The 115,343-nt window shown below is 70.0% G+C and carries 103 protein-coding genes, 6 tRNA genes and 1 pseudogene (2 of these 110 only partly in view); 84 read left to right on the top strand and 26 right to left on the bottom strand.

Annotation, left to right across the window (positions count from 1 at the left end):
* The 5 genes from gatB to AB5J87_RS10735 form a co-directional block, all read left to right on the top strand.
* Positions 1 to 764: the 3' portion of an Asp-tRNA(Asn)/Glu-tRNA(Gln) amidotransferase subunit GatB gene (gene gatB / locus AB5J87_RS10755; RefSeq protein ID WP_369376161.1), read on the top strand. The gene continues 748 nt to the left of window position 1, outside the view; the window shows 764 of its 1,512 coding nt (coding positions 749-1,512); the start codon falls outside the window, past its left edge; the stop codon is at positions 762 to 764.
* A gap of 302 nt (positions 765 to 1,066) precedes the next feature.
* Positions 1,067 to 1,579 (top strand): hypothetical protein, encoded by a 513-nt coding sequence (locus AB5J87_RS10750; protein WP_369376160.1) that lies wholly within the window; start codon positions 1,067 to 1,069, stop codon positions 1,577 to 1,579.
* Positions 1,580 to 1,777: 198 nt separating this feature from the next.
* The gene (locus AB5J87_RS10745; RefSeq protein ID WP_369376158.1) at positions 1,778 to 4,036 is read left to right on the top strand and encodes an MMPL family transporter; all 2,259 of its coding nucleotides are present in this window, start codon (positions 1,778 to 1,780) and stop codon (positions 4,034 to 4,036) included.
* A 157-nt stretch (positions 4,037 to 4,193) separates the two neighbouring features.
* Entirely contained in the window at positions 4,194 to 4,760 is a 567-nt protein-coding gene (locus AB5J87_RS10740) for a GNAT family N-acetyltransferase (protein ID WP_369376157.1), read from the top strand.
* A 152-nt stretch (positions 4,761 to 4,912) separates the two neighbouring features.
* Positions 4,913 to 5,638, top strand: a complete 726-nt coding sequence (locus tag AB5J87_RS10735) for a hypothetical protein (RefSeq protein ID WP_369376156.1) — start codon at positions 4,913 to 4,915, stop codon at positions 5,636 to 5,638.
* Positions 5,639 to 5,675: 37 nt separating this feature from the next.
* Here the strand turns inward: AB5J87_RS10735 and AB5J87_RS10730 are convergent, their stop codons facing one another.
* Positions 5,676 to 6,377, bottom strand: a complete 702-nt coding sequence (locus tag AB5J87_RS10730; RefSeq protein ID WP_369376155.1) for an SIMPL domain-containing protein — start codon at positions 6,375 to 6,377, stop codon at positions 5,676 to 5,678.
* 298 nt (positions 6,378 to 6,675) lie between these two features.
* Here AB5J87_RS10730 and AB5J87_RS10725 point away from each other — a divergent pair, with 298 nt between their 5' ends.
* Together AB5J87_RS10725 and AB5J87_RS10720 are read left to right on the top strand one after the other, a co-directional pair.
* Positions 6,676 to 6,879, top strand: coding sequence for a hypothetical protein (locus AB5J87_RS10725; RefSeq protein WP_369376154.1), 204 nt, complete (start codon positions 6,676 to 6,678; stop codon positions 6,877 to 6,879).
* A 57-nt stretch (positions 6,880 to 6,936) separates the two neighbouring features.
* Positions 6,937 to 9,993: an AAA family ATPase gene (locus AB5J87_RS10720; RefSeq protein WP_369383460.1), complete on the top strand. Its 3,057-nt coding sequence runs from the start codon at positions 6,937 to 6,939 to the stop codon at positions 9,991 to 9,993.
* Positions 9,994 to 10,064: 71 nt separating this feature from the next.
* On the opposite strand, the gene AB5J87_RS10715 is transcribed toward AB5J87_RS10720, so the two are convergent.
* Positions 10,065 to 11,213 (bottom strand): sorbosone dehydrogenase family protein, encoded by a 1,149-nt coding sequence (locus AB5J87_RS10715; RefSeq protein WP_369376152.1) that lies wholly within the window; start codon positions 11,211 to 11,213, stop codon positions 10,065 to 10,067.
* 278 nt (positions 11,214 to 11,491) lie between these two features.
* Positions 11,492 to 12,490, bottom strand: a complete 999-nt coding sequence (locus tag AB5J87_RS10710) for an aldo/keto reductase (RefSeq protein ID WP_369376151.1) — start codon at positions 12,488 to 12,490, stop codon at positions 11,492 to 11,494.
* An 83-nt stretch (positions 12,491 to 12,573) separates the two neighbouring features.
* On the opposite strand from AB5J87_RS10710, the gene AB5J87_RS10705 reads away from it, so the two are divergent.
* From AB5J87_RS10705 to AB5J87_RS10675, 7 genes are all read left to right on the top strand, one after another.
* Positions 12,574 to 13,512, top strand: coding sequence for a 2-hydroxyacid dehydrogenase (locus AB5J87_RS10705; RefSeq protein WP_369376150.1), 939 nt, complete (start codon positions 12,574 to 12,576; stop codon positions 13,510 to 13,512).
* 430 nt (positions 13,513 to 13,942) lie between these two features.
* Entirely contained in the window at positions 13,943 to 16,786 is a 2,844-nt protein-coding gene (locus AB5J87_RS10700; RefSeq protein ID WP_369376149.1) for a putative bifunctional diguanylate cyclase/phosphodiesterase, read from the top strand.
* Between the two features lie 233 nt (positions 16,787 to 17,019).
* Positions 17,020 to 18,873: an acetolactate synthase large subunit gene (locus AB5J87_RS10695; protein ID WP_369376148.1), complete on the top strand. Its 1,854-nt coding sequence runs from the start codon at positions 17,020 to 17,022 to the stop codon at positions 18,871 to 18,873.
* A gap of 26 nt (positions 18,874 to 18,899) precedes the next feature.
* Positions 18,900 to 19,427, top strand: a complete 528-nt coding sequence (gene ilvN / locus AB5J87_RS10690; protein WP_067164603.1) for an acetolactate synthase small subunit — start codon at positions 18,900 to 18,902, stop codon at positions 19,425 to 19,427.
* 100 nt (positions 19,428 to 19,527) lie between these two features.
* Complete coding sequence (gene ilvC / locus AB5J87_RS10685) at positions 19,528 to 20,529, top strand: ketol-acid reductoisomerase (protein ID WP_369376146.1); 1,002 nt, start codon at positions 19,528 to 19,530, stop codon at positions 20,527 to 20,529.
* A 231-nt stretch (positions 20,530 to 20,760) separates the two neighbouring features.
* A complete protein-coding gene (gene serA / locus AB5J87_RS10680; RefSeq protein ID WP_369376144.1) occupies positions 20,761 to 22,350 on the top strand; it encodes a phosphoglycerate dehydrogenase in 1,590 nt (529 codons plus the stop codon).
* 68 nt (positions 22,351 to 22,418) lie between these two features.
* Entirely contained in the window at positions 22,419 to 23,027 is a 609-nt protein-coding gene (locus tag AB5J87_RS10675) for a TetR/AcrR family transcriptional regulator (RefSeq protein WP_369376142.1), read from the top strand.
* Here AB5J87_RS10675 and AB5J87_RS10670 read toward each other — a convergent pair.
* The gene (locus tag AB5J87_RS10670; RefSeq protein ID WP_369376141.1) at positions 23,016 to 24,197 is read right to left on the bottom strand and encodes a PucR family transcriptional regulator; all 1,182 of its coding nucleotides are present in this window, start codon (positions 24,195 to 24,197) and stop codon (positions 23,016 to 23,018) included. The genes AB5J87_RS10675 and AB5J87_RS10670 overlap by 12 nt on opposite strands.
* Positions 24,198 to 24,381: 184 nt before the next feature.
* Between AB5J87_RS10670 and AB5J87_RS10665 the strand changes: the two genes are divergently transcribed.
* Positions 24,382 to 25,308, top strand: a complete 927-nt coding sequence (locus AB5J87_RS10665) for a proline dehydrogenase family protein (protein WP_369376140.1) — start codon at positions 24,382 to 24,384, stop codon at positions 25,306 to 25,308.
* A 34-nt stretch (positions 25,309 to 25,342) separates the two neighbouring features.
* Entirely contained in the window at positions 25,343 to 26,974 is a 1,632-nt protein-coding gene (gene pruA / locus AB5J87_RS10660; protein ID WP_369376139.1) for an L-glutamate gamma-semialdehyde dehydrogenase, read from the top strand.
* A gap of 111 nt (positions 26,975 to 27,085) precedes the next feature.
* Here the strand turns inward: pruA and AB5J87_RS10655 are convergent, their stop codons facing one another.
* Positions 27,086 to 27,790: a nitroreductase family protein gene (locus tag AB5J87_RS10655; RefSeq protein WP_369376138.1), complete on the bottom strand. Its 705-nt coding sequence runs from the start codon at positions 27,788 to 27,790 to the stop codon at positions 27,086 to 27,088.
* A gap of 66 nt (positions 27,791 to 27,856) precedes the next feature.
* Between AB5J87_RS10655 and AB5J87_RS10650 the strand changes: the two genes are divergently transcribed.
* Positions 27,857 to 28,399, top strand: a complete 543-nt coding sequence (locus AB5J87_RS10650) for a GNAT family N-acetyltransferase (RefSeq protein ID WP_369376136.1) — start codon at positions 27,857 to 27,859, stop codon at positions 28,397 to 28,399.
* Between the two features lie 37 nt (positions 28,400 to 28,436).
* Here AB5J87_RS10650 and AB5J87_RS10645 read toward each other — a convergent pair whose 3' ends face one another.
* Positions 28,437 to 29,285 carry an NAD-dependent epimerase/dehydratase family protein gene (locus AB5J87_RS10645; protein WP_369376135.1) on the bottom strand — a complete coding sequence of 283 codons (849 nt, stop codon included), beginning with the start codon at positions 29,283 to 29,285 and terminating at the stop codon, positions 28,437 to 28,439.
* A 125-nt stretch (positions 29,286 to 29,410) separates the two neighbouring features.
* On the opposite strand from AB5J87_RS10645, the gene AB5J87_RS10640 reads away from it, so the two are divergent.
* Positions 29,411 to 30,244 (top strand): helix-turn-helix transcriptional regulator, encoded by an 834-nt coding sequence (locus tag AB5J87_RS10640; protein WP_369376133.1) that lies wholly within the window; start codon positions 29,411 to 29,413, stop codon positions 30,242 to 30,244.
* On the opposite strand, the gene AB5J87_RS10635 is transcribed toward AB5J87_RS10640, so the two are convergent.
* From AB5J87_RS10635 to AB5J87_RS10625, 3 genes are all read right to left on the bottom strand, one after another.
* Complete coding sequence (locus tag AB5J87_RS10635) at positions 30,234 to 32,285, bottom strand: phosphocholine-specific phospholipase C (protein WP_369376132.1); 2,052 nt, start codon at positions 32,283 to 32,285, stop codon at positions 30,234 to 30,236. The genes AB5J87_RS10640 and AB5J87_RS10635 overlap by 11 nt on opposite strands.
* 165 nt (positions 32,286 to 32,450) lie before the next feature.
* Positions 32,451 to 33,224: a hypothetical protein gene (locus AB5J87_RS10630; protein ID WP_369376131.1), complete on the bottom strand. Its 774-nt coding sequence runs from the start codon at positions 33,222 to 33,224 to the stop codon at positions 32,451 to 32,453.
* Positions 33,221 to 33,571, bottom strand: a complete 351-nt coding sequence (locus AB5J87_RS10625; RefSeq protein WP_369376130.1) for a PadR family transcriptional regulator — start codon at positions 33,569 to 33,571, stop codon at positions 33,221 to 33,223. The genes AB5J87_RS10630 and AB5J87_RS10625 overlap by 4 nt, the downstream gene beginning before the upstream one ends.
* A 296-nt stretch (positions 33,572 to 33,867) precedes the next feature.
* Here AB5J87_RS10625 and AB5J87_RS10620 point away from each other — a divergent pair, with 296 nt between their 5' ends.
* Complete coding sequence (locus tag AB5J87_RS10620; protein ID WP_369376129.1) at positions 33,868 to 34,005, top strand: hypothetical protein; 138 nt, start codon at positions 33,868 to 33,870, stop codon at positions 34,003 to 34,005.
* A 104-nt stretch (positions 34,006 to 34,109) separates the two neighbouring features.
* Here the strand turns inward: AB5J87_RS10620 and AB5J87_RS10615 are convergent, their stop codons facing one another.
* A complete protein-coding gene (locus AB5J87_RS10615; protein WP_369376128.1) occupies positions 34,110 to 35,687 on the bottom strand; it encodes a purple acid phosphatase family protein in 1,578 nt (525 codons plus the stop codon).
* Positions 35,688 to 35,929: 242 nt separating this feature from the next.
* On the opposite strand from AB5J87_RS10615, the gene AB5J87_RS10610 reads away from it, so the two are divergent.
* The 36 genes from AB5J87_RS10610 (at position 35,930) to AB5J87_RS10435 (ending at position 69,663) form a co-directional block, all read left to right on the top strand.
* Positions 35,930 to 36,970 (top strand): 3-isopropylmalate dehydrogenase, encoded by a 1,041-nt coding sequence (locus AB5J87_RS10610; protein WP_369376127.1) that lies wholly within the window; start codon positions 35,930 to 35,932, stop codon positions 36,968 to 36,970.
* Positions 36,971 to 37,210: 240 nt separating this feature from the next.
* Positions 37,211 to 38,296, top strand: a complete 1,086-nt coding sequence (locus tag AB5J87_RS10605; RefSeq protein ID WP_369376126.1) for a branched-chain amino acid aminotransferase — start codon at positions 37,211 to 37,213, stop codon at positions 38,294 to 38,296.
* A 124-nt stretch (positions 38,297 to 38,420) separates the two neighbouring features.
* The gene (locus AB5J87_RS10600; protein ID WP_369376124.1) at positions 38,421 to 40,169 is read left to right on the top strand and encodes a recombinase family protein; all 1,749 of its coding nucleotides are present in this window, start codon (positions 38,421 to 38,423) and stop codon (positions 40,167 to 40,169) included.
* Between the two features lie 712 nt (positions 40,170 to 40,881).
* Positions 40,882 to 40,955 (top strand) — tRNA-Leu (locus tag AB5J87_RS10595).
* A gap of 31 nt (positions 40,956 to 40,986) precedes the next feature.
* A complete protein-coding gene (locus tag AB5J87_RS10590) occupies positions 40,987 to 41,424 on the top strand; it encodes an HNH endonuclease (protein WP_369376123.1) in 438 nt (145 codons plus the stop codon).
* Between the two features lie 1,072 nt (positions 41,425 to 42,496).
* Positions 42,497 to 42,976 (top strand): P27 family phage terminase small subunit, encoded by a 480-nt coding sequence (locus AB5J87_RS10585; protein WP_369376122.1) that lies wholly within the window; start codon positions 42,497 to 42,499, stop codon positions 42,974 to 42,976.
* Complete coding sequence (locus AB5J87_RS10580) at positions 42,957 to 44,654, top strand: terminase large subunit (RefSeq protein ID WP_369376121.1); 1,698 nt, start codon at positions 42,957 to 42,959, stop codon at positions 44,652 to 44,654. Before AB5J87_RS10585 ends, AB5J87_RS10580 begins: the two co-directional genes overlap by 20 nt.
* Positions 44,655 to 44,671: 17 nt before the next feature.
* A complete protein-coding gene (locus AB5J87_RS10575) occupies positions 44,672 to 45,043 on the top strand; it encodes a hypothetical protein (protein WP_369376120.1) in 372 nt (123 codons plus the stop codon).
* A 76-nt stretch (positions 45,044 to 45,119) separates the two neighbouring features.
* A complete protein-coding gene (locus AB5J87_RS10570) occupies positions 45,120 to 46,106 on the top strand; it encodes a phage portal protein (RefSeq protein WP_369376119.1) in 987 nt (328 codons plus the stop codon).
* A gap of 122 nt (positions 46,107 to 46,228) precedes the next feature.
* On the top strand, positions 46,229 to 47,086 hold the full coding sequence (locus AB5J87_RS10565) for a hypothetical protein (protein WP_369376118.1): 858 nt from the start codon (positions 46,229 to 46,231) through the stop codon (positions 47,084 to 47,086).
* A gap of 12 nt (positions 47,087 to 47,098) precedes the next feature.
* Positions 47,099 to 47,668, top strand: coding sequence for a hypothetical protein (locus AB5J87_RS10560; protein WP_369376117.1), 570 nt, complete (start codon positions 47,099 to 47,101; stop codon positions 47,666 to 47,668).
* A gap of 101 nt (positions 47,669 to 47,769) precedes the next feature.
* Positions 47,770 to 48,726, top strand: a complete 957-nt coding sequence (locus AB5J87_RS10555; protein WP_369376116.1) for a major capsid protein — start codon at positions 47,770 to 47,772, stop codon at positions 48,724 to 48,726.
* Positions 48,727 to 48,938: 212 nt separating this feature from the next.
* Positions 48,939 to 49,469: a hypothetical protein gene (locus AB5J87_RS10550; protein ID WP_369383459.1), complete on the top strand. Its 531-nt coding sequence runs from the start codon at positions 48,939 to 48,941 to the stop codon at positions 49,467 to 49,469.
* Positions 49,466 to 49,810 carry a hypothetical protein gene (locus AB5J87_RS10545; RefSeq protein ID WP_369376114.1) on the top strand — a complete coding sequence of 115 codons (345 nt, stop codon included), beginning with the start codon at positions 49,466 to 49,468 and terminating at the stop codon, positions 49,808 to 49,810. Before AB5J87_RS10550 ends, AB5J87_RS10545 begins: the two co-directional genes overlap by 4 nt.
* Positions 49,807 to 50,073 carry a hypothetical protein gene (locus AB5J87_RS10540; protein ID WP_369376113.1) on the top strand — a complete coding sequence of 89 codons (267 nt, stop codon included), beginning with the start codon at positions 49,807 to 49,809 and terminating at the stop codon, positions 50,071 to 50,073. Before AB5J87_RS10545 ends, AB5J87_RS10540 begins: the two co-directional genes overlap by 4 nt.
* Positions 50,074 to 50,086: 13 nt before the next feature.
* Entirely contained in the window at positions 50,087 to 50,470 is a 384-nt protein-coding gene (locus tag AB5J87_RS10535; protein WP_369376112.1) for a hypothetical protein, read from the top strand.
* A gap of 628 nt (positions 50,471 to 51,098) precedes the next feature.
* On the top strand, positions 51,099 to 51,662 hold the full coding sequence (locus AB5J87_RS10530; RefSeq protein WP_369376111.1) for a hypothetical protein: 564 nt from the start codon (positions 51,099 to 51,101) through the stop codon (positions 51,660 to 51,662).
* Positions 51,663 to 51,705: 43 nt separating this feature from the next.
* Positions 51,706 to 52,017, top strand: coding sequence for a hypothetical protein (locus AB5J87_RS10525; protein WP_369376110.1), 312 nt, complete (start codon positions 51,706 to 51,708; stop codon positions 52,015 to 52,017).
* 386 nt (positions 52,018 to 52,403) lie between these two features.
* Entirely contained in the window at positions 52,404 to 54,794 is a 2,391-nt protein-coding gene (locus tag AB5J87_RS10520) for a phage tail tape measure protein (protein WP_369376108.1), read from the top strand.
* Between the two features lie 4 nt (positions 54,795 to 54,798).
* On the top strand, positions 54,799 to 55,635 hold the full coding sequence (locus AB5J87_RS10515; RefSeq protein ID WP_369376107.1) for a hypothetical protein: 837 nt from the start codon (positions 54,799 to 54,801) through the stop codon (positions 55,633 to 55,635).
* A 20-nt stretch (positions 55,636 to 55,655) separates the two neighbouring features.
* A complete protein-coding gene (locus tag AB5J87_RS10510) occupies positions 55,656 to 57,860 on the top strand; it encodes a hypothetical protein (protein ID WP_369376106.1) in 2,205 nt (734 codons plus the stop codon).
* A gap of 18 nt (positions 57,861 to 57,878) precedes the next feature.
* Entirely contained in the window at positions 57,879 to 58,133 is a 255-nt protein-coding gene (locus tag AB5J87_RS10505) for a hypothetical protein (RefSeq protein WP_369376105.1), read from the top strand.
* A gap of 80 nt (positions 58,134 to 58,213) precedes the next feature.
* Positions 58,214 to 59,008 carry a peptidoglycan-binding protein gene (locus AB5J87_RS10500; RefSeq protein WP_369376104.1) on the top strand — a complete coding sequence of 265 codons (795 nt, stop codon included), beginning with the start codon at positions 58,214 to 58,216 and terminating at the stop codon, positions 59,006 to 59,008.
* A gap of 162 nt (positions 59,009 to 59,170) precedes the next feature.
* The gene (locus tag AB5J87_RS10495; RefSeq protein WP_369376103.1) at positions 59,171 to 59,389 is read left to right on the top strand and encodes a hypothetical protein; all 219 of its coding nucleotides are present in this window, start codon (positions 59,171 to 59,173) and stop codon (positions 59,387 to 59,389) included.
* Positions 59,386 to 59,967, top strand: a complete 582-nt coding sequence (locus AB5J87_RS10490; protein WP_369376102.1) for a hypothetical protein — start codon at positions 59,386 to 59,388, stop codon at positions 59,965 to 59,967. The genes AB5J87_RS10495 and AB5J87_RS10490 overlap by 4 nt, the downstream gene beginning before the upstream one ends.
* 136 nt (positions 59,968 to 60,103) lie before the next feature.
* The gene (locus tag AB5J87_RS10485; RefSeq protein WP_369376101.1) at positions 60,104 to 60,940 is read left to right on the top strand and encodes a hypothetical protein; all 837 of its coding nucleotides are present in this window, start codon (positions 60,104 to 60,106) and stop codon (positions 60,938 to 60,940) included.
* 80 nt (positions 60,941 to 61,020) lie between these two features.
* Positions 61,021 to 61,716 (top strand): hypothetical protein, encoded by a 696-nt coding sequence (locus tag AB5J87_RS10480; protein WP_369376100.1) that lies wholly within the window; start codon positions 61,021 to 61,023, stop codon positions 61,714 to 61,716.
* Between the two features lie 57 nt (positions 61,717 to 61,773).
* A complete protein-coding gene (locus AB5J87_RS10475; RefSeq protein ID WP_369383458.1) occupies positions 61,774 to 62,286 on the top strand; it encodes a DNA cytosine methyltransferase in 513 nt (170 codons plus the stop codon).
* Between the two features lie 61 nt (positions 62,287 to 62,347).
* Positions 62,348 to 62,818, top strand: a complete 471-nt coding sequence (locus AB5J87_RS10470) for a DNA (cytosine-5-)-methyltransferase (RefSeq protein WP_369376099.1) — start codon at positions 62,348 to 62,350, stop codon at positions 62,816 to 62,818.
* 101 nt (positions 62,819 to 62,919) lie between these two features.
* Entirely contained in the window at positions 62,920 to 63,099 is a 180-nt protein-coding gene (locus AB5J87_RS10465; RefSeq protein WP_369376098.1) for a hypothetical protein, read from the top strand.
* Positions 63,100 to 63,344: 245 nt separating this feature from the next.
* Positions 63,345 to 63,875: a hypothetical protein gene (locus tag AB5J87_RS10460; protein WP_369376097.1), complete on the top strand. Its 531-nt coding sequence runs from the start codon at positions 63,345 to 63,347 to the stop codon at positions 63,873 to 63,875.
* Positions 63,862 to 66,297, top strand: a complete 2,436-nt coding sequence (locus AB5J87_RS10455; protein ID WP_369376096.1) for a phage/plasmid primase, P4 family — start codon at positions 63,862 to 63,864, stop codon at positions 66,295 to 66,297. Before AB5J87_RS10460 ends, AB5J87_RS10455 begins: the two co-directional genes overlap by 14 nt.
* A 54-nt stretch (positions 66,298 to 66,351) precedes the next feature.
* Complete coding sequence (locus tag AB5J87_RS10450) at positions 66,352 to 67,152, top strand: hypothetical protein (protein WP_369376095.1); 801 nt, start codon at positions 66,352 to 66,354, stop codon at positions 67,150 to 67,152.
* A 3-nt stretch (positions 67,153 to 67,155) separates the two neighbouring features.
* The gene (locus AB5J87_RS10445; RefSeq protein ID WP_369376094.1) at positions 67,156 to 68,205 is read left to right on the top strand and encodes a DNA polymerase; all 1,050 of its coding nucleotides are present in this window, start codon (positions 67,156 to 67,158) and stop codon (positions 68,203 to 68,205) included.
* Between the two features lie 445 nt (positions 68,206 to 68,650).
* Positions 68,651 to 69,481, top strand: coding sequence for a sigma factor (locus AB5J87_RS10440; RefSeq protein WP_369376093.1), 831 nt, complete (start codon positions 68,651 to 68,653; stop codon positions 69,479 to 69,481).
* Positions 69,475 to 69,663, top strand: coding sequence for a hypothetical protein (locus tag AB5J87_RS10435; RefSeq protein WP_369376092.1), 189 nt, complete (start codon positions 69,475 to 69,477; stop codon positions 69,661 to 69,663). Before AB5J87_RS10440 ends, AB5J87_RS10435 begins: the two co-directional genes overlap by 7 nt.
* A gap of 46 nt (positions 69,664 to 69,709) precedes the next feature.
* On the opposite strand, the gene AB5J87_RS10430 is transcribed toward AB5J87_RS10435, so the two are convergent.
* Positions 69,710 to 70,489: a hypothetical protein gene (locus tag AB5J87_RS10430; protein WP_369376091.1), complete on the bottom strand. Its 780-nt coding sequence runs from the start codon at positions 70,487 to 70,489 to the stop codon at positions 69,710 to 69,712.
* A gap of 758 nt (positions 70,490 to 71,247) precedes the next feature.
* Here AB5J87_RS10430 and AB5J87_RS10425 point away from each other — a divergent pair.
* Positions 71,248 to 71,598, top strand: a complete 351-nt coding sequence (locus AB5J87_RS10425) for a hypothetical protein (RefSeq protein ID WP_369376090.1) — start codon at positions 71,248 to 71,250, stop codon at positions 71,596 to 71,598.
* 289 nt (positions 71,599 to 71,887) lie between these two features.
* Here the strand turns inward: AB5J87_RS10425 and AB5J87_RS10420 are convergent, their stop codons facing one another.
* Both AB5J87_RS10420 and AB5J87_RS10415 read right to left on the bottom strand, forming a co-directional pair.
* Complete coding sequence (locus AB5J87_RS10420; RefSeq protein WP_369376089.1) at positions 71,888 to 72,097, bottom strand: DUF397 domain-containing protein; 210 nt, start codon at positions 72,095 to 72,097, stop codon at positions 71,888 to 71,890.
* Complete coding sequence (locus AB5J87_RS10415; RefSeq protein WP_369376088.1) at positions 72,094 to 72,921, bottom strand: helix-turn-helix domain-containing protein; 828 nt, start codon at positions 72,919 to 72,921, stop codon at positions 72,094 to 72,096. Before AB5J87_RS10415 ends, AB5J87_RS10420 begins: the two co-directional genes overlap by 4 nt.
* Positions 72,922 to 73,561: 640 nt before the next feature.
* Between AB5J87_RS10415 and AB5J87_RS10410 the strand changes: the two genes are divergently transcribed.
* From AB5J87_RS10410 to AB5J87_RS10395, 4 genes are all read left to right on the top strand, one after another.
* A complete protein-coding gene (locus AB5J87_RS10410; RefSeq protein WP_369376087.1) occupies positions 73,562 to 73,921 on the top strand; it encodes a hypothetical protein in 360 nt (119 codons plus the stop codon).
* 238 nt (positions 73,922 to 74,159) lie between these two features.
* Entirely contained in the window at positions 74,160 to 74,423 is a 264-nt protein-coding gene (locus AB5J87_RS10405) for a hypothetical protein (protein WP_369376086.1), read from the top strand.
* A 112-nt stretch (positions 74,424 to 74,535) separates the two neighbouring features.
* On the top strand, positions 74,536 to 74,673 hold the full coding sequence (locus AB5J87_RS10400; RefSeq protein WP_369376085.1) for a hypothetical protein: 138 nt from the start codon (positions 74,536 to 74,538) through the stop codon (positions 74,671 to 74,673).
* Complete coding sequence (locus tag AB5J87_RS10395) at positions 74,673 to 75,851, top strand: methyltransferase domain-containing protein (protein ID WP_369376084.1); 1,179 nt, start codon at positions 74,673 to 74,675, stop codon at positions 75,849 to 75,851. The genes AB5J87_RS10400 and AB5J87_RS10395 overlap by 1 nt, the downstream gene beginning before the upstream one ends.
* A gap of 45 nt (positions 75,852 to 75,896) precedes the next feature.
* Here the strand turns inward: AB5J87_RS10395 and AB5J87_RS10390 are convergent, their stop codons facing one another.
* Positions 75,897 to 76,154 (bottom strand): GntR family transcriptional regulator, encoded by a 258-nt coding sequence (locus AB5J87_RS10390; protein ID WP_369376083.1) that lies wholly within the window; start codon positions 76,152 to 76,154, stop codon positions 75,897 to 75,899.
* Between the two features lie 510 nt (positions 76,155 to 76,664).
* Here AB5J87_RS10390 and AB5J87_RS10385 point away from each other — a divergent pair.
* Complete coding sequence (locus AB5J87_RS10385) at positions 76,665 to 76,874, top strand: hypothetical protein (RefSeq protein ID WP_369376082.1); 210 nt, start codon at positions 76,665 to 76,667, stop codon at positions 76,872 to 76,874.
* Between the two features lie 83 nt (positions 76,875 to 76,957).
* Positions 76,958 to 77,383, top strand: a complete 426-nt coding sequence (locus AB5J87_RS10380) for a DUF732 domain-containing protein (RefSeq protein ID WP_369376081.1) — start codon at positions 76,958 to 76,960, stop codon at positions 77,381 to 77,383.
* Between the two features lie 531 nt (positions 77,384 to 77,914).
* Here the strand turns inward: AB5J87_RS10380 and AB5J87_RS10375 are convergent.
* Complete coding sequence (locus tag AB5J87_RS10375; RefSeq protein ID WP_369376080.1) at positions 77,915 to 79,342, bottom strand: cytosine permease; 1,428 nt, start codon at positions 79,340 to 79,342, stop codon at positions 77,915 to 77,917.
* A gap of 168 nt (positions 79,343 to 79,510) precedes the next feature.
* Between AB5J87_RS10375 and ureA the strand changes: the two genes are divergently transcribed.
* From ureA to AB5J87_RS10335, 8 genes and pseudogenes are all read left to right on the top strand, one after another.
* Positions 79,511 to 80,215: an urease subunit gamma gene (gene ureA / locus AB5J87_RS10370; RefSeq protein WP_369376079.1), complete on the top strand. Its 705-nt coding sequence runs from the start codon at positions 79,511 to 79,513 to the stop codon at positions 80,213 to 80,215.
* Entirely contained in the window at positions 80,212 to 81,945 is a 1,734-nt protein-coding gene (locus AB5J87_RS10365; protein WP_369376078.1) for an urease subunit alpha, read from the top strand. The genes ureA and AB5J87_RS10365 overlap by 4 nt, the downstream gene beginning before the upstream one ends.
* Positions 81,946 to 81,954: 9 nt before the next feature.
* The gene (locus AB5J87_RS10360; RefSeq protein WP_369376077.1) at positions 81,955 to 82,989 is read left to right on the top strand and encodes an agmatine/peptidylarginine deiminase; all 1,035 of its coding nucleotides are present in this window, start codon (positions 81,955 to 81,957) and stop codon (positions 82,987 to 82,989) included.
* Between the two features lie 29 nt (positions 82,990 to 83,018).
* The gene (locus AB5J87_RS10355) at positions 83,019 to 83,636 is read left to right on the top strand and encodes a TetR/AcrR family transcriptional regulator (protein WP_369383457.1); all 618 of its coding nucleotides are present in this window, start codon (positions 83,019 to 83,021) and stop codon (positions 83,634 to 83,636) included.
* 80 nt (positions 83,637 to 83,716) lie between these two features.
* The gene (locus AB5J87_RS10350) at positions 83,717 to 85,042 is read left to right on the top strand and encodes an MFS transporter (RefSeq protein WP_369376076.1); all 1,326 of its coding nucleotides are present in this window, start codon (positions 83,717 to 83,719) and stop codon (positions 85,040 to 85,042) included.
* 280 nt (positions 85,043 to 85,322) lie between these two features.
* A complete protein-coding gene (cimA, locus tag AB5J87_RS10345) occupies positions 85,323 to 86,945 on the top strand; it encodes a citramalate synthase (RefSeq protein WP_369376075.1) in 1,623 nt (540 codons plus the stop codon).
* 123 nt (positions 86,946 to 87,068) lie between these two features.
* Positions 87,069 to 89,273: pseudogene (locus AB5J87_RS10340) on the top strand (glycoside hydrolase family 3 N-terminal domain-containing protein); the annotation flags it as partial.
* An 81-nt stretch (positions 89,274 to 89,354) separates the two neighbouring features.
* The gene (locus AB5J87_RS10335; RefSeq protein WP_369376074.1) at positions 89,355 to 90,731 is read left to right on the top strand and encodes a hypothetical protein; all 1,377 of its coding nucleotides are present in this window, start codon (positions 89,355 to 89,357) and stop codon (positions 90,729 to 90,731) included.
* A 61-nt stretch (positions 90,732 to 90,792) separates the two neighbouring features.
* On the opposite strand, the gene AB5J87_RS10330 is transcribed toward AB5J87_RS10335, so the two are convergent.
* Together AB5J87_RS10330 and AB5J87_RS10325 are read right to left on the bottom strand one after the other, a co-directional pair.
* On the bottom strand, positions 90,793 to 91,398 hold the full coding sequence (locus AB5J87_RS10330) for a YceI family protein (protein ID WP_369376073.1): 606 nt from the start codon (positions 91,396 to 91,398) through the stop codon (positions 90,793 to 90,795).
* Positions 91,399 to 91,531: 133 nt separating this feature from the next.
* Positions 91,532 to 92,875 carry a helix-turn-helix domain-containing protein gene (locus tag AB5J87_RS10325; RefSeq protein WP_369376072.1) on the bottom strand — a complete coding sequence of 448 codons (1,344 nt, stop codon included), beginning with the start codon at positions 92,873 to 92,875 and terminating at the stop codon, positions 91,532 to 91,534.
* A 112-nt stretch (positions 92,876 to 92,987) separates the two neighbouring features.
* On the opposite strand from AB5J87_RS10325, the gene AB5J87_RS10320 reads away from it, so the two are divergent.
* From AB5J87_RS10320 to AB5J87_RS10305, 4 genes are all read left to right on the top strand, one after another.
* Positions 92,988 to 94,361: a M64 family metallopeptidase gene (locus AB5J87_RS10320; protein WP_369376071.1), complete on the top strand. Its 1,374-nt coding sequence runs from the start codon at positions 92,988 to 92,990 to the stop codon at positions 94,359 to 94,361.
* A 198-nt stretch (positions 94,362 to 94,559) separates the two neighbouring features.
* Positions 94,560 to 96,836, top strand: a complete 2,277-nt coding sequence (locus AB5J87_RS10315; protein WP_369383456.1) for a polysaccharide lyase 8 family protein — start codon at positions 94,560 to 94,562, stop codon at positions 96,834 to 96,836.
* A gap of 154 nt (positions 96,837 to 96,990) precedes the next feature.
* Positions 96,991 to 98,574, top strand: a complete 1,584-nt coding sequence (locus tag AB5J87_RS10310) for an acyl-CoA carboxylase subunit beta (RefSeq protein ID WP_369376070.1) — start codon at positions 96,991 to 96,993, stop codon at positions 98,572 to 98,574.
* Between the two features lie 12 nt (positions 98,575 to 98,586).
* Complete coding sequence (locus tag AB5J87_RS10305; RefSeq protein WP_067164654.1) at positions 98,587 to 98,793, top strand: acyl-CoA carboxylase subunit epsilon; 207 nt, start codon at positions 98,587 to 98,589, stop codon at positions 98,791 to 98,793.
* Between the two features lie 140 nt (positions 98,794 to 98,933).
* Here AB5J87_RS10305 and AB5J87_RS10300 read toward each other — a convergent pair whose 3' ends face one another.
* The 8 genes from AB5J87_RS10300 to AB5J87_RS10265 form a co-directional block, all read right to left on the bottom strand.
* Complete coding sequence (locus AB5J87_RS10300; protein ID WP_069978110.1) at positions 98,934 to 99,515, bottom strand: ATP/GTP-binding protein; 582 nt, start codon at positions 99,513 to 99,515, stop codon at positions 98,934 to 98,936.
* The gene (locus tag AB5J87_RS10295; RefSeq protein WP_369376069.1) at positions 99,496 to 100,071 is read right to left on the bottom strand and encodes a DUF742 domain-containing protein; all 576 of its coding nucleotides are present in this window, start codon (positions 100,069 to 100,071) and stop codon (positions 99,496 to 99,498) included. Before AB5J87_RS10295 ends, AB5J87_RS10300 begins: the two co-directional genes overlap by 20 nt.
* A gap of 115 nt (positions 100,072 to 100,186) precedes the next feature.
* Positions 100,187 to 100,600, bottom strand: coding sequence for a roadblock/LC7 domain-containing protein (locus tag AB5J87_RS10290; protein ID WP_026057603.1), 414 nt, complete (start codon positions 100,598 to 100,600; stop codon positions 100,187 to 100,189).
* A 10-nt stretch (positions 100,601 to 100,610) separates the two neighbouring features.
* Positions 100,611 to 103,925, bottom strand: coding sequence for a nitrate- and nitrite sensing domain-containing protein (locus AB5J87_RS10285; RefSeq protein ID WP_369376068.1), 3,315 nt, complete (start codon positions 103,923 to 103,925; stop codon positions 100,611 to 100,613).
* A 338-nt stretch (positions 103,926 to 104,263) separates the two neighbouring features.
* On the bottom strand, positions 104,264 to 104,845 hold the full coding sequence (locus tag AB5J87_RS10280) for an ATP/GTP-binding protein (RefSeq protein WP_190091018.1): 582 nt from the start codon (positions 104,843 to 104,845) through the stop codon (positions 104,264 to 104,266).
* Entirely contained in the window at positions 104,826 to 105,233 is a 408-nt protein-coding gene (locus AB5J87_RS10275; protein ID WP_067164662.1) for a DUF742 domain-containing protein, read from the bottom strand. The genes AB5J87_RS10280 and AB5J87_RS10275 overlap by 20 nt, the downstream gene beginning before the upstream one ends.
* Positions 105,234 to 105,342: 109 nt before the next feature.
* A complete protein-coding gene (locus tag AB5J87_RS10270; protein ID WP_067164664.1) occupies positions 105,343 to 105,756 on the bottom strand; it encodes a roadblock/LC7 domain-containing protein in 414 nt (137 codons plus the stop codon).
* Positions 105,757 to 105,765: 9 nt separating this feature from the next.
* Positions 105,766 to 109,479 (bottom strand): nitrate- and nitrite sensing domain-containing protein, encoded by a 3,714-nt coding sequence (locus tag AB5J87_RS10265; protein WP_369376067.1) that lies wholly within the window; start codon positions 109,477 to 109,479, stop codon positions 105,766 to 105,768.
* Between the two features lie 583 nt (positions 109,480 to 110,062).
* Between AB5J87_RS10265 and AB5J87_RS10260 the strand changes: the two genes are divergently transcribed.
* The 9 genes from AB5J87_RS10260 (at position 110,063) to AB5J87_RS10220 (ending at position 114,168) form a co-directional block, all read left to right on the top strand.
* Positions 110,063 to 110,245, top strand: coding sequence for a hypothetical protein (locus AB5J87_RS10260; RefSeq protein WP_369376066.1), 183 nt, complete (start codon positions 110,063 to 110,065; stop codon positions 110,243 to 110,245).
* A 166-nt stretch (positions 110,246 to 110,411) separates the two neighbouring features.
* On the top strand, positions 110,412 to 111,185 hold the full coding sequence (locus AB5J87_RS10255; RefSeq protein WP_369376065.1) for a fumarylacetoacetate hydrolase family protein: 774 nt from the start codon (positions 110,412 to 110,414) through the stop codon (positions 111,183 to 111,185).
* Positions 111,178 to 112,653, top strand: coding sequence for a glutamate--tRNA ligase (gltX, locus tag AB5J87_RS10250; RefSeq protein WP_369376064.1), 1,476 nt, complete (start codon positions 111,178 to 111,180; stop codon positions 112,651 to 112,653). Before AB5J87_RS10255 ends, gltX begins: the two co-directional genes overlap by 8 nt.
* Before the next feature lie 172 nt (positions 112,654 to 112,825).
* Positions 112,826 to 113,545 (top strand): HAD family hydrolase, encoded by a 720-nt coding sequence (locus AB5J87_RS10245; RefSeq protein WP_369376063.1) that lies wholly within the window; start codon positions 112,826 to 112,828, stop codon positions 113,543 to 113,545.
* A gap of 89 nt (positions 113,546 to 113,634) precedes the next feature.
* Positions 113,635 to 113,706, top strand: a tRNA-Gln gene (locus tag AB5J87_RS10240).
* Positions 113,707 to 113,747: 41 nt separating this feature from the next.
* A tRNA-Glu gene (locus AB5J87_RS10235) sits at positions 113,748 to 113,820 on the top strand.
* Positions 113,821 to 113,882: 62 nt separating this feature from the next.
* Positions 113,883 to 113,955 (top strand) — tRNA-Glu (locus tag AB5J87_RS10230).
* A 16-nt stretch (positions 113,956 to 113,971) separates the two neighbouring features.
* Positions 113,972 to 114,043: transfer RNA gene (locus AB5J87_RS10225), tRNA-Gln, on the top strand.
* A 52-nt stretch (positions 114,044 to 114,095) separates the two neighbouring features.
* Positions 114,096 to 114,168: transfer RNA gene (locus AB5J87_RS10220), tRNA-Glu, on the top strand.
* A gap of 118 nt (positions 114,169 to 114,286) precedes the next feature.
* Here the strand turns inward: AB5J87_RS10220 and AB5J87_RS10215 are convergent.
* On the bottom strand, positions 114,287 to 114,931 hold the full coding sequence (locus AB5J87_RS10215) for a MerR family transcriptional regulator (protein WP_369376062.1): 645 nt from the start codon (positions 114,929 to 114,931) through the stop codon (positions 114,287 to 114,289).
* Positions 114,932 to 115,036: 105 nt separating this feature from the next.
* Between AB5J87_RS10215 and AB5J87_RS10210 the strand changes: the two genes are divergently transcribed.
* On the top strand, positions 115,037 to 115,343 hold the 5' portion of the coding sequence (locus AB5J87_RS10210; protein ID WP_369376061.1) for a DUF4188 domain-containing protein. 176 nt of this gene lie beyond the right edge of the window; 307 of the gene's 483 nt are visible here — the first part of the coding sequence; its start codon is at positions 115,037 to 115,039; the stop codon falls past the right edge of the window.

The following is a 115,343-nucleotide window of genomic DNA, read 5'->3' as shown; positions in this document are numbered from 1 at the left end:
CGGCCCGCTTCGAGATCCAGCGCCACGCCGCGGTGCTGTCCTCCGGCGGGACGATCGTGCAGGAGACCCGCCACTTCCACGAGGAAGACGGCTCCACCACCTCGGGCCGCATCAAGGACAACGCCGAGGACTACCGGTACTTCCCGGAGCCGGACCTGGTCCCCGTCGCCCCGGCCCGCGAGTGGGTCGAGGAGCTGCGCAAGGGCCTGCCCGAGCTGCCGCGCGTGCGCCGCAACCGGCTCCGCGAGGAGTGGGGCGTCTCCGAGCACGACATGCAGTCGATCCTCAACGCCGGTGCGGTCGAGCCGATCGTCGCCACGATCGAGGCGGGCGCGGACGCCGCCGCCGCCCGCAAGTGGTGGATGGGCGAGCTGGCCCGCAACGCCAACGAGCAGGGCGTCGCCCTGGACGAGCTGCCCGTGACCCCGGCGCAGGTCGCCCGGGTGGCGGCGCTGGTGGCCGCCGGTGACCTCAACGACAAGCTGGCGCGCCAGGTCATCGAGGGCGTCCTCGCGGGCGAGGGCGACCCGGACGCGGTCGTCGAGAAGCGCGGCCTGAAGGTCGTCTCGGACGAGGGCGCGCTGGGCGCGGCCGTGGACGAGGCCATCGCGGGCAACGCGGCCATCGCGGACAAGATCCGCGGCGGCAAGGTGCAGGCCGTCGGCGCCCTGGTCGGCGCGGTCATGAAGACCACGCGCGGCCAGGCGGACGCGGCCCGCGTCAAGGAGCTCATCCTGGAGAAGCTGGGCGTCGGCGAGGGCTGATCCCGCGGCTTCCTCCGCGTGTCCGGTACGGACACGGGCCGGCCCCGGCGCATCAGGCGATGCGGCGGGGGCCGGCCCATGTCCGGGGGTCGGCCCATGTCCGGGGGTCGGCCCATGGCACCCGCCCGGGGTCCGGCGCACGTCCGCTCCGGCCGTGCGGGTCCGAAGCCGCAGGTCCCGGACGCCGGTCCGCGCCGCCGCGAGCCGGTACGACAACCCGGACGCTCACGTCAGCGCGGCGATACGGAGTCGCACCCTCCTGCCGGGTGACCTGCCCGCGGATCGTCTATAGGGTGCCGTGCGTGGACGGGCGAGAAGCGGTGAGAGTGCTCGGGCGGCGTACGGCGCTGCGGTATCTGGCGCTGGGCACGATGGCCGGCGCGGTGGCGGCGTGCACCGGCGCGGGGGCGGCGGAGGGGCCCCGCAAGGAGGCGCTCAAGGCGTTCGTGAAGGGCGAGTGGACCTACCGCTCCAACCAGGACCACCAGGGAGTCCTCACCGTCAAGCCCGATGGGCACTGGTCTGTCACTCAATGGGGTGGAATGTCCGGTCAGTGGATGCTGGACGGCGCCGTGCTCTCCGTGAGCATGGACGCCGCCACCGGCGACGCCGAGTCCGAGGACCAGGAGGCGTTCACCCTGACCAGCATGCCGGAGAAGGTCTCCCGGTCGTTCTCGGAGCTGCTCACGCTCTCCGGCGGCTGGTCGAGCATCGGCACCGCCGTCGAGGCGGGCTACGGCAAGGGCGTGCTGACCCTCGCCTTCCGGGGCGACGGCTCCGAGGACCTCGTCGTCACCTGCACCCGCCGCAAGTGATCCCGGCCGGCGGCGGCCCTTCCCCCGCCTGTGGGCACGTACTCCCGTACCCCCTGTGAGTAAGCCCACGAAACGGTCAAACGATCACTATTCGCTGTCACAGTGGCTGCGCGTAGGTCATGCGTTCTTTGCGGGCTGTTCAGGTCGTACCGGATGTTCCCGGGCAAAGATCCACGAACCATCCAGGGAGCACATCCGTTGGCAGCCATCGCACGGTGGTGCATCAGGCACCGCCTCGTAGCCGTCCTGCTCTGGCTCCTCGCCCTCGGCGGCGTCGCCGCCGCCTCCACCGCCGCGGGCTCGGCCTACTCCAACGACTACGAGGTCCCCGGCACCGAGTCCGGCCGGGCCGGCGCCCTCCTCGACGCCGGGTTCCACGGCGGCCGGGGCGGCGACACCGACACCGTCGTCTGGCACACCGACACCGGTCCCGTCCGCGCCCCCGAGGTGCGGGAGCGGCTGGCCAAGACCCTGGACAGGATCGCCGAACTGCCCGGTGTGGCCTCGGTGGCCAGCCCCTACGGCCGCGACGGGGCCTCCCAGATCAGCGCGGACGGCCGCACCGCCTACGCCCTGGTCACCTTCGACCGGCAGGCCGACGACCTGCCCAAGGCCCAGGCCCGGGCCTTCGTCGACACCGCCCGGACCGCCTCCGCCGACGGCCTGCGGGTCGCCGTCGGCGGCAGCGCCGCGGCCCTCACCGAGACCAGCTCCGCGCACCTCAGCGAGATCGTCGGCGTGGTCGTCGCCGCCGTCGTCCTCTTCCTCGCCTTCGGCTCGCTCGCCGCCAGCACGCTGCCGATCATCACCGCGGTGGTCTCCGTGGGCACCGCCTACGCGGGCATCGGACTGCTCGGCCACGTCATGACCGTCGCCGACTTCGCGCCGATGCTCGGGCTGCTCATCGGGCTCGGGGTGGGCATCGACTACGCGCTCTTCATCGTCACCCGGCACCGGCGCGGGCTGCGCCAGGGGCTGACCGTCGAGGAGGCCGCGACCCGGGCCGTGGCGACCACCGGCCGCGCCGTGGTCTTCGCGGGCGCCACCGTCTGCATCGCCCTGCTCGGCATGCTCATCCTGCGGCTCGGCTTCCTGAACGGGGTCGCCGTCGCGGCCTCGCTCACCGTCGTCCTCACCGTCGCCGCGTCCGTGACGCTGCTGCCCGCGCTGCTCTCCTTCATCGGGACGCGCGCGCTCAGCCGCCGCGAACGGCGCAGGCTCGGCGAGCACGGCCCCCGGCCCGAGCCGCCCACCGGGTTCGCCGCACGCTGGTCGGGGTTGGTCGAGCGGCACCCCAAGCTGCTGGGCGGCTTCGCCGCCGTGGTGATGCTGGTGCTCGCGCTGCCCACGCTCTCGCTCCACCTGGGCACCTCCGACCAGGGCAACAACCCGGCGAAGTCCACCACCCGGACCGCCTACGACCTGCTCGCCGACGGATTCGGCCCGGGCGTCAACGGGCCGCTCACCCTCGCCGCCAAACTCGACGGCGCCGACGACCGGGTCGCCATGGAGCAGCTGCCCGCGCTCCTGAAGTCGACCGGGGGCGTCGCCTCGGTCGGCCCCGTCACGTACAACGCGAGCGGCGACACGGCCGTGCTCACGGTGGTGCCGGACTCGGCCCCGCAGTCCCAGGCGACCAGCGCGCTGGTCGACCGGCTGCGCGGCGAGGTGCTCCCGGCCGCCGAGCGGGGCACCTCCCTGGAGGTCCTGGTCGGCGGGGTCACGGCGAGCTACGACGACTTCGCCGGGGTGATCGTCGGCAAACTCCCGCTCTTCGTGGGCGTGGTGATCGCCCTCGGCTGCGTCCTGCTGCTGCTCGCCTTCCGCTCGATCGGGATCCCGCTGAAGGCCGCCGCGATGAACGTCGCCGCGGTCGCCTCCGCCTTCGGGATCGTCGTCGCGGTCTTCCAGTGGGGCTGGGGGAGCGAACTGCTCGGCCTCGGCCGGTCCGGCCCCATCGAGCCGTTCCTGCCGGTGATCATGGTGTCGGTGCTCTTCGGGCTCTCCATGGACTACCAGGTGTTCCTGGTCAGCCGGATGTACGAGGAGTGGCTGGAGACCGGGGACAACCGGCGGGCGGTCCGGGTCGGCCTCGCCGAGACCAGCCGGGTGATCAACTCGGCTGCCGTGATCATGATTTCGGTCTTCCTGGCGTTCGTCCTGAGCGGCGAGCGGGTGATCGCGATGTTCGGCATCGCGCTGGCGGCGGCGGTCGCCCTCGACGCGTTCGTCCTGCGCACCCTGCTGGTGCCCGCCCTGATGCACATGCTCGGCGGCGCCAACTGGTGGCTGCCCGGCTGGCTCGACCGGTGGCTGCCCAGGATCAGCATCGAACCGCCCGAGTGCCGCCGTGGGACGATTCCGGTGCGGCTCGGCGCGGCGGGTCCGGGGCCGGATCCGGCGGAGGACCCGGCGGGCGAGCCCGCGCGGAAGCCGGTGGACCAGCTCGTGGGCTAGACCGTGGGCCAGACCGTGGGCCTGGGCCTGGGCCTGGCTTGGTGATGGGGTTGGGGCTGCGGGCCGGGCGTCCGGGCCGGTGGCCCCCGGGGCTGCCCGGGGCAGTGGGGCCGGCGGATTCGTCCCGCCCGGCAGGAGAGACGTACGAAGGAGCGGGATGTTCGCGATATCGCTGGGAGACGACGGCGCCGAGCTGCGGCCACTGGAGCCGCACCACGCCGAGGAAGTGCTGGCGCACATCGACCGGGGCCGTGAGTTCATCGGCCGGTTCATCACGCTCGCCGACGTGTGCCACGACCTGCCCTCGGTACGTGCCTTCCTCCAGGGGTACGCGGACAAGGCGGCGGCCGACGCCGGGCGGCTCTACGGCATCTGGTCGCACGGCACGCTCGTCGGAGGTGTCATGTTCCGCGTCTTCGACGCCGAGCTCGGCACCACCGAGGTCGGTTGCTGGCTGGAGGAGTCGGCGAGCGGGCGCGGCCTGATCACCCGCGCGGTCCGCAGGATGATCGACTGGGCGGTCGACGAGCGCGGGATCCACCGCGTGGAGTGGCGGGCGGGCTCCGCCAACACGGCCAGCATCAACGTCGCCAAGCGCCTGGGCATGGTCCGGGACGGGACCCTGCGGGACAACTACCTCTTCCGGGGCGTGCGTCAGGACACCGAGGTCTGGGCGGTACTGGCCCCGGAGTGGCGAGCGGCCCGCACCGACGACCGCCGCTAGGACCGGCCTGTCCGGCGGGTCCTTTCCGGCGGATCCTGTCCGGGCCGTGCGGCGCCGGTGAGCGGGGGCCGGACAGGCCCGTGCGGCGCGGCGGCGGCCGGGCCCGGCGCCCATTAAGGACCCTCTCAGAAAGCCCGCCTACGGTCCCCGGTATGACTGCCACCCCCTCCACCACCAGGACCGACGACGAGACGGGCGCCGAGGCGGCGTCCGTGAAGAACCCCGAGGCCGGCGCGGTGTCCACGGCCGACCGGGCCGAGAAGGCCGCCCCGGGCCCGCACGCGGACGCCGATGGCGCGGACGCCGGGGACGAGGAGACGAAGCCCGCGGACGCCGCCAAGTCCCCGGGCGCCAAGGCCGGGGACGTGGAGTCCGCGGGTACCGGCGCCGAGGGCGCCAAGGCCGGGAGCGACGAGGACGAGGGCGTGGACGAGGACGACGACGTCCTCGACGATCTGCCCCCGGCCGCCGCCACCCGGACCGGCATCGGCGCGGGCGCCGCCGCCGTGGTCTCCGGGGCGCTCGGCTTCGCCTCGCTCACCGGCACCTGGACGGGCAAGGTGCTCTCCGAGCGCGAGACCCTGCTCGGCCAGATCAAGACCGCGCAGGGCGGCAGCCCGGCCGCGCAGATCCATGAGATCTACGGCGACTCCTGGCACACCACCGCCGCCGTCAACGGTGTCTTCGCCCTGCTCGCCCTCCTCGTCGGTGCGTTCGTCCTCGCCCGGCCCGCGTTCGGCACCCCGGGTGCCCATCCGCAGCCCGTCTGGGTACGCGCCGTCGCCCTGGGCGGGGTGGCCCTCGGCGTGCTCGGGATCTTCCTCTCCGTCGCGATGTACTTCGACCTGTTCGCCGCGCTGCCGACCACCGGCTCGTAGTCCGCGCGGCCACAACCGCCTTGCTGGACGCCCCCGTTCACAGGACCGGGGGCGCCATCGTGAAGCGGGCCAGCACGGCGGCGCGCACGGTCTGGCGCTGCGGCTCCAGATCGAGCGCCGGGACGCTCTCCGGCGCGCCGCCGCCGTACGCCGCCGCCCGCATCATCCCCGGCGCCGCCGGATAGGGCCGCGCCTCCTCCGCTCCCTCGTCGGCCAGTTCGAGCAGCGCGACCAGGTCGCTGCCGAGCGCCGCCGCGTACTCCCGGGCCCGCTCCACCGCCTGCTCGACCGCCCGGCGCCGCGCCTTCCCGTACGCGGGCGAGGCCGGGCGCAGCCCCCACCACGGCCCGTCCACCTCGGTGAGCTCCAAGGCGGCCAGCCGCGAGGCCAGTTCGCCCAGCGCCGTGAAGTCGCCGAGCTCGGCCGTGACCCGGACCTGCCCGTGGTACGCGCGCACCCGCTCGCCCCGGCCGTGCCTGCCGAGCTCCGGGCTGACCGAGAACGAGCCGGTCTCCAACTGCTCCACCGCCTCCCCGTACGACCTGATCAGGTCGAGGACGGCCGCGTTGCGCCGGGTGAGGTCGTCCAGGGCGGTCCGCCGGTCGGTGCCGCGCGCGGTGACCGTCACCCCGAGCCGGGCGATCTCCGGATCCACGTCGAGCACGGCCTCGCCCCGGACCGCGATGCGGGGCGACTCGGGGGTGCCGTAGGGCAGCTGGGGGGCGGGGGGCTGGGTCATCGGGGCTCCATGGGTCGGGAGGGACGGAGAGGCGTACGGGTCCGGCGGGTGCGGGGTGGCGGGCGGGAGCGGGGGCGGAAGTAAGGCGCCGGGCCCCGCGCCGACCACTCTTCCACCGGATCGGGCCGTCCTCTAAGGACCCCGCCGGGTGCCTTAGACACCGTGCCCCGGACCCCGTCCCGCCTCTAAGGCGCCAGCGCCCGGGAGATGCGGCACTCGCCCGATGTGACGGACCCCCCTGGGAAGCGAAAGTAGAGACATCGCAGAGAGCGAAGAACGAAACCGCAGAAGCCCCCGGGTGGGGGAATCGAAGGAGAACAAGATGTTCGCGTACGAGATGCACCAGGTGAACCAGGCCGAGCTGCTCCGCGAGGCCGCCGCCCAGCGGCTGGTGCGCGAGGCCCGCCGGGCCCGGCGCGCCCGCCGCAGCGCGGTACAGGAAGCGGAGGGGCGGGTGAGCCACATCCGGGACCTGCGCGACCTCTTCGCGCACGCCGCGTGAGCGCCCGTCATGACCTTGACCGGCGGAAAGGGTGCCACGGGACCGGACAGCTGTGCGATGCTCGGCGACGTGGAGACCAGGTCTTTCAGCCCCGTGTTCGTCGGCCGCGCCGGTGAACTGACCGCCTTGAACGAAGCGCTCGCCCGCGCCACCGCGGGCGAGCCGCAGGCGTTGGTGGTCGGGGGTGAGGCCGGGGTCGGCAAGACCCGGCTCATCGAGGAGTTCACCGCGACGGCCTGCGACTCCGGGGCCGTCGTCGCGGTCGGCGGCTGTGTCGAGATCGGCGCCGACGGCCTGCCGTTCGCCCCCTTCTCCACCGCCCTGCGCACCCTGCGCCGCAGGCTGCCCGACGAGTTCGCCGCAGCCGCCGAGGGCCAGGAGGAGGAGCTGGCCCGGCTGCTGCCGGAGCTCGGCGAGGCCAGCCGGGAGAGCGGCGAGGACGGCACCGCCCGGCTCTTCGAACTCACCGTACGGCTCCTGGAGCGGACCGCCGCCGACCGCACGGTGGTGCTGGTCCTGGAGGACCTGCACTGGGCGGACGCCTCCACCCGGCACCTCCTCGCCTACCTGCTGCGCACCCTGCGCCGGGGCCGGCTCGCCGTCGTCGCCACCTACCGCGCCGACGACATCCACCGCCGCCACCCGCTGCGCCCCCTCCTGGCCGAGCTGGACCGGCTGCGCACGGTGCGCCGCATCGAACTGTCCCGGTTCAACCGGGGCGAGGTGCACCGCCAGCTCACCGGCATCCTCGCCGCCGAACCCGACCCCGCGCTGGTGGACGAGATCTTCGAACGCTCCGACGGCAACGCCTTCTTCGTGGAGGAGCTGAGCGTCTGCCACGAGTCGGGCTGCGCCGCCACCGGGCTCAGCGACTCGCTGCGCGATCTGCTCCTGGTGCGCGTGGAGACCCTGCCCGAGGACGCCCAGCTCGTGCTGCGCATCCTCGCCGAGGGCGGCTCCACGGTGGAACACCCGCTGCTCGCCGCCGTCTGCGGGCTCACCGACGACGGGCTCGACGCGGCCCTGCGCGCCGCAGTCGGCGCCAACATCGTGCTGCCGACGCCGGAGGGCGACGGCTACCGGTTCCGCCACTCGCTGGTGCGCGAGGCGGTCAGCGACGACCTGCTGCCCGGCGAGCGCTCCCGCCTCAACCGCCGCTACGCCCAGGCCCTGGAGGCCGACCCCACCCTGGTCCGCGCCGACGAGCGCACCACCCGGCTGGCCAGCTACTGGTACTCCGCGCACGACGCGGCCAAGGCGCTGCCGATGGTGCTGCGCGCCGCCGTCGAGGCCCGCAAGCGGCACGCCTACTCCGAGCAACTGCGGCTGCTCGAACGGGGCATGGAGCTGTGGGACGCGGTCCCCGCCGAGGGCCGCGCCGATCTGCGCCCCCTGGACTACGCGGGCGCCTACCCCTCCTGCGGCGGCTGCGACCCCGCCACCACCCCGCTCGGCCAGCTCGACCTGCTCGCCGAGGCCGCCGTCGCCGCCCGCTTCTGCGGCGAACGCGAACGCGCCCTGAAGTTCGCCAAGCGCGCCCTGCGGATCATCGACTCCGAGGAGAACGGCGCGCCCCCCGGCACCCCGCACGGCGACCCGCTGCGGGCCGCCTGGTTCTGGACGGAGATCTCCCGGCTCGCCCAGAACCTCGGCCGCGGCGACGGCTGGGACGAGATAGCCACCGCCCAGGAGCTGGTGCGCGGTCTGCCGCCGTCCGCCGTGCACGCCCAGGTCCTGGCCACCGCCGCGGGCTGGGGCATGCTGCACCGCCCCGGCGCCGAGTCGCTGGCCGCCGCCGAGCGCGCCGTCGAGTACGCCCGGCTGGTGGACGCCGAGGAGATCGAACTCAACGCCCGGCTCACCCTGGGCGGCCTGATGGTCGACTCCGGCGACGTGGAGGGCGGCCTCGCGATGATGCGCGAGGTGGTCGAGCACTCGCTGCGGCTCGGCATCGTCGTCGAGGCGGGCCGCGGCTACGTCAACCTCGCCTCCACCCTGGAGTCGGTCGGCCGCTCCCAGGAGTCCGCCGACACCGCCGCCGAAGGCGTGCGGCACGCCCGCAAGTTCGGCCTGCTCGACAACGAGGCGTGGGCGGCGGGCAACGAGTCGGACGCGCTGCTGAGCCTGGGCCGCTGGCAGGAGGCGGCCGAACGCGTGGCCCATGTGCGCGGCACCTCCGCCGGCGCCAAGCCGCTCGGGTACGCGGCGCTGCGCATCGCCCAGCTCGCCGTGCTGCGCGGGGAGCCGGCCCTGGCCGCCGAGTCCCTGGCCGAGGCCGTCGGACACTTCGGCACCCGCGACCCGATGCCCCAGCACGCCATCCCGGTCGCCCGGGTCGAGCTGGCCCTGGCGGCCGGACAGGGCCGGTTCGCCGACGCCCGCGCCGAACTCGCCCGCACCGCCGAGGCCGGGTTCCCGCCCGGCACCCAGCGCTACGGCTGGCCGCTGCTGCTCACCGCCGCTTCGATCGAGGCCGATCTGCGCGGCCTGCCCGCCGCCGACGAGGGCCGGACCGAGGCGCTGGCCCTGATCCGGTCGTCGGCCCGGCAGATGGCCACTCCGGGGCCGCTGACGCGGGCGTACGCCCTGTGCGTGGAGGCCGAGCTGGCGCGGGCGGAGGGCCGGGACACCGCCGACCGCTGGGCGGCGGCGGCCACCGCGTTCCAGCCGCTGGAGCGGCCCTACGAGCTGGCCCAGGTCTGCCACCGGTGGGCCGCCGCGCTGCTCGCCGAGGGCGGGGACCGCGAGCGGGCCGCCGCGCTGCTGCGCCAGTCCTACGCCGCCGCCGGGCGGTTCGGGGCGCGCCCGCTGGCGGAGGAGCTGGAGCTGCTGGCCCGCCGGGCCCGGCTGCCGCTGACCGCGCCCGAGACGGCGCTCCCGGACGAGCCCGCCGACCCGGCCGGGGCGCTGGGGCTCACCAGCCGTGAGCAGGACGTGCTGCGGCTGGTGGCGGCGGGGCAGAGCAACCGCCAGATCGCCGAGGAGCTGTACATCTCGCCGAAGACGGCGAGCGTCCACGTCTCCAACATCCTGGCCAAGCTGGGCGTCTCGGGCCGGGGCGAGGCCGCCGCCCTGGCGCACCGGCTCAACCTGTTCGCGCCGAGCGCGGCGTGAGCGCGGCGGGGGTGGCGCGGCCCCGGGCCGCCCCCGCCCGCCCCGTCGTCGGCCGCCGCCGGTGACCGGCCTCATGTCACCTCCAGCTCCAGGACCTTGTCGTCGCCGGGCTTGGGCGTGCCCCGGCCGTCGGTCTCGCTGGTGACCAGGAGCAGGGTGTGCGGCCCGGTCGCGATCACGGTGCGCAGCCTGCCGTAGGTGCGCGTCAGGAACGCCTCGGGCGCGGCCAGCGGTTTCGTGCCGTCCAGCGGGATGCGCCACAGCCGCTCGCCGCGCAGTGCGGCCATCCAGACGCTGCCCGCCGCGTAGGCCAGGCCGCTGGGGGAGGCGTCGGAGGTGTGCCACTGCTCCACCGGGTCCACGAACCCCGGCCTGTTGCCCCTGCCCTCCACCAGTGGCCAGCCGTCGTTGTCCCCGGGGCCGATCAGGTTCAGCTCGTCCCAGGTGTCCTGGCCGAACTCCGAGGCCCACAGCCGCCCGGCCCCGTCCCAGGCCAGGCCCTGCACATTGCGGTGGCCCGACGAGTAGACCACCGAGTCGGCCTCGGGATTGCCGTGCACCGGCTGCCCGTCCGGGGTCATCCGCAGGATCTTGCCGCCCAGCGACTTCTTGTCCTGGGCGAGCCCCCGCTCGCCCGTCTCGCCCGTGCCCACGTACAGCATGCCGTCCGGGCCGAAGGCGATGCGCCCGCCGTTGTGGATGGTGCCCTTGGGGATGCCCCGCAGGATCGTGTCGGGTGCGCTCAGCCGGTCGCCCGGCGGGCGCTTCGGGTCGTAGACCATGCGGGCGACGCGGTTGTCGGACTCGGTGGTGAAGTACGCGTACACCCGGTGGTCCGTGGCGAACGCGGGCGAGAGCGCGAGGCCGAGCAGCCCGCCCTCGCCGCCCGGCGCCACCCCGGGCACCCGGCCCACGGGCGTCTGCGCGCCGGAGGCGTCGATCCGGGTGACCGTCCCCTCGTCGCGGGAGGCCACCAGCAGCCCGCCCTCGGGCAGCGGGGCCACGCCCCAGGGCGACTTGAGGCCCTGGGCGAGGGTGCGCGTCACCTTCACCGAGCCCTTGGCGGGCGGCAGCCCGGTGGCGGAGGTGCCCGGCGAGCCGGTCGCGGGCGCCGAGCCGGTGCTCGCACCCGGCCGCTGCGCGGTCCCGGACGACGAGCACCCGGCCGTCAGCACCAGCGCGACGGCGGCCAACAGGGCCGTCACTGCGGGACGTTGCACGGTGGTTCTCCTATCGGGCGGCGGTGAGTCCGGCGGCGGTGATCCGCGGCTCCTACCGTTCTTACACCGCTCGCCCCGCCCGGGTTCCCGATCCGCGCCACCGAATTCCCCGCCCCGCCCATCCGGCGGGTCCGACCCGTACGCACGGCGTCCGGTGCCCCCCGGCCCCGCCCGTCCGGCCGGTCCCACCCGCGCCCACCGCGTCCGGTGCTCCCCGGCTCGGCCCCAGACCCCCGCCCGCTCGGTCCCGGTACCCCGCTCAGCGCCGGGCACCCGCCTCAGTCCCAGGACCCCCGCGCCGGAGGCAGCCGTTCGATCTCCGCCGCGTCCCTCGGCGTCAGGGCGAGCCGTGCCGCCCCGGCGTTCTCGCGGGCCCACTCCTCGCGCTTGGTGCCCGGGACCGGGATCACGTGCGGGCCCCGGCCGAGCAGCCAGGCCAGCGCGACCTGCGCCGGGGTCACACCGTCGCCGTGCCGGGCCGCGATCCGGCGCAGCCCCGCCACCAGGGGCTGGTTGGCCGCCATCATCTCGGCGGTGAAGCGGGGGTGGCGGGCCCGCGGGTCGTCCGGCTCGAAGCCCTGGCCCGGGGTGAGGGTGCCGGTGAGGAAGCCGTTGCCCAGCGGCATCGAGGCCAGGAAGCCCACGCCCCGCGCCGCGCACCACGGCAGCAGCGCGTCCAGCGCCTCCCGCGACCAGACCGACAGCTCCGCCTGCACCGCGCTGACCGGGAACACCTGCTGTACCCGCTCCAGTTGACGTATCGTCACTTCGTGGGGTCCGCCGGACCTGCGGGCCGTCCGCGCCCCGGTGGCGCAGACGCCGAGCGCCCGCACCTTGCCCGCCGTCACCAGCTCGGCCATCGCGCCCCAGGTCTCCTCGACGGGCACCTCCGGGTCCGCGCGGTGCAGCTGGTACAGGTCGATCACATCGGTCTGCAGCCGCCGCAGGGAGGCGTCGCAGGCCCGCTTCACATAGCCGGGGCGGCCGTTGGCCACGACGTGCGCGTCCGCGCCGACCAGCAGCCCGCACTTGGTGGCGACGAAGGCGTCGGCCCGGCGCCCCTTGAGCGCCCGGCCCACCAGGAGCTCATTGGTGAACGGCCCGTACATGTCGGCGGTGTCGAGCAGGGTGGACCCGGCGTCGAGTGCGGCCAGCACCGTGCGCAGCGAGCGTTCCCCGTTGCGCTGCGAGGCGGTGTATCCCCAGCTCATCGGCATGCAGCCGAGGCCGACCGCGCCGACGCGCAGACCCGCCGCACCGATAGTCCTGCGCTCCAACTCCCCGTACCCCTCCGTACCGCCCTGGGTGTGCCCCCCAAACTAACCTCTGGCCGCCGCCGCTCCTGACATAGCCTCCGGGCATGACAGCAGACGTGTGGCTCCCCATCGCCGCGGACGAGATCCCGGGCCTCCCCGACGGCCTCACCTACCGCTTCTGGGACGGCGGTCCGGACTTCCCCGCCGACCCCGCCGACTGTGCCTTCTACGTGGTCCCGTACATGAAGGGCGCGCGGATCGCGGTGCGGCCGTTCGCCGCCATGACGGGGGTGCGGGTGGTGCAGACCCTGTCCGCGGGCACCGACCACGTGGACCCCGGGCTCGGCCTGCTGCCCCCCGGCGTGCGGCTGTGCAACGCGCGCGGTGTGCACGACGCCTCCACCGCCGAACTCGCCCTCGCGCTGATCCTGGCGTCGCTGCGGGGGATTCCCTCCTTCGTCGCGGGGCAGGAGAAGGAGGAGTGGCGGTCCGGGTTCTATCCGGCGCTCGCCGACAAGTCGGTGCTGATCGTGGGCTACGGCTCGGTCGGCGCGGCCGTCGAGGACCGGCTCGCACCCTTCGAGTGCGCGCGCGTGGCGCGCGTGGCGCGCTCCTGGCGCACGACTGCGCGCGGTCCGGTGCATCCCCTCACCGAACTTCCCGCGCTGCTGCCCGAAGCGGATGTCGTCGTCGTCTCCACACCGCTCACCGAGCAGACGAAGGGCCTGGTGGGAGCCGATTTCCTGGGCCGGATGAAGGACGGGGCGCTGCTGGTGAACATGGCCCGCGGCCCGGTCGTCGACACCAAGGCGCTGCTGGCCGAGCTGGAGGGTGGCCGGATCCGTGCGGCCCTCGACGTCACCGACCCCGAACCGCTGCCCGCGGGGCACCCGCTGTGGCACGCGCCCGGCGTGCTCATCAGCCCCCATGTCGGCGGCTCCACCTCGGCGTTCCTGCCCCGCGCCAAGCGTCTGCTGGCCCGTCAGCTGACCCGGTACGCGGCCGGGGAACCGGTCGAGCACGTGGTGCTCACCACCGGATAGCGGGGCCCAAACCTTCGATTCGCCACTCTGCGCAGTGGTTCAAATGCGATCCGTGCGCACGGCTCCGCCGGTGGTCACGGAGCGTAGAGGAACTATGTCCCTGAGTGACGAGACTGGTGTATCGTCCCGACCGGGGGCTGCGCCGCGAAATCTGGCGGCGCGGGGGACGATCACAGCGAGGGGGGCGACGGGCGATGCACGGCCAATGGACCAACGATCCGACGCGGCGGAGCCGCCGACGGCTACCCCGAGGCGCGTGTGCGGCGGCGACCCGGGCCCATACCCGGCCACGGCTCCGCTGCCGGGCGCGCACCCGGGTGGCGGCCCGCCCCCGGCCCCCCGCCGGGGCGGCCCGGCCGCCCGCCGCGAGGGCCCACCCGCCGGGCCCCTCCGCCGCCACCGCCCGCACCCGGGTTCCCGGAGGGGTCCGGTGAGCGCCCCGGGAGCGGTGCTTCCCCGGCGGCCCGCGCAGGGCGGGCCTGGCCTGGTCCCGCAGCTCGTCCTGGCGGTGGTCTGCGCGGGGTACGCGACAGGGGCGGCGCTGGGCTGGGGATCGCTCGAAGTCGCCAACGTGATGGGGGACTTCGGACTCAGTGCCGCGGCGGCGACGGCCTCGGTCTCCTGCTTCTTCTACGCGCGCGGAGGCGCGGGGGAGGGGGAGAACCGCTTTCGGCCCGCCTGGCTCCTGTTCTCCTTCTCCTCCGCCATGTCGGCGAGCGGCAACGGAGTCTGGGGGTGGTACCAAGTGGTGGTCGACCACCCGGTCCCCACGCCCTCCATGGCCGACCTGTTCTTCCTGCTCTTCGCGCCGCCCGCCATCGTCGGGCTGCTGGTCCTCGCCAAGCGCCCGGTCACCCGCGCCGGCTGGGTCTGCCTGGGCCTCGACTCCTGGCTGATCGGCGGCTCGCTGCTGACCCTGTCGTGGAGCCTGGCCCTCGCCCACACCGCCCACTTCCGCGGCGAGAGCGTCGCCCGGGCCGCGCTCAACCTGGCGTACCCCCTGCTCGACATCGTGCTGGTGAGCATGGTGCTCGCCCTGCACTTCCGGCGCTCCTCGGCCAACCGGACGGCGATCAACACGGCCATCGCCGCGCTCGCCCTGACCGTGCTGTGCGACGCGCTCTACACCTCGCCGCTGCTGCGCGCGCACTACCGCTCCGGCCAGCTGCTCGACGCCGGCTGGTTCGCCGCCTCGCTGCTGCTGGCGTACGCCCCCTGGGGCGCCCGGCGGCTCGGTGTGACCCGTGCGACGGTCCCGCCGCCGCGGCCCCGGCCCCTCGCCGCCCAGGTCAGCCGCCCGATCGCGGGCTCGCTCGGTGCCCTCACGCCGTACCTCGCGGCGGCGGTGTGCACGCTGGGGATCCTCTACAACGTCATCGAGGGCCGCCGGGTCGACCGGGTGGTGGTCTTCACCGGGTGCACGGTGGTGCTCGCGCTGGTCGTGCGGCAGGGCATCATGCTCGTCGACAACATCGCGCTCACCCATGAACTGGCCCAGAAGGAGAACCACTTCCGCTCCCTGGTGCAGGGTTCCAGCGACGTCATCATGATCGCCGCGCCCACCGGGATCCTGCGGTACGTGAGCCCGGCCGCCGCGGGCGTCTACGGACGGGACGCGGAGGACCTGGTCGGTTCGGAGCTGGCCTCCCTCATCCACCCCGAGGACCTGGGCCGGGTCGTGCACGAGGTGCGGCGCTTTTTGGCCTCGCCCCCGGCGGACGAGCCGGCCGGGCGGATCGAGTGCCGCTTCAGGTCGGGCACCGGCGAGTGGCTGAACGTGGAGTCCACCATCAACCGGCACCAGGGCGGGCTGATCCTCAACAGCCGGGACGTGACCGAACGGGTGCGCCTGCAGGCCCAGTTGCAGCACAACGCCGAGCACGACCCGCTCACCGACCTGCCCAACCGCGCCCTGTTCACCGAGCGGGTGCGCCAGGCGCTCAGCGGCCGGCGCGCCTCCGACCCGGGCACCGCGGTGCTCTTCATCGACCTCGACGGCTTCAAGCAGGTCAACGACACCATCGGCCACCAGGCCGGGGACGAGCTGCTGATCCAGGCCGCCCGCCGCCTCCAGGACTCGGTGCGCGCCGGGGACACCGCGGCGCGCCTGGGCGGCGACGAGTTCGCCGCGCTGATCCTCGGCGACGGCGGGCGCGACCAGTCGGCCCGCCAGCGCCAGGTCCACGAGATCGCCGACCGGCTGCGGCTCACGCTCTCCCAGCCGTACCAGATCGACGGCAACGAGGTGCGGGTCGCGGCCTCCATCGGGGTCGCCTTCGCCGAGCGCGACGTGAGCGCCCGCGAGCTGATGCGCAACGCGGACCTGGCGATGTACCGCGCCAAGTCCGGCGGCAAGAACCGGGTGGAGATGTACGCGCCGCAGATGCAGGCCGAGGTGGTGCGCAAGACCGAGCTGGCCGCCCGGTTGCGCAGCGCGCTGCACGAGGGCGAGTTCGCGCTGCTGCACCAGCCGGTGGTCAACCTCACCACCGGCCGGGTGGCCGCCGTGGCCGCGCAGGCGCGCTGGAGATCGGCCCAGGGCATCCTGTTCACCCCGGCCGAGTTCCTGCGGGTGGCCGAGGACGGGGAGCGCACGGCCGAGCTCGGCCGCTGGCTGCTGGAGGAGGCCGTGGAGCAGGCCGCCGAGCGCGGCCGGGCCGGGCACGCGGCGCCGGTGGCGATCCGGCTGCCCGCCCGGCGGCTGCTCGACAAGTCGATGCCGCTGGGGTCGGTGGAGGCGCTGCTGACCCGGCACGGGCTGCCGTCCGGCGCCCTGGTCATCGAGCTGGCCGACAGCGACCCGAGGATCTCCTTCGACGAGCTGGAGCGCCGCCTGGTGGCCCTGCGCCGCCTCGGGGTGCGGATCGCCCTCGACGGCTTCGGCAGCGGCTATGCGGCGATCAACGCGCTGCGCCGCCTCCCCATCGACGTACTGAAGCTGGACCGCGGTCTGGTGGAGGGCGTGGTGGAGTCGGCCCGGCTGCACAAGATCACCAGTGGGCTGCTGCGGATCGCCTGCGACCTCGGCATGCAGTCGGTGGCCGACGGGGTGGACGTGCCCGAGCAGGTGCTGGCGCTGCGGGCCATGGGGTGCACCCACGGCCAGGGCATGGCGTTCTCCGGCCCGCTGGACGAGTACCGGCTGCGCAGGGCGCTGGTGCGGGGCAGTTTCCCGGTTCCGGGCGGGGCCGCGTTGCCCGTGCTCAGCGGCCGTTCGCTGCCGTCCGTCCGAGTGCCGCACTCAAATAGTGAGACACCCGTCCCACCCACTTGACACTACCGGGGCGCCGGGGGGAGGGTCATTGCCATGCGCACCCGAATTCTCGTACTTGGAAAGCGCGTCGGCTGAAGCCGGGCCCCCACGCGGGCCCAGTGGACCACACCCGACGCGCTCCCCTCGCTTGCCTCACGGCACGAGGGGTTTTTTGTTGCACCGGCACATCCGAACCAGCACATCGATCTCGACCAAACCCCCGCAAAAACCCTCAGCTTCGAGAAGAGAATGCGATGACCGAGCAGGCCACCGGGGCCCACCATCCGCAGCCGCGGGCCCGTAACGGCGGACACCACTCCGCCCCCGTCGAGCACGTCACGGGCGCGCAGTCCCTCATCCGCTCGCTCGAGGAAGTCGGGGCCGAGACCGTGTTCGGCATTCCGGGCGGTGCGATCCTCCCGGCGTACGACCCGATGATGGACTCCACCCGGGTCCGCCACGTGCTGGTCCGCCACGAGCAGGGCGCGGGCCACGCCGCCACCGGCTACGCGCAGGCCACCGGCAAGGTCGGCGTCTGCATGGCCACCTCGGGGCCGGGCGCCACCAACCTGGTCACCCCCATCGCCGACGCCCACATGGACTCCGTGCCGCTGGTCGCGATCACCGGTCAGGTCTCCTCCAAGGCGATCGGCACCGACGCCTTCCAGGAGGCGGACATCGTCGGCATCACCATGCCGATCACCAAGCACAACTTCCTGGTCACCAAGGCCGAGGACATCCCGCGGACGATCGCCGAGGCGTTCCACATCGCCTCCACCGGCCGTCCGGGCCCGGTCCTGGTCGACATCGCCAAGGACGCCCTCCAGGCCCGCACCACCTTCTCCTGGCCGCCGCACATGGACCTGCCGGGCTACCGCCCGGTCACCAAGCCGCACGCCAAGCAGATCCGTGAGGCCGCCAAGCTGATCGTCCAGGCCAAGCGCCCGGTCCTGTACGTCGGCGGCGGCGTCCTGAAGGCCGGTGCCACCGCCGAGCTGAAGGTCCTCGCGGAGCTCACCGGAGCGCCCGTCACCACCACCCTGATGGCGCTCGGCGCCTTCCCCGACAGCCACCCGCTGCACGTGGGAATGCCCGGCATGCACGGTGCGGTCACCGCCGTCACCGCGCTGCAGAAGTCGGACCTGCTGATCGCGCTGGGCACCCGCTTCGACGACCGGGTCACCGGCAAGCTGGACAGCTTCGCCCCGTACGCCAAGATCGTCCACGCGGACATCGACCCGGCCGAGATCGGCAAGAACCGCGAGGTCGACGTGCCGATCGTGGGCGACGCCCGCGAGGTCATCGCCGATCTGGTCCAGGCGGTCCAGGCCGAGCACACCGAGGGCCACACCGGCGACTACAGCGCCTGGTGGAACGATCTGAACCGGTGGCGCGAGACCTACCCGCTCGGCTACGACCAGCCCGACGACGGCAGCCTCTCGCCGCAGCAGGTCATCCAGCGCATCGGCGAGCTCGCCCCGGCCGACACGATCTTCGCGGCGGGCGTCGGCCAGCACCAGATGTGGGCCGCCCACTTCATCAACTACGAGCGCCCCGCCACCTGGCTGAACTCCGGCGGCGCCGGGACGATGGGATACGCGGTCCCGGCCGCGATGGGCGCCAAGGCCGGGATGCCGGACCGCCCCGTCTGGGCGATCGACGGCGACGGCTGCTTCCAGATGACCAACCAGGAGCTCACCACGTGTGCGCTCAACAACATCCCGATCAAGGTCGCCATCATCAACAACGGCGCCCTCGGGATGGTCCGCCAGTGGCAGACCCTCTTCTACAACCAGCGCTACTCCAACACCGTGCTGCACAGCGGTCCCGAGGCCACCGGCAAGGAGCCCAGCGCCGGCACCCGCGTCCCGGACTTCGTGAAGCTGTCGGAGGCGATGGGCTGCTACGCGATCCGCTGCGAGCGCCCGGAGGACCTGGACAAGGCCATCGAAGAGGCCAACTCCATCAACGACCGCCCGGTCGTCATCGACTTCATCGTCCACGAGGACGCCCAGGTGTGGCCCATGGTCGCCGCCGGGACCTCCAACGACGAGGTCATGGCCGCCCGGGGCGTCCGTCCCGACTTCGGCGACAACGAAGACGACTGAGAGCCGTAGGAAGAGGTAAGAGGCCCATGTCCACCAAGCACACGCTCTCGGTCCTGGTCGAGAACACCCCCGGCATCCTCGCCCGGATCGCCGCGCTGTTCTCCCGCCGCGGTTTCAACATCGACTCGCTCGCGGTCGGTGTCACCGAACACCCCGACATCTCGCGCATCACCATCGTGGTCAATGTCGAGGACCTGCCCCTGGAGCAGGTGACGAAACAGCTCAACAAGCTGGTCAACGTCCTGAAGATCGTCGAACTGGAGCCGAGCGCTGCGATCCAGCGCGAGCTCGTTCTGGTGAAGGTGCGTGCCGACAACGAAACGCGCTCCCAGATCGTCGAGATCGTCCAGCTGTTCCGCGCCAAGACCGTGGACGTCTCGCCCGAGGCGGTCACCATCGAGGCCACCGGCGGCGCCGACAAGCTGGAGGCGATGCTGAAGATGCTGGAGCAGTTCGGCATCAAGGAGCTCGTCCAGTCCGGCACCATCGCCATAGGGCGCGGCTCGCGGTCGATCACCGACCGCAGTCTGCGGGCACTGGACCGCACGGCCTGAACCGGCCGTTCCGCCTCTCGTATCGCGAGACCTGAAGACTTCCTCCCGCATCCCCGCCGTACGGTGGGACGCAACACCAGCACACCAAGGAGATATCCCAGTGGCCGAGCTGTTCTACGACGACGACGCCGACCTGTCCATCATCCAGGGCCGCAAGGTCGCGGTGATCGGTTACGGCAGCCAGGGCCACGCCCACGCGCTGTCGCTCCGTGACTCGGGTGTCGACGTCCGCGTCGGTCTGCACGAGGGCTCCAAGTCCAAGGCCAAGGCCGAGGAGCAGGGCCTGCGCGTGGTGACGCCCGCCGAGGCCGCGGCCGAGGCCGACGTCATCATGATCCTGGTCCCGGACCCGATCCAGGCCCAGGTCTACGAGGAGTCCATCAAGGACAACCTGAAGGACGGCGACGCGCTGTTCTTCGGCCACGGCCTCAACATCCGCTTCGGCTTCATCAAGGCCCCCGAGGGCGTCGACGTCTGCATGGTCGCCCCCAAGGGCCCCGGCCACCTGGTCCGCCGCCAGTACGAGGAGGGCCGCGGCGTGCCGTGCATCGCGGCCGTCGAGCAGGACGCGACCGGCAACGGCTTCGCGCTGGCGCTCTCGTACGCCAAGGGCATCGGCGGCACCCGGGCGGGCGTCATCAAGACGACCTTCACCGAGGAGACCGAGACCGACCTCTTCGGCGAGCAGGCCGTGCTCTGCGGCGGCGCCTCGGCGCTGGTCAAGGCCGGCTTCGAGACCCTCGTCGAGGCGGGCTACCAGCCGGAGATCGCCTACTTCGAGTGCCTGCACGAGCTGAAGCTCATCGTCGACCTGATGTACGAGGGCGGCCTGGAGAAGATGCGCTGGTCGGTCTCCGAGACCGCCGAGTGGGGCGACTACGTGACCGGCCCCCGCATCATCACCGCCGACACCAAGGCCGAGATGAAGAAGGTCCTCACCGAGATCCAGGACGGCACCTTCGCCAAGAACTGGATGGACGAGTACCACGGCGGTCTGAAGAAGTACAACGAGTACAAGACCCAGGACGAGAACCACCTCCTGGAGACCACCGGCAAGGAGCTGCGCAAGCTCATGAGCTGGGTGAACGACGAGGAGGCGTAAGCCTTCGGAAGGGGCCGCGGCACTGCGCCGCGGCCCCTTGTCCATCCTGTCCACACCCGGACGGGTGGTTTTGCTCCACGGCGGAAACCGCCGCCTCGAGCACTACTACACTGCTGCTCAAATCATCGCGTCAGGCCCACAGCGTCGTGCGTCTTCCACGCGGATAGCACCCCTCCACCGCCTGCGGCCGTCGGGACGGCAGTCCGCAGCACTGGAACTGTGAGGACTCACGTGAGCTCGAAACCCGTCGTACTCATCGCTGAAGAGCTGTCGCCCGCCACCGTCGACGCCCTCGGTCCGGACTTCGAGATCCGGCACTGCAACGGAGCCGACCGCGCCGAACTGCTGCCCGCCATCGCCGGTGTGGACGCCATCCTGATCCGCTCCGCGACCAAGGTCGACGCCGAGGCGATCGCCGCCGCCAAGAAGCTGAAGGTCGTCGCCCGCGCGGGCGTGGGCCTGGACAACGTGGACGTCTCCGCCGCCACCAAGGCCGGCGTGATGGTCGTGAACGCCCCGACCTCCAACATCGTCACCGCCGCCGAGCTCGCCTGCGGTCTGCTGGTCGCCACCGCGCGCAACATCCCGCAGGCCAACACCGCGCTGAAGAACGGCGAGTGGAAGCGGAACAAGTACACCGGCGTCGAGCTCAGCGAGAAGACCCTCGGCGTCGTCGGCCTCGGCCGCATCGGCGTCCTGGTCGCCCAGCGGATGTCGGCCTTCGGGATGAAGATCGTCGCGTACGACCCCTATGTGCAGCCCGCGCGGGCCGCGCAGATGGGCGTCAAGCTCCTCACCCTGGACGAGCTGCTCCAGGTCGCGGACTTCATCACCGTGCACCTGCCCAAGACCCCCGAGACCCTCGGTCTGATCGGCGACGAGGCGCTCCACAAGGTCCAGCCGCACGTGCGGATCGTGAACGCGGCGCGCGGCGGCATCGTCGACGAGGCCGCGCTGTACTCGGCGCTCAAGGAGGGCCGCGTCGCGGGCGCGGGCCTGGACGTGTACGCGAAGGAGCCCTGCACGGACTCCCCGCTCTTCGAGCTCGACCAGGTCGTCTGCACCCCGCACCTGGGCGCCTCCACCGACGAGGCCCAGGAGAAGGCGGGCATCGCGGTGGCCCGCTCGGTGCGCCTGGCGCTCGCCGGTGAGCTGGTGCCGGACGCGGTCAACGTCCAGGGCGGGGTCATCGCCGAGGACGTCAAGCCGGGTCTGCCGCTCGCCGAGCGCCTGGGCCGGATCTTCACCGCCCTCGCGGGCGAGGTGGCGGTCCGCCTCGACGTCGAGGTGTACGGCGAGATCACCCAGCACGACGTGAAGGTGCTCGAACTCAGCGCGCTCAAGGGCGTGTTCGAGGACGTGGTGGACGAGACCGTCTCCTATGTCAACGCCCCGCTGTTCGCGCAGGAGCGCGGTGTGGAGGTGCGGCTGACCACGAGCTCGGAGTCGCCGGACCACCGCAACGTGGTCACCGTGCGCGGCACGCTCTCGGGCGGCGAGGAGGTCGCGGTCTCCGGCACGCTGGCCGGGCCCAAGCACCTCCAGAAGATCGTGGCCATCGGCGAGTACGACGTGGACCTCGCGCTCGCCGACCACATGGTCGTGCTGCGCTACGAGGACCGGCCCGGCGTGGTCGGCACGGTCGGCCGGATCCTCGGCGAGGCCGGTCTCAACATCGCCGGCATGCAGGTCGCCCGCGCGTCGGAGGGCGGGGAGGCGCTGGCCGTCCTGACCGTGGACGACTCGGTGCCGCAGCCGGTGCTCAACGAGGTCGCGGAGGCGATCGGCGCCGCCTCGGCGCGCTCGGTCAACCTGGTCTGAGCCACCCCGCCCCGGGCCCATAGACGCACGTATTAGACGTACGTCTATGGGCCGGGTAGGCTCGGTGCATGGGACACCGCGAGGATCTGCTCGAAGGCGCCAAGCGCTGCCTGCTGGAGAAGGGTTTCGCGCGGACGACCGCGCGCGACATCGTCAAGGAGTCGGGGACCAACCTCGCCTCCATCGGCTACCACTACGGCTCCAAGGACGCCCTGCTCGCGCAGGCGTACATCGCGATCGTCGAGGGGGTCTCGGACGCCTTCGACGCCCCCGAGGGGGCGCCGGCCACCGCGCCCGGCTCGCTCGACCGCTTCCGGGAGGTGTGGTCGAACATCATCGCCACCATGGAGCAGCCGGGCTCGATGTGGCACCTCAGCATGGAGATCATCGTCATGGGCGACCAGCTGCCGGAGGTCCGCGACCATCTGGCGCAGGCCCAGCGCGAGGGTGCGCGCGGCATCATCCCGATGCTGATGGGCGGGGTGGAGGCCGAGGTCGGTGACGAGGACGTCGACACGCTCGGCAAGTTCTACATGACGCTGATGATGGGGCTCATCGCCCAGTGGACCTTCGACCCGGGCACGGCGACGAGCGGCGCCGAGCTCACCGAGGGGCTGCGCAAGGTCCTCGCCGCGGCCGGCGCCCCGGGGGCCCCGGCCGGTACCTCACAGGCGTGACGCCTTCAGGGCCATGTGGAGCAGCAGCCGGTCCTCGCCGTCGTCGAGGTCGAGCCCGGTGAGCTGCTCGACCCGGGAGAGCCGGTAGTAGAGGGTCTGGCGGTGGATGCCCAGCGCCGCCGCCGTACGGCCCGCCTGGCCCGCGCAGTCGAGGAACACCTCGGCGGTACGGGCCAGTTCGGGGTTGGCGGGGGAGAGCAGCGCGGCCACCGCCGGGTCGTGCGGCGCGTCCGCGGGCAGCGCGGTCAGCAGCCGGTACGGGCCGATCCCCGCCCACTGCGCCACCGGCCCCAGACGCGGCTCGCCCAGTGCGGCGCGGGCGGCGGCGGTCGCCTCGTGCCAGGAGGCGGGCAGCTCGCCCAGGCCCCGGCGGGCGGGTGCGACCCCGGCCGCGGCCCCCGGTCCCCCCGTCGCCCGCAGCCGCTCGGCGGCCGTCAGCGCCGGGGCGAGCGCCTCGGCGGAGCGCAGCCGCACCAGGGCGGCGAGCACCTGGGCCGGACCGCCGTCGCCGGTCGCGGCGGCCGGGTCGGCGGCGCCGCCGGGCGCGGGCCACGGCACCACGCACAGGGCGGCCGTCCCCGGCAGCGTGCGCACCGAGGGCGCCTCGTGCGGCCAGGGCGCCACGCAGACCACGGTGTGCAGACCGTCCGCGTCCGGGCCCAGCGCCGTGCGCAGGGCCGCCGTCGCCATGTCGCGCTGCCAGCCCCGGCCCGCGGTGAGGGCCGCCCGGAACTCCCGGGAGAGGTCGGCGCCCGCCTGGGCCTCGTCGGCCAGCAGCCCGCCGATCCGGGCCGCCACCTCCATCGCCGCCGCCAGCCGGTCCTCGGCCGGGCCCGGGTCGGCGTCCAGCAGCCACACGTAACCGAGCACGATGCCGCGGTGGCGCACCGGCAGGCAGACGCGGTCCCGGAAGACGCCCGCCTCGGGGGCGGCCGGGATGCGCACCGGGCCGGTCGCCCGGGTGATGCCGAACCCCTCGAACCAGGCGCGGACCGCCGGGGTGGAGCGGCGGGTCAGGATCGAGCGGGTGCGCACCGGGTCCATCGCCGCGTCGTCCTCGGAGTCGTGCGCGCCGAAGGCGATCAGCCCGAAATCCCGGTCCTCCAGGGTCGCGGGGGCGCCGAGCAGCGCCGAGATCTCATCGACCAGGTCCTGGTAGTCGCCCTTCACGCCCGCCATTCTCCCGCATTCCGGCCCGGCCTTCAGACATCTGTCTGAGATGGGGGGCACGGATGCGTGACAGCTGTCGATGGCCGAGGATCAAAGGGATCCCTAGGTTTCACGGTGGTTCTCCGTGCCGTTCCCGAAACGTCGGGTTTCGGCCCCCTGCTACCCCTTTCCATGGAGGTGCCCCGTGCTGGGTCCCGTGATCCTCGCCGCGTCGCGCAGCGACAAGATGCGCCGTTTCATCTCGGCCGCCCCCGGCACGAAGCAGGTCGTCGACCGGTTCATCGCCGGTGAGACGGTCGACCAGGTCGTGCCGATCGTCAAGGACGCCGCGGGCAAGGGCCTGGAGGTCACCCTGGACGTGGTGGGCGAGGACATCACCACGGTGGAGCAGTCGTACGCCGCGCGCGACGCCTACCTCCAGCTGATCGAGCGCCTCAAGGACCTGGACCTGGGTACCCGCGCCGAGATGTCCGTGAAGCTGTCGATGTTCGGCCAGGCGCTGGAGGGCGGCCACGAGCTCGCCCTGGCCAACGTCCGCCCGGTCGTCGAGGCCGCCGCCGCCATCGGCACCACGGTCACCCTGGACGCCGAGGACCACACCACCCTCGACTCGATGTTCGCCATCCACGAGGAGCTGCGGAAGGACTTCCCGCAGACCGGCTGCGTCATCCAGGCGTACCTCTTCCGCACCGAGGAGGACGCCCGCCGGCTGTCCGCCGCCGGCAGCCGGGTCCGGATCGTGAAGGGCGCCTACAAGGAGCCCGCCTCCGTCGCGTACCAGGACAAGGGCGAGATCGACAAGGCGTACGTCCGCATCCTGAAGATCCTGATGGACGGCGACGCGTACCCGATGATCGGCTCGCACGACCCGCGGCTGATCGCCATCACCCAGGAGCTCGCCCGGCGCGCGGGGCGCAAGCTGGACGAGTACGAGTTCCAGATGCTGTACGGCATCCGCAGCGACGAGCACGTGCGCCTGGCGGCCGAGGGCCACCGGATGCGCGTCTACACGGCGTACGGCACCGACTGGTACGGCTACTTCATGCGCCGTCTGGCGGAGAAGCCGGCCAACCTGCTCTTCTTCGCCCGCTCCATCCTCACCAAGGGCTGAGCCCACCACCCCTCATCAAGGAGTAAAGAGACTCATGGACGCTGTGACCCAGGTCCCCGCTCCCGTCAACGAGCCGGTGCACGGCTACGCCCCGGGTTCGCCCGAGCGCGCGCGCCTGGAGGCCAAGCTCAAGGAGCTGGCCCAGAACCCCATCGAGCTGCCGATGACCATCGGCGGCGAGAAGCGGATGGGCGGCGGCGAGCGCTTCGACGTCGTGCAGCCGCACAACCACCGGGCCGTCATCGGCACGTACGCCAACGCGACGACCCAGGACGCCCAGGACGCCATCGACGCCGCCCTCGCCGCCGCCCCGGCGTGGCGCGCGATGGCCTTCGACGACCGCGCCGCGATCATCCTGCGCGCCGCCGAGCTGCTGGCCGGCCCCTGGCGCGAGACGCTGGCCGCCTCGACCATGCTCGGCCAGTCCAAGACCGCCCAGCAGGCCGAGATCGACACCCCGTGCGAGCTCGTCGACTTCTGGCGCTTCAACGTCCACTACGCCCGCCAGATCCTGGCCGAGCAGCCCCCGGCGAACTCCCCGGGCGTGTGGAACCGGATGGACCACCGTCCGCTGGAAGGTTTCGTCTACGCGATCACGCCGTTCAACTTCACGGCCATCGCGGGCAACCTGCCGACCGCCCCGGCCCTGATGGGCAACGTGGTCGTGTGGAAGCCGTCCCCGACCCAGACCCACGCCGCCGTGCTGCTGATGCGGCTCCTGGAGGAGGCCGGGCTGCCCAAGGGCGTCATCAACCTGGTCACCGGTGACGGCCTGGCCGTCTCCGAGATCGCGCTGAACCACCGCGACCTGGCGGGCATCCACTTCACCGGTTCCACCAAGACCTTCCAGCACCTGTGGAAGACGGTCGGCACCAACATCGAGAAGTACCGCACCTACCCGCGCCTGGTCGGCGAGACCGGCGGCAAGGACTTCGTCGTCGCGCACCCGAGCGCCGACCGCGCCGTCCTGAAGACCGCGCTGACCCGCGGCTCCTTCGAGTTCCAGGGCCAGAAGTGCTCCGCGTCCTCGCGCGCCTACGTCCCGGCCTCCATCTGGAACGACGGCTTCAAGGAGGAGTTCGCGGCCGAGGTCGACGCCATCACCATGGGTGACGTCACCGACCTGTCGAACTTCATCGGCGCCGTCATCGACGAGCGCTCGTTCGCCAAGAACAAGGCCGCGATCGACCGCGCCAAGGGCGACGCCTCCTGCACGGTCGTCGCGGGCGGCACCTACGACGACTCGGTCGGCTACTTCGTCCGCCCGACCGTCATCGAGTGCACGGACCCCGAGAACGAGGTCTTCACGACCGAGTACTTCGGCCCGATCCTGGCGGTCCACGTCTACGACGACGAGAAGTACGACGAGATGCTGGAGCAGATGGAGTCCGTCTCGGACTACGCGCTCACCGGCTCGGTCATCTCCGGCGACCGCGCCGCCGCCGCGTACACGATGGAGAAGCTCCGCTACGCGGCCGGCAACTTCTACATCAACGACAAGTCGACCGGCGCCGTCGTCGGCCAGCAGCCCTTCGGCGGCGGCCGTGCCTCGGGCACCAACGACAAGGCGGGCGCCCCGCAGAACCTGATGCGCTGGACGCTGACCCGCGCCATCAAGGAGACGCTGGTCCCGCCGACCGACTACGCCTACCCCCACATGGGCTGACGGTCCGTCACCTCCAAACCCCGCCCCCGTCCTTGGTCCCCCAACCGAGGACGGGGGCGGTTCCCTTGCGGCACGGCCCGCGGCTCGCGGGTCAGGCGCCGCCGCGGGCGCTCAGTACTCCACCAGGACCTGGTCGAGCGACTTGCGCACGAGATCGGGGACCTCGCAGTCCCCGGCCGGATAGCCCACCGGTATCACCGCGAACGCCTTCTCGTTCACCGGCCGCTCCAGCACCTGGGAGAGGAACCGCATCGGGCTCGGCGTGTGCACCAGCGCCGCCAGACCGCACTGGTGCAGCGCGCTCAGCAGCAGCCCCACCGCGATCCCGACGGACTCGTCCACGTAGTAGTGCTTGTGCTTGGTGCCGTCCTCGGCCAGCCAGTACCGCTGCTGGAAGACGACGATCAGGGCCGGGGCGTCGGTCAGGTGCGCCTTGACGGCGTCGGTGCCCAGCGGGCGCAGCGCCGCCAGCCACTCCTCGCCGAGCCGGCCGTCGTAGGAGACCTCCTCCTCGTGCTCGGCGGCCTCCCGGATCCGCCGGCGCACCTCGGGGTCGCGCACCAGCACGAAGGTCCAGGGCTGCTGGTGGGCGCCCGAGGGCGCGGTCGCGGCACACGCGATCGCGTCCCGCACCACCTGCTCGGGAATCGGGTCCGGGGAGAACTGCCGTACGGTGCGGCGCCGGTCCATGGTGGCGCGCAGCCGGGCCGCGCGCGCCAGGGATTCGGCCGCGGGCATCCGCTCGGGGCGGTACGGGACGGGGCGGTAGGGCTCGCCGTGGGTGGGCGTCCACCGCTGTGGGGTCGAAGTCGGCATGGCACCGAGTCTGACGCGGCCCCGCCCGGCGCGGAAGAACGCGAAGCGGCCTGCCACAGTGGGCACATGACTGAGTCTCAGCACACCGCGCACACCTCGCAACTGGGTCCGGACGGGCTGCCGAGGATCCGCGCCCTGCTCGACGCCGCCTTCGAGGGGGACTTCAGCGACGAGGACTGGGACCACGCCCTCGGCGGGGTCCACTCCTTCCTCGACGACGAGGACGGGCTGGCCGCCCACGGCAGCGTCATCATGCGCCGGGTGCTGCACGGCGGCCGGTCCTACCGGATCGGCTACGTCGAGGCCGTCGCCGTCCGCGCCGACCGGCGCCGCCAGGGGCTCGGCTCCCGGGTCATGGCCGCGCTGGAGCACGTGATCGACGAGGCGTACGAGTTCGGCGCGCTCTCCGCCTCCGCCGAGGGCGCGGCGCTCTACCGCTCGCGCGGCTGGCAGGTGTGGCCCGGCCGGATCGAGGCGCTCGGCCCGGACGGGGTGGTGCGCCTCGCCGAGGAGGAGGGCACCACCTACGTCCGCCCCGCCGCGGGCCGCCCGCTGCCCGACCCGGCCCGGCCACTGGTCTTCGACTGGCGCGACGGCGACGTGCTGTAGCGGCGCGCGTGCCGCACCCCGCGGCCGGGCCGGATCCCTACAGCACGCCCGCGTCCCGGGCCGTCCACACCGACGGGTACAGCGGGCGGAAGCCCAGCTCGTCGCGGATCCGCAGCGTCGACATGACCGTGTGGAACGGGTCCGGGTCGGTGCGCCGCGCCAGCTCCCGCGGCACCTCCACCCCGTTGAGCTGGAGCAGCTCGACCGCGGTGACCGGGCAGTCGTCCGCGATGTTGTACTTGCGGCCCGCCACCCCCGGCGCGTACAGCAGCCGCATCAGGCCCTGCGCCACGTCCGCGTGGTGGACCATCGGCAGCCGCTGGTGCCCGGCCCACTGCCGGGCCCAGCGCACCGACTGGGCCAGATGCGGGTCGCCCTCGCCGTAGCAGTAGGCGAGGGCGCCGACGCGCACGTCCAGGCCGTGCTCGCGGTGGAGCGCGAACAGGGCCTGCTCGGCCTCCGCCTTGGACTGCGCGTAGGCGCCCCACAGCGGACCGCCGGGCAGCGGCGCGTCGTCCTCGGTGAGCGGGCGCCCGCGCCCCAGTCCGTACGCCAGGTTCGACGACACCTGCACGAACCGGCCCGCCCCCGCCTCCAGCGCGGCCCGGCCGAGCGCGATCGCCGCGTCCCGGTTGACCGCCCGGTTCTCCTCGTCCGACACCTCCCGGAAGGCGACCGCGAGGTTGAGCACCGCGTCCACCCCGGCCAGCGCCTTGCGCACGGCCTCCTCGTCGCGCACGTCGCCGACGGCGACCTCGTGGGAGCCGAGCGCCGCGCCGCGCGCCTCGTCCCGGACCAGCACCCGCACCACATCGGTCCGCTGCACCAGCCTCGGCACCAGCCGCCGGCCGACCGCGCCCGTCGCCCCGGTCACCAGAATCCGCATCGCGCGCTCCTCTCTCGTCGTCTGCGCCCAGCGTGGCGCGGGGTTGGACGGGGCGGGAGGGACGTCCTCATCCAGGGAGCGGCACTCCCTGGATACGGCGGAATCCCGGCGTCATGCTGAGGGACGTGGACAGAGACGAACTCGCGGACTTCCTGCGGCACTGCCGGGCCCGGCTGGCACCTTCGGACGTGGGCCTGGCCTCGGGGCCCCGGCGGCGCACCACCGGGCTGCGCAGGGAAGAGGTCGCCCAGCTCACCGGGATGTCGGCGGACTACTACACCCGGCTGGAGCAGGCCCGCGGCTCGCGCCCGTCCCGGCAGATGCTGACCGCGCTGGCGCGGGCGCTGCGGCTGAGCCGGGACGGGCGCGACCACCTCTTCCACCTGGCGGGCGAGGAGCCCCCGCGCGAGCGGCACGGCTCGGTCCATGTGCGCCCCGGGCTGATGCTGATCCTGGACCGGCTGCACGACGCGCCCGCGCAGGTGATGAGCGACTGGGGCGAGGTGCTCGCGCAGAACGCGATGGCCGCGGCGCTGGTCGGCGAGGCAGGGCCCGGCCGCAACATCATCCGCGGCTACTTCACCGAGCCCGCGCTGCGCGCCCTGTTCCCGCCCGAGGACCAGGCGGAGCACTCCCGCAGCCATGTGGCGCAGCTGCGCGCGGTCCTCGCGGCCCGCCCGGACGACCCGGGTCCGGCCGCGCTGGTGGCCGAACTGCGCGAGGCGAGCGAGGAGTTCGCGGCGCTGTGGCTGGAGCACGAGGTGGAGACGCGGCACGCCAAGCGCAAGCGGTTCCTGCACCCGGTGGTCGGCCGTCTCGACCTGGACTGCGAGATCCTGCTCAGCTCCGAGGAGGGCCAGTTCCTGGTGGTGCACTCGGCCCGCCCCGGCACCGAGGCCCACCAGCGCCTGGAGCTGCTGCGGGTGGTGGGCCTCCAGGACCTCTCCGTCAGCCGCTGACCGAGGGCGCGCCGGTCTCGATGTGGCCGGTGTAGCGGCGCGACCAGGTGGCGTCGGAGTCGGCCGTCACCGTCAGGTCGTACCAGCCGTTCGAGTACGCCACGGCGTTGAAGAAGTCCTCGGTGGAGCCGCCCGCCGCCACCTGGTACGTCCAGGGGCCGTCGGTGCGGTAGTTGCCGGCCTTGACGGTGAAGGTGACGGGGGAGGCCGAGGTGTTGGTCATCTTCAGCCAGATCGCCGTCTTGCCGGTGCCGCTCTCCACCCCGTAGCGGGCCGCCACCTCGACGGCCTTGCCCGCCTTGGTGGCGTCGCCGGTGAAGCGGCGCAGGAAGCGGTTGGGGCCGACCATGGTGAAGTCGTACTTGCCGTCGCCGAAGGCGGTGCCGATGTTGAAGGAGTCGGTGGCGGCGGCGCCCGCGTCGACCGTGTACTGGTACGGAGTGGTGTCGCGGTAGGCGTTGGGGTGGATCGAGAAGTGGGCGGCGGCGGACGCCGGGGCGCCCTTGTTGGCCATGCCGAACCAGGCCAGGACCTGTCCCGCCGCGCCGAACTCGAAGCGGTCGAGGTTGCCGTTGGGCTGGTAGGGCAGGGCGCGGGCCGGGCGGGTGCCGGACTCCTGCGCGGGCAGCGCGTTGGTCTGCGGCGCCGGGTTGGGCAGCGGGCCGCAGTTCACCCCGAGCGCCTTGGTGGCGGGCAGCCCGCCCGGCACCCCGTACACCGGGTTGGCGAAGTCGAAGACGCCGGTCAGGTCGCCGGTCACCCGGCGGCGCCAGGCGCTGATGTTGGGGCAGGCGGCGGGGGTGCCGAGGGCGGCCGTCCAGGTCTCCAGGAAGCGCAGCACCGAGGTGTGGTCGAAGACCTCCGAGGAGACCCAGCCGCCCCGCGTCCAGGGCGACATGACCAGCATCGGCACCCGGAAGCCCAGCCCGACCGGGACGCCGGTGAGGAACTCACCGGGCGTGTTCGCGGGCGGTGACGGCGGCGGCACGTGGTCGAAGAAGCCGTCGTTCTCGTCGTAGTTGAGGAACAGCACGGTCGAGTCGAAGACCTCGGGGCTGGCGGCCAGCGCCCGGTAGACCAGGTCGACGAAGTGCGCGCCGTCGCCGGGCGGCGCGTAGGGGTGCTCGGAGAACGCCTGGTTGGCGACGACCCAGGAGACCTGGGGCAGCCTGCCCGCCAGCGCGTCCGCCTTGATCGCGGCGGCGATGTCGTCGGGCGTGGAGCCGGTCACGGCCGGGACGGACGCCATGCCCCGGTCGTGCAGCGGGTCGCCCGCGGGGGCGTCGGTGAACTTCTTGAAGTAGGCCAGGCCGTTGTCGCCGTAGTTGTCGTTGGCGTTCTGGTAGACCTTCCAGCTGACCCCGGCCCGCTGGAGGGCCTCCGCGTAGGACTCCCAGGTCAGCCCCGACTCGTCGCCGCCGTCCTTGCTGGTGGCGTCGACCTTGCCGCTCCACAGGAAGGTGCGGTTGGGGCCGGTGGCGCTGAGGGTGGAGCTGAAGTACGCGTCGCAGATGGTGTAGTTGTCGGCGAGCGCGTAGTGGAACGGGATGTCCTCGCGGTCCAGGTAGCCGAGCGAGCGGACGTTGCCGACCCCGGCCACCCAGTTGTCCATCCGGCCCTTGTTCCAGGCGGAGTGCTGGGAGGTCCAGCTGTGCGGCAGGTCGCCGGTGCACTGGGCGAGGGTCCTGCCGTCGGCGCCGCCCGCGGCCGGGGTGGCGCTGAGCTTCCACGGGTACTGGCGGCCGAGGCCGCTGGGCTGGTCGAAGACGGACCGGCCGCCCGGCAGCGCGATCCCGCTGCGGTCGGCGAAGCCCCGTACGCCCTTGAGACGGCCGAAGTAGTGGTCGAAGCTGCGGTTCTCCTGCATCAGGACCACCACGTGCCGCACGTCCTTGACCGTGCCGGTGGCCGCGGCGGCGGCCCCGCTCCCGAGGGCCGTACCGGGCGCCGACCCGGCCGCGGCGGCCGTGCCCGGCAGTACGGCTCCGGCGGCCACGCCCGCGCCGAGTGTCACGAATCCCCTGCGGCTGATGGGAGTCATCCGCCCGCCCCTCCGGTCCCCGGCGCGCCCCGGTGGCACGCCGAGCGCAAGGGTGCGGCCGGTCAATGGTCTGGAGCTAGACCTCTGCGGGGAGGGAAATGTGAACACTCGGGCAACGGGCGGATCCTGCCTGTTCACGCGGGTGTGCGGGGGATTCGGGCCGCCTCACGCGGCCGTGCCGGGGACCGGTCCGGGGTCCTCGACGCCGGTGGCGACCTCGCGCTTGACCCGCTTCCAGGCCAGCACCACCGCCGCCGGAACGGCCACCGCCGCACCGGCCAGGGCCCAGTAGGCGACCTCGTCGCCCGCGAAGTGGATCGCGAGGGCGGTCGCCGTGCCCGAGGCGACGCCGGAGGCGGTCATCTTCTTGAGGCTGCCCCGGTAACGGCCGCTGAGGAAGAGCTGCTTGGCGGGCGGCGCCACCAGCTCGTCGAGTCCGGCGGCGGGTCCGGCGCTGGCCGCCTTCGGGCGCTTGAAGTACATGAAGAACATCCACTGCCCGCACGGCTCCCAGCCGTCCGGCGCGAGCCCTGCCGTCACCGCCTCGCGCCCGGCCGCGGTGTCGGCGCTCTCGCGCCGGTACTCCCAGCGCATCGCCGCCGCCGGGTCCCGGCGGCACACGAACCGGCCGAGCCGGTCCAGCCCCTCCACCTCCCAGCCCTGGTCGCCGTAGTGGTTGAGGTGCTTGCGGTCGGTGTAGATGTCGGCGGTCCACTTCCAGGTCTCCGCCTCGGCGGCCGGTTCCCGGTCCGTCCGCCCGCCGGTGAGCCGGGCCGCGAAGACCTCGGGCGCGCCGAACTCCTCGTACGGGTCGGTGCCCCCGGAGTCGGCCAGGTACCCGCTCAGCTCGGCGACGGTGGCGCTCACCTCGGGGCGGGGCATCCCGCCGGAGCGCAGTGCGGCGGCGAGCGCCTCGAAGTACTCCTGCTGTCCGCTCATGACGGTCGTCCCCCTGGTGTGTCGCTGGTCAGCATGGTCTGCACGGCGGTGTGGAACTCCAGCCAGGACGCGCCCTGTTCGGTCAGCGCCCGGCGGCCCTCGTCGGTCAGCCGGTAGTAGCGGCGCCCCGGCCCGCGCTCGGCGGCGCGGAACTCCCCGACGGCCAGCCCGGCCTCTTCGAGCCGGTTGAGCACGGGGTAGAGGGTGCCGCCCTTGATCTCTCCCAGCCCGGCCGAGGCGAGGGTCTTGGAGATCTCGTACCCGTAGCTCTCGCCTCCGGTGAGGCAGGTGAGGACAAGGAGGTCGAGGACGCCCTTGAGCCAGCTGGATCTGCGGTCTGCGGCCATGGGTGTATTCCAGCACCAGCTAGGTAGGAATGCAAACTAGCTGGCGATGCTTGATGGGTGGCGATGCCTGATGGGTGGCGGTGCCGGTGACGGGCCGTCTCAGATAGTAGGAAGTCCGAGTAATTGTGGAGACAGAAGCACGGTCCTCGCTTAGCTTGGTAGGAGCCGAACGTCTCGCTAGATCCAGCGAATGGCGGTCGAGAGCGCATGGCCCCCTGGCAGGCAACCCCTGTGGCGGCGCTCCCCGCCCCTTCCGGCGCCCTGACATCCCCGTGATCTCAAGGAGTCGATCCCCCATGTCCGAGACGACGACCGTCCGCCGCGTCCGCCACTCCTCCCGCATCAGCGACGCCGACCGCAAGAACGCCGCCGCCGCCCTCCAGCGCGCGCTCGACCGCCGCGACAACGGCGGCGTGACCGGCCACGGCCGCTAGGGCCCGGCGCCGCACTCGCGTCTGCCCGGCGGTTCCGGCCGCCGGGGCCCCACGCCACGGGGGCCCGTCCGTGGACGGGCCCCCGCTGTTCGGACGGCCGGGCGCTACTTGCCGCGCCGGATCTCGAAGTGGTCGATCCGCTCGCCGGTCTCGGCCAGCGCCGAGACCTTCATCAGGGGACGGCGCCCGGCCTCGACCTCGACCGCGAGGAACGAGAAGCCGGTGAACCGCACCCGGGACCACTCCACCGTCTCGGTCTCCTTGCCGCGGCCCTTGACCCAGTGGTAGCTGGCGACGCTCTCCTGGTCCTTGACGTGGCCCTCGTAGCTGTCGGGCGCCGGGAAGTCGTAGAGCCCGCGGCCCGCGCCGCCCGCCGTCACATAGACGATGCCGTCCCGCGTCGGGTCGGTGCTCGCGCCGATCGGCACCTTGCGCCCCACCGCGTTCTGGTGGATCGCGTCGGTGCGCTCGTAGACGTGGTTGTGCCCGTTGACGACCAGGTCGACCTGGTGCTTCTCGAAGAGCGGCACCCAGACGTCGCGCACTCCGCCGTCGGAGGCGTGCGCGTTGGTGGTGGAGAAGGCGCAGTGGTGGAAGAAGACCACGATGAAGTCGATGTGCCGGTCGGCGCGCAGCTCGCCCAGGCGCTTGTCCAGCCACTGGGTCTGCTTGCCGCCGCTGATCCCGAAGTTGGCGGGGATCTCGTACGAGATGTCGTTGGCGTCCAGCGCCACCACGCCGACGTTGCCGTGCCGGAACGAGTAGACGCCGGGCTGGTTCACCGGGTCCGGACCGTTGTCCGGCAGCGACCAGCGGGCGTTCTGGCCGCCGTAGCCGTTGGGCGAGTACCAGGCTTCCATGTCGTGGTTGCCGGTGGTGACCATCCACGGCACGGTCTTGGCGACCGACTCGGTCTGGGCCAGGAACTGGTCCCAGGTGCGCGCGTCATAGGTGTCGCCGGTGGTGCCCGAGCCGGACGGGTCGGCGTAGCAGATGTCGCCCGCGTGCAGGTGGAACGCCGGGTTCTGACCGAGGATCAGCTGGTCGTTGCCGAGCGCGTGGTAGCTGACGCCCTGGTCGCCGAAGGCGGTGAAGGTGAACGATTCGGCACGCTCGGGCGCGGTGGTGAAGGTGCCGAGCGTGCCCAGGTTGCGCGGGTCCGCCGGGTCGAAGCCGTCGTGGCCGACGCCGTAGTAGTACGTGGTGCCCGGGCGCAGCCGCTCCAGGCCGGCGTGCACGTAGTACTGCTCGGCCGCCGCGATCTTGCCGCCGTTGAGCACCGGCGTGGTGAGGTGGCGCACCTCCGCGCCGATGCGGTGGCTGAGCGCCCACGGCTTGAGGCCGACGCGGATGTACGGCCTGCGCACCGCGAACGGGACCTGCCAGGAGACCGCCATCTGGGTCCGGGGGTCGGCGCCGTAGGCCAGGTGCCGGCCGAACGGGGCGACCAGCGAACCGTCCACCTCGGTGGCGGAGCCCCGCGAGGTGAGCACGGTGGGCGCGGCGTACGCGGGCGACGCGGCGAGTCCGGTGCCCACCCCGGCACCGGCGATCGCGGCGGTCGCCACGGAAGTGCGCAGTACCCCGCGCCGCGTCAGCCGCGTGCGCAGGTACTCGTGCTGCTCGGCCATGCTCATGCGGCCGGCGAGCTGCTCGGGAATTCCGAAACGGGGGATGTCCATGGCCGGAAACGTCCTCTCCTCAGACGACGTGAATCTCACCAGTAGATGAACGGGGCACGTACAACTCCCCATGCAACTCCCCGGAACCTCCCCGCACATCACCCCCGCCAGCCATTCGGCGGCGGTCCGCGCGGTGTACGGGGGAGCGGCGCGCGCCCAGGGTCCCCCGCCCGGGGGGCCCGGCAGTGTCCGCATGATGGACTCCACATGTCAATGCATGGGACGGGGAGTACGGTGCTTCCATGTCTCGCAGCATCGATCTCGCAGTGATCCCCGGTGACGGCATCGGCCAGGAAGTGGTGGCCCAGGGCCTCAAGGTCCTGCGCGCCGTCCTTCCAGCGGACGTGAAGCTGGAGACCAAGGAGTACGACCTCGGCGCCCGGCGCTGGCACCGCACCGGCGAGACCCTGCCGGACGCGGAGCTCGAAGCGCTCAAGGCGCACGACGCGATCCTGCTCGGCGCCATCGGCGACCCGAGCGTGCCGTCCGGCGTGCTGGAGCGCGGGCTGCTGCTGAAGCTGCGGTTCGCCTTCGACCACTTCATCAACCTGCGCCCCTCGAAGCTCTTCCCGAACACCGCGACCCCGCTGGCCGGCCGCCCCGACATCGACTTCGTGGTGGTCCGCGAGGGCACCGAGGGCCCCTACACGGGCAACGGCGGCTCGCTGCGCACCGGCACCCCGGCCGAGGTCGCCACCGAGGTCAGCGTCAACACGGCGTACGGCGTGGAGCGCGTGGTGCGCGACGCGTTCGCCCGGGCCCAGGCCCGCCCGCGCAAGAAGCTGACGCTGGTCCACAAGAACAACGTCCTCGTCTTCGCCGGCCACCTGTGGAAGAACATCTTCGACACGGTGGCGAAGGAGTACCCGGACGTCACCACCGACTACCTGCACGTCGACGCGGCGACGATCTTCTTCGTCACCCAGCCCGAGCGCTTCGACGTGATCGTCACCGACAACCTCTTCGGCGACATCCTCACCGACCTCGCCGCCGCCGTGACCGGTGGCATCGGCCTGGCCGCGTCCGGCAACATCAACCCGACCGGCGCGTTCCCCTCGATGTTCGAGCCGGTGCACGGCTCCGCACCCGACATCGCGGGCCAGGGCAAGGCCGACCCGACGGCCACGGTCCTCTCCGTCGCCCTGCTCCTGCGCCACCTCGGCCACGACGCCGAGGCGGCCCGGATCGAGGACGCCGTCCAGGCCGATCTGGCCGAACGGGACGGCTCCGCCCGTACCACCGACGAGATCGGCGACGCGCTCGCCGTACGCGTATCGGGCTGACCCGAGCGCTCTTCCTCACGAAAGCCGCCGGGTCGCACCAGCACCCGGCGGCTTTTCCTGTACGGCCCCGGGGTGCCACCATCAATCCCTGGGCCGCAATCACACCGTTTCTGCCACGGTCCCGCACGAGCGATAATCGAACGTGGGACCGCGGCATGCGGAAAAGCTCGGACGTCCTAGCAGCAGCGAAGACGGCGTGAGCGCGGTCCGACACACACAACCGGTGAAGGACACGCAACCATGACGACGCCCACGATCGAGCTCAAGCCCTCCGCCCATCCGCTGTCGGACGCGGAGCGTGACGCGATCCTGGAAAGCCCCGGCTTCGGCCGCCACTTCACCGACCACATGGTGACGGTCAAGTGGACCGAGGGCCGCGGGTGGCACGACGCCGAGCTCGTCCCGTACGCGCCGCTGTCGATGGACCCGGCGAACATGACCCTGCACTACGCGCAGACGATCTTCGAGGGGCTCAAGGCGTACCGGCAGCCCGACGGCACGGTGGCCACCTTCCGGCCCGAGGCCAACGCCGAGCGCTTCCGGGCCTCGGCCCGCCGCATGGCCATGCCCGAGCTGCCGGACGAGCTCTTCATCGCCGCCTGCGACGCGCTGATCCAGCAGGACCGGGCCTGGGTCCCGTCCTCCGGCGAGGCATCCCTCTACCTGCGGCCCTTCATGATCGCCAGTGAGGTCGGACTGGGCGTGCGCCCGGCCAACGAGTACCTCTTCATCGTGATCGCCTCCCCGGCCGGGGCCTACTTCCCGGGCGGCGTCAAGCCCGTCTCGGTCTGGCTCTCCGAGGAGTACGTGCGCGCGGTCAAGGGCGGTACGGGTGCGGCCAAGACCGGCGGCAACTACGCCGCGTCCCTGGTCGCCCAGGCCGAGGCCGCCCAGCACGGCTGCGACCAGGTCGTCTGGCTCGACGCGGTCGAGCACCGCTGGATCGAGGAGATGGGCGGGATGAACCTGTACTTCGTGTACGGGGACCGCATCGTCACCCCCTCGCTGACCGGGTCGCTGCTGCCGGGGATCACCCGGGACTCGCTGCTGAAGATCGCCCGCGATCTCGGGTACAGCGCGGAGGAGGGGCGGATCTCCACGGAGGACTGGAAGCGGGACAACGAGGCGGGGGTTCTGACCGAGGTGTTCGCCTGCGGTACGGCCGCGGTGATCACTCCTGTGGGGTCCGTGAAGTCCGCGCGGGCGAACTGGACCCAGGGGGACGGGGAGCCGGGTGCGGTGACCATGCGCCTGCGCAAGGCCCTGCTCGACCTCCAGACCGGGGCCACCCCGGACCCCCACGGCTGGATGCACCAGCTGGGCTGAGGCGGTTTTCGCCCCCACCCCGCCCCTTCCCGATGCTCCGGACTGAGTGTTCTGGAGTGATCAGGTCGTGGCGGTATCAACGCAGGTCAGGCAGGCGGAGAACTTACTGGCCCCCACAAGGGGCATGGACAAGGCATACACCCCTGTAGGGACCCTGGCTCAAGCTGCCGAGACTCTGCGCGGGGTCCGATGCGTGCGATTGTCGGTCCGCACGGACGAGACCACCAGCCCTGAGCGTCAGCGTGAGTCCGACGACCAGGCGGCGGCAGCCCTCGATATCAGCTTCGGCGAGGGCGCCGCACTGCGTGAAGCGGTCGACCTGGACGTGTCCGCGTCCAAGGTCGGCCCCTTCGAGCGTCCACAGCTCGGCGCGTGGCTCAAGCGCCCCGCCGACTTCGACGCCCTGGTCTTCTGGCGCTTCGACCGCGCCATCCGGTCCATGCAAGACATGCACGAGCTTGCGAAGTGGGCCCGCACACACCGCAAGATGATCATTTTCGCCGAGGGGCTGGGCGGCACGGGGCGGCTCGTCTTCGACTTCCGCAACCCCATGGACCCCATGAGCGAACTCATGATGATGATGTTCGCGTTCGCCGCCCAGGTCGAGGGACAGAGCATCAAAGACCGCGTGACCGGTGCACAGGCGGCCATGCGCAAGATGCCGCTTCGGTGGCGGGGCGGCGGACAGCCCGCCTACGGCTACCTTCCCGCCCCCATGCCAGCCGAGTACGGCGGGGTGGGCTGGACACTCGTCCCCGACCTTGAAGCCATCGAGACCATAGAGCGGATCATTGCCGCTCTGGCGGAGGGAGACTCCCCCCTCACGATCGCCCGTGCACTGAACGCTGACGGCGTGCTGTCTCCGTCCGCCCACTGGGCCGCCTACCGGGCCCGCACGAAGCACAACGGGGCCAAACCCGAGGACAGCACCCACCCGAAGCGGAAGCCCGCACAGTGGCGGGACAAGACCATCGTCAAGATGCTCACGTCCCCCGCGATCATGGGATGGAAGATCCACCGCGGGAACCCGGTCCGCGACGACCAGGGCGCCCCGGTCCTGGCGGCAGAAAACGCGATCCTCACCCGCGAAGAGTTCGACCAGGTCGGCGCGCTGCTGGCCCCCAAGCCCGTCGCCGAGCGTCCGCCCGTGCGTAAGGACTCCGGGGCGCTGCTCCTGCGCGTCATCCACTGCGGCAGCTGCGGCAGCCGTATGTACCTGCGCAAGGCACGGCCGGGCAAGGGCCGCGACGTCTACCAGTGCTCGTCCTACAAGTACGGGGCGAACTGCGCAGTCCCCTCCACCGTGCGGGCGGAATGGGTGGACCAGTACGTGACCGCCGAGTTCCTGCGGCTGGTCGGCCCGGTGCACATCACCCGCACCGTCGAGATACCCGGCTACGACCCTCAGCCCGAGATTGACGCCACCCTCGCCGAGTTCGAGGAACACCAGAAGCAGAAGGGACGCCAGAAGTCCAAGACCGCGCAAGCTGCATGGCAGCGTCACGCAGACAGCCTTGACGCACGTCTTGCCGAGCTGGAAGCACGGGAGAAGACCGAGCCCCGCCGTGAAATCCTCTCCACCGGCCGCACCTACGCCGACAACTGGAACAGCGCCGACACCATGGCCCGGCGCACCATGCTCGTGGAGGCAGGGGCAAGCCTCACGGTCAAGCGCGGAACGAAGGGCGGGTGGCGCACGCTCGACCTGCGACGCGTCGAGTTCACCATTACCGGGGATCTCGACCCCGCCGTTGAAGAGAACGTGACCGTGGCGGACGAACTTGCCACCGAGAACAACCCCGACCACGCCCCCACAGCGGGGGCAAGGGCGCACCGCAACCTGACCCCGCAGACACTCGTCACAGCCGCGTAACCGCCCCCACGAACCCGAAGGTGCCCCGGTTGGCCACTGGCCCGCCGGGGCTCTCGGCGTGCCTCCGGTGGCGGATAGGCTTGCCGCACCCCGCACCGAAATGGGCGTGTGGGTCAGGGGCGGTGCATGTCACGACTCATGAGCCGAGAATGCAGTACACCCGCCCTGTCTCGCCCCGGTAGTCCCCTTGGGACCGCCGGGGCTTTCCTGTGCCCGCAGACAGGCGCACAGCGCCCCGCGCGAGGCCGTCCTGCCTGTCAGCGAGGACCACCAGCGGGCACAGCCATGACGGTATGACGCTTCGGGGCCCGCTTCTGTTTTTCTCTTATGTTCTTTAAGGAAAACCAGAAAGACCCTTAGAACCGTCATTCCGTCATGGCAAGCCCCGGCAGGAATCTGCTGGTCCCCACAGCACAGTGAGGGGGCAGCCACAGGTCCGCAAGGGCCGCGGGAATTCGCTGGTCCCCACAGCAGAGTGAGAGCGGGACTACCGCGCACCCACCCCAAGGGGGACACCCGGCGGTCCGAGTGCCCGGCTCTCTCGTCAGCGTTGCCCGCGCACCACGCGCCCCGCGTTACCGGGGTGGCCGCAGGGGTTGGGAGGCAACGCGCGGGGACTGCACCGCCCACACGTAACCGTCCCTCGGGGCGCCGAAAGGGGTTGTGGGCAGTGCAGTCCCCGTGGTCCCGCCTCGCCGGCGAGGACAACCAAGCCCGCCTAGTCCAAGTGGCAGAGACGCGCGATTCAAGATCGCGAGGTTCCCGGTTCGAGTCCGGGGGCGGGCACTCGACAACAACGAGCACCAGGGGGGCGCACATGCGCTGTATCGACTGCACCGAGTCTGCGACCCATCGGGGCCGCTGCAAGACGCACCACGCGACGTTTGAGGGTCGGGCCACGGTCCGCACCCGCCGTTCACGGGGTCGGCGACGGGCGGCCCGCTATGACGCTGCGGCTCGGCTCCGGCGACGGGTGCAGGAACGGGGTACGGCCTGGTGCGACTGGTGCATGGGGACGTTCCCCGCGGACGGGGTGGACGTCGACCATGTGCGCCCGCTGTCCCTCGGCGGGGAGGACGTAGACAGCAATGTTCAGGTGCTGTGCCACGGGTGCCACCAGCTCAAGACGAGCACGGAGTTCGGCACGGCACGGGCAGACAAGACCCCCATCCTTGCTGTTGGCGGACTTCCTTGCCGCGTAAGTTCCGCCCCCCTTGCTGTGTCTCTGGGAGTCCTGGGCCAGTGGGTGTTGTAGACCCAAGACATGGCTCCGCCCCGGTACGGGCAGCGGGTGGCTCGTACCGGGGCGGCAGTGATCAGGCTCGCGGGTCTGCGGTGAACGTGGCGACGATGTTTCCGTTTCCGTCGATGACAGGTATTGACTGCGGAATGAGAGACGCCTTGTCCGCTTGGAGTATGAGAGACGGCTTAGTCACTCCTTGCAACATTAGCGGAGCCCCGTCCTGGTGCGCCTTAAGCTGCGCCCTATCCACGTTCATCGGCTGCGAACTGAACTGATCCATAGTGGTGAGTGCCAGAGAATCCGACTCTTGACTGTCGTTTGTACTAGCGGGTGCTTCGGCGCTCCGGCCTTCGGTGGAGCCCGTCGAGAATTCTTCGCCTTGAGATTCGCGGACCGACCCGTCACTCAGGTTATAGATTCGGGTAACTCCCGATCCGGATTCCGGGACGAAATAGTCGCCCATAGACACAGGCATAGTCATTCTCTTTTCTTTCGCGTACCTTCATTCGACCAAGATCACGCTACCCGTCATCCTGCGAACCCACCGGCCATACCGAGAGGTTGGCTGATTCATAGCGGTTACCTGGAGAGGAGTCCCCCTGCCCAGACGGCCCCGCCCCCCGTGCTCGATCCCTGGGTGCCCCGAGCTGACCCGTGCTGGTGGGCGCTGTGACGCTCACCGACGCGAGGCCGAGCAACAGCGCGGTACGAGTGCTGAACGGGGCTACACGACGCGTTGGCAGCGCATCCGTAAGGCGTACCTGTACCGCAACCCGTGGTGTCTGCTGTGCGGTCGCACAGCCACGGTCGCTGACCATTTCCCTTTGTCGCGACGCGAGTTGGTAGCCCAAGGTGTTGCCGAGCCGGACGCGTTCTCTCGGCTCCGTCCGTTGTGCACTCGCTGTCACAACCGAGAGACCGCTAAGCGCCAACCTGGTGGTTGGGCAGCCGCAAATTCGAAGCCAATTCGGACATAGCGCACGGCTTGCCCAGGGGGGTACTCCCCTCCCCTCCCAAGCCAGATCGGCAGGGAGGCAAAAAGTTCGCATGGCTAATTAGATCGTTCTGGTGGAGGTGACTTAGCGTGGCGATTCCCGGGCACAAACCGAAGCCCCATATTCAGGCGGTGCGCGAGGGCACGTTCCGCGCAGACCGCAATTCCGAGGGTGCATCGTTCGCCCCTGTGCCTCCGGTCGAGCCGGATTGGTCCGAGCTGTTGCCGGGCGACTCCGCCGAGGACGTGCGGGTAAAGGCCCGGGACGTGTGGGCGAGGACGGTTCCCGCCCTGGTGCATTCCGCTGGTCTGACCGACCCGCAGCGAGAGACAGCCATTGAGTATTGCGTGACGGTCGCCCGACTGTGGCAGGCCGAAAGGGAGTTGAGCCGTACCGGCCTGGTGGTCGAAACGGAGCGCGGGAACGTCAAGTCCCCGTGGGTGACGATTGCCCACCAGTACCGGAGTCACTTCCGCTCGCTGGTCGGCGAACTCGGGCTTAGCCCCGCGTCAGCCACGCGGATTACCCCGCCGGAAAGCGGGGGCGACGATGACGGGATTTTCGACTGACGATCTGCCGGTCCCGTATGACGCGCTGCTAGAACTCGGGCTGACCGAGGACGAGATAGGCGAGGCGGTCAAGTCCCGTCCGCTCGTTCTCGCCCACCAGGCCCCGCAGCGCGAGGGCGCCTATTTTGATGTGCCCGCCGCTCGCCGAGCCATTGCGGCTATCGAGTCCATGCGGCACACGAAGGGACGTTGGGGCGGGACTCCGCTCAAACTCGCGCCGTGGCAAAAGGTGTGGATCATTGCCCCGATTTTCGGATGGCTGTGGTTTGACCCCGAGTTGGGCCGAGCGGTTCGCGTCGCCCGTACGGTGTGGATTGAGGTTCCCCGTAAGGCGGGCAAGTCCACACTGTCCAGCGGTATCGGGCTGGTGCTGTTGCTCGCCGATCGCGAGATTGGCGCGGAGGTTTACGCGGCTGCTGGCAGCCTTCCACAGGCCGAACGCGTCTTTGATGACGCTAAGCGTATGGCGCTCACCAGTAGAGCCATACGGGGGCGCGTAGAGGTTCTACGGGGGCTTATCCGGGTGCCCCGTACGGGCGGCGTGTTCCGGGCCCTGTCGAAAATCGCCGAGACCGCCCACGGGCTGAACGTGTCCGGCGCGATTGTGGATGAGGTGCACGTGCACAAGCGGCGTGACCTTATCGACGCGATCGAGACCGGTACCGGCGCCCGGGACCAACCGTTGGTCGTGTTCATCACGACCGCAGATGAGGGCACCGAGGGCAGCATTTACGACGAGAAGCACACGTATACCCGCCGCTGCGCGGACGCTGTGATCTCGGACCCCGGGCACTACGGGGTTATTTGGGCTGCCGAAGAGGGCGACGATCCTTACGCCGAGGAGACGTGGCGGAAGGCGAACCCGGGTTTGGGCACGTCGCCGAGCCTGGCCTACATGCGGCGTGAGGCTGCTAAGGCCAAGTCGACCCCTTCCTACTTCCCGACGTTCTGTCGACTGTCGCTCAATCGCCGTATGCGTTCGTCCTCGCGGTGGCTGCCGCTTCCGGTGTGGGACGCAAACGCGGGCGCAGTAGAGAAGAAACGTTTCCGCTATCGGCGGGCATGGGGCGGGGTAGACCTGTCGGCGGTCTCGGACCTTTCGGCTTGGGTGCTGGTTGTCGAGTCCCGCAAACCCGGGGTTGAACTGGAAGTGATATCCCGCTTTTGGCTGCCCGAGGAACGCGTAGACGAGCTGGAACAACAGCTACAGGTCCCGTTGCGTCAGTGGGCCGCCGATGGGCTGTTGACCCTCACGGAGGGCGACGCAATTGATTATGACGCTATCGAACGGCAGATCATCGCGGACTGTCGCCGGCTGGACGTGCAGCGGATTTCCTATGACCGCATGTTTGCGGGTCAGCTCGTCCAGCGCATCGAGGCAAAGACCCGCGGCGTGGACGTGGTGCCGGTCGCGCAGACGTATCTAGGGATGAGTCCCGGCAGCAAGGAACTTGAAAGGCTGCTCCGCGAGGGCCGCATACACCACGGCGGTAACCCGATCCTCCGTTGGAATGCAAGCGTGGTCGAGGTGTACCGGGACGGTAACGACAACCTACGTCCCGTGAAACCTGACCGCGGGAAGTCGAGCGCACGTATCGACGGAATCGCCGCTGTGGTCATGGCTCTTGACGGGTATGTCCGCCGACCGCTCAAGCGGGCCCGTGCGGCTAGCGCGTAGCACAAGGGGGGGGAAGCATGGCGGAAACACCGCTACAGATGACAGAACGGCTGTACGGCAAGCTACAGCGCCGCAGGCACCAGGCTAAGAAATGGTCCGACGCGTACGAGGGGGACCGCCCGCTGTTGTTCACGTCGCCGGAATTCAGCACGCAGACCGGCGGGCTGTTTGACGAGTTCTCCGACAACTGGTGCGCCACGGTGCCCGATGCGACGGTTGAACGGCTTATGCCGATTGGGTTCCGTCTGGAAGACGGGTCCATAGACAAGGATGCCGGTAAGGCTTGGAAGCGCTCGGAAGCCGATGTGGAGATCGGCCTAGCGCTGTTGGAAGCACTCATTACGGGGCGCTCGTACGCCCTGGTCTGGAACAACGCCGATGGCAGTTGAGATCACCTTTCAGCACGCCGGAAGCGCGATAGTCGAGTATGTCCCCGGGCGCCGCCGGCTCCGTAAGGCGGGGCTCATGACGTGGCGGGACTACGACACCGAGTTTGCAACGCTGTTCACGCCGACCATGGTTTACCGGTGGCAGCGTCCGACCCGCGAGGGCGGAAGGTGGACCGGCCGCACTACGGGGCTTGCCCGGGGCGAGCCGAGCCACGTTCCGAACCCACTCAAGGTGGTGCCGCTGGTCGAGCTGCCTAACCGCTCGCGGCTGCATGGAAAGCCACGGTCCGAGATTGCGACGGTCCTTCCGCTACAGGATGCCGTCAATACCTTGTGGGCGCACCTCATGACCGCATCGGACGGTTTGGCGCTGCCCGCGCGGGCGGTGCTCGGAATGGACCGGCCCGTCCGCGAAATTGTGGACCCCGAGTCGGGTGAAGTGGTCGGCGAGGAGGATCTACCGCTAGACCGGTTCCGGTCGGACCGTCTGCTGTGGCTGGAGAAACAGGGCGCGCAAATCGCCGAGTTCTCAGCCGCTGACCTTGAGAACTACCTCAAGGTTATTGAAGTGGCGGTGCAACACATCGCAGCACAGACCCGCACCCCACCAAGCTATCTAGCGGGGCAGCTCGTCAACGTGAGCCCCGACGGGTTCGCCGCGTCGGAAGCGGGACTGATTGCCAAGGTGTCCGAGATGCAACGGCACTTCGGGAGCGCGCTCCGCGAAATCATGCGGCTGGAGGCCATGGCACAGGGCGAGGAACGGCGCGCGGAATCTCTCGCGCTCGGCTCCGTGGTGTGGAGAGACCCGCAGTTCCGCAGCGATGCCCAATACTCCGATGCACTGGTGAAGTTGAAGAGTATCGGCGTGCCGGATGAGGCTCTGTGGGAGCGCATCCCGGGAGTCACTCCGGACGAAATCGAGCGGTGGAAGCAGATGCGCACGGATGCCGCGGGCGCAATCCTCGGCGGGGACATGTCGCGCCTGTTCGGGGTGAAGCCCGAACAGACCGAGGGCGACGACCAGGCCGACGAGCCCGACGAGTTGCCCGAGGCCGCCTAGTGAGCCGTACGGACGAGTTGGCAGCCGAACGGTACACACAAGTACAGAGCATTTCCCGGGCCGTTGTCGAAGCGATCCAGGGGCTTTGGAGGGACGTTCCCGCGGACCGCATTCTGTCCGCCATGCAGGGCGAGGCGGGGCGCGCAATCCTCGCCGCGGTATCCGCCGGACAGCTCTCCGCCGTACAGGGGGCCCAAGCGTTCGTCGGTGCCGCTATGACAGCGCAAGGGGCTGTTGCGGCCCCGCTCGGAATGCTCGACCCCGCGGCCCTGGTCGGTATCGCTGCGGACGGACGCCCCCTCGCCTCGCTGCTGCAACTGCCCGCCATCACAACGGCGCGGGCGCTGGCAGCCGGCGAGAGCGCCGAACTCGCGGCAGCCCGGGGACTTACCCAAATGGCCATGATGGCGAGCACACAAATAGCCGACGCGTCCCGTACGGCCACGTCCATCGGCATGGCAGCACACCCGCGCTGTATCTCGTACGTGCGCGTTGTGCGGCTGCCCGCGTGCGCTCGGTGCATCATCCTGTCGGGCCGTCAGTATTCCTACTCGACCGGTTTCAAACGGCATCCCCGCTGTGACTGCGGAATGGAGCCGATGACCGATGCCGAGTGGAAACAGACCAAGACCCCCGAGGACCTGTTCCGCGAGATGAGTCCCGCCGAACAGCGGAAGCGACTCGGGGAAGCGGGAGTCAAGGCACTGGAACGCGGGGCGGACCTCGGGCAGATCATCAACTCACGCCGAGGAATGGCAACCGCGGTGACCGGTCGGGGCCCGATGCGGGTCACGGCCGAGGGCACCACCAAACGCGGGATCGGGGCTAAGGCCATGGGTGCCACGTTCGCAAAAGTCCCGGGCCAGAAGTACGCCCGGTCCCGCGAGGCGCGGCTAATGCCAGAGACCATTTTCAAACTCGCAGGCAACAACCGCGAGCACCAAATAGCCATGTTGAAGAAACACGGATACATCGTTTAACAGGGGGACCATATGGCAGACGACCCGCAGAACACCCCGGGCAACGGCCCCGAGGACAAGCCCGAGGGGGCCCCCGGTACGGCTACCGGCAGTGAGCGCAAGGGCGAGGCGGGCAAGGGGGCCGAGGGCGACCAGGCCAACGCGGTGAAGACCGAGCGGGCTGCCCGCGAGGCTGCCGAGAAGCGCGCGAGCGAGGCCGAGCAGGAAGCGGCGCGGCTCCGCCGGTCGAACGCTGCAACCAAGGGCACCGACCTTGACGCGCTTCGCGCAGAGGTACGGGCGGAGTTCACAGAAGCGCTCGTTCGCGCCGAGCTGCGCGCGGCTGCCGCTGGTCGGCTCCGTGATCCGGCGGACGCGCTCGCGCTGCTGGACGTGTCCTCGCTCGCCGGCCCCGGGGGCGATATCGACGCTGCCGCGGTGGCTGCCGCTGTGGACCAGCTCGTCAAGGACAAGCCCTATCTTGCGGTCGCCGAGACCGACCCCGCGAGTTCGTGGGGCGACGTGGGCGCGGGGCCACGGGACACCGCTGAGCCCGAGCCGGCGACCCCGCTGGACCGTCTGCGCCGCGCGTACGCCGCGTAAGGAACCTTTCCGCAGAAACGTTCCTGCAACCCATTCCAGGGGACGCACCTGAATAGGTGCCGTCCCTTTTTTCATGCCCAAAATCAGGGGGAATTCACTCAATGGCACTTACTCTTCCCGAGGCTGCCAAGCTCAGCACGACCGATCTTCAGCGCGGGGTCATCGAGACTTTTGTGCAGGAGTCCAGCATTCTGGACCGGTTGCCGCTGCTGACCATCGAGGGCAATTCGTACGCCTACAACGAGGAAGCCACGCTCCCGGGCGTGCAGTTCCGAGCGGTGAATGAGGCGTACGCCGAGAGCACGGGCACCGTTAACCAGAAGTCCGAGTCTCTTGTAATCCTCGGCGGTGACGCGGACGTGGATAAGTTCATCGTGAAGACCCGCGGCAATCTCAACGATCAGCGCGCTATTCAGACGCGCATGAAGATCAAGGCCGCCGCGTATAAGTTCCAGGACGCGTTTTTCAATGGCGACGTTGCCACCGAGCCGAAGGGTTTCGACGGTCTGCGTAAGCGGCTGGTCGGCGCTCAAGTGGTTTCGGCGGGCACGAACGGCGCTCCGATCGTGGGCGCGGACGGTAAGGACTCGCACGCGTTCTTTGACCTGCTCGACGCGCTGATTGCGCAGGTCCCGGGCCTGACCAACGCTAACGGCGCGCTGTACGCGAACCGTGCGGTAATCGCAAAGATCAAGTCGGCTGCCCGCCGGATCGGCGGTTACGAGATGGTCCGCGAGGCTCTTACCGGAAAGATGGTCGCGACCTACAACGGCATTCCGCTGCTCGACCCGGGCCAGACTGCCGCGGGCGCTGACATTCTGCCGCAGACGGAAACTCAGGGCGCCGCAACCGACGCGTCCAGCATTTACGCGGTCCGCTTCGGCCAGGCCGAGGACGACCGCGCGGTGACCGGTCTCACCAACGGCGGAATTCAGGTTACGGACCTCGGCGAGCTGGAGTCCAAGCCTTCTTACCGCACCCGGATTGAGTTCTACACGGGTCTTGCGGTGTTCGGTGGCCGTGGTGCTGCCCGCCTTAACGGCGTTCTCGCCAAGTAGTTGGAAAGGGGATACGGAATGCCACCGCGCAAGCGGGCAGCGTCCGCCCCCCGGATTCCGCATGCGGATTCTTGCGGTGCCCCGGAACGAGTGGAGAGCTTTCCCGTTCTCGACTCGTCCGGGGTCCCGCGGACCGTGGCGCGGTGTCTGGAGTGCGGCGCTCAGGAAATCGAATAGAGGGGGTGGCCGTATTGCTTCCCGCCTTGGCCACCGTGGACGAGCTTGCCGCGTGGATGCAGCGCGAGCGGGACGAGCTGCCCACCGGGGCCGCCCTGGTGCTCGACACCGCATCCGCGATCGTCCGTACCGAAGCACGGCAGAGGTTCACCAGAGGGACGACGACCGTAGCCCTTGCGCGGCGCGGGCAGTCGGTTGCATTGCCCCAACGCCCGGTGGTCTCCATTGACCTGGTGCGCGTGGGTGGGAGGGAGCTGCGCCCGGACGAATTTCGGGTGTGGCGTGATCACCTGTGGTTGAGGGCTCTCGGGTTCGGGCCCGTGGTCGTCACCTACACCCACGGATACGTGACTGTCCCGGCGGACGTGCGGGCCCTGGTGCTCACGCTGGCCAGTCGGGTACTGACGAACCCCGCTGATCTACGGCAGGAGTCAGCTGGCTCGGTGTCGGTGACGTATGCCGCCGAGACGATCGGCGCGAGTCTCGCTCCCATCGAGCGGGACCAGCTCGCCCGGTACCGCCCGCGTGCTGCCGTGGTGCGGCTCGGCGAGGGGCCGCCCTGGTGACGCTCCTCTACACACAGGCAGTCGTGGTCGTGCGGGCCCCGTACGTAGTCGACCGCTACGGCAACACCACCAGCGTGCGGGATTGGTCGAGCGCGACCAGGACCACGGTCCGCGGGGTGTCCGTCCAGCCGGATACGTCGAGCGAGGCGACCGGGGACCGCCCCGTGATCGTCACCGGGTGGCGCCTGATCACCCGCCGCGGAGTCGATGTCGACTTGGGCCCCGGTGATCGCGTGGTGGCTCTTGGCCGGCTGCTCGATGTCGACGGCGAGCCGGGTCGGTACATGGTCGGGGGCCGACACCACCACACCGAGGTACGGCTGACGGAGGTGGCAGGGTGAGGCTCAAGAGGTTCCAGCCCAACCGGACCAACATCAACAGCTTTATGAAGACTCCCGAGACCGGCCGCGAGGTCGAGCGCATCGCGGGCCGCATTGCTGCGTCCGCTGCGGGGGCCGAGGGCAAATTCCGTACCGACTCGGCGTTGGGCTCGCGCCGGTGGCGTGCCGCGGTAATCGGTAACTACAACTGGCCCAAGTCGGGTGGGCTTGCGGGCTCGCGGCGGGACCTACTGCGCGGCATGGGTGGCGCCCGTGGCGAGTAGGCCCGTCATCGTCATGCCGGACGCCGTGGCAGTCGTCGCGGACTATCTGCGTTCCGCGCTTGTGGCGGTGGGCGAGGCGGTTCCGGTTGTCTCTCGGGTCCCAACTCCCCGCCCCTCACGGTTCGTTCGCCTGGAACGGCTCGGGGGCTTCTCGCCGACTCCGGTAACGGACCGGGCCCGGCTCGACGTGCATGCGTGGGCTGAGCGCGAGGACCAGGCGCACGACCTTTGCGCCCTGGTGCGCGGTCTGCTCGGGGCGATTCCCGGTGTCCGCGGCGGGGTCACGGTCTACAGCGTGACGGAAGTCGGCGGCCCGATGTGGCTGCCGGACCCGGAGAGCGGACAGCCCCGGTACGCATTCGCGGCTGAAATTCACATGCGCGGGCGTGTGCTCTAAAGGGCCCTACTTCCGTCGTCATCTAGCGCCCTCTGAGCCGCTTCTCGGAACGCTTTGACGCCTCTAGTCAGCCCGATTAATGCACTATCGAATTCCGTCCCAACATTCGCCGATTCCTCAAGTAGTCGAGTTCGTCGGTCGACGGAGGCCGTTGAGATCTCTCGCTCGATCCTATGCAGAGAACGCCATGCGTTACGGGCAGCGAGAGCTGTATTAGTTACGTTTTCCCCGGCGTCCGCAACATAGCTAGGTCCAAGCAGCGCAATTTCCAAGCCAATGTCTCTTAGGCTTCGAGCCTCCGTTTCCCAGACTTCCAATGCAGCCAAGTCGCCGGGTACTCCATAAGAGGCCACTTGGATAATTTCGTGCACGTGTGCAATAAGGGTTTTGTATGCGTCATGTCGAGGTTGCCGACGCTCTTTTCTATGTTCGGCTCTGACGGCAATTCTCGCCCCCTCGCGCTGAGACCAACCCGTCGCAAACGCTGCGCAAATCGTTGCGGCCGATCCAGCGAGGGCACCTAGCGCTGCCGCTATTCCTGCATCCATAACGCCTGATCCTGCCGTGTTACTTCATCAGGGTCAAGAGTCAACGCTCATTCTGCTCGTCCATACAGAGAGGACACCTCATGTCTCTGAATGCAAACGCTGTGCGCGTTGCGATTACCGGTGCTGCCTATGTAGCAGCCCCAAAGTCAAAGCTTCCCACCGACGCAACCACGCCGTGGGACGCAGCCTTTACCGATATTGGCTGGATCTCCGACGACGGTATTACCGAGTCCAACTCGGCGGACACGTCGGAAGTCAAGGGCTGGCAGGGCGGGCAGACCGTCCGGAAGGTCATTTCCTCCAGCGAAATGACGTTCTCCTTTACGGCCATTGAGACCAGCAAGACAGTTCTTGAGCTGTACCACAAGGGCTCGAAGGTGGTCACGACTAGTGGCAAGTCGGTGCTTGCAGTCAAGGCCCCTGGTCCGGACCGGCGCACTTTCGGATTCGACGTCATCGACGGCAACTCGCATATCCGCATCGTGATTCCTGACGGCGAGGTAACCGAGACCGGTGACATCACTTACAAGGGAGATGAAGCGATTGCCTACGAGCTGACGATCACAGCGTACCCGGGCCCGGATCAGACCGTGGCCTACAAGTACAGCGACGACCCCGCTTGGGCTTCTGCACCCGCCGCTTAACCCGTTAGCAGAAACGATCCTTCTATTCTTGTGAGGCACTACCTTGAGCAATGCTTTTGATCTCGATGTCTGGGTGAAGGAAGCGAGGCGCGAGCCCTTCCGATTCTCCCTCGCGGGACACATATTCACGATGCCTTCAGCGGGCGAGCTGGACAAGTCGATTCTTACTGCGGTCAGTCTGGATTCCCCGAGTGCCCACGATATTGAAATCCTTCTGAAGGCTGGTCTTGGCGACCAGTGGGCCCGGTTTGATGAAATCCCTGTTCCTCTCGCTGCCCTCGGTGAGCTTTTCCGCCAGTGGCAGAAGCACGAGGGGGCCCCGGTGGGGGAATCCTCGGCCTCTTCCGGCTCCTGAGTGAGCACGGAGAGGCCATAGAAAGCGACCTACAGCGCTACTACGGCACCGACGTGCGAGACGTCTACCGGCCGAACTCCGGGCTCACGTGGCGTCGTCTTCGGGCTCTAATCGCGGGGCTTCCCTCGGATTCTGCGCTAGCCCGCTCGATGGTTGGCGAGGAGTCCGTGTGGACGCTGGAAACACAGCTACTCGCGGCGCTCCATGACCGACTTGCCGAGGCGAATTGGCAGCGCGGGAACGCGGGCTCGAAAACGCCGACCAGACGCCCGCAGCCCATTCCCCGCCCCGGGGTGGGCTCGGGCCGGATCGGCGGGACGAAACGCGACGTGCGCGAAGTGTCCGCGTATCTCGCGCAGTACCAGCCGGAAAGCGGGTGATCCGGCATGGCGGTTGAAGTGGGCGTGGGCTATGTGTCCATCGTCCCCGAAGTGCAGGGGTTTGCGGGGGAACTCCAACGCCAGGTTACGGGTCCCTCGGAGAGCGCTGGTCAGGAAGGCGGGCGGACAGCCGGCGAGGGCTTCACCGGGAAAATGGGTGGAGTCCTCAAAGGCGGGTTGGCTGCTGTGGGTATTGCCGCGGCTGCCGTGCTCGCGAAGGGGTTCATGGACGCTCTTGACCAGGGCGCCATTAACGGCAAGATTCAGGCGCAGTTGGGCAGCACGCCCGCCGAGGCGGCCCGGTACGGCAAAGCTGCGGGGCAGCTCTACGCGGGCGGTGTCACTGACTCCGTAGAGGAAGCGGCCGACGCAATATCCGGCGTCATGCGGTCGGGAATTCTCCCGCCGGACGCCACCAACGCGCAGATCGAATCCATATCCGGCAAGGTCACTGACCTTGGTAAAACGTTCGAGCTGGACCTAGGCCAGACCAGTAATGCGGTCGGTCAGATTCTCAAGAACGGGCTTGCCAAGGACGGCACGGAAGCCCTTGACATTCTCACTGCGGGAATGCAACGGATGGGGCCACGTGCCGACGACATGGCGGATACGTTCAACGAGTATTCGACCAAATTCCAGGATCTCGGACTGTCCGCCGCGGACGCCATGGGGCTCATGTCCCAGGGAATGCAGGCGGGCGCGCGGGATACCGATACTATCGCCGACGCGCTGAAGGAATTTCAGATCCGCGCCACTGACGGATCGAAGACCAGTACAGCAGCGTATGAGGCTATCGGCCTGAGTGCCGAGGACATGACCCGCAAGATTGCTGCGGGTGGCCCAGGGGCCCGCGAGGGATTGCAACAGGTCCTTGACGGCATCAAAGCAATTAAGGACCCCGCGCAAAGATCGCAAGTCGCCGTAGGTCTTTTCGGAACTAAAGCGGAAGACCTTGGCAAATCTTTGCTTGCCATGGACCCGAGGACTGCCGTAAAGGCGCTCGGTGATACCGCGGGTGCTGCCGAACGGATGGGAGACGCGCTCCACAACAACGCGGGCGCCAGGATCGAACAGTTCAAGCGCAGACTTCAGGTCGGCGTATCGAATGCGATAGGTACCTACGTGATTCCGGCGCTCACTGCGGGCGCCGACACCGTTTCCCGTATTTTCACTCCGGCGTTTGAGGCTGCCGGGCGGCGCATCGCACCGATTTTCTCGGGCATAGCAGACGGGGCACGCTCGGCTGGCTCTGCACTCGTAGCAAGTGGTGAGGCGGGGGGAATTTCTGCCGCGCTGGATTCAGTGAGGCAAAAGGGCTCGGGCCTTGCAGATACCTTTCAGCGGACAGTGGGACCTAGCCTTTCGTCCTTCGGGCAGCTCGTCTCAGCGGAGGTACTTCCCGCTGCGGGACAGCTGGGCGCGGCTCTCGGCAGCGTTGTATTGCCCGTACTCCAGGGGGTCGGGTCGGTTCTGACCGGGGTTCTCCTCCCGGGCGTGATGACGGTCTATGGGGCTGTTCTGGAGCACATGCAGCCCGCGTTCTCCGCACTGGCCGATTTCACTACCGCGCGCGTCGTTCCGGCACTTCAGATGATCGGGGCGCGGCTCTCGGAACTCGTCAACAAGTCGATGCCGGTCATTGAGGTGGCAGCCACGCTTATTACGTGGGTGGCGCGGCTTGCGGCTGTCATCCTCGGCACCTTGATACCAATTGTGCTGCGCCTAGCTGGCCCGGTATTTTCCGGCCTGTTCTGGGCGCTGGGCACGGCTATTAGCTGGATCAGCAACGTCATTGGCATCCTGGGAAGTCTCGGTGTTGCGTTTGTTGGTGCGGTGCGCTGGGTCGCTGAGTTCAGTCAGAAATCAGTGGGCAAGCTTGGTGAGTTCCTGGGGTGGATGCGCGGTCTGCCTGGTCGGGTCAGGGACTCGCTCGGGGACTTTGGCAGTCTGCTGGTGGGCAAGGGGCAAGACCTCGTGCGCGGCCTGTGGGACGGCGTCAAGGGAATGGGGGGATGGCTCAAAGACAAACTCATGGGCTGGGCCAAGAGTGCTATTCCCGGGCCCATCGCTAAGGCGCTCGGAATCAACTCGCCCTCACGTCTCATGCGAAAGGAAATCGGACGGTGGATTCCGCCGGGCGTGGTCGACGGAATCGACGACGAACAGGCGACTTTGGATGCGCGGCTGCAATCCATGGTCAGAGTCCCCGATATCGGGCCCGTACAGACTCCTGGAACCGTCCGGATTCCCCGCGGGACGTCAGCAGCGGATTCGGGGCTTGTGGACGTGTTGCGGGCACTTGAGAGCGAGCGGGGCCGGGACATCGTGATCCGGATCGGCGACCAGGAAATAGCCCGCGCGGTGGCGTACGGGCAGCGTCAACTAGCAAGGAGGTGACGGGATGTGGATCGGTCGTCCGGGGGCACTGCGGCAGATCACTGACGGGGCCCGGAGTTTTGACCGTTCGCCCGAGCTGCGCGTGTCCGAGTTCGTTTCGCTGGACGGGGGTGTCACCACGTGGGCGCCCCCGGTCCGGCCTCGCCGGCTCAAGGTGACGTGGGACGCGATGCAGCGGGAGGATTTCACACACCTTGATCGGCTTGCCCGCCGCATCGAGGGACCGGGCCCGGTGGCAGTGCTCGACCCGCTCGCACGGAACGTGCTTGCCGCGGACCAGGCGGCGGGGCTCGGCCCGGCGGGCGGCAAGTGGGCGACCGGTAGCGGCGTGATCACGCTGTACGGCGGGTCCACGGGCCCGTCAGCACCGAACACGGTATCGGTGGACGCGTTGCACACCACTGGACTTGCCGAACTGGTCTGGCGGCATCCGCTGTTTTACGGCGTGCCCGTGGCTCCCGGCCAGACGTGGACGTGGTGGACTCCGGGGCTGGTGGCGGCCGGGGCACCCATGCTGTCTGCTCGGGTGGCCTGGTACGACGTGGGCCGGAAGTGGATCAGTGCAAGCGTTGCGGGCGCCCTTGGCACACCCCTGGTGGCTGTGGCTCCCGCGGGCGCGGCGTACGCGTGGCCCCACGTTGCTTTCACAGCAAAGGGGGTGTGGGACCTGGGCGTATCGGTGTTTGCCCCCGGTGACATCGCGGCGGCGCTTCTGGCAGGTGAGCGGCCCGTGGGCGACGGCTGCCCCGCCATGAGCATTACCCGCTACAGCGAGGCGGCGGCCCCCGGTGACGGCGCGTTTCGGAACATCGGTCTTGACCTGGTGGAGGTGACCGTATGAGAGCGGCAAACCAACGGCTCATGATCGCTTTGGCGAGCGGTGAACGCTCCCTCTCACACTCCACCCGCCTCGCAGGCCGCGAGCTTGGGTCACAGGTGACGGCCTGGTCGCTCGACCGGGCATACGTCACCGATCTCCCCGCAGCTATGCGTGCGTTCTCGGGTAGCTCGTCCGCGCAGCTCACGGCCGATGTGGCCGGGACTGGCGGGCAGCCGGCTCCGGCCCTGTACGGGCCGTGGGCGCCCCGGGCCACGGGGGATGTTGCCCGCCCGGGGCAGTCGGTCACGCACCGGTGGGGGCTCGGCCCGGACACTCTTGCCACGTTCCGCGGCTCGGTGCGGTCCCGCTCGGCGGAGTCAGGCACCGACCTGGTGCGGCTGTCCGCGCTGGACGGTGCCGAACGACTCCGCATGCCCGCGCGGTTGCCGAGGCCCGATGGTGCGTTCCGCTTCACTGGCGGTCCGACGCAGTGGATTGCGAGCCCCGTATGGGTGGTCGACCACCTACTACGCAACGCGGGTATTCACACGTCTCCGCCCCCGCGCCCGGGGTGCGTGCTTTATGCCTCGCTGCATGGCGGGGTCGCGCCCAATGTCGGCTATCTCGAATCCGTCAACGGCTGGTGGGGCGAGTGGTACAAGGAGCGCGCATCATTCGAGTGTGCCGCCGAAGGGGGATTCAGCGCCCCCTATCAGGCAACATACATCCCGGCCGGATTGCCGAGTTTTCTCTACGGGGGCGGTACCTGGCTGGAGTTCTGGGCCGTCAATCAGCCACCAGTGGACAAGGATTCTGCTGTTGAGCTGCACGTGACCTGGTCGCTAGCCCAGGGAATGAACTACTACACCACCCTCACTGTGAATTTCACGAAGGGGACCATCACCGCGTCCAGCGGCGAAAATGAGGACCCGACAAAGAACCCGTCTGTCGGGTGGACATGGAACCCTCTGAAGGTTGAAGGGAAGCGTATCCATATTGGCTGGTGGGTGCGTTACCGCTCGCCGGGACAGTCTGCATTCACGCCGGTTATCACGGGCGAGGACGGTATTCCGGCTTTCCTCAATGACGGATATATTGACGCGCCCGCAATGCGCGTTGCTACGGTTTTGGAGCGGGTGCGTTTCGGGTTGACGAATCTGCGTGCGGAAGCTTTTCAGGTTTCGTCGCTTGCGGCACGTCCGAACACTCTCGCTGAGGTGACGCAGCAAGGGACGTGGAAGCGCAGCGCCTCGCTCAGTAAGCCCCGATTCCCCCTGCGGGTCATCCCCGCTGTCCGGGGTAGCGCGTGGGACGTGATCAGCGAGATAGCAAAATCCACGTTGGCGACCGCCGAGTTCACAGGCGATGGCTATTTCAGGTGGCGGGACCACACCCGGTGGAGCTATACGCCAATCAGCGCAGATCTAGAAGTGACATCCGCTCGGGACCTCGCAGGGCTCACGATCACGGAGGAAATCGACGCCTGTCGGAACTACTGCACCGTGCGCGTAAGTGATTGGTTTGATGTCTGGGACGGGAAAGCAGAATCGATTTACGACCAGCCGGGGCCCCTGCTGATTGCGGCGGGGGAATCCCTGGTGCGGACTCTGGCCATTCAGGAATCACAGCTAGACCCTCGCACACCTAGGGTTCAGGCCCCGGGGCCGGACTCCGTAGTCATCCGCAGTACGGCAGCCACCAACTCACCGGTCCGGCCCGCGAGCGTGGACGTCACGATGCAGCGTGAGCCGAGCACCATCACGCTGACCATGCGCAACCGCTCCGCGGAACCGTTGTACTACCACGGCGCACAACTCACGATCATGACCCCCAACGGAAATCCCGGACAGTATCTGTGGTCCTCATGGAACGACGACAGCCGACGAATCTACGGCACACAGGAATACGAGCACGACGTGCGGGGATGGGTTCAGACCGTCGCCGATGCAACCGCGTTGGCGGACGCTCTGCGCGACGCGGGGGCTTTCCCCGCTCCGCTGCTCCAGTCCGTTGACATCCTGCCCGACCCGCGTATTGAACTCGGCGACGTAGTGCGCATCCGGGACTCTACCGGCGCCCAACTGAACACGCTGGCATGGGTCATCGGGATAAAGACCAGCGGGGACACCGGACGCGTCACACAGACTCTGACGCTGCGCGGCACCGCACCGAATGGAATTCCACAGGATGCGGGACTGACGCCGGACCCGCCGACTGACCCGGACGCGCCGCCCCCGCCACCATGACCAATTCGAGGGGGAATCGTGGACGACGACAACGAGCCGCACGGAGTGCGCATCGGGGCCCGCGAGATTTATGACGAGGTTGTTGGCCTACGCGGCGATGTTCAGCGGCTCGGGCAACAGGGGGAATCCGTGGACGAGACGCTAGAGGATCACGAGACCCGCATTCGCGGACTTGAGGCCGAGCGGGGGCGGTTCGTACTGCCCGCTGCCCTGATTACCGCCGTGGCGACTGTAGTTGCCGCCGGGCTCACCGTGGCGAAGCTATCCGGCTAGAGCCACCACACACCAGAACACCAGCCCCGCCCGGGCGTATCCGGGCGGGGCTTTTTCATGCCCAAATGAGGGGGAAACACATGGCTTGGTATCCGAATGCCCGTAAGTGGGAACTTCAGCCCGAGAGCGACGCCCAGCCTGCCATCCGTCCAACGCAGTTGATTTTGCACAGCGTTGCAGCACCGTGGACCGGAAAGCGCACTTACGAATACTGGCGGGACTCGACCAATCTTGAGTCTCATTTCTTTGTCGAGTTCGGCGGAGATACCTTCCAGTACATCGGCACCGAAACCAGGGCCGACGCAAATATGTATGCCAACCGCCGCAGCGACGGCAGCGGAGCGGTCAGTGTCGAGACCGCAAGCAACATGAACCACACCGACCCATGGACCGACGCACAGGTTGCCGCGCTCATCCGGCTGGGTGTGTGGATGCACCAGAAGCACGGCGTACCTCTGCGCATCTGCCGAACCCACGATGACCCCGGGTTCGGCACACACCGCATGTTCTCGCAGTGGTCAGACGGCGGTACTGCCTGCCCTGGGGACGCGCGACAGGCGCAGTTCCGCAACGTGATTTTCCCGGGGATCGTTCGCGCTGCGGGCGGTACCCCGCCCCCGGCAACGCGGTACGCCCCGTTCCCCGGTGCGGACTGGTTCAAGTCCGAGCCGCGTAGCCCGCTGATCACTGCCATGGGGCGCCGCCTGGTGGCCGAGGGATGCGGGCGCTACGCGGACGGTCCGGGCCCGCAGTGGACCGACGCAGACCGCCGTAGCTACGCGGCATGGCAGCGCAAGCGCGGTTTCAGCGGGTCCGACGCGGACGGGTGGCCCGGAGCCACGACGTGGGACGCGCTGCGCGTTCCAGCGGTCTGAGCACTGCCCGTTACGGCTGCCCGTTTTGCCGGGACCAGCTCGGGGCCGACGAGCCCCGCACTCATCACGCAGCGTGCCGACCGGGCGTCCGCGATGCCCGCGTAGCGCCCGGTCGTACAGCTGCTCACTCGCTACACCCACAGTCACTAACAGGGATCACTCATGAAGTTCGTTCGTACTCATCCGGCCCGTATCTACGCGGTCCTGGTCGCCGCCCTCGCCCTGGTCGTGCACTACGTGCCCGATCTCCCGTCCGCGCTGATCCTTGCTCTCGCGGCGGCAGTGCTCGGTATGGGTGAGGCAGTCCAGCGCACCGAGAACATCAAGACCACGGCAGCCGGCGACGAGCACCAGGACCACGCCGACGAGCTGTCCGCGTGAGCTTTCGCCATGTCGCGTTGATGGGCCGTGCCCGCTCGGGGAAGGACACCGCAGCGGCCCGGCTGGTCGACGCTTTCCAGTTCACCCGGGTGGCGTTCGCGGACCCGCTGCGCACGGCGGCGCTCGACCTGGACCCGATCGTGGGATACGAGCCCGCCGGATACGGGCCGCTCCCGATCCGCCTGTCTGACGTGGTACGCCACCACGGATGGGACGGGGCCAAGACGTTTCCCGAAGTACGGCGCACGTTGCAGCGGCTCGGCGAATCCATGCGCACTCAGGACCCGGACACGTGGCTACGCCTCGCCCTCGCCCGTATCGACGTCGCCGACACGTGGGGGCTGCCCGTGGTCGTCACCGACTGCCGACACCCCAACGAAGCCGAGGCGCTGAGGGCGCGCGGGTTCTTGCTCGTCCGTGTGGTCCGCCCCGGGTCCCACGGACCGACCAGCGCCGCCGAGCGGCAGCACGTCAGCGAGACCGCGCTAGACGACTACCCCGCCGATGCGGTGCTGACCAACGCGGGCAGCATCACCGATCTGAACCGGGCGGCGGACGGGCTCGCCGTACTGCGCTGACCCCAGCGATGACGGAATGACGGTTCGAACCCCATTTCTGTATCTCTCTTACTTCTTTAGAGAAAACCAGAAAACCCCTCTGAACGTCATTCCGTCATCCCCCTACCCCAACCCACAACCCCAAGGGGGAACACCCATGCCCGGAGCCATCCGGACTATCAAGCGCGGTGGCAGCCGCTTCTACGTTTCGCCGGAGACCGCTGAGAAGGTGCCCGGTGTCACGTCGATTGTCGGCATGCTGCCGAAGCCATATCTCACCTTCTGGGCCGCCCGCATGACCGCAGAAACGGCGGTCGAGAACCTTGACGCCGTGCAGTCGATTGCACAGCGGGACCCCGCCGGGGCCGTCGACTTTCTGAGGAACAGTCACACCCGTTACACCAAGCTGCGCGCGGGTGTTGGCTCCGATGCGCACGACCTGTTCGAGCGCATGGTTCGTCTGGAGGAAATCGGCCGCGTACACCCCGACCTGGAGCCCTACCGGCTCGGGTTTGCTGAGTTCCTTACCACGGTGCGCCCGCAGCTCGTCCGTGCTGAGGATGTGGCGTGGTCCGACGAGCACGGTTACGCGGGCAGTTTCGACGCCATTGTGCGCGTCCGGCTCGGCGAGGACGGAAAGCCCAATCACGAACATGGCGAGTGGCACACACTTGTTGTGGACTGGAAGACGAGTAAGAACGCATACCCGGACGTCGCACTACAGCTTGCGGCGTACGCGCACGCTGATCGTGTGATTTCCCCGGATGGCACGTCCGAGCCCATGCCGAAGATTGATGGCGCTGCGGTTCTGCACATCACGCCGGAAGGCTGGACTTTCAAGCCTGTCCGTATTGATGAGGAAGTCTTTTCCGTCTTTCTGACGCTGCGCCATGTCTTCCAGTGGGACCGCGAGATCAGCAAGACAGTTTTCGGTGTGCCGATCGCCGAGAGCGTCCGCCGGCTCATCACCGGCACGCAGCGCCGAGCCGCATAGTAGAACCGCACGCACAGACCAGGCGAGCCGTAATCGACGGCCCGCATTTTTTAATGCCCAAAACCAGGGGGACAAGCCGCATGGCTATTCGCATTTTCGAGACTGACCCGTCCGCCAAGCCTTCCGCGACGTTTTCGGATGACACTGTGGGCCGCTTCCACGGCGGTAAGCAGGTGGACAACCTTCCGGTTGCCCTTTCCGAGTGGCGCGTGACGACCGGTGACCCGGACGTTGCCGCGGCTATTGCGCAGCTCATCGGCGGAACTCCGGTCGAGACGGATTCCACGTCGGAAAACTTTATCGAGATCATGACCGGCACCGATAGGGTCAAGGTTGTCCTTTCCGGTCCGGATGCTATTACGTCGGACCTCAAGCTGTGGAACGGGAACGTTCTTATTCACCACTGCGACGGGATCGAGTTCCTTTCCCCGGAGCTGGACAAGGGCAAGCCGTGTGGCTGCCCGCCGCTCATGGACGACCGTAAGGCCGCTGCAAAGGCCAAGCGGGGCCCCTCGCCCTCCATTGCAGTAACGTTCCGTCTCGCCGAGGATTACGACCTTGGCTTTTTCAAGCTTCAGACCGCCTCTTGGAAGCTGGCTGAGGTCCTGCACGAGGTAGAGAACTCGCTGAACAAGGTAGGTGGCGAGGCTCTTTCCGAGCTGTCGCTAGAGCTGGTCGAGTACACCACGAAGAAGGGCCGTGACGTGTCCTACCGCAAGCCTTCTATTCGCGTTCTCAAGTCGTGGAACGACGCTGTAGCCGAGCCGAAGTTCTAGTCGGCCGAGGGGTCCCGGGACTGTTCTCGGGACCCCCTTTTTCGCGGGGGAACGCACATCCCAATTCTTGAACTGTGCGCCGGATACGGCGGGATCGGAAGGGCCGTCGAGGCTCTGACCGGGGACAGGATTAAAATCGTTGCGGAGATTGATCCGTACGCATCGTTGATCCTGGCGACCCGCTATCCGCACGCGCGCAACATCGGAGACATTACCCAATTCGATTGGGCCACCATCGCGGGAGAGGTGGACATCATTACGGCGGGGTTCCCTTGCCAGGATATTTCCAACGCGGGGAAGAGGGCAGGCATTCATGGCGAGAGGTCGGGTATCTGGGAAAGCGTCCTCGGGGCCGTTCGCGTTCTTCGACCACGGCTCATTTTCCTGGAGAACGTATCCGCCATCCGAAACCGGGGCCTTGCGCACGTACTCGCGGGACTGGCCGAGGCACGGTATGACACGCGATGGTGTTGCCATCGGGCGTCCGCAGTTGGAGCCGCCCACCACCGAGATAGATGGTTCCTCATCGCCACCCCTGCTACCGACTCCGCTCGCGTCGGACGCGACTAAGGGGCCTGATTTCGCGAGGGACGACCGGCAGGGTAGCGGCGGGCAAGATCTCGTTACCGCCGTGGCGCGACTATTCGACAAGGAACGCGCACACACGCTGTTCAAGACCCCCACCGCCAATCTCGGTACCAACGGGGCACCGCAGCACCCGGACAAGCGCCGTGCGGGCGGTCACGGACCGACACTCGATGACGAAGTGTCATTCCTGCTGCCCGTTGATCCCGACGTGGCCGAGGAAACACCTGGGGCATTTCACAGCCCGCCGGAATGGTGGGCAGAGTACGGACCCGCTGTGCACCGTTGGGAAACCTTGATGGGCTCGCCGGCTCCGATCCCGGTTGAGTTCGGTCCGCGCGGTGGCCGTCGCCTCGCGTCGGTGTTCGCGGAGTGGCTCATGGGTTTGCCGCGGGGCTGGATCACCTATATTCCGGGCCTCAATCGGGCCCGGCAGCTTAAGGCCGTGGGAAACGGGGTTGTGAGTCAGCAGGCTTTCACGGCCTATCTGCACCTATTGAACTACAAAGAGGAGTAGCCACAATGGCTAAGCGGGGGGTCGTCACCGATTACGGGGGCGAAGAGCTGTACCGGGGCGACCTAGTCGCCTACGCGGCCCGACAGGGCAACCGAGTGCGCATGGCTGACGCCATCGTGGACAAGGTGACCGCGCGTCTGGTGGACGGTCGGCTACGGCCGATGCTGCGTATCCGTCCGACCGGCACCGAATCCGGATTCGCTAAGCGCCGCTCGCTCCGACAGGAATGGATCAGCTCGGAACATGTCCGTCTGATTGTTCCGGGCGAGCGCGACCAGTAACACGCAAGACAGGAAGGGCCGACTGTACCCGCTGGGGTGTGGTCGGCCCTTTCGCATGAGGGGACCAATGATCTACGAAATTAGCGCCGACTACGCGCCGCCCATCGGCGACATTCGCGAGGCAAGCGCCGGGGACACCATCTTTCTGTTGCCCGGGTGGAAGTCCCGTCCGGACTGGGTTCGGTACCTCGCCACGGCAGCGCACGCCATGGGTAAGGGGTGCGTGATTCACCAGGGGGCCGATCTTGGCTAACCCCAACAAGGCTCGCGGGACCGCGTGGGAAAGCGCGGTACGTGACTACCTGAATCAGTTTCTCGGCCTGGTGGACGAGCGCGGGGAGTTTCTTGACCCGTTCAACGCGGGCAACGTGCGACGGGCCGCACAAGAGGGTGCCCGAGACGTGGGCGACATTCATTGCGTTCCGTTCGTGCTGGAAGCGAAGAACACAGCAAGTCCCGCTGTGCCAACGTGGATTCGACAGGCGAAAGTCGAGGCGAAGCACGCAGGATTTCCGTTCGGCGTGGTCGTCCAGAAGGTGCGCGGCTCCGCGGCTGCCGCGGGGCGCGTGCATGTGTCGGTTAGGACGTGGACCCGAATCCGGATCGCCCACGGGATGAGCACGGGTGAGTTCGCGGCGCTCTACGGCTGGTCGGCCTCGCTGCGCGGGCTCGACACGTCGCGTTGGTACCTGACGACCACGCTCCGGGACTTTGCCCACCTGGTCGACGACTACCGCCGCAACGTCCCTTCGGGGGTGACCCGTGCTGTTCGCTGATCTGCTCGCCCGGTTCGAGTCGGTGTCCAGCGAGGCGGACGGCGGTTACTCCGCTCTCTGCCCCGCGCACGCCGATTCGCGGCCCTCGCTGCGTATCTGGCGGGGCGAGGACCTGAAAGCGCGGCTCACATGCCGGGCGGGCTGCGAAACGGCAGACGTGATCCGGGCCGTGGGGCTGTCCTGGTCCGATCTGTTCGACGTGACCGGCCCCGGTGCCACCGTTCCGGCCGGACGCCCCGAGCTGGTACCGATCACGCAGACAGCAGCGCTTGCTGCCTACGTCGATCGTGCCTCGCTCGCCCTCGGTGACTACGCGGCTGAGTCGTCCGAGCGAGCGCGGGACTACCTCGCGGAGCGGTTCGGGCTCGACATCGAGACCGCCATAGAACTCGGGCTTGGCGTCGACCAGGGCGACCAGGGCGAGAGCTTTCCCTACCTCTCTCGCCTGTACCGGGAACACCCTCGGCTAACCGTGCCCCTGCTCGGGTTCGACGGGGTAGCCCGCGGACTACAAGGGCGGGACATCGGAGGTAGGTGCTCGGCTCGGTGGCTGTCCCTGGTCAACCCTCGCGGGCTGCGCTGGTCGCCGTACGGCGTGTTCCGGGGCGGCGGCGGATACGGCACGGTCCTGATCACCGAGGGGCCCGGGGACGCGCTTACGGCAGTTGCGTGCGGCTATGACGCCGTTGCCATCCGCGGGGCTTCCCTCGCCGGCTCGCCCGAGCTGGTTGCCGAACTCGCCGAAGGACTCCGCGGCTCGCTCGTGATCCTCGCCGGGGACAACGACCAGGCGGGAACGGGCTTCACGGCCCGCCTCGCCGCGGGGCTTGCCGAGCACGGGATAGACACGCTGCGGCTCGAACTCCCCCCTAGCGCAGGTGACTTGACCGATTGGCGCGAGGCCGCCCCCGAGCGGTTCGCGGCCGAGTTGCACCGTGCAGTCAAGAACGCGCGCCCCATCCGCGATACCGCCGAGGCACACGCGGCAGCCCGCAGTGCCGAGCTTGCCGAGCGCACCGGGGCCGACACCGTCACGCGCGACCAGGGTGCCGAGGCTGCCGAGATCCTGGCGCGGCTGGTCGCACAGTACGGGGAATCGGACGCCATGAACGCCCACGCCCTTACCGCGTGGTCCGGGGGCCGTATCCGCTACGCGCACGGGCTCGGGTTCTACTCGTGGGACGGACGCACGTGGGTCCTTTCTGACACCCGTGTGCGGCAGGAGATTCACCGCATGGGGGCCGCTCTCGTCCTCGCTGGCCAGACACAAGCGGCGCGAGGGTTTCTGATGACGAGTCGCATCAACGCGCTCATGACGGAATTGCAGTCGGTCCCCACTGTCCGCGTAGCGGCTGCCGACTTCGACAACCGCCCGCACCTGCTCGCCTTCAACAACGGCGTTGTCGACCTGCGCACCGGACGCCTACAGCCGCACGACATGGGCGACATGCTGACGTACGGGCTCGATATTGACTACCAGCCCGATGCGACGTGCCCACGGTGGGAATCGTTCCTGACCGAGATTTTCCCCGGCATGGCCGACATGCCCGCGTACATTCAGCGGCTGATCGGCTACGGCATTACTGGGCAGACAAGCGAACAGGCATTCTGCGTTCTTTGGGGCAAGGGCGCAAATGGGAAGTCTGTATTCCTGGACACCCTGACCACTGTGTTCCGGCAGCTCGTCAAGACCACGGCGTTTGCCACGTTCGAGGAGAAGAAGGGAGGGAGCATCCCGAACGATATTGCAGCGTTGCGCAGTGCCCGCCTGGTCATGGCGAGTGAGGGCGAGTCCGGCAAGGCAATGTCGGAAGCAATTCTGAAGCGGGTCACAGGCAATGACATGATTCAGGCCCGTTTTCTGCACCGTGAGTTCTTTGAGTTCCGTCCCGCGTTCCTGCTGTTGCTTGCGACGAACCATAAGCCGACGTTCAAGTCTCAGGATGAGGGGCTTTGGCGCCGCATCAAGCTGGTGCCGTTCGTCCGCTACTTCGCCCCGCACGAGCGGGATTACGGCCTGGAAGGCACATTGTCTGCGGAAGCTGCGGGCATCGCTGCTTGGGCTGTACGCGGGGCGGTCGACTGGTACCAGGGCGGGTTGCGAGACCCGCAGTTCATCACGGGCGCGTCCCGCGACTACCGCGAGACCAGTGACGCCCTTGCAGGGTTCTTCCCCGGAGTTCTGGAACGAGCCGGTGACAACGAAGAAATGAACGGGACCGACGCGTTTAATGCCTATCTCGAATGGTGCGAGGACGAAAACCTTCCCGTCCGAGAGCGCTGGACGCGCCGGGCCTTTTATCACGCTATGGATGAACGGGGCGTGACCAAGAGAAAGACCATGAAGGGGATTTCGCTCACTGGGGTCCGTCTCGCCGAAAAACGCCCTGGCGAAACAGGGCCAGGAATCTTCGGAACCTAGTTACCCCTAACCGGGCTGTTCACCCTCGGGTGGGCGGCCCGCTTTTGGGGGTTCATGAAGATATTTCGGCACGAAGTGGCCGGTGACCCGGTCGCAGTGCACGTACCCGAAGGCACCGCAGATCTCGGCGAGTTCTGGACGTGGTTCAACGACGTACGCGCGCGGGGCCCGATCGCGCTGGACACCGAGACAAGCGGGCTTGATGTCTACAGCCCTACCTACCAGCTGCGTACGGTCCAGTTTGGCGACGCCCACGACGCGTGGGTAATCCCGTGGGAACGGGGCGGCTACTTCCAGACGTACGCACGCCAGGCAATCGAGCGCGCCCGCCAAGTAGTCATCCACAACGCCAATTTCGATTGGCACGTGTTGGGCCGTCACGCGGGCATTCCACTGGAAGACCTCGCACCGTGGACGACCGATACCCGCATCCTTGCGGCGCTTATCGACCCGCGGCAGCCGCAAGAGGGCGGGGCAGGAACCGCACTCAAGCCTCTATCAGCCAAGTGGATTGACCCCGCGGCCCCGGACACTCAGGGCGGGCTCACGAAGGTTTTCAACAGTCTGGGGATGACGAAGGAAACCGGTTGGGCGAGGATCTCCCTGGACCACCCGACTTACCTTCTGTACGCGGGACTTGACGTCATTTTCACCGCCCGGCTCGCCCCCGTTCTGCGCAGCGAGCTGGTCCGGCTCGGCGTGCGCCCCGAGCTGGTGACGTACGAGCACGAGCTAGCCCGCATCTGCGCGGTCATGCAGCGCACGGGGCTACTCGTGGACCAGGACTATGCGGCCCCGCTCGCTCGCCGGCTCGCCGTGGAGGCCGACCAGTACCGCGCCGTTGCCGCGCGGTAAAGCGTGACCAAGGTCGGCTCGGGAACGCAGGTAGCCGAAGCGCTTACCGGAATGGGCGAGACGCTGACCGACCGCACCGACTCGGGCGCCCTCAAGACCGATAAGGCTGTTCTCCTGCCGCTCGCTGACCTTGACCGGGACTGGCAGAGGATCGGCGCACGCGACCCCAACCCCCTTGCCGACGCTGTGTTGAGGGCGAAGCGAGCCAAGAAGTGGGGCGAGGACTACGCCCAGGGGTTCATGGCCAAGCTGGACACTGCGGGACGCATTCACCCGGTGATCTCGCCCCTCGCGGCACGCACGGGACGCATGTCCGCCACGGACGGGCTGCACCAGCTCCCCAGCTCTGATTACGTCGTCCGCCGTTCGATCCTCGCCGAGCCCGAACACGTCATGGTCAGCAGCGACTTGCAGGCAATCGAAATGCGGGTCCTCGCGGCCCTCGCTGACGTAAAGCGCATGAAAGAGGGATTTCTCCGCGGTGGCGAAAAGTTCGATATTCACGCCTACACTGCCCGCCTGATCAAGGGGGACGCTGCCACCCCGAGAGATCGAAAAGTGTTCAAGGGGGCCGGTTTCGGAAAGGTCTATGGCGGCGGAATCCAGACGATCGCGAGGCAGACCGGAGCCACGGAAGCGGAGATCGCGCACGCCGTTGCTGCTTACGACCGGGCCTTCCCTGAGATCAAGCGCGCGAGCACGCGTTGGCAGCGCCAGGCGTTCCAAAACGACATGGTCTTTGTTTCGGCCGTTGGCCGCAGGCTTCCTCTCGACAGGGACCGCATATACGCCGTGGTGAATTATGCCTGCCAGAGCGCCGCCCGCGATGTCCTCGGGCAAGCCATGATCGAGATGGAAAGCTCCGGACTGCTCGAATATATGCGCCTGCCCATTCATGATGAAATCCTCGCCTCGGCCCCGAAGGGAGACGCTGCGGATGTAGCCCGCGAGTTCGAGCGCTGCATGACCATGAGCCTGTACGGAGTCCCGATCGTGGCTGAAGCCGAGATCGGCGGTCGGTCGTGGGGCTCGCTCTACGGGGCCAGTGAGTGAAATCAGCGCATGCGGGGCCCACTTGTTAGACGCGCAGCCCCGTGAAGTGGTTGCGCAACGCGTGGTCACGTGACCGCCACGATCCGCTGACGGACTCGTACCTGAGAACTACGTATTCCGGCTTCATGTACTGCATATGGAGTACTTATCGCGGGTGAAAACACAGCTCTACAACCCCTGTGCCACGTATGCGGCATCTAGTCCCTCTTAATCCTTTTTAACAGCATTGTTGATTGCGCTGCGGCGCCCTAACTTTCAGGGCCTCGCAGAGATTAGGCAATGCGCAAGCCCCGTCCCTGCAATTCCGGGACGGGGCATTTTTGTGCCCTTTTTCAAGGGGCATTGAACCAGGGCGGCGGGCCCTCCATGGACCCCGCGCGCTCCGTTCCGGGAATTCCTTGGTCCCCGCAGGGACCAAAGCCCCCGATCAACGGAGCCACGGCCCATGACGCACCTTACCCATGCCCAAATTTCGGCAGCCAAGAACAATGATATTGACGCGATCTCTTCGATCATCAGAGAGACAGAAGGGCTCGCGGCGGCTCGGGCTAGCCGCTACGCAGGATCAAATATGGAAAACGGGAACTCCCTTAAAGAAGACCTCATGCAGGCGGGACGCATAGCCATCTGGCAGTGCATACCCAAGTTCTCCGGGGAGACCCCTCAAGCGTTCATGGCCTACGTGGACCGGTTCATAAATGCCGCAATGCTCGACATGTTGCGCGCTGAAACGCGCCCTGGCGTTGGTTCTCGCGCTGCAAAGGATTTTGAGACCGCACTAGCCCTTGCAGGCGGAGACCCGTATGAAGCGGAGCGCATTGCCGCCAGCGAACAGATGGGAGATCGTGCGATGAGCCGCGAGCACGCTTACGCTGCTCGACTGGCCTGGCACGGTCTCGATTACCTGGACCGCCCCTTGGCCCCTGATGAGTCCGAAAGCGCAGAGGCGCACAGCGAATCGCGCACACTCGCCGAGAAGTTCGAGCGTGAGACTGGCATGCCCGCAGAGCTGGTCACGGCACAGGACATCGCATTGCACCGCCGGGGCGTCATCCGTGAACAGGTTCACCGTGCGTTGGGCGCGCTGAGCGACCGCCAACGGCACGTGCTGAAGGCTGGGTTCGGCGTGCACCCCGTCGCGGAGTACCGCCCCGGTGTTGATGATGACGAGTTGGCAGGCGACATGGGGGCCACGCGCTATCAGGTACAGCAAGCGCGCACCAAGGGGTCGAAACGATTCGCCGAGCTGTACCAGGCGGGTGCACGCGCATGGTGACCGTCCCGACCCGCGACGGCGGCACGGTTGAGATCACCCGGTGCGGCGCCCTGGTCGACGTTCACGTCCGGGACGCCGAGGGGCGGACGGTCGCCACGGTGACCCGCCGAGCCGGCGAGGGTGCGCTACTGCTCGCGGGCTACCGCACACCCCCGGCTGAGAGCGCCCGCCGGTCTGCCTGAACAGACAAAAATCCCCCGCTTCGTGCGGGGGATTTTCTGCGTTCGGCTACGCCGCATCCTGTGCGGTCTGCGCATCCTGTGCGCGCTCACGGGTCCCCGCGTCGGACCCCCACCAGGCGCCGAGCTGGAATCGTGTCGTGGTGCCCGACACCTCGTACAGTGCGGCAGTCAACTTGTTGAGCGTGCGCACGCTCATTCCCAGCGCGGACGCGATTTGGCTGTCCGTCTTCCCGTCCCACAGCAGGGCAAGGATGCTGCGCGACGTGGCATCCGTGACCGTCGCGGTCATGGGGCGCTGCGCGCCGCCCAGCCACGGTTCGGCCCGCGCCCATTGCCGCTCGTAGACCTCCGTGAAAGCCGCGACCAGGCCGCCGTGTGTCACCACGAAACCCGCGCCGCCCCACACGTGGTCAGTGAGTACGACCATGCGCCGGTCCACGATGACCATGCGCTCAATCTCGGGGGCCGGTGCCGTACGTACCTCGGCGCCGAGTTCCGAGACGGCTTTCGACCATTCCTGTTCGGCGGGCTGCGTGCGCGCGGTGTCGGGGTAGAGCGTGCGGTAGGCAATGCCGCGTGCCAGCAGCTCGCGGTCACGTGGGAGCGAGGCGGTCAGGTACTCAGGTGGCCGCGGGATGGGGTGGGCCGTCCAGATGTACGACTCTGCCGCATCTGCTGCCTGAGTCAGCCGCTGCGTGGCAACTCCGCGGTCTGTGACCCACTCGACCCCGCCTGTTGACCCCGGCCGGGGTTCCTGGTCTAGGTCCGTGACGATCTCAGACAGGGCCGTCAGACGGTCGAGCGCATCCGTGACAGTGGCGTGCATAGCTCGTACGGCTCGTCCGGCCACATGCCCTGGTTCCAGTCCCACATACCGCTCCGGGCGGACCAGGTCTTGCCGTGCCAGTCCCCAGGACACCAGCTCAGCAAGGCCGGGTGTCCCCTCGGTTGCGTGCTCCCCTTGTCGTAGGTGCAGCGCGAGGTCCCGAGCCTCAGCCGAAAGCCGCCGTTTTTCTCCTTCATTTCCCATTTTGCCCCCTACGTCATTACGCAGTGCGCACATATGCACGCGGTCAGCGGTTGATCACCGCTAGTGCATCCGGCACCCTTACGGAATGTGACCGCCGTTCCGGGTGTGTGCAGGCCGCAGCGCGTTAGTGCAGCGTAATGACATGACTGGTACGTGCTTCAAGCATATGCCTACTTCAGTCATCCACTGTGGGTGACCGAAGTCAATCGAGGGGAACAAAATGATCTTGAAAATGAAGGTGGCCGCTGCCGCTGCCATGGGCGCTCTCGCACTCGGCGTGGCGCTGCTGGGGGGCAGCGCTCAGCAGTCAGTCCACCAAGCGGACCCGACATGGGGATTCACCGGAACCAGCGTCTCCGCCGAGGGGCAGACCGAGCACCCGATAGCCGACGCGTCAGACTCCGCGGAGACGCCGCGGGTCGCCCTCGACCCGACCTGGGGATAGCACCGCTACCTAGCCGCATCTAGGCAGCACAGACAGGCGACGGGCGGAGCCGCCCCCGTCGCCTGTTCCATTTTTTGCACACGAGACCACGATTCTTTGGGGGGAATCTGTGTCCGAAGGAGAAGCGCGCCCGAACCCGACCATCACGTTCAAGCTCGAAATCTTCGAGCGCACCGAATCCGGGCAATGGGGGTGGGTGCCGGACCCGGAGCACCCGGAAACAGCAGAGTACGTATACAGCCCGACTCAGCTACTGCGCGCCCTGGTCGCCTACGCCACGATGGCAGCGCGCATCATGTCGTCCAAGGTGGGGCGCTTCCGGATGCTGGCGTACGAGCGCATTCGCGGGGCCCTGGTGGGCCACTACGAATGGGGCCGCTCGTCCGAGACTGGCCGGCTCCTTCCCGCGTGCGAGCCGTGGACGCATTGGATCACCGCACCTACGGCGGTGGCAGCGTGAGCGCCCGCGTGTTCGTCCTCGGGCGCGAGCACCGATCCGAGGCGTCCACCGAGCTGCACCGCTTGGCCGCTGTGCTCCGCCGATCAGGTATGACAGACCGCTACGGCGTCAGCGTGCACAGAGTGCCCGGACGTAGCGCATGGGGTGTCTACGTCACCGACCGCACACCCGAGCTGGGCCCGCCCGACGCATGGGCCCGCGCGGTGATCCAGTCCCGCGGGATCGCTGCCTGACAGACGAAAGCCCCGCCGCTCCCCGAGGGGGGTGGAGTGGCGGGGCGACCGGCGGACTAGCGGGACTGCTTGGCGTACGCCACCAGACCGGCGAAGGCGGCGGGCGAGAGGTTAAGGATTGGGCCAGTGGCGTTCTTGCTGTCACGGACGGGGACCACGCCGCGCGCAGCGGCAAGGTTCATGGCGACCTCAACGCACTGGCCGCCATTGCTGCTGTAAGAAGACGTGACCCAGCGAGGGGCTATGGCTATGGTCTCGGTCGTCACGGTGCGCCCTTTCGAAGGTTCTCAATCATGGCCACCGACGCCGCTTGCGACAGCGCCTCAGCCTGCAACTGATGGTAGGCCGTCAACATGGGCTGCACGAACCGCATATCGCGCTCTAGTCGACCCTGTTGCGCCGACTCGGAGTACGCGAGGTGCGACCGATCAGCAAGCGTCAAAAGGGTCACTGGCAGATCAAAGGAGCGCCGTTCACCCAGTTCGTACGGTGCGATCTGAAACACCGTGGACGGAAGCTCCGCAAAAGCGACGAGTCGTGCATATTGGGCGTCCATGACTCCTGGACCGCCAACTCGTCGATGAAGACAGCTCTCGTCCAGCACGGCGAACACTAGCGGCGCGGGGGTGCGCTCCAACGACGCCTGTCTACTGCGGAGGAGCGTCAGCCGCTCCTCTGCCTGATGCGCCGTAATGGCCCCCCGTCGCACAGCTCCTGTGGTGATCGCCTCTGCATAGTGCGGGGTCTGGAGCAGCCCAGGAACGATGCCCAGCTCGAAGAGTCGAAGCTCTGCCGCCTTGACTTCCTGGGCAACGTATTCCGTGAACCCTTCAAGAATCGCCGTGTGGCGGACAGCCTCACTCTGCCGCTCAAGCCGGTCCCCGGTGCCCAAGACTTTGTCAGCGCTTGCCGCGAAGTGTGGAGTTGGCGAACGGCGACCGGTTTCCACGGCTGAGATGTGGCTTCCTGAGCACCCCATGCGCGCCCCCAACTCGTCCTGGGTCCAGCCGCGTTCATCCCGTAGTTGACGTAAGCGCAGACCAAAGCGCGCGATAGGTGATTCCTCGGGGTTCAGCTCCTTGCGGTTCATCGTCGCGGCTCCCAACTATCCAATCAAATTGCGCAAGTTGAAGACTTGCTGACTGTAGGCCACGCTGAGTCGCCCCGGTAGTGATGGCGCTACGGAGAGGAGTGGCCGTGTTTGGTGAGGATAGGGGCGCTGAGACCCCGCACAAGCCGACGACCACCCGCGCCTATTGGGCTGAGGTGTTCGCCGAGGGACCCGCGGACGGACGGACCGTCCGTGTGGTGCTGGGAACCTTTGCGACTCCGTACGCGGGGCGGGCACTGCGTTGGCTGGTGGGACGGGCTGACTGGCTCGCCGACAGGCTCGACCCCGACCCGCGCGCCCCATGGGTCGGCGGCAACGTGCTGCGAAGCGTCCCGTCGGGTCATCCGGACGCTCCGCACTTTCTTCGTAGCTGGTCGGCGAACTGTGCAGCGCGGCAAGCGGCGTTCTGGCAGCTCTGCATGGGTGAGTTGTTCACTCTTGCTGCGTCCGATCACACCGGGGCGTACTTCCTGTCCGTCATCCCCGTGAACGTTCCCGGCACGCAGTTCTCCCCCGAACGTCCCGCTGCCGGACGGGCCGGCGAGGACCGCCAACCCCCCGGCCGGTGGCGGGACACCACCCCCCGCCGACAGTCCACAGACCAACCGAGGACCCCCTGATGAACCGTTGCCGCGCCCCTCTGTTCCTCCCCCTGGGGCTCGAAGTTGCCGCCGTTGAGCTGGTGTCCACCCGCGTCCTTGCTGAGGATGTGCCGCAGTTCCTGTACTGCGAGTTGGCCGAGCACATCGAGGGCGAGCACGCGGCGCACCTGCTGTTCGCCGAGGAAGCTACCGGCCGTGCAGTGTGGGTGTTCTGGCGCGAAGAAACCGCTCGTGTCCAGCTCCAAGACCGGTGCACGGACAAGAGCGAGTCCGGAAACCTGTGTCTCCTGTTCGAGGAGCACAACGGGAACCACTTTTGGCCCGAGGATTTGGCATGGCTCACGGAGCACGGAAGGGCAAGCCCGTGTCCGCCGTAGTTCCGCCCGCTAGTCGGTCAGCCTGGTGTACGACCCGCGCGGCCTGTTGGCCCTCAACCTGCCTCGGCGCGAAAATCCCGAGGCGCCGTATCCCCCGTGCTGGCAGTAAGCGGCTGGCGCGGTATGGACCGCCCACGATCCGGTCGTTGTTCCGGTAGGCGGTACCAGCGGCGGTCCCCGGCCGGTCGACGCCCCGCACGGCCGGGGACCCGCTGTCATCCAGGAAGGAGACGCGCACATGTGCGGAAGCACGGATTTCTTCACTCACGAAGAGCGCGAGAACCTCAGTACCGCAGCGTGGGCACTCAGCGCGGCACTCGAAGCGCTCGGCCTCAACGAGCTGAACAACCTGGACATCGACGAGCCGTGCGCCCATCACAGTTGCCCGACCCGTACGAGTCGGCTGTCCATGGGGAGCTACCCGCTGCAAACCGTGTATGCCGTCACGGCGCGGCTGGTGGAGATCAAAAGACAGCTCGACGCCGCCCGTCCCACCACCTAAGACTCCGCCCCTGCCGAAGCCCGACCCACCCTCTTGCTCCGGGACTCACGGCAGGGGCGGGCAAGACCCGGCTTGCGCTGGGTACCTCTGATCAACGAGAGAAAGAGGCGCCATGAAGATCAACGGAACGTGCAGCAACAGCGGCGGAGGCGGCGACAAGCTCCCCGGCGAGCCGTACCCCGGTCCGCACCAGCCGCCCACCCCTGACGGCGGCCCCGGCGTACCCAACCCGCCGAAGGTCATCGGCTAATGCCCGCGAACGCACACCAGGAGCGCCCCAGCCTCACAGAGCTGGGGCGCGTCCTCATGTCCGGGGGCGTGCTCACCTCCGATTGGGCGCCCTCATTCGCTGCGGTTCCACGCGCCGCGTTCCTGCCCGATCTCATGTGGCCGTACGACATGCGCACAGGGCAGAGCGTCCCCGTGTCGCGGACGGACGACCCGGAGACCTGGTACGGATACGCGGACTCCGACGCTCCCGTGGTCACCCAATGGGACGACGGCACACACACGGGACCCGCACCCGGCGAGCTCTCCACCAGTTCCGCTTCCATGCCGAGCGTCGTGTTCTCTATGCTCCGCGACCTGGACGTCCGGCCCGACTCCCGTGTGCTGGAGATCGGCACCGGCACCGGGTGGAACGCCGCACTGCTCGCCCACCGGCTCGGCCCCGGGAACGTCGTCAGCGTGGAAGTTGATGAGGCTGTAGCAACTGCTGCGCGGACCGCCCTTAACTGCTTCGGTCTGCCGGTGCGCGTCGTCCACGGCGACGGCATCGAAGGAGACCCAGCCGGGGCACCGTATGACCGGATCATCGCCACGTGCGGGCTGCGCTCCATCCCGTACACATGGATCGAGCAGTGCCGCCCCGGCGGGGTCGTCGTGGCGCCGTGGGGAACGCACTACGGCAACGGGGACGCGGTGGCCCGGCTGACCGTCGCAGACAACGGAAAGAGCGCCACCGGACCCTTTACCGGACCCGTGGAGTTCATGAAGGCACGAGCCCAGCGCCGACCACCTGTGCGGCACGCCGACTACGTTCCCGGCAGTGTCGCCGACGGGGACGAGTCGTCGACGACGGTCACGGAAGACCAGTTCCTGAGTGGTCGGTTCAGTCCACAGGAATTCGTCCTGGGTCTGGGCGTCCGCGACTGTGTGCGTGCGGTGGCGGCGAAGGAGGACGGAACGCGGGCCGTCTGGTTCTACGGACTGTCGGACCGCTCATGGGCGTGTGCGCAGTTCCGGGACGAAGACACCACCCGCGTATGGCAATCGGGTCCACGCAAGTTGTGGGACGAGACCGAAGCCGCCCACCGATGGTGGGAGGAGCAAGGACGCCCCGGCTTCACTCGCTTCGGACTCACTGTGACAGCGGACGGCGAGAACGTGTGGCTCGACTCACAATCCACACCAGTCCCGACAGCCTAGGTACCAGTCCCGTCCGTCCCTGCCCATTCGTGGGGCCGGGCGGGGCTACGCGTCGCCCTGGTGCCCTTCCTCGGCGGGCAGGGACTCAGCAACGAATGAACCCATGCTCGGCGTGGTCGTGATCCAGCCCGATTCCCGGAGCGCCCTGGTCGCCTTCCGCAAGGTGTCGCGGTTCACGCCGAACTCGTCCGCCAACCGGACCTCGGAGAGCTGGAAACCAGCCGGGTACCGCCCGCTCTTGATACGGCGGGTGATCTCGTCTGCGATCTGCTGCCACTTCGGGCGGCGCGGGTCGAACTCCACATCGAGAAGGTACCCACAAACCCGGACCTCCCCTCGCGGCCGATAGGGACCCCGAGGGGTGGACAGGGGTGGACAGGATCTCTACCGTCAACAAAACACAACGCCCCGACAGACCGCGCGAACGATCTGCCGGGGCTCCGCCGAACAGCTAGCTACGGGAGCTGAACGACTCATGCGCGATGCTATCGCCCGCGCCCTCTTATGGGCGCTGCGCCTGTTACTGCCCGCCCACGGACGACACGGCGGAAACCGCCCCGCCCCCTCGCCGGCTCCGCGTAAGGCCGTGATCTGCGCGCCCACGGCCCCGCTCACACTGGTTGCCCCCGCCCGAACCAAAACCACGGCCGAGGAGCACGGGCCCCGCATCCCGCCCTACCTCCGCGAATGGGTCCAGCGGCAAGACGCTGCGATCGACCGGCGGCACCAACGCTGCCTCGCCATGGTCGCTGCCGATCTCGGATACGACTACCCCAACCCCGAGCGGCACGACGTGTACGCGGCGGTGGTCGCATGACCCGCGACGGGATCACCTCCGAGACCTCCGAGCCCGCACGGCCCGTGCACGGAATCTGCGGGCACTGGACCAGCGCCCCGGTTGTCGTGGGCCACGTACAAAGCATGAGCGGCGGCACCGGATACACCCACTACGTGTGCCCCGCCTGTGTACACCGCTACCCCCCGCGTGCCCAGTGGGACGAGCTGCCCGTGATGCGCCGATGAGCGGCCGAAATGCGCGCCCACCTGCGGGTATCCGCGTGATAGGCAAGGAAGATCACATGCACGCCCAGGGGAGGGGACCGATCATGGAGCGGAAGAAGAAAAATTGGTTCATCGCGGGGGCTGCGGTGCTCGCGTTCGGCGGGGTGCTGTCGCTGTTCCAGGATGACGACGACAAGGCCGAAGCCGACGCCAAGCCCAAGGCACCCGCCACGGCGCCCGCCAAGCCCGCCGAGAAGCCGTCCGAGCCGTCCGGCATCCCGTCGCCGGACACGATGCAGACTGCCGGACTGATGAGGGCGCTACGGACCATCGAGCCCGGATTGGTCGCGAAGGAAGACCGGGCCGTCAGCAGGTCCCGGGATGTCTGCTTGGACATCAAGGGCGGCAAGGATGACGTCACGGTCCAGAAGAACGCCAAGAGCCGCTTTGAAGGCGGCACGGTGCCCAGCCTCACGGACGACCAGGCCGCGCAGATCGTGACCGCTGTGAAGTCGTCGTTCTGCTCGTAGATCAGTCCCAGACAGGGACCAGCCCCGTTCGGCCACAGTGCCGAACGGGGCTTCCTTGCGTTCTGACCAGGCCCTATCCTCAGAACCCCTACTTACGAGCATCGGGGCTTCCCTGAACCCTCCGGGGGTGGGGGTGGGGGAGGGTTTTTCCCGGGGGCGTACCCCCCGGACCCCTTTCGCGGGCCTTGCGGCCCTGCGGGGGCCTCTGCTTCCGGGTGCGGATCGTGGGGGCTGGTCGCGCAGTTCCCCGCGCCCCTAGGGGGTACCGGGCATCCGGAGTACTCAGCTCAGCCCTGAGCTTTCAGGGGCGCGGGGAACTGCGCGAGGAGCGACCACGGTCCGCAGGCGCAGACGGGTTTCGGGGGCGCGGGGAACTGCGCGAGAGGCGACCATGGTCCGCGGACGTAGGCGGGTTTTGGGGGCGCGGGGAACTGCGCGAGAGGCGACCACGGTCCGCGGACGAGCTCCGGGCTCAAGAGGGGCGCGGGGAACTGCGCGATCGGTCCCACGGTCCGCGGGCGAGTGCGTGGCTCAACCCGTCTTCACCCCCGGAGGGTTCAGGGAAGGGGCGGGGTGGGGGACCGCCCGGGGTGTCAGCACCGCGTACGTCAGTCCCCCCACCACCCCCGACAGCAGAAAGCTGCAGTCCACCCCGCCGGTGAACCGCAGCAGCGGCCCCTCGTACTGCGGCAGCGACACCGCCAGCAACCCCACCCCCGCCCCCAGCCCCCACGCCAGCGCGGCCCGCCAGTTCCAGCCCGCCCGGTACCAGTACGCCCCGCCCCGCGCCCGGCGGTTGAACACCTGGAGGGCGTCCGCGTCGTACGCGCCCCGGCAGCGGACGAAGCCGATCAGGGTGATGACCGCCCACGGCGTGCCGATGGCGGTCAGGAGCAGTACGAACGACGTCATCGCGCCCTGCGCGTCCCACGCGTAGTGCCCCGCGAAGACGCACGCGGTCGCGACCCCCGCGACCGCGAAGGTCGCCTGGGTGCGCGAGGCGCGCGGCAGGATCGCGTCCAGGTCCAGCCCCATCGAGTACAGCATCAGCCCCGCGTTGCCGACCGACCCGGCCGACGCGGCGAGCAGGAGCGGGACCAGGTACCAGCCGGGCGCCGCCGCGACCAGCGGACCCGCGTAGTCCGCCGCGGCCCGCGCCGCGTACGCCGTGAACGTGCCGAACAGCTGCGGCACCAGGAGTCCGGCGGTCAGCCCCAGCCAGGTCGCGCGGAGCACCCGGCGCGGGCTGTGCCGGGCCGGTGAGATGTAGCGGGTGTAGTCGCCGAGCAGGGTGATGAAGGCGATGGGGCCGCTGAGCCCGGCCGCGACCAGCGCCAGCAGCCAGGTCGGCCAGAACGAGCCGAGCAGCGGGCCGCCCGCGTCCGGCAGCGCCGCCGTGGTGAAGTGCGGGCCGTACGCCACCACGCCCAGGGCGAGCAGCGCGGTCATGCCGACGGCCAGGACCCGGGAGAGCCGCAGCAGCACCCGGTAGCCGTAGACCGCGCCGATCACCGTGGCCGCGGCCAGCACCCCGTACACCACCGCGTACGAGAGCGAGCCGGTCGGCAGGCCGAAGAGGCGGTGCAGGACGCCCGTCATCGCGTCCCCGCCGATCCACACGGTCAGCGCGGTGTAGCCGAGCGAGAGCAGCAGCCCGACCACCGAGCCGATCAGCCGTCCCCGTACGCCGAACTGGGCGCCCGACGAGGTGGAGAGGTTGGTCGCGGTGCGCAGCGACACCAGGGCCAGCGGGGCCGTGAGCAGCGTGCCCACCAGCGTGCCCGCGACCACCGCCGTCACCGACGCCCACCAGCCCAGGCCGAAGGAGACCGGCAGCCAGCCGAAGACGATCACGCCGAGGCAGAGGTTGGAGCCGAGCAGGATCGACACCAGGTCGCGCGGGCCGCTGGTGCGTTCCGCCTCCGGGATGGTGTCGACTCCGCGTTGTTCTATCGGCATGGGCTGCCCCTGACGCTCGGATGGCTGGAATACGTCGTTCCTACGCTTTGAGTGACGCTCAATGTGGGCCATGGTTCGCGGACCCGTCAACCCCCACGCCACCCTTTGGTCCATGACAGAGCGGGATGTGTGTGGTTAGAGTGGTGTTCAAACAGGAGGTGTGGTGGCGTGCGACTGACTCCCACGGAACGTGACCGGCTGCTGCTGTTCGGCGCCGCTGAGCTGGCGCGGGCGCGCCGGGCGCGCGGGTTGCGGCTCAATGTGCCCGAGGCGACGGCGCTGATCGCGGACACCGTCTGCGAGGCGGCCCGCGACGGGCGCCGGCTCGCCGAGGCCATCGAGGCGGCCCGGTCGGTGCTCGGCCCGGACGACGTGCTGCCGGGGGTCGCGGACGTGGTCACCGAGGTGCATGTGGAGGCCGTCTTCGACGACGGCTCGCGGCTCGCCGTGGTGCCCGCGCCCATCGCGGGGGCCGCCGGGCTCGGCGAGGACGCTCCGGGGGCGGTGCTGCCGGGGCCGCAGGGGCCGGATCGTGAGCCGGTGGTGCGGCTCGTGGTGCGTAATACGGCGTCGGTGCCGGTGAGTGTGACGTCGCACTTTCATTTCTTCGAGGTGAATCCGCGGTTGGAGTTCGACCGGGGTGCGGCGTACGGGATGCGGTTGTGTGTGCCGGCGGGGTCGTCGGTGCGGTTCGATCCGGGGGGTGTGGCGGAGGTGGGTCTGGTGCCGGTCGGTGGTGGGCGGGTGGCGATCGGTTTCGCGGGGTTGGTGGATGGTCCGCTGGATGCTCCGGGGGCCAGGGAAGAGGCGTTGCGCAGGGCCGCGGCCTGCGGCTACCTCGGCACCGGCGGTTCGGAAGGAGACCCGGCATGAGCAGGCAGACCCGGCACAGCGACCACTGCGCGCCCGGCGCCCGGCACATCGACCCGCACGAGTACGCGGCCGTCTTCGGGCCCCGCGCGGGCGACCGGATCCGGCTCGGCGACTCGGGCCTGACCGTGCGCGTCGAGTCCGACGCGCAGAACCCGGGGGACGAGTTCCTGGCGGGGTTCGGGAAGACGGCGCGTGACGGGCTGCACCTCAAGGCGGCGGCGGTCCGCGAGACCTGCGACGTGGTGATCAGCAACGTCGTGGTGATCGACGCGGTGCTGGGCATCCGCAAGGTGTCGATCGGGATCCGTGAGGGCCGTATCCACGCCATCGGGCGGGCGGGCAACCCGGACACGCTCGACGGGGTCGACGTCGTCGTCGGCACCGGGACCAGCATCGTCTCCGGCGAAGGACTCATCGCCACGGCCGGGGCCGTCGACACCCATGTCCACATGCTCTCCCCCCGGATCATGGAGGCGTCGCTGTCCTCCGGCGTGACCACGCTCATCGGCCAGGAGTTCGGCCCGGTGTGGGGGGTCGGGGTGAACTCTCCGTGGGCGTTGCGGCATGCGTTCAACGCGTTTGATGCGTGGCCGGTGAATGTGGGGTTTTTGGGGCGGGGTTCGTCGTCGGTGGGGGCGCCGTTGGTGGAGGCGTTGGTGGAGGGGGGTGCGTGTGGGTTCAAGGTGCATGAGGACATGGGGGCGCATGCGCGGGCGTTGGATACGGCGTTGCGGGTGGCGGAGGAGCACGATGTGCAGGTGGCGTTGCACAGTGACGGGCTGAATGAGTGCTTGTCGGTGGAGGACACGCTGCGGGTGCTGGAGGGGCGGACGGTTCACGCGTTCCACATCGAGGGGTGTGGGGGTGGTCATGTGCCCAATGTGTTGAAGATGGCGGGGGTGGCGAACGTGATCGGCTCGTCGACGAATCCGACGCTGCCGTTCGGGCGGGACGCGGTGGCGGAGCATTACGGGATGATCGTGTCGGTGCACGGGCTGAAGCCGGATCTGCCGGGGGACGCGGCGATGGCGCGGGACCGGATCCGGGCGGGCACGATGGGTGCGGAGGATGTGCTGCACGATGTGGGGGCGATCGGGATCACCTCCTCGGACGCGCAGGGGATGGGGCGGGCCGGGGAGACGGTGCGGCGCACGTTCGCGATGGCGGCGAAGATGAAGGCGGAGCTGGGCCCGCTGGAGGGGGACGGGGAGGGTGACGACAACGCGCGGGTGCTGCGGTACATCGCGAAGCTGACGGTGAATCCGGCGATCGCGCACGGGCTGGCGCACGAGGTCGGTTCGCTGGAGGTGGGCAGGCTCGCGGATGTGGTGCTGTGGCGGCCGGCGTTCTTCGGTGCCAAGCCGCAGATGGTCCTGAAGGCCGGTTTTCCCGCGTGGGGGGTGACGGGGGATCCGAACGCGGCGACCGATACGTGTGAGCCGTTGGTGCTGGGGCCGTTGTTCGGGGCGCACGGGGCGACGGCCGCGGATCTGTCGGTGGCGTTCGTGGCCGGGGCCGCGCTGGAGGCGGGCGGGGATGTGATGCCGACCCGGCGGCGCCGGGTCGCGGTGCGCGGCACCCGTGGCATCGGTCCCGCCGACCTCCTGCTCAACTCCCGGACCGGGGCGGTGGACGTGGACGGTGCCACCGGTCTGGTCACCCTCGACGGCGACCCCCTGCGCTCCGAACCCGCCGACACCGTCACCCTCAACCGCCTCTACTTCCTCTAAGGACCCACGATGTCTGCTGCCGCCGACGGCTTCCGCATGCCCGCCGAATGGGCCCCGCACGAGCGCACCTGGATGGCGTGGCCGGGCCCCAACGTCACCTTCCCGAACGAGGCCGAGCTCGCCGGGTCCCGCGCCGCCTGGGCGTCCGTCGCCCGTGCCGTACGCCGCTTCGAGCCGGTCACCGTGGTGTGCGGGCCCGGCCAGAGCGCCGGGGCCGCCGCCCTGCTCGGCCCCGGCATCGACCTCGTGGAGCGCGAGCTCGACGACGCCTGGATGCGTGACATCGGCCCCACCTTCCTCACCAACGGCTGCGAACTGGCCGCCGTGGACTGGACGTTCAACGGCTGGGGCGCCCAGGACTGGGCGCGCTGGGAGCACGACGCCAAGATCGGCGCGTATGTCTCGGACCTGGCCGGCGCGCGTACGTACACCTCGCGCCTCGTCAACGAGGGCGGCGCGATCCACGTCGACGGCGAGGGCACGGTGCTGCTCACCGAGTCCGTGCAGCTCGGCCCCGAGCGCAACCCCGGCTGGACCCGGGAGCAGGTCGAGGCGGAGATCCACGGGATGCTCGGCACCCGCAAGGCGATCTGGCTGCCGCGCGGGCTGACCGCCGACTACCCCCCGCACGGCTACGGCACGCTGGGCCACGTCGACATCGTGGCCGCGTTCGCCCGCCCCGGGGTCGTCGTCGCCCACACCCAGCCCGACCCGGCCCACCCCGACCACGAGGTGTGCAAGGAGAACGTGGCGCTGCTGCGCGCGCAGACCGACGCGCGCGGCCGGAGCATCGAGGTCGTGGAGGTCCCCGCGCCGACCGTGCTCACCGACGACCACGGCTGGGTGGACTACTCCTACATCAACCACTACCTCTGCAACGGCGGGGTCGTGCTGTGCGGCTTCGACGACCCCAGGGACGAGCACGCGGCCGGGGTCTTCCGCCGTCTCTTCCCGGAGCGGACCGTCACCCTCGTGGACGCACGTACGATCTTCGCCGGGGGCGGTGGCATCCACTGCATCACCCAGCAGCAGCCCAGGGTGTGATCCCTGGAGTGATCCAGGAGGACGAGGACATGGCCGGTCCGGCCCGCGCGCGCAAGAACGCGCCGCCGCGCGAGGAAGTGCTGGCCGCCGCCATGGCCACGATCGCCGAGCGCGGCCTGGACGGGCTGACCATGGCCGGGCTCGGCCGCGAGGTCGGCATGTCCAGCGGCCACCTCCTCTACTACTTCCGCAGCAAGGACGAGTTGCTGCTGCAGACGCTGGAGTGGAGCGAGGGGCGGCTGGGCGAGGAGCGCCGTGCGCTGCTGTCGCGGCCGGGCCCGGCCCGCGCGCGGCTGGACGCCTATGTCGACCTCTACGTGCCGGACGGGCCGCGCGATCCGCACTGGATCCTGTGGCTGGAGGTGTGGAACCGCTCGCAGAACGCGGACGGCGACGCCCGCGCCCGGCAGGCCGCCATCGAGGGCGCCTGGCACCGCGACCTGGTGGCGCTGCTGGCCGAGGGCGTCTCGCGCGGCGAGTTCCGGCCGCTCGACGCGGACCGCTGCGCGGCCCGGCTGCGGGCGCTGCTCGACGGCTTCAGCGTCCATGTGGCGGTCGGCCTGCCGGGCACCGGACGGGACCAAGTCCTCGACCACGTACGGGAGTTCATCGCCGAATCGCTGGCGGCGCCCGCCGCCGGGGCCTGAACGCAACGTACGCAAGTACGCCTTATCGTTGCGGGCGCAACCCTTGTCGGCCGGGTCGGCCGGGGCCACTGTGATCTTCCATGGGACGAGAGCAGTGGAAGAAGATCTGGGTCGGCTCGGCCGGGAACATGGTCGAGTGGTTCGACTGGTTCGTGTACGCCACCTTCGCGGTGTACTTCGCGGACGCGTTCTTCCCCAAGGGCAACGAGACCGCCAACCTCATGAACACCATGGGGATCTTCGCGGTCGGCTTCTTCATGCGGCCGGTGGGCGGCTGGCTGCTCGGCCGCATCGGCGACCGCCGGGGCCGCAAGGCGGCGCTCACCCTCACCGTCACCCTGATGTCCGCCTCCGCGGTCCTGATCGCGGTGGCGCCGACGTACTCGGTGGCCGGATACGGGGGAGTGGCGGTGCTGCTCGTCGCCCGGCTGCTCCAGGGCCTCTCGGTCGGCGGCGAGTACGCGGCGAGCGCCACCTATCTGACCGAGGCGTCCGACCCGGCCCGGCGCGGCTTCGCCTCCAGCTTCCAGTACGTCTCGATGACCGCGGGCCAGCTCGTCGGCCTCGGCCTCCAGATCGTCATGCAGCGCACCCTGTCCGAGGGCGCGCTGCACAGCTGGGGCTGGCGGGTCCCCTTCATCGTGGGCGCGCTGGGCGCCGCGATCGTCTTCTACCTGCGGCGCAACATGCTGGAGACCGAGGTGTACGCGGAGTCGGGCGCGGCGCACGAGGCCGACCGGGGCACCCTGAAGGCGCTGTGGGCGCACCGCCGGGAGGCGTTCCTGGTCATGGCGCTGACGATGGGCGGCACGGTCGCTTACTACACGTACACCACCTATCTGACGAAGTTCCTCTCCAAGAGCGCGGGCATGGAGAAGCAGACGGCGTCTCTGGTCAGCTTCTGCGCGCTGTTCGTCTTCATGTGCCTGCAGCCGCTGGCGGGCATGCTCTCGGACCGGATCGGCCGCCGGCCGCTGCTGATCACCTTCGCGGTCGGCTCGACGTTCCTGACCGTGCCGATCATGACGATGCTGCGGCACGCCGGTACGTTCTGGCCGGCCTTCGGCCTCGCGCTCCTCGCGCTGGTCGTCGTCACCGGCTACACCTCGATCAACGCCTGTGTGAAGGCCGAGCTCTTCCCGACCGGCATCCGCGCCCTGGGCGTGGCCCTGCCGTACGCCCTCGCCAACGCCCTGTTCGGCGGGACCGCGGAGTACGTGGCGCTGTGGTTCAAGAAGGGCGGCATCGAGTCCGGGTTCTACTGGTACGTGGCGGGGTGCGCGGCGGTGAGCCTGGTGGTGTACCTGACGATGCGGGAGACCCGGGACATCGACCTGAACCGGGTCGCGGGCCCGGCCGCCGCCCCGGCCGCCCGGCCCGCCGCGGACGGGGTGCCCGCATCCTGAGACCCCGTCCCGCCCGCCGTGCGGCGTGTGGCAGACTGCCGACGTGCTCGCTTTCACCATGATTATGGACAGCAGCGCGCCGGTCCGCAGTGACCGCTGAACCCGCGGTGAACCCCCGCGGCAGCGGCATCGTGCCCCAGACCCGCGCGCAGACCCTTCGCACCCGCGAGGGGTCTTTTCGTTTCCCGGCCCACCACGGCCGGACGCGAGCCGCACGCGATGATGGGGGCAGTGGAGCCAGAGAATCCGGAGCCACTCACCCGACAGGAGTCACAGCAGCATGACGACCAACGAGGCACCCGAAGAGAGCCCACGGGCCGACGACGCGTTCCACGTCTTCGACACCACGCTGCGCGACGGCGCCCAGCGCGAGGGCATCAACCTCACTGTCGCGGACAAGCTGACGATCGCACGGCACCTCGACGACTTCGGCGTGGGTTTCATCGAGGGCGGCTGGCCGGGTGCCAACCCCCGCGACACCGAGTTCTTCGCCCGCGCCCAGCACGAGATCCGGTTCCGCAACGCCCAGCTGGTCGCGTTCGGCGCCACCCGCCGCCCCGGTGGCAGAGCCGCCGAGGACCCGCAGGTCAAGGCGCTGCTCGCGTCCGGCGCCCCGGTGATCACCCTGGTCGCCAAGTCCCACGACCGCCATGTGGAACTGGCGCTGCGCACCACCCTGGACGAGAACCTGGAGATGGTCCGGGACACGGTCTCGTACCTGTGCGGCCAGGGCCGCCGGGTCTTCGTGGACTGCGAGCACTTCTTCGACGGCTACCGGGCCAACCCCGAGTACGCCAAGTCGGTGGTGCGGGCCGCAGCCGACTCCGGCGCCGACGTCGTGATCCTCTGCGACACCAACGGCGGCATGCTGCCCGCCCAGATCCAGGCCGTGGTCGCCACCGTCCTCGCCGACACCGGCGCGCGCCTGGGCATCCACGCCCAGGACGACACCGGCTGCGCCGTCGCCAACACGCTGGCCGCCGTGGACGCGGGCGCCACCCACGTCCAGTGCACCGCCAACGGCTACGGCGAGCGCGTCGGCAACGCCAACCTCTTCCCGGTGGTGGCCGCGCTGGAGCTGAAGTACGGCAAGAAGGTGCTGCCCGAGGGCTCGCTCGCCGAGATGACCCGCATCTCGCACGCCATCGCCGAGGTCGTGAACCTCACCCCCGCCACGCACCAGCCGTACGTCGGCGTCTCCGCGTTCGCGCACAAGGCCGGGCTGCACGCCTCCGCGATCAAGGTCGACCCGGACCTGTACCAGCACATCGACCCGGGCCTGGTCGGCAACCGCATCCGGATGCTGGTCTCCGACATGGCCGGGCGCGCCTCCATCGAGCTCAAGGGCAAGGAGCTCGGCGTCGACCTGGGCGGCGACCGCGAGCTGGTCGGCCGGGTGGTCGCCCGGGTCAAGGAGCGCGAGCTCCAGGGCTACACCTACGAGGCCGCCGACGCCTCCTTCGAGCTGCTGCTGCGCGCCGAGGCCGAGGGCCGCGCCCGCAAGTACTTCCGGATCGAGTCCTGGCGGGCCATCGTCGAGGACCGCCCCGACGGCACCCACGCCAACGAGGCCACCGTGAAGCTGTGGGCCAAGGGCGAGCGGATCGTGGCGACGGCGGAGGGCAACGGCCCGGTCAACGCCCTGGACCGCGCCCTGCGGGTGGGCCTGGAGCGCATCTACCCCCAGCTCGCCAAGCTGGAGCTGGTCGACTACAAGGTCCGCATCCTGGAGGGCCGCCACGGCACCGACTCCACCACCCGGGTCCTGATCACCACCACCGACGGCACCGGCGACTGGGCCACCGTGGGCGTCGCCACCAACATCATCGGCGCCTCCTGGGGCGCGCTGGAGGACGCGTACACCTACGGCCTGCTGCGGGCCGGGGTGGAGCCCACCGAGTAGTCCGGGCGCGGCGACCCGCCGCCCCGCGCGCCCGGATGTGCTGGGCCGGACCTCCCGTACCCGCTGTACTCGACATGATCGCCGCGCGGCGATCACCGTGTCCGCCGGGTCAGAGGAGCCGCCATGCCCCCCACACGCCTCGCCGTCCTCACCGCCGGGGCCCTGCTCGCCGGGTCGCTCGCCGCCGCCGCGGACCCGCCGACCGTCCCCGCCGAGGTCCTGGTGGACGGCCCGGTGCACGCGGTCGCGCAAGGCCGCACCGCCCGGGTGCGGCTCACCGTGACCACCGAGGGGGCGGCGCCGCTCGCCGCCCCGGTGACGGTCGGCTACCGCACCTTTGGCGGCTCGGCCGTGCCCGGCACCGACTACCGGCCCGTCTCGGGCACGCTCACCTTCCCCGCCGGGACCCCCTCGGGCGCGGCCCGCACGGTCGAGGTGGCCACCCGCCGCGTCCCGGGCGCGGCCGAGGCCCGGACGGTGCCGCTGGCCCTGACCGTCACCGGCGCGCGGGCCCCCGGGGAGGCGCCGCTGGTCGTGGTGGACGCGCACGGGCTGCCCTATCTGGACCCCGCGCTGCCGGTGGAGCGGCGGGTGGCGGACCTGCTGTCCCGGATGACGCCCGCCGAGAAGGCCGGACAGCTGGCACAGGCCGAGCGGGGCGCCCTGGCCCCGCCGTCCGACATCGCCTCCGTCGGCCTGGGCTCGCTGCTCTCCGGCGGCGGCTCCGCGCCGGTCCCCAACACCCCGGCCGCCTGGGCGCGGATGGTCGACGGCTACCAACTGCGCACCCGGGCCGCCCGGTTGCAGATCCCGCTGCTGTACGGGGTGGACGCGGTCCACGGGCACAACAACGTCGTCGGGGCGACCGTCCTGCCGCACGCCATCGGCATCGGCGCCGCCCACGACCCCGAACTCGCCGAGCGGGCGGGCGCGGTGACCGCCGCCGAGGTCCGGGCCACCGGCATCCCCTGGGACTTCGCGCCCTGTCTGTGCGTGGTCCGCGACACCCGCTGGGGACGGACGTACGAGAGCTACGGCGAGGAGAGCGCCCTGGTCACCGCGATGGCCTCGGTCGTCACCGGGATGCAGGGCCGCGCGGACGGCGGTGACCTGGCCCGTACCGACAAGGTCCTGGCCACCGCCAAGCACTTCGTGGGCGACGGCGGCACCGCGTACGGCTCGTCCCGCACCGGCTCGTACACCCTGGACCAGGGCGTCACCACCCTCACCCGGCGCGAACTGGAGCGGGTGCACCTGCCGCCGTTCGCCGAGGCGGTGCGGCGGGGCGTGGGCAGCGTGATGGCCTCCTACTCCTCGCTCGACCTGCGCGACGGGCGGGGCCCGGTGAAGCTGCACGGCGACGCCGAGATGCTGCGGGGGGAGCTGAAGGGCCGGATGGGCTTCAGCGGCTTCGTGGTCAGCGACTGGGCGGCGATCGACCAACTGCCCGGCGACTACGCCTCCGACGTGCGCACCGCGATCAACGCGGGCGTCGACATGGTCATGGTCCCCACCGACTACCGGACCTTCACCGCGACCCTGGAGCGCGAGGTGCGGGCGGGCCGGATCGCCCCGGCCCGGATCGACGACGCGGTCTCCCGGGTCCTCACCCAGAAGTTCCGCCTCGGCCTCTTCGAGCGGCCCTACGCCGACCCCGCCCGCCTCGCCGCGGTGGGCTCGCCCGAGCACCGCGCGGTGGCCCGCGAGGCGGTCGCGAAGTCGCAGGTGCTGCTGAGGAACGAGGGCGGGCTGCTGCCGCTGGCCCCGGGGCGGAAGGTGTACGTGGCCGGGGCGCGGGCGGACGACCTCGGCCAGCAGACGGGCGGCTGGACGGTGAGCTGGCAGGGCGGCTCCGGCCGCACCACCACCGGCACCACGATCCTGGCGGGGATGCGCCGGGCGGCCCCCTCGCTCACCTACTCCGCCGACGCGTCCGCGCCCACGGCCGGGCACGACGTCGGGGTGGCCGTGGTGGGCGAGGCGCCGTACGCGGAGGGCGTCGGCGACGTCGGCAACGGACACACCCTCGCCCTGTCCGCCGCCGACCGGGCGGTGGTGGAGAAGGTGTGCGGGGCGCTGCGCTGTGTGGTCCTGGTGGTCTCGGGGCGCCCGCTGGTCCTGGACGGCCGGGCCGCGACGGCCCCCGCGCTGGTCGCCTCCTGGCTGCCGGGCAGCGAGGGCGAGGGGGTGGCCGACGTGCTGTTCGGCCGGCGCCCCTTCACCGGCCGCCTCCCGGTCGGCTGGCCCCGCACCGAGGCGGCGGCCCCGCTGCACCCGGGGGACGCGGGGTACGACCCGCTGTTCCCGTACGGCTGGGGGCTGACCACTTCGGCGCGGAGGTAGGGGAGGCGCCAGAGGGGAGAGAGCATGTTTGTCCGTTTCGGGGCGGTCTCGGGTAGCGTCGGTGCCATGAGGTCCCGGGTTCTGTTCGCGCTCTCCGCCGCTACGCTCACCGCGCTGGCCGGCGCCGCTCCCCTGGCCGTCGCGGCCGGGTCCGCGCCCGTCGCTCCGGCCGCCTCCGGCGTCGCCGAGGTGGCCGCCGCCCTGCGGAAGGCACCGGTGTACGTCGACCCGGGCGCCGCCGGACAGCTCTCCGCCGCGCAGGCCGACGCGCTGGCCAAGAAGATCAAGGACGCCGACAAGCCGCTCTTCGTGGCGGTGCTGCCCGCGACCTCGGCGTTCCCCAAGGAGACCCTGCTGCGCAATCTGCGCACCGACACCGGCGTCACCGGTCTGTACGCGGTGCGCCTGGGCGACGCGTTCAACGCGGGCGCCGACCGCAAGGTGCTGTCCGCGGGCGCCGTCGACAACCTGAAGAGCGCCGCGCGGGCCCCGGGCACCGCGGGCGACGCCGCCACCCAGCTCAACACCTTCGTGGACCAGGCCCTGCCCGGTATGCGCGGACGCGCCCCGGCCTCCTGGGGCGGCGGCTCCGGCTCGGACGGCGGGGTCTCCACGACCGCGCTCGTCACCACCGGCGCGATCGTCGTGGCGGGCGGCGCCGGGGCGTACGCGCTGGTCAGGCGGAGCCGCAGAAGGAAGGCGGCGGAGGAGCGGGCCGCGCTCCAGCGGCTCCAGGTCGTCGTCGACGAGGACATCACCGCGTTCGGCGAGGAGCTCGACCGGCTGGACTTCCACCCGGCCGAGGCGGGCGCCGACGACGCGATGCGCGCGGACTACGAGCGGGCCCTCGACTCGTACGAGGGCGCCAAGACGCTGATGGCGGCGGCCCGGCACCCCGGCGATGTGCGCGGGGTGACGCAGACGCTGGAGGACGGGCGGTTCTCGCTGGCCACGCTGGCGGCCCGCCGGGAGCACCGGCCGCTGCCCGAGCGGCGCGCGCCCTGCTTCTTCGACCCGCGCCACGGCCCCTCGGCCGAGGACGCCACCTGGTCTCCGGCGGGCGGCGCGCCGCGCGAGGTCCCGGTCTGCGCGGCGGACGCGACCCGGCTGCGCGACGGGCGGGACCCGATGGTGCGCGAGGTGGACACGGAGGCCGGGCGCCGCCCGTACTACGACGCGGGACCGGCGTACGGCCCCTGGGCGGGCGGCTACTTCGGCGGCGGCATGCTGCCCGGACTGCTGGTCGGCACCATGCTCGGCTCGATGCTCGCCACCCCGGCGTACGCGGCGGACTACGGCGGCGGCGACTTCGGGGGCCAGAACTTCGACGGCGGGGACGTCTCCGGCGCCGACTTCAACCCCTCGGACTTCGGCGGCGGCTGGGGCGACGGCGGCGGCTTCGGGGGCGGCGACGGCGGTGGTTTCGGCGGGGGCGACTGGTAGCGCCCCCGGTCCGCGGCGGAACGTCGCGGCGGCGGCGGCCACAGGGCCGCCGCCGAGGGGGTCACGCGGACTTGATGGCGGAGATGTCGAAGGTCAGCTTGACCTTGTCGCTGACCACGACGCCACCGGTCTCCAGGGCCGCGTTCCAGGTCAGGCCCCAGTCGGAGCGCAGGATGTCGGCGCTGCCCTCGAAGCCCACGCGCTGGTTGCCGTAGGGGTCGGTGGCCGAGCCGTTGAACTCCAGGTCGATGGCGAGCGGCTTGGTGACGTCCTTGATGGTCAGGTCGCCGACGATCCGGTACTTGTCGCCGCCGAGCTGCTCCGCGCCGGTGGAGCGGAAGGACATCAGCGGGAACTTCGCCGCGTCGAAGAAGTCCTCGCCGCGCAGGTGGGCGTCGCGGTCGCCGATGCCGGTGTCGACGGACTCGATCTTCACGTCGATCACGGCGGCGGAGGCGGCCGGGTCGGAGCCGTCCAGGGTCAGGGTGCCCTCGTGGTCGGTGAAGGAGCCGCGGACGTTGGTGACCATGGCGTGCCGCACGGTGAAGCCGATGCTGCTGTGGGCCGGGTCGATGGTGTACGTGCCGGTCAGCGCCGCGAGGGCGGGGTCCACCTCGGTGGTGGCGACGGCGGTGGCGGTGCTGCTCTTGCGGCCGAAGATGCCCATGACTTGCTCCTTGGGGGACGCGCTGCGGCCGGATGCCGAGCGGTTGAAGGTTCAACAAGAACGACTGTAGACCCATTCCGTTCAAGTTTCAACAACTACTTCCGGCGTGTCCTGCCGCATCCCGCGCGGCCCCTCAATGCCGGGGCGGCGCGGGCGCCGGGCCCAGGGTGGTGGTCCCCGGGGCCGAGCGGTGGCCCAGGCCCGTGCGGTAGGCGTCCATCGCCGCCTCGGTGCGGCCGGTGCGGCGCAGCAGATCGCCCAGCAGGCGGCACAGGTCCGCCAGGTCGCCGCTGGCCCCGCTGCGCTCCAGCAGGCCGAGCGCGGTCACATAGTGCTCCTCGGCCGCCTCCAGGTCGCCGCCCTCCTCGTGGATCAGCCCCAGCAGCCGGTGCGCCCCGCCCGCGTGCACCGCGCCGTGCCGGTCGCCCAGCTCGGGCGCCTGGTCCACCAGGGGCGCGAGCAGCCCGGCCGCCTCGGCGCGCCGCCCCAGCCGGCGCAGCACATCGGCCAGCTCGACCTCCACCTGGCAGGTGAACAGCGCCGCGCGCTTGGCCGCGAGCATGTCCCGGGCGGTGCGCAGCTCCCGCTCGGCCTCGGCCAGCTCCCCGCCCTGCGCGTACACATAGCCGCGCATCCAGTGGCAGTGCGCCAGGTCCGTGCGCAGCCGCAGCTGGCGGTAGACGGCCTGGGCCTTGGCGAGCGAGGCGTCGGCGTCGGCCGTGCGGCCCTCGGCGAGGAAGGTGCGGGCCACCTGCCGGTGCATCCCGGCGACCAGGGCCGGGTCGGAGACCTGCGGGGCGAGCGCCAGCGCCAGCTCGGCGGCGTGCGCGGCGCGGGCCTGGGCGCCCATGTCCAGATACGGGCCGATGACCGCCGAGTAGAGCAGCACCAGCGACTCCGGGTCGCCGAGCCCGCCGGTGGTCAGCTCGTCGATGGCGGACTCCAGCAGATAGCAGGCGTACCGCAGTTCGCCCGCCAGGACGTGGGCGATGGCCCGGCCCCGGACCGCCCGGGCCCGGCGCGGCAGCGGCTCGCCCGCGAGCAGGCGCTCGGACGCCTCGAAGTGCCGTATGGCGTCGGCCAGTTCACCGCCCTCCACGGCGCACTCGCCCAGGCCCTGGAGCGCCTCGGCCCGCTCGTCGGGCAGGTCGTGCAGCTCGGCCTCGGTGAGGAGGCGGCGGTAGTGCACGGCCGCCTCGTCCGCCTCGCCGGTGGCGAGCAGCCGCTGGGCGTCGGTGAGGCCCAGGCGCAGCTCGGTGGCGAGGTGCGCGGGGCGCCCGGTGGTCAGCTCCTCGTAGCTGGTGCCGAGCCGTTCGGCGAGGTGGCGCAGAGCCGCCTCGGACGGTCTGACCTTGCCCGACTCCAGCGTCGACACATAGGCCGGGGTGTAGGCGGGCTCGGCCAGCTGACGCTGGGTCAGACCACGTTCGGTGCGCAGTCGCTGCACCCGGCGGCCGATCACGGAAGGTTCGTCCATCGTGTCTCCCTCGTCCCAGGGCATTGCGCATGCCCCGTGCGCCCCCTAACTTAAGCGGGCCGATCAATAGATTTACCTGACTGCTTAACTTCCGTTACCGGGGGAGGACTTCATGCGTCCAGCCCTGCGTCCGTCATGGCGCAGAACCATAGCGGCGACCGGCCTCACCGCCGCCGTCGCGGCCACGCTCATATCCGGTCCCGCCCACGCGGCCCCGGCCCCGGACGCCCCGGCGCCCCGGCCGCGCGTCCAGGTCGAGATACCCGGGCCCCAGAGCGGCACCGCCGCGGGCTCCGGCCACACCCTCGTCCCGGCCGCCGGGCGGCCCGGCGCCAAGCCCCCGGCCCGCCTGAGCGGGCGGGCCGCGGCGGCCGACGGCGAGGTGAGCGAGATGGTCGACAACGGCCCGGTCGCCGACCGCCTCGACGTCGTCATCGTCGGCGACGGCTACACCGCCGACCAGCTCGCGCAGTTCCACGCGGACGCCAAGGAGAAGTGGGGCGAGGTGACCGGCGTCGAGCCGTACACCACGTACCAGAACCTCTTCAACGTCTGGACCGTGGACGCCGTTTCGGCCCAGTCCGGCGTCTCGGGCGACCCCGCCAAGGGCGACGTCAAGAACACCGCGCTCGGCTCCTACTTCTGGTGCGACGACATCGAGCGGCTGCTCTGCGTCGACCAGGACAAGGTCGACGCGTACGTGGCGAAGGCCCCGCAGGCCGACCTGGTGATCGTGCTCGCCAACAGCGCCAAGTACGGCGGCGCCGGATACAACGAGCGCAGCCAGAAGCTCGGTTACGAGGGCATCTCCACCGCCTCGGCGGGCAACGCCAAGTCCGGCCAGGTCGCCATCCACGAGACCGGCCACTCCCTGGGCAAGCTCGCCGACGAGTACTTCTACCCGGGCACGCCCGGCTACGAGCACTACGAGGGCCCCGAGGCCACCGAGTCCAACATCTCGGTGCTGAGCGCCGCGCAGATGGCCGCGCAGCGCACCAAGTGGTACCGCTGGCTGGGGGAGACCTCCCCCGACGGCGGCACCGTCGGCGCCTACGAGGGCGGCGGCTACTACGTCACCGGCCTCAACCGCCCGACCGACAACTCGATCATGCGCGTCCTCGGCAAGCCCTTCAGCCTGCCCGGCCGCGAGGCCATGATCGCCGGGTTCTACCGGCACGCCTCCATCGCCACCGCCGCCGTGCCCACCGCCCGCACCCTGGGCAAGCACGACCGGGCGCGGGTCACCGTGCCCCGGTTCACCGGCGCCGGGGCCCAGCAGCCGCGCGTCCGCTGGTTCCTGGACGGCCGGGAGCTCAAGCGGTTCGAGGGGCGGACCTGGGTCGGGGTCGCGCAGGCGGTGATCTCCCCGTGGGACCACAGGGCGCACCGGCTGTCGGTCACGGTCGACGACCCGACCCCGGCGGTGCGGGATCCGCAGATCAGGGCCACCCTGAGCGACACCGTGAACTGGACGGTCCGCGCCTGACGCGGAGTTGTGGACAGAAAGCGCTTTCTCAAAGGTGTGCCCGGGGCATTGAACCCCCCGGGCGCGCCGTGCTACACCAGCGGGCAGCGGTTCCCCTCCACCCTCCGGGAGTCATCCGTGTCCGAGCTGCCCGCCCCGCCGCCGTGGTCCCGCCGCACCTTCCTCGTGACCACGGGGGCAAGCGCTCTCACCCTCGCCCTGGCCCTGGGCGGCACGGCGTCGGCCGGGGACGACGAGTACGCGGTCCTGCGCGACCGCTGGCGCGAGCTGACGCTGGGCGCCGGATTCGACCCGGCCGCCGAGCCGTACGCCTCCCGCCTCCGGGAGACCGGTGACCTCGCGCGCGCCTTCCGGGCGTCCATGGCCCCCGCCGCCGGATCGCTCTGGCCGGACAGCCCGTTCGACCCCCCGGCCGGCATCACCCAGAGCTACTCCCGGCTGTGGACCATGACCCAGGCCCTGCTCCAGCCCGGCACCGGCCTGACCGGCGACCCCGGCCTCTCCGCCGACGTCGTCAGAGGTCTGGACCACCTCTCGGCCACGGTCTACAACCCCGCCACCACCCGCTACGGCAACTGGTGGGAGTGGCAGATCGGCAGCCCCCGGCTCCTGATGGACCTCGTCAACGCGCTCCACGACCAGCTCGGCGAGGACCGGGTCCAGGCGGCCTGCGCGGCCGTCGACCACTTCGTCCCCGACTCCGCCCTCACCGTCTACGCGGGCACCTCCACCGGCGCCAACCGCGTCGACCTGTGCCGCTCGGTCGCCGTGCGCGGAGCCGTCGGCCGCGCCCCCGCCAAGCTCGCGCTCGCCCGCGACGCCCTCTCCCCGGTCTTCCCGTACGTCACCGCCGGGGACGGCCTCTACGCCGACGGATCGTTCGTGCAGCACACCTCCGTCGCCTACTCCGGTACGTACGGACAGGTCCTGCTCGACGGGCTCGGGCGGCTGTTCACGCTGCTCGCCGGGACCAGCTGGGCCGTCACCGACCCGGGCCGGCAGACCGTCCTCGACAGCGTGGAGCGCGCCTACGCGCCGCTCATCCACAACGGGCTGGTCATGGACAGCGTCAACGGGCGCGCCACAAGCCGGGGTTACCTGCTCGCCGACGACCAGCACGTGATGCGCAGCGACCACTTCCACGGCGAGGGGCTCATCGCCGCGATCGCGGTCCTCGCGGGCGGGGCGCCCGAGGCCGAGCGGACCCGCTGGCAGGCGATGATCAAGGGCTGGCTGGAGCGCGACCCCAGCCATCCGCTGCTCTCCGCCCCGCAGTTCGGGGTCGCCGACCTGGCCCGGCTGCGGGCGGTCGCCGACGCGCCGGTGGCGCCCGCGCCCGAGCCGGTGGGGCACACGCTCTTCGCCGCCATGGACCGGGCCGTCCACCGCCGCCCCGGCTGGACCGCCAACATCGCCATGGCCTCGGAGCGGATCTCGTACTACGAGTGCGGCAACGGCGAGAACCCGCGCGGCTGGCACACCGGCGCCGGAATGCTGTACTGGTGGGCCGGGCCGGGCCACAACGACCAGTACACCGACTGGTTCTGGCCGACCGTGGACCCCTACCGGCTGCCCGGCACGACCGTCTCCACCAAGCGCCTCGCCGACCGCGCGGGCGGCGAGTGGGGCGCGGCCCGGCCGGCCGTGAGCTGGGTGGGCGGGGTGCACGACGGCGAGTTCGCGGCCGTGGGCCAGGACATCCGGGGCCTCGGCTCGACCCTGCGGGCCCGCAAGTCCTGGTTCTGCACGGCCGGGACGGTCATCTGCCTGGGGGCCGGGATCACCGCCACCGACGGCGTCCCCGTCGAGACGGTCGTCGACAACCGCAACCTGGGCGCGGCCACCACCGACGCCTTCACCCTCGACGCCCGCCCCCGGCCGCGCTGGGCGCACCTGGCCGGGCACGGCGGCTGGGTCTTCCCCGGCGGCGCCACCGGTCTGCGCACCGTGCGCGAGGCCAGGACCGGGGCGTGGAGCGACATCAACACCACCAGCTCCACCGAGCGCCGCACCCGCGCCTACCGCACGCTCTGGCTGGACCACGGCGTCGACCCGGCCGACGCCTCCTACAGTTACCAGCTGATGCCCGGCGCCCCGGCCGCCACCGTCGCGGCCCGCGCCGCCGACGCCGGCTGGCTGTCGGTCCTCGCCAACACCAGTGCGCGCCAGGCCGTCGAGGTGCCCTCGCTGGGCCTGCTGTGCGCCAACTTCTGGCAGGCCGGCACGGCGGGTCCGCTGACGGTCTCGGCGCCGGGGGCCGTCCTCGTACGGAGCGACGGGCCGCGCGCCACGCTGCGGATCAGCGAGCCGCCGCGCACCGGACGGCCCTTCGAGGTCCTCTGGCGGCGGCCGGTGCGCCGGGTGGTCAGCGCCGATCCCTCGGTGGAGGTGCTCGCCACGGGCGCCGCCCTGCGGCTGCGGATCACGCCCGGCACGGCGTGCGCCAGCCACCGGTGTGACGTGGCTCTCATCTGACCCGGTTGTTGGATCTCCACAAAGCCGGACCGGTGTGAGCTGGCACTTCGGCTGCATCGCGGGCACGTTCTGTTCAGGGCTACCAGGAAAAAGGTCCGGAGACTGTACGGAGTCGACGGCGGGAAATTCTTGGTCGGCTTCGTAGGGTCGATGCATGACCGTTGTGGACGTAACCCCGGGTGAGCCGAGTGACGCGCGTGGCCGCGTGGCCGAGCTGCTGGCCCTGCGCGAGCAGGCCCGGCGCGGGCCCAGCGAGCGCGCGACCGAGGCGCAGCACGCCAAGGGCAAGCTGACCGCGCGCGAGCGGATCGAGCTGCTCCTCGACCCGGGCTCGTTCAAGGAGGTCGAGCAGTTGCGCAGGCACCGGGCGACCGGTTTCGGCCTGGAGGCGAAGAAGCCGTACACGGACGGTGTGATCACCGGCTGGGGCACGGTCGAGGGCCGTACGGTCTTCGTGTACGCGCACGACTTCCGGATCTTCGGCGGCGCGCTGGGCGAGGCCCACGCCACGAAGATCCACAAGATCATGGACATGGCCATCGCGGCCGGTGCCCCGCTGGTGTCGCTGAACGACGGCGCGGGTGCCCGTATCCAGGAGGGCGTCAGCGCGCTCGCGGGGTACGGCGGCATCTTCCAGCGCAACACCAGGGCGTCGGGTGTCATCCCGCAGATCTCGGTGATGCTCGGCCCGTGCGCCGGTGGCGCGGCGTACTCGCCGGCGCTGACCGACTTCGTCTTCATGGTCCGCGAGACCTCGCAGATGTTCATCACCGGCCCGGACGTGGTCCGTGCGGTGACCGGCGAGGAGATCACGCAGAACGGGCTGGGCGGCGCCGATGTGCACGCCGAGACCTCGGGCGTGGCCCACTTCGCGTACGACGACGAGGAGACCTGCCTCGCCGAGGTCCGCTACCTGCTGTCGATGCTCCCGTCCAACAACCGGGAGAACCCGCCCTCGCACCCCAGCGAGGACCCGGCCGACCGGCGCGGGGACGTCCTGCTGGACCTGGTGCCCGCCGACGGCAACCGGCCGTACGACATGCACAAGGTCATCGAGGAGCTCGTCGACGACGGCGACTACCTGGAGGTCCACGAGCGCTGGGCGCGCAACATCATCTGCGCGCTGGCCCGGCTCGACGGCCAGGTCGTCGGCATCGTGGCCAACCAGCCGCAGACGCTCGCGGGCGTCCTGGACATCGAGGCGTCGGAAAAGGCTGCCCGATTCGTCCAGATGTGCGATGCTTTTAACATCCCGATCGTCACCCTTCTGGACGTACCCGGCTTCCTCCCCGGCGTCGACCAGGAGCACGGTGGGATCATCCGGCACGGTGCCAAGCTGCTGTACGCGTACTGCAACGCCACCGTGCCCCGGATCTCGCTGATCCTGCGCAAGGCGTACGGCGGGGCCTACATCGTCATGGACTCCCAGTCCATCGGTGCCGACCTCACCTATGCCTGGCCGACCAACGAGATCGCGGTGATGGGCGCCGAAGGCGCCGCCAACGTCATCTTCCGCAAGCAGATCGCGGAGGCCGAGGACCCCGAGGCGATGCGCGTGCGCATGGTCAAGGAGTACAAGGCCGAGCTGATGCACCCGTACTACGCGGCCGAGCGCGGCCTGGTCGACGACGTCATCGACCCCGCCGAGACCCGCGAGGTGCTGATCGCCTCCCTCGCGATGCTGCGCACCAAGCACGCCGACCTGCCGTCGCGCAAGCACGGCAACCCGCCTCAGTAACGAGGAGCCCGAGTGAACACCCCGACTTCTTCCCCCTCCGTCCTGCGCGTCGAGAAGGGCGAGGCGGCGCCGGAGGAGCTGGCGGCCATCACGGCCGTCCTGCTCGCCCGTGCCGCCGCCCAGTCCGCCCCCGCCCCCTCCCGGGGCCGCGACACGGCCGGCTGGCGCCGTCTGGAGCGCACGCCCGGCTTCCGCGCCCCGCACTCCTGGCAGGGCTAGTCGGTACGACCTGTGCGACGGCCCCGGCCGCTCCTCGTGGAGCGGCCGGGGCCGTCGTCGTTGTGAGCGAACACTTCCAGCCAGAAGGGCCCCGCCACTCCCGTGAGTGGCGGGGCCCTTCGCGTCGCAGCGTCGTACGGCTACCGCAGCCGTGCCATCAGCGCGTGCTCGACCAGCGTGATCAGCGCGCTCTTCGCGTCCGCGCGGTGGCGGGCGTCGGTGGTGATGATCGGGGTGTCCGGGCCGATCTGCAGGGCCTCGCGGACCTCGTCCGGGGTGTACGGCTGGTGGCCGTCGAAGCCGTTCAGGGCGATCACGAACGGCAGGCCGCTGTTCTCGAAGTAGTCCACGGCCGGGAAGCAGTCCGCCAGGCGGCGGGTGTCCACCAGGACGACCGCGCCGATGGCGCCGCGGACCAGGTCGTCCCACATGAACCAGAACCGGTCCTGGCCGGGCGTGCCGAACAGGTAGAGGATCAGGTCCTGGTCGAGCGTGATGCGGCCGAAGTCCATCGCGACCGTGGTGGTCGTCTTGTCGCCCGTGTGCGTGAGGTCGTCGATGCCCGCGGACGCGGACGTCATCACGGCCTCGGTACGCAGGGGGTTGATCTCCGAGACCGCGCCGACGAACGTGGTCTTGCCCACGCCGAAGCCGCCCGCCACCACGATCTTCGCGGAAGTGGTGGAGCGGGCAGCACCGCCGCTAGAGCTTGCGAAGTCCACTGAGCACCCTTTCGAGCAGTGTCACATCTGGCTGACCGCCGGCGGACTCGTCGCCGCCGGGCTGATGGATGGCGACGAGTCCGGCCTCGGCCAGGTCGGCGACGAGGATCCGGGCAACGCCGAGGGGGATGGAAAGCAGTGCCGAGATCTCGGCGACCGACTTGATCTCACGGCACAGCTGGCAGATCCGCTGGTGCTCGGGCAACTGCCCCTGCAGCCGGGCGGGTTCCGCCGTGGTGTGCACCAGCGCCTCGATGGCGAGCTGGTAGCGCGGCCGGGTCCGGCCGCCGGTCATGGCGTACGGACGCACCAGCGGGTTGTGCGTGCTGCCCGCCGGAGCGGGCTGGGGGACCTGCCGCGGCTGCACCGGCTCGATGCGGGGCTGCGGCGGCTGGTCGTAGGGGCCCGGCTGGCGGTGGGGCTGCTGATAGGGGTGCTGCCCCTGGCCCTGACCGTGTCTGCTGGGCGCGGAGGGGAAGTTGAACCGGTTCTGCCCGTGCTCACCCGGAGACTGCTGTCCACCGCTGTATGGGTGTCCGCCTTGGGGTGTTGTCACGTTTCCTCCTCCGAGTGCCGGTCGCCCGTTCCATTGGGACCGCGCCACCGCACCTTATGGCGCGGTGGCGAGAAACGCACTGCCTGTCTATGGGTTGAGAACCGGAAGTTCACAACTAATTGAGCAGACTGCCCTGGAGTTCCGCACGCAGATCGGGCGTAAGCACCGTGCCCGCGCGGTCCACGAGGAGAGCCATCTCATACCCGACCAGACCGATGTCGGCCTCGGGGTGGGCGAGTACGGCCAAGGAGGAACCGTCCGAGATGGACATGATGAAGAGGAAGCCGCGCTCCATCTCCACCACCGTCTGGTTGACGGCGCCGCCCTCGAAGATCCGGGAGGCCCCCGCGGTGAGGGAGGTCAGACCGGAGGCGACCGCCGCCAGCTGATCCGCCCGGTCCCGGGGGAAGCCTTCGGACATCGCCAGCAGGAGTCCGTCGGCGGAGACCACCACCGTGTGGGACACCCCGGGGGTGTTGTCCACGAAGTTGGTGATCAACCAGTTCAGATTCTGCGCCGCCTGGCTCATCGGGCTCACACTAACGCTCCTGGTGGTAGGTGTTACTGGTGTCCGACCCCGCGCTGCGGCCCTGCTGGACGCCGCGCCGCAGGTTGCTCAACCTGCCGCGGACGTCCTCCGGAGCGCGGGAGACCTGTGGGCCGCCCTGCGGGGTCTGCTCGGCCGCGCCCTCGACCAGGTTGGCCTTGGGCACCCGCCGGGGGAGACCGGAGGGAGTGACCCCGCCGGCCTTCGGCTCACGCAGCTTCTCCGCCCGCGTCCAGCGCTCGTCGTTGGTCGAGCGCCAGTCGCCGGCCGGCTCGTCGGAGCCGGTCGCGGTGCCGTTGACGGTCCCGTTCGCGGTGCCGTTCACGGCCGCGGTGCCGGTGCCGTCGGTGCCGTCGGCTCCGTTGACGGGCTGCCGCCGCTGCTCGGACCGCTGCGGCTCGGACTCCCGCTGCGGCTCCTGGGCGGCGGGCTGCTGCCAGTTCTGCTGACCGCTGCCGCGGCGGGGCAGACCGGCGCCGGTCAGCTCGTGGGCGGTGCCCGGGTGGGGGCCCGGACGGTCGAAGCCTACGCGCTCACGACCTTCCACGGGAACGTCCGGAGCGGATTGGGCATCCCGTGCCGCCGGCTGCTGCTCCGGCGCGTAAGGGGCCTGGTACGAGGCGGTGTTGCCGGGCCAGTCGCCCTGCTGGGCGGGGTCGCCGTAGCCGCCGTCGTACGCCGGTCCGCCGGCCGCGGGCGCCTGGTAGGCGGTCTCCGCGTACGGCTGGTCCGGGTAGCCGTTCTGCTGCCCGAAGGCGTCCTGCTGCCCGTACGCGCCGGGGTACTCCTGCGCGTACGGCTGCCCGCCCTCGAAACCGTTCTCGTACGCGGGCTGCTGGGCGCCGTACGGCTCCTCGTAGCCGCCCTCGTAGGACTGCTGGGCGGGGTAGTCCTCGTCGTAGGCCGGGCCCTGCTGCACGCCGTCGACCTCGTCGCGGTACAGCGGACGCTCGTGCGCCTGGGCCTCCAGGGCCGCGCGGCGGCCCTCGCGCTTGAGCGAGCGGTTGACCGGGTCGAGCTGGAGGGACTCCTCGCCCTCCGCGCCCCGCTCCTCGTAACGGGAGTCGTCGAAGCCGAGCTCGGCGGCGGTGCGCAGGGCCGGGGCCGGGGCCTCGAAGTTCTGCTGCTCCGGGATGATCTGCGAGACCGTGAAGTCGTCGCCCGGCGCCGGCTGGCCGCCGCCGCCGTGGGTGATCGCGTCCGGCAGCATGACCAGCGAGGTGGTGCCCGCCTGCTCGCCGGAGGGGCGCAGCTGGACCCGGATGCCGTGGCGGTCGGAGAGCCGGCCGACCACGAACAGGCCCATGCGCTGGGAGACGGCCGCGTCCACGGTCGGCGGGTTGGCCAGCTTGTGGTTGATGTCCGCGAAGTCCTCGGCGGTGAGGCCGATGCCCTTGTCGTGGATCTCGATCATGACGCGGCCGTCGGGCAGCCGGGTCGCGGTGACGCGGACCTTGGTCTGCGGGGAGGAGAACGAGGTGGCGTTCTCCAGGAGCTCGGCGAGCAGGTGCACGAGGTCGGTCACGGCCTGGCCGTGGATCTCGCTCTCCGGCACGCCGGTCAGCTCGATGCGCTCGTACGACTCCACCTCGGAGGAGGCGGCGCGCAGCACGTCGACCAGCGGGACCGGCTGGTTCCAGCGGCGGCCCGGCTCCTCGCCCGCGAGGACCAGGAGGTTCTCGCCGTTGCGGCGCATGCGGGTGGCCAGGTGGTCCAGCCGGAACAGGCTCTCCAACTGGTCGGGGTCGGCCTCGTTGTTCTCCAGGTCGGTGATGAGGGTCAGCTGGCCCTCGATCAGGGACTGGTTGCGGCGCGAGAGGTTGGTGAAGATCGCGTTGACGTTGCCCCGCAGCAGCGCCTGCTCGGCGGCGAGCCGGACGGCCTCGCGGTGGACCTGGTCGAAGGCGCGGGCGACCTCGCCGATCTCGTCCTTGGAGGTGATCGGGATCGGCTCGACCCGGGTGTCGACCCGGCCGGGCTCGGTGCGCGAGAGCTGGTCGACGAGCATCGGCAGCCGCGTCTCGGCCACTTCGAAGGCGGCGGTGCGCAGCCGGCGCATCGAGCGGCTCATCTGGCGGGCCACCATGCCGGCCAGGACGAACGCGGCGAGCAGCGAGACCACGACGATCGCGCCGTTGAGGTACGCGGAGGTCTTGGCGTCGTCGGCGATCTGGCCGGCCTCGGTCACGGCCCGGTTGACCAGGTCGTCCTCGACCTCGGTGTAGCCGTCGAACTTGGCGGTGGAGGCCGCCATCCAGGTCTGCGGCGTGATGCCCATGGCCTTGAGCTGCTTGGCGGAGTGGCCCTCGCCGATGGCGGCGGCCATGCCGTTGAAGACCGAGCCGTCGCGGGCCGGGGCGGCGCCGATGCGCGGGCCGTCCTCGGCGGGCTGCAGGGCGCCCGGGGCGTCCTTGGCGGCCTGCGCGGCCTTGGACTCCAGCACCTTCTTCAGATGCGCGCTGTCGGCGTCCGTACCACCGGCGTCGAACTCGCCGAGGGCGATGAACTCCAGGTAGTTGTACGAGTTGAACGCCTTGACCTGCATGTTGAAGGTCTTGGTGTCCTCGCTGGGCCGGATCAAGAGGTGTAGACCAATGGAACGCTGCAGCGACTCGGCGGCCTTGGCGAGGTCGACCGCGTAGACCATGCGGCCGTAGCTGGTGATGTTGCCGGTGCCCAGACCGAGCTCGTTGGAGAACGTGCTCAGGTAGTGCGGGATCGCCGTGTAGCCCTCTTCGGTGAGGACCGGGTTCTTGGCCTCGACGCCCTTGGTGTACGCGGTCTTGCGCAGGTCGTCGAGGCTCTTCTCCACCTCGCGGACCTTGGCCAGGCGGCGCTGGAGGCTGGGCTTGTCCGGCATGCCCTTGACCTCGGCGTCGAACTTGGCGCGCGCCGCGTCCGAGACCTCGTACGCCTTGGTGACGGTCTTGCTGTCCCGGTTGTTCGTCAGCAGGTCCTGCGCGGTCTGGTCGCGCTCGTTGAGCAGCGCCTGGCCGTACTCCGAGGCGGCGCGCACGATCTGCGCCGTCTTCTCGGCGTCGCGGGCGTCGCGCCAGGTGGCTATGGACCCCTTGACCTCGAAGCCGCCCATGACCAGGCCGACGACCGCGGGGATGAGGAGGATCGCGTTCAGACGGGTGGCCACCCGCCAGTTGCGCGGGGAGAACTTGGAGCTGCCGCCCGAGTCGGGGGTCACCTGGGGAGCCGGGGACCGCGGGAGGTCTTCCGGCGTCGCCGCACTGCGCTGCGGCGGGGTGAAGTTGCCCCGCGCCTGCTGCGTCGCGGAGCTCGTCGTGCTTCGCCTCACTCGACCAACAACCTCTCGGCGCGGCACCTCTCGCGGTGTGCCTTTAACGTTCTGAGCCGAACTACTCGGGAGTTCGTCGAATTCCAGCACGCCGGGCGGGTCCGTTCCAAACAGCTGGAATCCGAGGTTCCGAGTGGCCCACGCCTCAGATAAAACGGGCATAAAGAGCGAGCCCCGTCAAAAGACGGGGCCAATGTGAGCGCAGCGGTACCGTGTGAACGCAACGGGTTGCCGTGACGGGGGAATTCTCTGTCGAAACGTTATGAACACAGGGGCGGATCGTGTCAAAGGACACAGTCCGCCCCCGTTCGTCTACGACAACTGCCGTATGCGCCTGCCTACTTGAGTCGTGCCATCAGTGCGTGCTCCACCAGCGTGATCAGGGCGCTCTTGGCGTCCCCGCGGTGGCGGGCGTCGGTGGTGATGATCGGGGTGTCCGGGCCGATCTGCAGCGCCTCCCGGACCTCGTCCGGCGTGTACGGCTGGTGGCCGTCGAAGCCGTTGAGGGCGATGACGAACGGGAGCCCGCTGTTCTCGAAGTAGTCGACCGCCGGGAAGCAGTCGGCCAGCCGGCGGGTGTCCACCAGGACCACGGCGCCGATCGCGCCGCGCACCAGGTCGTCCCACATGAACCAGAACCGGTCCTGGCCCGGCGTACCGAAGAGGTACAGGATCAGGTCCTGGTCCAGGGTGATGCGGCCGAAGTCCATGGCCACCGTGGTGGTGGTCTTGTCCCCGGTGTGGGTGAGGTCGTCGATGCCCGCGGAAGCGGACGTCATCACGGCCTCGGTCCGCAGCGGATTGATCTCCGAGACGGCGCCGACGAACGTGGTCTTGCCCACGCCGAAGCCACCCGCCACCACGATCTTCGCGGAGGTGGTAGACCGTCCCGCTCCGCCGCTAGAGCTTGCGAAGTCCACTGAGCACCCTTTCGAGCAGCGTCACATCCGGCGTGCCGCCGGCCTCTCCATTGCCCGGCTGGTGGATGGCCACCATGCCGGCCTCCGCCAGGTCGGCGACAAGAATCCGCGCCACCCCGAGCGGCATCTGCAGCAGCGCCGAGACCTCCGCCACCGACTTCACCTCGCGGCACAGGTGGCAGATCCGCTGGTGCTCGGGGAGCAGCGTGGCCAGGTGCGCCGGGTCCGCGGTCGTGCTGACCAGCGCCTCGATGGCGAGCTGGTAGCGCGGCCGGGTCCGGCCGCCCGTCATGGCGTACGGGCGGACCAGCGGCTGGTCGCCTTCACTGTCGTAGTGCGCGTCGTGCAGGGCGCCGTACGAATCGTGTGAGGCGGGTGGCGGGGTCATGGATCCTCCGGGCGGGACAGCAGGGACAGCGAGTGTCTTCGAGCCGTCTGACTTGGCCGGTGGGGGGCGGTGTGCGGCCGGACGGTGGGTTCGGACTGGGGGGCGGGGCTCAGTGCAGCAGGCTGCCCTGGAGCTCCGCTCGCAGGTCCGGCGTGAGGACGGAGCCCGCGCGGTCGACCAGCAGGGCCATCTCGTAGCCCACGAGGCCGATGTCGCACTCGGGGTGCGCGAGCACGGCCAGCGAGGAGCCGTCGGAGACGGACATCAGGAAGAGGAAGCCGCGCTCCATCTCCACCACGGTCTGGGCGACGGTGCCGCCCTCGAAGATCCGGGACGCACCCGCGGTCAGCGAGGTGAGACCGGACGCCACGGCCGCGAGCTGGTCGGCCCGGTCCCGCGGAAAACCTTCGGACATGGCAAGCAGCAGGCCGTCGGCGGAGACCACCACCGTGTGGGACACCCCGGGGGTGTTGTCCACGAAGTTGGTGATCAACCAGTTCAGATTCTGCGCCGCCTGGCTCATCTGACTCAACTATCGCTCCTGCTGGTGAGTGGGGTCCATCGAGAAACTGCCGGTCGACGGGCCGTTTCCGGCCTGCCGCCCCTGCTGGATACCCCGGCGGAGATTGGTCAGGCGACCGCGCACGTCGTCGGGCGCGCGCGAGACCTGGGGGCCTGCCTGGTTCTGCTGCTGCTGTGCGGTACCCGCGACCAGGTTGGCGCGCGGGACCCGCTTGGGCAGACCGGACGTGGTGACACCGCCGGCGGCGGGCTTGCGGGCCCGCTCGGCCTGGCGGACGAGCTCGTCGTTGGGCGACGGGCGCCAGTTGCCGCCGCCCGGGCCGCCCGCGTCGCGCGCGGGCAGCGGCTGGCGCCCGTCGGGCTGCTGCCCGGCCGGGGGCTGCGCCGGACGCTGCTGGGGAGCGCTCTGGCCGGGCTGGGCCTGGCCGTTCTGGCCCGGCGCGCCCTGGCCGTCCTGCTGACCGCCCTGGCCGTGGAACCAGTTGGTCTCCAGGGTGTCGTACAGCGGGGTGCGGCCGTCACCGGTGCCCTGCGCGGGCGGCAGCGCCCAGCCGTCTCCGGGGCGCTGCGCGGCGCCCTCCTCGGCGCGCGGCTGCTGCGGCGCCGGGTTCCCGGCGGCCGGACGCGGCGCCTGCTGCCGGGGCTGCTGCGGCGCCTGGTACTGCGGGGGCTGCGGCTGCTGCGGGGCGGGCGGACGCGGGGCGTCGAAGTCGGGCCGGGCGAACTCGGAGGTGGCCGCGGGACCCTGGCGGTCGTCCATCGCCGGACGGGCGTACGAGCCGGTGTCCTGGCCGTTGTACGCGCCGGGGCGCTCGAACTGGCCGGTGGACGACGGGTCCTGGGCGTTGTTCGGCGCACCGAACACGTCCGGGCGCACGAACTGGCCGGTGTTCTGCGGGGACTGCCCGGGGGCGTCCTGGCGGCCGGGCGGCGGCCCGTCGAAGTCCGGGCGGGCGAACTCGGCCGTGGAGCCGGGGCCCTGGCGCTCGTCCAGCTGCGGCCGGGGGTACTGGCCGGTGTGCTGCTCGGCCTCCTCGTGGCCGCGCGGCACGTCCAGCGACGCCTGGTCGTTGCCCCAGCTCGCGTTCTGCGGGCGGGGCTGCTGCCCGATGCCGGGCAGTTCGGCGCGCGGGGCGCCGGGCGGCGGGGTCAGCGGGCGGTCGCCGCGGCGCGGCGCCGGGGGCTGCGGGGCCGGGGCACCGGCGCCGAAGGCACCGCCCTGGCCGAAGCCGCCCTGGTTCTGGCCGCCCTGCGGCGGCTGCTGGCCGCCATTGCGCGGGGGCAGCGCGGCACGCGGACCCGAACCGCCCGCCACCGCTCCGCGCGGGGCGCCCGCGCCGAGCCGGCCGTTGCCGCCGGGGCCGCCGGGGCCGCCGGCCGGGCCGCTGCCCAGCGCACCGGCGAGACCGGCGCGGGCACCGGGGCCCGGGGTGACGCCGGGACGGGGGGCGCCGGGGCCCGAGGGGGCGCCCGACTGGGGGCCGCCGGGCTTGCCCGGGGCCTTCTTGCCGCCCTGGGCGACGTCGACGGGCAGCATGACGAGCGCCGTCGTGCCGCCGGAGTCGGAGGGGCGCAGCTGGATGCGGATGCCGTGTCGCAGGGACAGGCGGCCGACCACGAACAGACCCATGCGGCGCGAGACCGAGACGTCCACGGTGGGCGGCGAGGCGAGCCGCTCGTTGATCGCGGCGAGGTCGTCGGGGGAGAGGCCGATGCCGGTGTCGTGGATCTCGACCAGGACGCGGCCGTCGGGCAGCGCGTGACCGGTGACGCGGACCTTGGTCTGCGGGGAGGAGAACGAGGTGGCGTTCTCCAGGAGCTCGGCGAGCAGGTGCACGAGGTCGTTGACCACGCGGCCGGCGACGTCGGTCGCGGGCACGGCGGCCAGTTCGATGCGCTCGTACTGCTCCACCTCGGAGGCGGCGGCGCGCAGGACGTCGACCAGCGGGACCGGGCGGGTCCAGCGGCGGCCCGGCTCCTCACCGGCGAGGACGAGGAGGTTCTCGCCGTTCCGGCGCATACGGGTCGCGAGGTGGTCGAGCTTGAAGAGCGAGGAGAGCTGGTCCGGGTCGGCCTCGCGGGACTCCAGTTCGGAGATGAGCGAGAGCTGACGCTGGATGAGGCCCTGCGAGCGGCGCGAGAGGTTGGTGAACATCGCGTTGACGTTGCCCCGCAGCAGCGCCTGCTCGGCGGCGAGGCGGACGGCCTCGCGGTGCACGTCGTCGAAGGCCGCGGCCACCTGGCCGATCTCGTCCCGGGAGTGCACGCCGACCGACTCCACGGACGTGTCGACGTCCTGCGGGTCGGACTCGGAGAGCTGCTTGACGAGCTCGGGCAGCCGGTCCTGGGCGACCCGGGTGGCGGTGTCCTGGAGCCGCCGCAGCGAGCGGATCATGGACCGGGCCACGACGAACGCGCCGACCAGCGAGACGCCGAGGACGATGAGGATCAGGGCACCGTTGAGGATCGCCTCGCGCTGCGAGGCGTCGCGCAGCTCGCGGGCCTTCTGCTCCATCTCGCCGAGCAGGGTCTGCTCGATCGTCTTCATCTGGTTGATCTTGTTGGAGTCCTGGTCGTACCAGTCGAGGTACGAGCGCTTGGTCTCCGTGGCGAGGCCGCCCTTGAGGACGCGCTGGGAGTACGCGTTGGCCGCGACGATCTCCGAGTTGCCCTTGTCGAGCGGGGCCATCAGCTCTTCGGGGTTGCCGTGGTTGCTCTCGTACACGATCGAGAACGACGACAGCTCCTGGCGCTCGCCGTCCTGCGCCGACTTGGCGTAGAGGCGGTCGGACTCGTTGAGCTTGCCGCTGGTCTCCTTGGTCGCCGGGAGCGCCGCGGCGATGATCGCGCGCTGGATGGAGGCGTACTCCTTGGCGGAGGAGAACGCGGCCAGCGCACGGGTCCGCTTGATCATCTCCGGGTTGGAGGTGGCCTGCGCCATGTCCTGGGAGAGGCTCAGGAGGCTGCGGATCAGGCGGCTGTAGCCCTCGACGGTCTGGGAGTTCGACACGTCGCCCCGGTAGGCGCTGCGGCGGATGTTGTCGAGGTCCTGGAGCTGGATCGCGATGGCCGTGACGTTGCGGCGGATCGACTCCAGGGCGTCGTCGTTGTCCGGGTTGTCGACGTCCTGGGTGGCCGTCATGAACGACTGCTTGACCCGGTCGGTGGCGGCCTTGGCGGTGGCGACCCGGGCGGTGCCACCGGTCTGGACCGCACCGGCCGACTTGTCGCGCTCCTCCTGGAGCGCGGCGGCCAGCTCGGTGGCCTGCTTGGTCATGTCGGTGAGCAGCTGCATGTGGTCGAGCTGCTTCATGTCGTTCATCGACTGGTTGATGCGCAGCCCGCCGAGGGTGGTCGCGGCGACCACGGGCAGGGTCAGCAGCGCGACCAGTCGGGTGGAGATGCGCCAGTTGCGCAGGGCTATTCGCGACCCGGTGTCCACCGCGGGCTTCGGGGTCGGCGCGGGGGCCGGCTTGTCGCCGCCGGCGTTCTTGGCGCCGCTCTTGCCGCCGGGGTTCTTGCCACCGCCGTTCTTGCCGCCGCGGCCGGCCGGGCCGGTGGCCGCGCCGTCCTCGCCGCCCGGCGCACCGGGCGCCGGGGGGTTCTGGGCGGCCCGGGGGTTCTGGGCGTGCTGGGGCGAGGAACTGACTGATGTGGGGCCAGTCCCGCCGTGCGGCTCCTGCTCCGCCGCAGCGCTGCCATCCCTCTTGAAACGTCCCTGCACTAGCGTCGCAACCTCTGGACCAGGCGTCCCCCCGCGCGAGGCGGATGGGACGGTGTCGGCGTCGTGGGGCAAGTGTGCGCCCCATGTGTTGGTCGTGAGTGACCGGCGCTTGGTTGGTCTCCCCCTCCCCGCCGCCACTCGGCGCTGCGTTGCGCCCCTGCGCGCCGGTCAGTGACCCGCGGCGGTGCGTGGAATTCCAGCACAGTGCCGGATCTCCAACAAGGCCCGCGTACCGGGCTGTGACCTGGATGACACATTGTGATGAAGGGGTAACGAGACGTAGAAAGTGATCACGGATGAATCGGACTTTTCCCTACGAGTCGCTTACGTGGGAGGAGTGCCCCAGTCGCCATGATCAAGAGCGGAATGAAGGGTTCAGTGGTGCAATGTCCGTTTCGGGGGGTGGAGTTGACGAGGCGTAATGCCCGGAATGTGTAGCCGCTCGTGAGCAAACTCACACGATGATCGTCGCCTCTACGGCCCTTTGCCGGGAATTCAAATGTTTAGCCTGGCGCTTTACAGGGATGGCCAATCCGACAACCCGGCGCCACCGCGCCCGCAACCGACAGGGTCCCCAGGGCAGATGAAGACGACGATGATGATCCGCTCCATAGCCAACCCGCGCCGCACCACCCTGGCGCACCTCGCGGACGCCGAGGAGATGCAGACCGAGCTGCTGCCGGAGCACTCCGTCGACCTGCCCACCCAGACGGCCAACCCGCGCCGCACCACCCTCATGGACGCCCCGGTCGCCGCCGCCCGGTAAGGGCGGGGCCGCCGCCCCGCGGCCCGCCGCCGGGCCCGGGCGGCCGTACGGTCCGGCGAGCGCCCGGCACCCGGCCGGGACATAAAACGCAGGTCGCCCCCCTCGCCCGCGTTAGCCTGGAGCGTCAGTCTCCAGCCCGCGACCAAGTGAGGGGCGACAGCATCCCGTGCGCATCGCCAGATTCTCCATCGACGGCAATGTCGCCTTCGGCGCCGTCGAGGACACCCCCGAGGGGCCCGTCCTCGACATCATCAAGGGCATTCCGTACGCCGACTTCGAGCTCTCCGGCACGAAGGTCCCGCTGAGCAAGGTCCGGCTGCTGCCGCCGGTGCTCCCCAACAAGGTCGTGGCCATCGGCCGCAACTACGCGGAGCACGCCAAGGAGCTCGGCAACGAGGTCCCCGAGGTGCCCGTCGCCTTCTTCAAGCCCACCACCTCGGTGATCGGCTCCGGCGACGCGATCGAGTACCCCTCCTTCTCCAACGAGCTGCACCACGAGGCCGAGCTGGCCGTGGTGATCGGCCGGATGTGCCGCGAGGTGCCGCGCGAGCGCGTCAAGGACGTGGTCTTCGGCTACACCTGCGCCAACGACGTCACCGCGCGCGACGCCCAGCAGCGCGAGAAGCAGTGGGCCCGGGCCAAGGGCTTCGACACCTCGTGCCCGCTCGGCCCCTGGGTGGAGACCGACCTCGACCCCGCCGATCTCACGATCCAGGCGACGGTCAACGGCGAACAGCGTCAGCTGGGCCGCACCAGCGACATGATCCGCTCCATCGAGGACCTGGTCGTCCACATCACCGAGGCCATGACGCTGCTCCCCGGCGACGTCATCCTCACCGGCACCCCCGCCGGGGTCGGCCCCCTCAACGTCGGCGACGAGGTCGCCGTCACCATCGAAGGCATCGGCACTCTCACCAACAAGGTGATCAAGCGTGGCTAACGCTCACATCCGCGTCCGTTTCTGTCCCTCCCCGACCGGCAACCCGCATGTCGGCCTGGTCCGCACCGCCCTGTTCAACTGGGCCTTCGCGCGGCACCACCAGGGCACCATGGTCTTCCGCATCGAGGACACCGACGCGGCGCGCGACTCCGAGGAGTCGTACAACCAGCTGCTCGACTCGCTGCGCTGGCTGGGCCTGGACTGGGACGAGGGCCCCGAGGTCGGCGGCCCGCACGCGCCCTACCGCCAGTCCCAGCGGATGGACATCTACCGGGACGTGGCCGAGAAGCTGCTCGCGGGCGGATACGCCTACCACTGCTACTGCACGACCGAGGAGCTCGACGCCCGCCGCGACGCGGCCCGCGCCGCCGGCAAGCCGTCCGGCTACGACGGCCACTGCCGCGAGCTGTCCGCCGAGCGGAAGGCGGCGTACGAGGCGGAGGGCCGCACGGCCATCGTCCGCTTCCGGATGCCCGACGAGCCGATCACCTTCACGGACCTGGTCCGCGGCGAGCTCACCTTCACCCCGGACAACGTGCCGGACTACGGCATCGTCCGCGCCAACGGCGCCCCGCTGTACACGCTGGTCAACCCGGTCGACGACGCCCTGATGGAGATCACCCACGTCCTGCGCGGCGAGGACCTGCTCTCCTCCACCCCCCGCCAGATCGCGCTCTACAAGGCGCTGATCGAGCTGGGCGTGGCCAAGGAGACCCCGGCCTTCGGCCACCTGCCGTACGTGATGGGCGAGGGCAACAAGAAGCTCTCCAAGCGCGACCCCCAGGCGTCCCTCAACATCTACCGGGAGCGCGGCTTCCTCCCCGAGGGCCTGCTGAACTACCTGTCGCTGCTCGGCTGGTCCTTCTCGGCCGACCAGGACGTCTTCTCGATCGCCGAGATGGTCGGGAAGTTCGAGATCTCGGACGTCAACGCCAACCCGGCCCGCTTCGACCTGAAGAAGGCCGAGTCGATCAACGCGGACCACATCCGGATGCTGGACGTGAAGGCGTTCACCGAGGCGTGCGAGCCCTGGCTGACCGCGCCGCACGCCAACTGGGCGCCCGAGGACTTCGACCGCGCCGCCTGGGAGGCCATCGCGCCGCACGCCCAGACCAGGCTGACCGTCCTCTCGGACATCACGGCCAACGTCGACTTCCTCTTCCTGGCGGAGCCGGTCGAGGACGAGGCGTCCTGGACGAAGGCGATGAAGGAGGGCTCCGACGCCCTGCTGCGCACGGCCCGCGAGAAGCTGGAGCCGGCGGACTGGACGTCCCCGGAGTCGCTGAAGGAGGCCGTCCTGGCCGCGGGCGAGGCGCACGGCCTCAAGCTCGGCAAGGCGCAGGCCCCGGTCCGCGTCGCCGTCACCGGCCGCACGGTCGGTCTGCCGCTCTTCGAGTCCCTGGAGATCCTGGGCAAGGAGAAGACGCTGGCGCGCATCGACGCGGCGCTGGCGAAGCTGGCGGGCTAGCGACAGCGACCCGTACGGCCCGAAGGGGCGGTGGCCGGACCGGCCACCGCCCCTTCGGCGTACCGCCGGGTCATGGACGTCCGCCCGGTCCTCCGGGACATCGACACGGTGTCTTTCGGGGGATGACCCCGGAACCCCCGGCCGGGGGGCAGTGCCGGGGTACCGTCGAGACATGGCGACCCGCGCGGTCCTCTGGGACATCGACGACACGATCTTCGACTACTCCTCGGCCGCCCGCGGCGGGATGCGGGCGCATCTGGAGGCCGAGGGGCTGCCCCTGGCGTACGCGTCGATGGAGCGGGCGCTCGGCGCCTGGGACGAGCTCACCGCGTACCACTGGGCCCGGTTCGCCGCGGGGGAGACCGACTGGCCCGGGCAGCGGCGCGACCGGGTGCGGGCCTTCCTGGGCGGCGAGCTCGGCGACGCCGACGCGGAAGCCTGGTTCGAGCGGCACCTGGCGCACTACGAGGCCGCCTGGTCGCTCTTCCCGGACACCGTGCCGGTCCTCGACCTGCTCGCCGACGGCTACCGGCACGCCGTCCTCTCCAACTCCTCCCTCCACCACCAGGAGCGCAAGCTGGAGGTGCTGGGGGTACGGGACCGGTTCGAGGCCGTGGTCTGCGCGGCCGAGCTGGGCGTCTCCAAGCCCGACGCCGGGGCCTTCCACGCCGCCTGCGAGGCGCTGGGGCTGGCTCCGGAGGAGGTCGCGTACGTGGGCGACCAGCCGGACACCGACGCGCGCGGGGCCGGTGAGGCGGGGCTGCTGGGGATCTGGCTGGATCGCCACCGGGTGGGCGGACGGCCCGAACTGATCCGCATCGCGGGCCTGGAGGAGCTGCCCGCCCTGCTGCGCGGCGATACCCGTTTTGGAGCGTCGGACACCTTCGGGTAATGTTCTTCCTGCGCCGAGGGGAGCGGGAAGAAAAGCCCGGAACCGAAAGCGCAAGCCGAGCAAGATCCCCGATGGGGATGGCGCCTTGGTGGCCTATGGTGTAATTGGCAGCACGACTGATTCTGGTTCAGTTAGTCTAGGTTCGAGTCCTGGTAGGCCAGCTCGCAGAGCTTCATCTGCACCGCGGATCCAGATCCGCAAAGCCCCCGTTGTGTAGCGGCCTAGCACGCTGCCCTCTCAAGGCAGTAGCGCCGGTTCGAATCCGGTCGGGGGTACAGATCCTTCCCAGGGAGACAGTCCGGGTCGCACCCGCTGACTCTCATGCAGGATCGCTAGGGCCCCCGTTGTGTAGCGGCCTAGCACGCCGCCCTCTCAAGGCGGTAGCGCCGGTTCGAATCCGGTCGGGGGTACTGGTCTAAACCACCATGGGCTATGGTGTAATTGGCAACACTACGGTTTCTGGTACCGTCATTCTAGGTTCGAGTCCTGGTAGCCCAGCGGATCGCAAGATCGAAAGACTTGCGGTTCACCGATCTCTCGGGATCAACACGCCCCCGTTGTGTAGCGGCCTAGCACGCCGCCCTCTCAAGGCGGTAGCGCCGGTTCGAATCCGGTCGGGGGTACGTGAGGAAGGGCCCGGCACACTGAGTGTGCCGGGCCCTTTCGTGTGTCCGGGGCGATGCGGCCGGGGCGCGGGCCGGGCCGGAGCCCGGTCCCGGCACCGCGCGGCCGTGACGCGCCTCACGGCCGGACGAAGCGCCGCGCCGACTCCTGGGCCTGGGCCAGCCTGCGCAGGCTCAGCAGCACCGGCTCGTACAGCACGGTCAACGCCACGGCCGCCTCGACCTGTTCGGCCGCCGGATAGCCCTCCACCAGATCCAGGTCGGTGACCGCCACCCGGCCCGCCGCCGCCGCGTACGGGGCCAACTCCGCCGGGCCGCACGGGTATCCGAGCCGGGTCAGCGTGCTCACCGCGGCGACGAGGGTGAGGTAGGCGCCGGAGCTGCCCCGCGGGTCCGAGCCGCCGTACTGCCAGCCCAGACCGTCGATCACGGTGTCCACGGCTTCCCGGGCGGCCCGTACGTGCGGGTCCTCCCGATCCGGCTCGGGGGCGTTCGGCAGGGCCTCCACGGCGATGCCCAGCCGGTGGTGGTGGTCCAGGGAGTCCTCGTCCAGGGCCGCGAGCACCTCCTTGGCGGCGGCGACCGGCACCCGGCCCACCTGGATCAGGGCGCGCACCAGCTTGAGGCGCTGGAGGTGGGCGGTGCCGTAGTCGGCCTGGGTCGCGGTGACGCGGTCGCCCGGTGGCAGCAGCCCCTCGCGCAGGTAGTACTTGATCGTCGCCGGGGCGACCCCGCTGCGCTCGCTCAGCTCCGACAGTCTCATCCCTCTTGCGCCTTCCTTTGGAGAGTGCCACTATCCAACCATCGGATAGCGGAACTATCCAATGCAGGGCCCAAGCGATCGTTCGTCACGTCATGGGGGAGTGTCATGAGCGTCAAGCCGGTCGAAGGACGGATGACCGCGGGTGCGGAGGGGGACGTGGTGGTCTTCCTCATCGGGATGCGCATCAACCGGTTCCGCGCGCTGCGCAGTTGGCTGCCGGTGACGTCCGCGATGCCCTCGATGCTCAAGGAGCTCGCCAAGGACCCGGACAGCGGGCTGCTCGGCTTCCAGCCGGTGCTCGCCGGGCCGCGCACGCTGGCGGTGGTGCAGTACTGGGAGTCCAAGGAGAAGCTGCTGGCGTACGCCTCGGCCCCGGACAAGCGGCACCGCCCGGCCTGGGCGGCCTTCAACC

This window comes from Streptomyces sp. cg36 (assembly GCF_041080675.1).
Taxonomy (GTDB): domain Bacteria; phylum Actinomycetota; class Actinomycetes; order Streptomycetales; family Streptomycetaceae; genus Streptomyces.
This window is presented reverse-complemented; position numbering and strand designations above follow the sequence as displayed.

Bases quoted from the DNA above. Each gene is read 5' to 3' on its own strand.
- AB5J87_RS10515 (WP_369376107.1), top strand. From the start codon at position 54,799: ATGTGGATCGGTCGTCCGGGGGCACTGCGGCAGATCACTGACGGGGCC.
- AB5J87_RS10740 (WP_369376157.1), top strand. From the start codon at position 4,194: ATGTTCGCGATATCGCTGGGAGACGACGGCGCCGAGCTGCGGCCACTG.
- AB5J87_RS10510 (WP_369376106.1), top strand. From the start codon at position 55,656: ATGATCGCTTTGGCGAGCGGTGAACGCTCCCTCTCACACTCCACCCGC.
- ilvN (WP_067164603.1), top strand. From the start codon at position 18,900: ATGTCCACCAAGCACACGCTCTCGGTCCTGGTCGAGAACACCCCCGGC.
- AB5J87_RS10380 (WP_369376081.1), top strand. From the start codon at position 76,958: ATGGAGCGGAAGAAGAAAAATTGGTTCATCGCGGGGGCTGCGGTGCTC.
- AB5J87_RS10730 (WP_369376155.1), bottom strand. From the start codon at position 6,377: ATGACCCAGCCCCCCGCCCCCCAGCTGCCCTACGGCACCCCCGAGTCG.
- AB5J87_RS10245 (WP_369376063.1), top strand. From the start codon at position 112,826: ATGGCGACCCGCGCGGTCCTCTGGGACATCGACGACACGATCTTCGAC.
- cimA (WP_369376075.1), top strand. From the start codon at position 85,323: ATGACGACCAACGAGGCACCCGAAGAGAGCCCACGGGCCGACGACGCG.
- AB5J87_RS10485 (WP_369376101.1), top strand. From the start codon at position 60,104: ATGCCCGGAGCCATCCGGACTATCAAGCGCGGTGGCAGCCGCTTCTAC.
- AB5J87_RS10570 (WP_369376119.1), top strand. From the start codon at position 45,120: ATGACGTGGCGGGACTACGACACCGAGTTTGCAACGCTGTTCACGCCG.
- AB5J87_RS10275 (WP_067164662.1), bottom strand. From the start codon at position 105,233: ATGACCCCGCCACCCGCCTCACACGATTCGTACGGCGCCCTGCACGAC.
- AB5J87_RS10260 (WP_369376066.1), top strand. From the start codon at position 110,063: ATGAAGACGACGATGATGATCCGCTCCATAGCCAACCCGCGCCGCACC.
- AB5J87_RS10610 (WP_369376127.1), top strand. From the start codon at position 35,930: ATGTCTCGCAGCATCGATCTCGCAGTGATCCCCGGTGACGGCATCGGC.
- AB5J87_RS10435 (WP_369376092.1), top strand. From the start codon at position 69,475: ATGGTGACCGTCCCGACCCGCGACGGCGGCACGGTTGAGATCACCCGG.
- AB5J87_RS10630 (WP_369376131.1), bottom strand. From the start codon at position 33,224: ATGAGCGGACAGCAGGAGTACTTCGAGGCGCTCGCCGCCGCACTGCGC.
- AB5J87_RS10590 (WP_369376123.1), top strand. From the start codon at position 40,987: ATGCGCTGTATCGACTGCACCGAGTCTGCGACCCATCGGGGCCGCTGC.
- AB5J87_RS10675 (WP_369376142.1), top strand. From the start codon at position 22,419: ATGGGACACCGCGAGGATCTGCTCGAAGGCGCCAAGCGCTGCCTGCTG.
- AB5J87_RS10330 (WP_369376073.1), bottom strand. From the start codon at position 91,398: ATGGGCATCTTCGGCCGCAAGAGCAGCACCGCCACCGCCGTCGCCACC.
- AB5J87_RS10450 (WP_369376095.1), top strand. From the start codon at position 66,352: ATGAAGATATTTCGGCACGAAGTGGCCGGTGACCCGGTCGCAGTGCAC.
- AB5J87_RS10575 (WP_369376120.1), top strand. From the start codon at position 44,672: ATGGCGGAAACACCGCTACAGATGACAGAACGGCTGTACGGCAAGCTA.
- AB5J87_RS10555 (WP_369376116.1), top strand. From the start codon at position 47,770: ATGGCACTTACTCTTCCCGAGGCTGCCAAGCTCAGCACGACCGATCTT.
- AB5J87_RS10405 (WP_369376086.1), top strand. From the start codon at position 74,160: ATGTGCGGAAGCACGGATTTCTTCACTCACGAAGAGCGCGAGAACCTC.
- AB5J87_RS10320 (WP_369376071.1), top strand. From the start codon at position 92,988: ATGCGTCCAGCCCTGCGTCCGTCATGGCGCAGAACCATAGCGGCGACC.
- AB5J87_RS10565 (WP_369376118.1), top strand. From the start codon at position 46,229: ATGCAGGGCGAGGCGGGGCGCGCAATCCTCGCCGCGGTATCCGCCGGA.
- AB5J87_RS10520 (WP_369376108.1), top strand. From the start codon at position 52,404: ATGGCGGTTGAAGTGGGCGTGGGCTATGTGTCCATCGTCCCCGAAGTG.
- AB5J87_RS10535 (WP_369376112.1), top strand. From the start codon at position 50,087: ATGCCGGACGCCGTGGCAGTCGTCGCGGACTATCTGCGTTCCGCGCTT.
- AB5J87_RS10270 (WP_067164664.1), bottom strand. From the start codon at position 105,756: ATGAGCCAGGCGGCGCAGAATCTGAACTGGTTGATCACCAACTTCGTG.
- AB5J87_RS10650 (WP_369376136.1), top strand. From the start codon at position 27,857: ATGACTGAGTCTCAGCACACCGCGCACACCTCGCAACTGGGTCCGGAC.
- AB5J87_RS10440 (WP_369376093.1), top strand. From the start codon at position 68,651: ATGACGCACCTTACCCATGCCCAAATTTCGGCAGCCAAGAACAATGAT.
- AB5J87_RS10355 (WP_369383457.1), top strand. From the start codon at position 83,019: ATGGCCGGTCCGGCCCGCGCGCGCAAGAACGCGCCGCCGCGCGAGGAA.
- AB5J87_RS10360 (WP_369376077.1), top strand. From the start codon at position 81,955: ATGTCTGCTGCCGCCGACGGCTTCCGCATGCCCGCCGAATGGGCCCCG.
- AB5J87_RS10625 (WP_369376130.1), bottom strand. From the start codon at position 33,571: ATGGCCGCAGACCGCAGATCCAGCTGGCTCAAGGGCGTCCTCGACCTC.
- AB5J87_RS10335 (WP_369376074.1), top strand. From the start codon at position 89,355: ATGAGGTCCCGGGTTCTGTTCGCGCTCTCCGCCGCTACGCTCACCGCG.
- AB5J87_RS10400 (WP_369376085.1), top strand. From the start codon at position 74,536: ATGAAGATCAACGGAACGTGCAGCAACAGCGGCGGAGGCGGCGACAAG.
- AB5J87_RS10480 (WP_369376100.1), top strand. From the start codon at position 61,021: ATGGCTATTCGCATTTTCGAGACTGACCCGTCCGCCAAGCCTTCCGCG.
- AB5J87_RS10500 (WP_369376104.1), top strand. From the start codon at position 58,214: ATGGCTTGGTATCCGAATGCCCGTAAGTGGGAACTTCAGCCCGAGAGC.
- AB5J87_RS10705 (WP_369376150.1), top strand. From the start codon at position 12,574: ATGACAGCAGACGTGTGGCTCCCCATCGCCGCGGACGAGATCCCGGGC.
- AB5J87_RS10635 (WP_369376132.1), bottom strand. From the start codon at position 32,285: ATGACTCCCATCAGCCGCAGGGGATTCGTGACACTCGGCGCGGGCGTG.
- AB5J87_RS10735 (WP_369376156.1), top strand. From the start codon at position 4,913: ATGACTGCCACCCCCTCCACCACCAGGACCGACGACGAGACGGGCGCC.
- AB5J87_RS10410 (WP_369376087.1), top strand. From the start codon at position 73,562: ATGAACCGTTGCCGCGCCCCTCTGTTCCTCCCCCTGGGGCTCGAAGTT.
- AB5J87_RS10290 (WP_026057603.1), bottom strand. From the start codon at position 100,600: ATGAGCCAGGCGGCGCAGAATCTGAACTGGTTGATCACCAACTTCGTG.
- AB5J87_RS10365 (WP_369376078.1), top strand. From the start codon at position 80,212: ATGAGCAGGCAGACCCGGCACAGCGACCACTGCGCGCCCGGCGCCCGG.
- AB5J87_RS10310 (WP_369376070.1), top strand. From the start codon at position 96,991: ATGACCGTTGTGGACGTAACCCCGGGTGAGCCGAGTGACGCGCGTGGC.
- AB5J87_RS10655 (WP_369376138.1), bottom strand. From the start codon at position 27,790: ATGCCGACTTCGACCCCACAGCGGTGGACGCCCACCCACGGCGAGCCC.
- AB5J87_RS10350 (WP_369376076.1), top strand. From the start codon at position 83,717: ATGGGACGAGAGCAGTGGAAGAAGATCTGGGTCGGCTCGGCCGGGAAC.
- AB5J87_RS10605 (WP_369376126.1), top strand. From the start codon at position 37,211: ATGACGACGCCCACGATCGAGCTCAAGCCCTCCGCCCATCCGCTGTCG.
- AB5J87_RS10560 (WP_369376117.1), top strand. From the start codon at position 47,099: ATGGCAGACGACCCGCAGAACACCCCGGGCAACGGCCCCGAGGACAAG.
- AB5J87_RS10495 (WP_369376103.1), top strand. From the start codon at position 59,171: ATGAAGTTCGTTCGTACTCATCCGGCCCGTATCTACGCGGTCCTGGTC.
- AB5J87_RS10385 (WP_369376082.1), top strand. From the start codon at position 76,665: ATGACCCGCGACGGGATCACCTCCGAGACCTCCGAGCCCGCACGGCCC.
- AB5J87_RS10695 (WP_369376148.1), top strand. From the start codon at position 17,020: ATGACCGAGCAGGCCACCGGGGCCCACCATCCGCAGCCGCGGGCCCGT.
- AB5J87_RS10395 (WP_369376084.1), top strand. From the start codon at position 74,673: ATGCCCGCGAACGCACACCAGGAGCGCCCCAGCCTCACAGAGCTGGGG.
- AB5J87_RS10720 (WP_369383460.1), top strand. From the start codon at position 6,937: ATGCTCGGCGACGTGGAGACCAGGTCTTTCAGCCCCGTGTTCGTCGGC.
- AB5J87_RS10580 (WP_369376121.1), top strand. From the start codon at position 42,957: ATGACGGGATTTTCGACTGACGATCTGCCGGTCCCGTATGACGCGCTG.
- AB5J87_RS10465 (WP_369376098.1), top strand. From the start codon at position 62,920: ATGGCTGACGCCATCGTGGACAAGGTGACCGCGCGTCTGGTGGACGGT.
- AB5J87_RS10215 (WP_369376062.1), bottom strand. From the start codon at position 114,931: ATGAGACTGTCGGAGCTGAGCGAGCGCAGCGGGGTCGCCCCGGCGACG.
- AB5J87_RS10645 (WP_369376135.1), bottom strand. From the start codon at position 29,285: ATGCGGATTCTGGTGACCGGGGCGACGGGCGCGGTCGGCCGGCGGCTG.
- AB5J87_RS10615 (WP_369376128.1), bottom strand. From the start codon at position 35,687: ATGGACATCCCCCGTTTCGGAATTCCCGAGCAGCTCGCCGGCCGCATG.
- AB5J87_RS10375 (WP_369376080.1), bottom strand. From the start codon at position 79,342: ATGCCGATAGAACAACGCGGAGTCGACACCATCCCGGAGGCGGAACGC.
- AB5J87_RS10620 (WP_369376129.1), top strand. From the start codon at position 33,868: ATGTCCGAGACGACGACCGTCCGCCGCGTCCGCCACTCCTCCCGCATC.
- AB5J87_RS10530 (WP_369376111.1), top strand. From the start codon at position 51,099: ATGTCTCTGAATGCAAACGCTGTGCGCGTTGCGATTACCGGTGCTGCC.
- pruA (WP_369376139.1), top strand. From the start codon at position 25,343: ATGGACGCTGTGACCCAGGTCCCCGCTCCCGTCAACGAGCCGGTGCAC.
- AB5J87_RS10430 (WP_369376091.1), bottom strand. From the start codon at position 70,489: ATGCACGCCACTGTCACGGATGCGCTCGACCGTCTGACGGCCCTGTCT.
- AB5J87_RS10600 (WP_369376124.1), top strand. From the start codon at position 38,421: ATGGACAAGGCATACACCCCTGTAGGGACCCTGGCTCAAGCTGCCGAG.
- AB5J87_RS10415 (WP_369376088.1), bottom strand. From the start codon at position 72,921: ATGAACCGCAAGGAGCTGAACCCCGAGGAATCACCTATCGCGCGCTTT.
- AB5J87_RS10325 (WP_369376072.1), bottom strand. From the start codon at position 92,875: ATGGACGAACCTTCCGTGATCGGCCGCCGGGTGCAGCGACTGCGCACC.